This window comes from Neisseria sp. Dent CA1/247, assembly GCF_022870825.1.
Classification (GTDB): domain Bacteria; phylum Pseudomonadota; class Gammaproteobacteria; order Burkholderiales; family Neisseriaceae; genus Neisseria; species Neisseria zoodegmatis.
Genome location: NZ_CP091522.1, coordinates 2,414,745 through 2,528,538, shown reverse-complemented (window position 1 = coordinate 2,528,538; position 113,794 = coordinate 2,414,745). Strand labels below are relative to the sequence as shown.

100 protein-coding genes and 1 pseudogene (1 of these 101 running past the window's edge) are annotated in these 113,794 nt (G+C 52.3%); 52 read left to right on the top strand and 49 right to left on the bottom strand.

Annotated features, from left to right (window positions below):
* Both glnE and LVJ85_RS12340 read right to left on the bottom strand, forming a co-directional pair.
* A protein-coding gene (gene glnE / locus LVJ85_RS12345; protein WP_244740086.1) for a bifunctional [glutamate--ammonia ligase]-adenylyl-L-tyrosine phosphorylase/[glutamate--ammonia-ligase] adenylyltransferase crosses the window boundary here: on the bottom strand, nucleotides 1–2,095 show its 5' portion. Its footprint begins 602 nt before the window's first position; 2,095 of the gene's 2,697 nt are visible here — the first part of the coding sequence; the start codon lies at nucleotides 2,093–2,095; the stop codon falls past the left edge of the window.
* 190 nt (nucleotides 2,096–2,285) lie between these two features.
* Nucleotides 2,286–2,798, bottom strand: a complete 513-nt coding sequence (locus LVJ85_RS12340) for a MarR family winged helix-turn-helix transcriptional regulator (protein ID WP_085363295.1) — start codon at nucleotides 2,796–2,798, stop codon at nucleotides 2,286–2,288.
* A 100-nt stretch (nucleotides 2,799–2,898) separates the two neighbouring features.
* Here LVJ85_RS12340 and LVJ85_RS12335 point away from each other — a divergent pair, with 100 nt between their 5' ends.
* Both LVJ85_RS12335 and LVJ85_RS12330 read left to right on the top strand, forming a co-directional pair.
* A complete protein-coding gene (locus tag LVJ85_RS12335) occupies nucleotides 2,899–3,765 on the top strand; it encodes an EamA family transporter (RefSeq protein WP_244740085.1) in 867 nt (288 codons plus the stop codon).
* 15 nt (nucleotides 3,766–3,780) lie between these two features.
* Nucleotides 3,781–4,389, top strand: coding sequence for a nitroreductase family protein (locus LVJ85_RS12330; protein ID WP_244740084.1), 609 nt, complete (start codon nucleotides 3,781–3,783; stop codon nucleotides 4,387–4,389).
* Between the two features lie 89 nt (nucleotides 4,390–4,478).
* On the opposite strand, the gene LVJ85_RS12325 is transcribed toward LVJ85_RS12330, so the two are convergent.
* Nucleotides 4,479–5,021, bottom strand: a complete 543-nt coding sequence (locus LVJ85_RS12325) for an isochorismatase family protein (RefSeq protein WP_244740082.1) — start codon at nucleotides 5,019–5,021, stop codon at nucleotides 4,479–4,481.
* Between the two features lie 519 nt (nucleotides 5,022–5,540).
* Between LVJ85_RS12325 and pgaA the strand changes: the two genes are divergently transcribed.
* The 5 genes from pgaA (at nucleotide 5,541) to acnB (ending at nucleotide 14,366) form a co-directional block, all read left to right on the top strand.
* Nucleotides 5,541–7,943, top strand: coding sequence for a poly-beta-1,6 N-acetyl-D-glucosamine export porin PgaA (pgaA, locus tag LVJ85_RS12320; RefSeq protein WP_244740081.1), 2,403 nt, complete (start codon nucleotides 5,541–5,543; stop codon nucleotides 7,941–7,943).
* A gap of 90 nt (nucleotides 7,944–8,033) precedes the next feature.
* The gene (gene pgaB / locus LVJ85_RS12315) at nucleotides 8,034–9,914 is read left to right on the top strand and encodes a poly-beta-1,6-N-acetyl-D-glucosamine N-deacetylase PgaB (RefSeq protein ID WP_244740079.1); all 1,881 of its coding nucleotides are present in this window, start codon (nucleotides 8,034–8,036) and stop codon (nucleotides 9,912–9,914) included.
* Nucleotides 9,915–10,055: 141 nt separating this feature from the next.
* Nucleotides 10,056–11,282 carry a poly-beta-1,6-N-acetyl-D-glucosamine synthase gene (gene pgaC, locus LVJ85_RS12310; protein WP_244740077.1) on the top strand — a complete coding sequence of 409 codons (1,227 nt, stop codon included), beginning with the start codon at nucleotides 10,056–10,058 and terminating at the stop codon, nucleotides 11,280–11,282.
* Between the two features lie 30 nt (nucleotides 11,283–11,312).
* Nucleotides 11,313–11,600, top strand: coding sequence for a hypothetical protein (locus LVJ85_RS12305; RefSeq protein WP_244740076.1), 288 nt, complete (start codon nucleotides 11,313–11,315; stop codon nucleotides 11,598–11,600).
* Between the two features lie 180 nt (nucleotides 11,601–11,780).
* A complete protein-coding gene (gene acnB, locus LVJ85_RS12300; protein WP_244740074.1) occupies nucleotides 11,781–14,366 on the top strand; it encodes a bifunctional aconitate hydratase 2/2-methylisocitrate dehydratase in 2,586 nt (861 codons plus the stop codon).
* 456 nt (nucleotides 14,367–14,822) lie between these two features.
* Here the strand turns inward: acnB and aroB are convergent, their stop codons facing one another.
* The 7 genes from aroB to pilM all read right to left on the bottom strand — a co-directional run bounded on the left by aroB (nucleotide 14,823) and on the right by pilM (nucleotide 21,830).
* Nucleotides 14,823–15,902: a 3-dehydroquinate synthase gene (aroB, locus tag LVJ85_RS12295; protein ID WP_244740072.1), complete on the bottom strand. Its 1,080-nt coding sequence runs from the start codon at nucleotides 15,900–15,902 to the stop codon at nucleotides 14,823–14,825.
* Between the two features lie 242 nt (nucleotides 15,903–16,144).
* Nucleotides 16,145–16,690 carry a shikimate kinase gene (locus tag LVJ85_RS12290; RefSeq protein ID WP_244740071.1) on the bottom strand — a complete coding sequence of 182 codons (546 nt, stop codon included), beginning with the start codon at nucleotides 16,688–16,690 and terminating at the stop codon, nucleotides 16,145–16,147.
* Nucleotides 16,691–16,747: 57 nt separating this feature from the next.
* Nucleotides 16,748–18,904 carry a type IV pilus secretin PilQ gene (pilQ, locus tag LVJ85_RS12285; protein ID WP_244740070.1) on the bottom strand — a complete coding sequence of 719 codons (2,157 nt, stop codon included), beginning with the start codon at nucleotides 18,902–18,904 and terminating at the stop codon, nucleotides 16,748–16,750.
* A 12-nt stretch (nucleotides 18,905–18,916) separates the two neighbouring features.
* The gene (locus tag LVJ85_RS12280; RefSeq protein WP_244740069.1) at nucleotides 18,917–19,450 is read right to left on the bottom strand and encodes a pilus assembly protein PilP; all 534 of its coding nucleotides are present in this window, start codon (nucleotides 19,448–19,450) and stop codon (nucleotides 18,917–18,919) included.
* 17 nt (nucleotides 19,451–19,467) lie between these two features.
* Entirely contained in the window at nucleotides 19,468–20,112 is a 645-nt protein-coding gene (locus tag LVJ85_RS12275; protein ID WP_085363306.1) for a type 4a pilus biogenesis protein PilO, read from the bottom strand.
* A 1-nt stretch (nucleotide 20,113) separates the two neighbouring features.
* Nucleotides 20,114–20,731 carry a PilN domain-containing protein gene (locus tag LVJ85_RS12270; protein WP_085363307.1) on the bottom strand — a complete coding sequence of 206 codons (618 nt, stop codon included), beginning with the start codon at nucleotides 20,729–20,731 and terminating at the stop codon, nucleotides 20,114–20,116.
* Nucleotide 20,732: 1 nt separating this feature from the next.
* Nucleotides 20,733–21,830 (bottom strand): type IV pilus assembly protein PilM, encoded by a 1,098-nt coding sequence (gene pilM, locus LVJ85_RS12265; RefSeq protein WP_085363308.1) that lies wholly within the window; start codon nucleotides 21,828–21,830, stop codon nucleotides 20,733–20,735.
* Between the two features lie 150 nt (nucleotides 21,831–21,980).
* Here pilM and LVJ85_RS12260 point away from each other — a divergent pair, with 150 nt between their 5' ends.
* The 12 genes from LVJ85_RS12260 (at nucleotide 21,981) to LVJ85_RS12205 (ending at nucleotide 33,143) form a co-directional block, all read left to right on the top strand.
* On the top strand, nucleotides 21,981–24,449 hold the full coding sequence (locus LVJ85_RS12260; RefSeq protein WP_370686923.1) for a penicillin-binding protein 1A: 2,469 nt from the start codon (nucleotides 21,981–21,983) through the stop codon (nucleotides 24,447–24,449).
* 473 nt (nucleotides 24,450–24,922) lie between these two features.
* Nucleotides 24,923–26,335 carry a replication initiation factor domain-containing protein gene (locus LVJ85_RS12255; protein WP_370686950.1) on the top strand — a complete coding sequence of 471 codons (1,413 nt, stop codon included), beginning with the start codon at nucleotides 24,923–24,925 and terminating at the stop codon, nucleotides 26,333–26,335.
* Nucleotides 26,328–26,645 (top strand): hypothetical protein, encoded by a 318-nt coding sequence (locus LVJ85_RS12250; protein WP_244740067.1) that lies wholly within the window; start codon nucleotides 26,328–26,330, stop codon nucleotides 26,643–26,645. The genes LVJ85_RS12255 and LVJ85_RS12250 overlap by 8 nt, the downstream gene beginning before the upstream one ends.
* Nucleotides 26,646–26,648: 3 nt before the next feature.
* Nucleotides 26,649–26,855: a hypothetical protein gene (locus LVJ85_RS12245; RefSeq protein ID WP_244740065.1), complete on the top strand. Its 207-nt coding sequence runs from the start codon at nucleotides 26,649–26,651 to the stop codon at nucleotides 26,853–26,855.
* Between the two features lie 86 nt (nucleotides 26,856–26,941).
* Nucleotides 26,942–27,160: a major capsid protein gene (locus tag LVJ85_RS12240; protein WP_244740064.1), complete on the top strand. Its 219-nt coding sequence runs from the start codon at nucleotides 26,942–26,944 to the stop codon at nucleotides 27,158–27,160.
* 55 nt (nucleotides 27,161–27,215) lie between these two features.
* Entirely contained in the window at nucleotides 27,216–27,602 is a 387-nt protein-coding gene (locus LVJ85_RS12235; RefSeq protein ID WP_244740062.1) for a hypothetical protein, read from the top strand.
* Nucleotides 27,584–27,883 carry a hypothetical protein gene (locus LVJ85_RS12230; RefSeq protein ID WP_244740061.1) on the top strand — a complete coding sequence of 100 codons (300 nt, stop codon included), beginning with the start codon at nucleotides 27,584–27,586 and terminating at the stop codon, nucleotides 27,881–27,883. The genes LVJ85_RS12235 and LVJ85_RS12230 overlap by 19 nt, the downstream gene beginning before the upstream one ends.
* Before the next feature lie 129 nt (nucleotides 27,884–28,012).
* Nucleotides 28,013–28,309, top strand: coding sequence for a hypothetical protein (locus LVJ85_RS12225; protein WP_244740060.1), 297 nt, complete (start codon nucleotides 28,013–28,015; stop codon nucleotides 28,307–28,309).
* A 190-nt stretch (nucleotides 28,310–28,499) separates the two neighbouring features.
* Nucleotides 28,500–29,825 carry an IgG-binding virulence factor TspB family protein gene (locus LVJ85_RS12220; RefSeq protein WP_244740059.1) on the top strand — a complete coding sequence of 442 codons (1,326 nt, stop codon included), beginning with the start codon at nucleotides 28,500–28,502 and terminating at the stop codon, nucleotides 29,823–29,825.
* A 2-nt stretch (nucleotides 29,826–29,827) separates the two neighbouring features.
* Nucleotides 29,828–30,124 carry a DUF2523 domain-containing protein gene (locus LVJ85_RS12215; protein WP_244740057.1) on the top strand — a complete coding sequence of 99 codons (297 nt, stop codon included), beginning with the start codon at nucleotides 29,828–29,830 and terminating at the stop codon, nucleotides 30,122–30,124.
* Nucleotides 30,121–31,152: a zonular occludens toxin family protein gene (locus LVJ85_RS12210; RefSeq protein WP_244740056.1), complete on the top strand. Its 1,032-nt coding sequence runs from the start codon at nucleotides 30,121–30,123 to the stop codon at nucleotides 31,150–31,152. Before LVJ85_RS12215 ends, LVJ85_RS12210 begins: the two co-directional genes overlap by 4 nt.
* A gap of 1,040 nt (nucleotides 31,153–32,192) precedes the next feature.
* Nucleotides 32,193–33,143 carry a transposase gene (locus LVJ85_RS12205; protein ID WP_244740055.1) on the top strand — a complete coding sequence of 317 codons (951 nt, stop codon included), beginning with the start codon at nucleotides 32,193–32,195 and terminating at the stop codon, nucleotides 33,141–33,143.
* Between the two features lie 122 nt (nucleotides 33,144–33,265).
* On the opposite strand, the gene LVJ85_RS12200 is transcribed toward LVJ85_RS12205, so the two are convergent.
* The gene (locus LVJ85_RS12200; RefSeq protein ID WP_244740054.1) at nucleotides 33,266–33,913 is read right to left on the bottom strand and encodes a hypothetical protein; all 648 of its coding nucleotides are present in this window, start codon (nucleotides 33,911–33,913) and stop codon (nucleotides 33,266–33,268) included.
* Nucleotides 33,914–34,034: 121 nt separating this feature from the next.
* On the opposite strand from LVJ85_RS12200, the gene LVJ85_RS12195 reads away from it, so the two are divergent.
* Together LVJ85_RS12195 and LVJ85_RS12190 are read left to right on the top strand one after the other, a co-directional pair.
* Nucleotides 34,035–34,835 (top strand): NUDIX domain-containing protein, encoded by an 801-nt coding sequence (locus tag LVJ85_RS12195; RefSeq protein ID WP_244740053.1) that lies wholly within the window; start codon nucleotides 34,035–34,037, stop codon nucleotides 34,833–34,835.
* 12 nt (nucleotides 34,836–34,847) lie between these two features.
* Nucleotides 34,848–35,288: a hypothetical protein gene (locus LVJ85_RS12190; RefSeq protein WP_244740052.1), complete on the top strand. Its 441-nt coding sequence runs from the start codon at nucleotides 34,848–34,850 to the stop codon at nucleotides 35,286–35,288.
* 129 nt (nucleotides 35,289–35,417) lie between these two features.
* On the opposite strand, the gene aceK is transcribed toward LVJ85_RS12190, so the two are convergent.
* From aceK to LVJ85_RS12135, 11 genes are all read right to left on the bottom strand, one after another.
* Nucleotides 35,418–37,193: a bifunctional isocitrate dehydrogenase kinase/phosphatase gene (gene aceK / locus LVJ85_RS12185; protein WP_244740050.1), complete on the bottom strand. Its 1,776-nt coding sequence runs from the start codon at nucleotides 37,191–37,193 to the stop codon at nucleotides 35,418–35,420.
* A 237-nt stretch (nucleotides 37,194–37,430) separates the two neighbouring features.
* The gene (coaD, locus tag LVJ85_RS12180; protein WP_244740049.1) at nucleotides 37,431–37,943 is read right to left on the bottom strand and encodes a pantetheine-phosphate adenylyltransferase; all 513 of its coding nucleotides are present in this window, start codon (nucleotides 37,941–37,943) and stop codon (nucleotides 37,431–37,433) included.
* Between the two features lie 126 nt (nucleotides 37,944–38,069).
* On the bottom strand, nucleotides 38,070–38,759 hold the full coding sequence (locus LVJ85_RS12175; protein ID WP_244740047.1) for a Bax inhibitor-1 family protein: 690 nt from the start codon (nucleotides 38,757–38,759) through the stop codon (nucleotides 38,070–38,072).
* 120 nt (nucleotides 38,760–38,879) lie between these two features.
* Complete coding sequence (menA, locus tag LVJ85_RS12170; RefSeq protein WP_244740046.1) at nucleotides 38,880–39,785, bottom strand: 1,4-dihydroxy-2-naphthoate octaprenyltransferase; 906 nt, start codon at nucleotides 39,783–39,785, stop codon at nucleotides 38,880–38,882.
* A 403-nt stretch (nucleotides 39,786–40,188) separates the two neighbouring features.
* Nucleotides 40,189–42,120: a molecular chaperone DnaK gene (dnaK, locus tag LVJ85_RS12165; RefSeq protein ID WP_244740045.1), complete on the bottom strand. Its 1,932-nt coding sequence runs from the start codon at nucleotides 42,118–42,120 to the stop codon at nucleotides 40,189–40,191.
* 245 nt (nucleotides 42,121–42,365) lie between these two features.
* Nucleotides 42,366–42,929: a nucleotide exchange factor GrpE gene (grpE, locus tag LVJ85_RS12160; RefSeq protein ID WP_244740043.1), complete on the bottom strand. Its 564-nt coding sequence runs from the start codon at nucleotides 42,927–42,929 to the stop codon at nucleotides 42,366–42,368.
* Between the two features lie 255 nt (nucleotides 42,930–43,184).
* A complete protein-coding gene (locus tag LVJ85_RS12155; RefSeq protein ID WP_169709792.1) occupies nucleotides 43,185–43,973 on the bottom strand; it encodes a cytochrome c1 in 789 nt (262 codons plus the stop codon).
* A 14-nt stretch (nucleotides 43,974–43,987) separates the two neighbouring features.
* Nucleotides 43,988–45,337 (bottom strand): cytochrome bc complex cytochrome b subunit, encoded by a 1,350-nt coding sequence (locus LVJ85_RS12150; protein WP_244740042.1) that lies wholly within the window; start codon nucleotides 45,335–45,337, stop codon nucleotides 43,988–43,990.
* An 11-nt stretch (nucleotides 45,338–45,348) separates the two neighbouring features.
* On the bottom strand, nucleotides 45,349–45,933 hold the full coding sequence (gene petA / locus LVJ85_RS12145; RefSeq protein WP_085363319.1) for a ubiquinol-cytochrome c reductase iron-sulfur subunit: 585 nt from the start codon (nucleotides 45,931–45,933) through the stop codon (nucleotides 45,349–45,351).
* Between the two features lie 122 nt (nucleotides 45,934–46,055).
* Complete coding sequence (locus LVJ85_RS12140) at nucleotides 46,056–46,808, bottom strand: Nif3-like dinuclear metal center hexameric protein (RefSeq protein WP_244740041.1); 753 nt, start codon at nucleotides 46,806–46,808, stop codon at nucleotides 46,056–46,058.
* A gap of 109 nt (nucleotides 46,809–46,917) precedes the next feature.
* Nucleotides 46,918–47,058: a hypothetical protein gene (locus tag LVJ85_RS12135; RefSeq protein WP_244740040.1), complete on the bottom strand. Its 141-nt coding sequence runs from the start codon at nucleotides 47,056–47,058 to the stop codon at nucleotides 46,918–46,920.
* Here LVJ85_RS12135 and LVJ85_RS12130 point away from each other — a divergent pair.
* Entirely contained in the window at nucleotides 47,057–47,326 is a 270-nt protein-coding gene (locus LVJ85_RS12130; protein WP_115134277.1) for an oxidative damage protection protein, read from the top strand. The genes LVJ85_RS12135 and LVJ85_RS12130 overlap by 2 nt on opposite strands.
* A gap of 259 nt (nucleotides 47,327–47,585) precedes the next feature.
* Nucleotides 47,586–48,038, top strand: a complete 453-nt coding sequence (locus LVJ85_RS12125; protein ID WP_115134278.1) for a universal stress protein — start codon at nucleotides 47,586–47,588, stop codon at nucleotides 48,036–48,038.
* Between the two features lie 154 nt (nucleotides 48,039–48,192).
* Here the strand turns inward: LVJ85_RS12125 and ptsP are convergent, their stop codons facing one another.
* The 4 genes from ptsP to LVJ85_RS12105 all read right to left on the bottom strand — a co-directional run bounded on the left by ptsP (nucleotide 48,193) and on the right by LVJ85_RS12105 (nucleotide 51,321).
* Nucleotides 48,193–49,959: a phosphoenolpyruvate--protein phosphotransferase gene (ptsP, locus tag LVJ85_RS12120; protein ID WP_244740039.1), complete on the bottom strand. Its 1,767-nt coding sequence runs from the start codon at nucleotides 49,957–49,959 to the stop codon at nucleotides 48,193–48,195.
* A 1-nt stretch (nucleotide 49,960) separates the two neighbouring features.
* Nucleotides 49,961–50,230 (bottom strand): HPr family phosphocarrier protein, encoded by a 270-nt coding sequence (locus LVJ85_RS12115; RefSeq protein WP_085357697.1) that lies wholly within the window; start codon nucleotides 50,228–50,230, stop codon nucleotides 49,961–49,963.
* Nucleotides 50,231–50,244: 14 nt separating this feature from the next.
* Nucleotides 50,245–50,658 carry a PTS sugar transporter subunit IIA gene (locus LVJ85_RS12110; RefSeq protein ID WP_085363323.1) on the bottom strand — a complete coding sequence of 138 codons (414 nt, stop codon included), beginning with the start codon at nucleotides 50,656–50,658 and terminating at the stop codon, nucleotides 50,245–50,247.
* A gap of 99 nt (nucleotides 50,659–50,757) precedes the next feature.
* On the bottom strand, nucleotides 50,758–51,321 hold the full coding sequence (locus LVJ85_RS12105) for a hypoxanthine-guanine phosphoribosyltransferase (protein ID WP_115134282.1): 564 nt from the start codon (nucleotides 51,319–51,321) through the stop codon (nucleotides 50,758–50,760).
* Nucleotides 51,322–51,501: 180 nt separating this feature from the next.
* On the opposite strand from LVJ85_RS12105, the gene LVJ85_RS12100 reads away from it, so the two are divergent.
* The 3 genes from LVJ85_RS12100 to fabF all read left to right on the top strand — a co-directional run bounded on the left by LVJ85_RS12100 (nucleotide 51,502) and on the right by fabF (nucleotide 55,526).
* Entirely contained in the window at nucleotides 51,502–53,541 is a 2,040-nt protein-coding gene (locus tag LVJ85_RS12100; RefSeq protein WP_244740038.1) for a prolyl oligopeptidase family protein, read from the top strand.
* 302 nt (nucleotides 53,542–53,843) lie between these two features.
* The gene (gene acpP, locus LVJ85_RS12095) at nucleotides 53,844–54,080 is read left to right on the top strand and encodes an acyl carrier protein (protein ID WP_115134284.1); all 237 of its coding nucleotides are present in this window, start codon (nucleotides 53,844–53,846) and stop codon (nucleotides 54,078–54,080) included.
* 198 nt (nucleotides 54,081–54,278) lie between these two features.
* Complete coding sequence (gene fabF / locus LVJ85_RS12090) at nucleotides 54,279–55,526, top strand: beta-ketoacyl-ACP synthase II (protein WP_244740037.1); 1,248 nt, start codon at nucleotides 54,279–54,281, stop codon at nucleotides 55,524–55,526.
* 410 nt (nucleotides 55,527–55,936) lie between these two features.
* Here fabF and LVJ85_RS12085 read toward each other — a convergent pair whose 3' ends face one another.
* Nucleotides 55,937–57,715 carry an extracellular solute-binding protein gene (locus LVJ85_RS12085; protein WP_244743219.1) on the bottom strand — a complete coding sequence of 593 codons (1,779 nt, stop codon included), beginning with the start codon at nucleotides 57,713–57,715 and terminating at the stop codon, nucleotides 55,937–55,939.
* Between the two features lie 241 nt (nucleotides 57,716–57,956).
* Between LVJ85_RS12085 and LVJ85_RS12080 the strand changes: the two genes are divergently transcribed.
* Nucleotides 57,957–59,609 carry a glycosyltransferase family 39 protein gene (locus tag LVJ85_RS12080; protein WP_244740036.1) on the top strand — a complete coding sequence of 551 codons (1,653 nt, stop codon included), beginning with the start codon at nucleotides 57,957–57,959 and terminating at the stop codon, nucleotides 59,607–59,609.
* 220 nt (nucleotides 59,610–59,829) lie between these two features.
* Here the strand turns inward: LVJ85_RS12080 and glnA are convergent, their stop codons facing one another.
* Nucleotides 59,830–61,248, bottom strand: coding sequence for a type I glutamate--ammonia ligase (gene glnA / locus LVJ85_RS12075; RefSeq protein WP_244740034.1), 1,419 nt, complete (start codon nucleotides 61,246–61,248; stop codon nucleotides 59,830–59,832).
* Between the two features lie 111 nt (nucleotides 61,249–61,359).
* Complete coding sequence (locus tag LVJ85_RS12070) at nucleotides 61,360–61,941, bottom strand: GNAT family N-acetyltransferase (protein WP_244740032.1); 582 nt, start codon at nucleotides 61,939–61,941, stop codon at nucleotides 61,360–61,362.
* 194 nt (nucleotides 61,942–62,135) lie between these two features.
* Here LVJ85_RS12070 and aroE point away from each other — a divergent pair, with 194 nt between their 5' ends.
* Nucleotides 62,136–62,951, top strand: coding sequence for a shikimate dehydrogenase (aroE, locus tag LVJ85_RS12065; protein ID WP_244740031.1), 816 nt, complete (start codon nucleotides 62,136–62,138; stop codon nucleotides 62,949–62,951).
* Between the two features lies 1 nt (nucleotide 62,952).
* Nucleotides 62,953–63,639, top strand: coding sequence for a monofunctional biosynthetic peptidoglycan transglycosylase (gene mtgA / locus LVJ85_RS12060; protein WP_244740030.1), 687 nt, complete (start codon nucleotides 62,953–62,955; stop codon nucleotides 63,637–63,639).
* Between the two features lie 145 nt (nucleotides 63,640–63,784).
* On the opposite strand, the gene rfbD is transcribed toward mtgA, so the two are convergent.
* Complete coding sequence (gene rfbD, locus LVJ85_RS12055; RefSeq protein ID WP_244740028.1) at nucleotides 63,785–64,648, bottom strand: dTDP-4-dehydrorhamnose reductase; 864 nt, start codon at nucleotides 64,646–64,648, stop codon at nucleotides 63,785–63,787.
* A gap of 111 nt (nucleotides 64,649–64,759) precedes the next feature.
* Between rfbD and LVJ85_RS12050 the strand changes: the two are divergent.
* The 5 genes and pseudogenes from LVJ85_RS12050 to LVJ85_RS12030 all read left to right on the top strand — a co-directional run bounded on the left by LVJ85_RS12050 (nucleotide 64,760) and on the right by LVJ85_RS12030 (nucleotide 67,815).
* Nucleotides 64,760–64,920: pseudogene (locus LVJ85_RS12050) on the top strand (lipoprotein signal peptidase).
* A gap of 240 nt (nucleotides 64,921–65,160) precedes the next feature.
* A complete protein-coding gene (locus LVJ85_RS12045) occupies nucleotides 65,161–65,751 on the top strand; it encodes a LemA family protein (RefSeq protein ID WP_085357673.1) in 591 nt (196 codons plus the stop codon).
* 91 nt (nucleotides 65,752–65,842) lie between these two features.
* Nucleotides 65,843–66,166, top strand: coding sequence for a YnfA family protein (locus LVJ85_RS12040; protein WP_244740026.1), 324 nt, complete (start codon nucleotides 65,843–65,845; stop codon nucleotides 66,164–66,166).
* Nucleotides 66,167–66,412: 246 nt separating this feature from the next.
* Nucleotides 66,413–67,303, top strand: coding sequence for a YgcG family protein (locus tag LVJ85_RS12035; RefSeq protein ID WP_244740025.1), 891 nt, complete (start codon nucleotides 66,413–66,415; stop codon nucleotides 67,301–67,303).
* Nucleotides 67,303–67,815: a TPM domain-containing protein gene (locus LVJ85_RS12030; protein ID WP_244740023.1), complete on the top strand. Its 513-nt coding sequence runs from the start codon at nucleotides 67,303–67,305 to the stop codon at nucleotides 67,813–67,815. The genes LVJ85_RS12035 and LVJ85_RS12030 overlap by 1 nt, the downstream gene beginning before the upstream one ends.
* Before the next feature lie 121 nt (nucleotides 67,816–67,936).
* Here the strand turns inward: LVJ85_RS12030 and LVJ85_RS12025 are convergent, their stop codons facing one another.
* Nucleotides 67,937–69,277 (bottom strand): NCS2 family permease, encoded by a 1,341-nt coding sequence (locus LVJ85_RS12025; protein ID WP_244740022.1) that lies wholly within the window; start codon nucleotides 69,275–69,277, stop codon nucleotides 67,937–67,939.
* Between the two features lie 108 nt (nucleotides 69,278–69,385).
* Here LVJ85_RS12025 and LVJ85_RS12020 point away from each other — a divergent pair, with 108 nt between their 5' ends.
* Nucleotides 69,386–69,547, top strand: a complete 162-nt coding sequence (locus LVJ85_RS12020; protein WP_244743217.1) for a lipoprotein signal peptidase — start codon at nucleotides 69,386–69,388, stop codon at nucleotides 69,545–69,547.
* Nucleotides 69,548–69,612: 65 nt separating this feature from the next.
* Here the strand turns inward: LVJ85_RS12020 and LVJ85_RS12015 are convergent, their stop codons facing one another.
* On the bottom strand, nucleotides 69,613–70,833 hold the full coding sequence (locus LVJ85_RS12015; protein WP_244740020.1) for a YihY family inner membrane protein: 1,221 nt from the start codon (nucleotides 70,831–70,833) through the stop codon (nucleotides 69,613–69,615).
* A 47-nt stretch (nucleotides 70,834–70,880) separates the two neighbouring features.
* Here LVJ85_RS12015 and wrbA point away from each other — a divergent pair, with 47 nt between their 5' ends.
* On the top strand, nucleotides 70,881–71,489 hold the full coding sequence (gene wrbA / locus LVJ85_RS12010) for an NAD(P)H:quinone oxidoreductase (protein WP_244740018.1): 609 nt from the start codon (nucleotides 70,881–70,883) through the stop codon (nucleotides 71,487–71,489).
* Nucleotides 71,490–71,636: 147 nt separating this feature from the next.
* Nucleotides 71,637–72,368 (top strand): oxygen-insensitive NADPH nitroreductase, encoded by a 732-nt coding sequence (gene nfsA, locus LVJ85_RS12005; protein ID WP_244740017.1) that lies wholly within the window; start codon nucleotides 71,637–71,639, stop codon nucleotides 72,366–72,368.
* A 204-nt stretch (nucleotides 72,369–72,572) separates the two neighbouring features.
* Here nfsA and LVJ85_RS12000 read toward each other — a convergent pair whose 3' ends face one another.
* Together LVJ85_RS12000 and recC are read right to left on the bottom strand one after the other, a co-directional pair.
* Entirely contained in the window at nucleotides 72,573–73,973 is a 1,401-nt protein-coding gene (locus LVJ85_RS12000; protein ID WP_244740016.1) for a DEAD/DEAH box helicase, read from the bottom strand.
* A gap of 439 nt (nucleotides 73,974–74,412) precedes the next feature.
* The gene (gene recC, locus LVJ85_RS11995) at nucleotides 74,413–77,643 is read right to left on the bottom strand and encodes an exodeoxyribonuclease V subunit gamma (RefSeq protein ID WP_244740015.1); all 3,231 of its coding nucleotides are present in this window, start codon (nucleotides 77,641–77,643) and stop codon (nucleotides 74,413–74,415) included.
* A 67-nt stretch (nucleotides 77,644–77,710) separates the two neighbouring features.
* On the opposite strand from recC, the gene LVJ85_RS11990 reads away from it, so the two are divergent.
* On the top strand, nucleotides 77,711–77,872 hold the full coding sequence (locus LVJ85_RS11990) for a lipoprotein signal peptidase (RefSeq protein WP_244743214.1): 162 nt from the start codon (nucleotides 77,711–77,713) through the stop codon (nucleotides 77,870–77,872).
* Nucleotides 77,873–77,947: 75 nt separating this feature from the next.
* Here the strand turns inward: LVJ85_RS11990 and ppk2 are convergent, their stop codons facing one another.
* Nucleotides 77,948–78,889, bottom strand: a complete 942-nt coding sequence (gene ppk2, locus LVJ85_RS11985; protein ID WP_244740014.1) for a polyphosphate kinase 2 — start codon at nucleotides 78,887–78,889, stop codon at nucleotides 77,948–77,950.
* A gap of 212 nt (nucleotides 78,890–79,101) precedes the next feature.
* Between ppk2 and LVJ85_RS11980 the strand changes: the two genes are divergently transcribed.
* A complete protein-coding gene (locus LVJ85_RS11980) occupies nucleotides 79,102–80,904 on the top strand; it encodes a bifunctional chorismate-binding protein/class IV aminotransferase (RefSeq protein ID WP_244740013.1) in 1,803 nt (600 codons plus the stop codon).
* A 473-nt stretch (nucleotides 80,905–81,377) separates the two neighbouring features.
* Here the strand turns inward: LVJ85_RS11980 and tal are convergent, their stop codons facing one another.
* Nucleotides 81,378–82,433: a transaldolase gene (gene tal, locus LVJ85_RS11975; protein WP_244740012.1), complete on the bottom strand. Its 1,056-nt coding sequence runs from the start codon at nucleotides 82,431–82,433 to the stop codon at nucleotides 81,378–81,380.
* 83 nt (nucleotides 82,434–82,516) lie between these two features.
* Here tal and LVJ85_RS11970 point away from each other — a divergent pair, with 83 nt between their 5' ends.
* The 8 genes from LVJ85_RS11970 (at nucleotide 82,517) to hpf (ending at nucleotide 88,740) form a co-directional block, all read left to right on the top strand.
* Entirely contained in the window at nucleotides 82,517–83,491 is a 975-nt protein-coding gene (locus LVJ85_RS11970; protein ID WP_244740011.1) for a KpsF/GutQ family sugar-phosphate isomerase, read from the top strand.
* A 68-nt stretch (nucleotides 83,492–83,559) separates the two neighbouring features.
* Nucleotides 83,560–84,216: a nuclease-related domain-containing protein gene (locus LVJ85_RS11965; protein ID WP_244740010.1), complete on the top strand. Its 657-nt coding sequence runs from the start codon at nucleotides 83,560–83,562 to the stop codon at nucleotides 84,214–84,216.
* A 205-nt stretch (nucleotides 84,217–84,421) separates the two neighbouring features.
* Nucleotides 84,422–84,958, top strand: a complete 537-nt coding sequence (locus LVJ85_RS11960; RefSeq protein ID WP_244740009.1) for an HAD family hydrolase — start codon at nucleotides 84,422–84,424, stop codon at nucleotides 84,956–84,958.
* Nucleotides 84,955–85,536 (top strand): LPS export ABC transporter periplasmic protein LptC, encoded by a 582-nt coding sequence (lptC, locus tag LVJ85_RS11955; protein ID WP_244740008.1) that lies wholly within the window; start codon nucleotides 84,955–84,957, stop codon nucleotides 85,534–85,536. Before LVJ85_RS11960 ends, lptC begins: the two co-directional genes overlap by 4 nt.
* The gene (gene lptA / locus LVJ85_RS11950; protein ID WP_244740007.1) at nucleotides 85,517–86,041 is read left to right on the top strand and encodes a lipopolysaccharide transport periplasmic protein LptA; all 525 of its coding nucleotides are present in this window, start codon (nucleotides 85,517–85,519) and stop codon (nucleotides 86,039–86,041) included. Before lptC ends, lptA begins: the two co-directional genes overlap by 20 nt.
* A gap of 83 nt (nucleotides 86,042–86,124) precedes the next feature.
* Nucleotides 86,125–86,856 carry an LPS export ABC transporter ATP-binding protein gene (gene lptB / locus LVJ85_RS11945; RefSeq protein ID WP_244740006.1) on the top strand — a complete coding sequence of 244 codons (732 nt, stop codon included), beginning with the start codon at nucleotides 86,125–86,127 and terminating at the stop codon, nucleotides 86,854–86,856.
* 57 nt (nucleotides 86,857–86,913) lie between these two features.
* Nucleotides 86,914–88,266: an RNA polymerase factor sigma-54 gene (rpoN, locus tag LVJ85_RS11940; protein WP_244740005.1), complete on the top strand. Its 1,353-nt coding sequence runs from the start codon at nucleotides 86,914–86,916 to the stop codon at nucleotides 88,264–88,266.
* 153 nt (nucleotides 88,267–88,419) lie between these two features.
* Complete coding sequence (gene hpf / locus LVJ85_RS11935; protein ID WP_244740004.1) at nucleotides 88,420–88,740, top strand: ribosome hibernation-promoting factor, HPF/YfiA family; 321 nt, start codon at nucleotides 88,420–88,422, stop codon at nucleotides 88,738–88,740.
* A gap of 292 nt (nucleotides 88,741–89,032) precedes the next feature.
* Here hpf and LVJ85_RS11930 read toward each other — a convergent pair whose 3' ends face one another.
* The 6 genes from LVJ85_RS11930 to LVJ85_RS11905 all read right to left on the bottom strand — a co-directional run bounded on the left by LVJ85_RS11930 (nucleotide 89,033) and on the right by LVJ85_RS11905 (nucleotide 95,256).
* Entirely contained in the window at nucleotides 89,033–89,566 is a 534-nt protein-coding gene (locus LVJ85_RS11930; RefSeq protein WP_244740003.1) for an alpha/beta hydrolase, read from the bottom strand.
* 41 nt (nucleotides 89,567–89,607) lie between these two features.
* Nucleotides 89,608–90,093 carry a hypothetical protein gene (locus LVJ85_RS11925; protein WP_244740002.1) on the bottom strand — a complete coding sequence of 162 codons (486 nt, stop codon included), beginning with the start codon at nucleotides 90,091–90,093 and terminating at the stop codon, nucleotides 89,608–89,610.
* On the bottom strand, nucleotides 90,054–90,668 hold the full coding sequence (locus LVJ85_RS11920) for a hypothetical protein (RefSeq protein ID WP_244740000.1): 615 nt from the start codon (nucleotides 90,666–90,668) through the stop codon (nucleotides 90,054–90,056). Before LVJ85_RS11920 ends, LVJ85_RS11925 begins: the two co-directional genes overlap by 40 nt.
* A gap of 198 nt (nucleotides 90,669–90,866) precedes the next feature.
* A complete protein-coding gene (locus LVJ85_RS11915; protein WP_244739998.1) occupies nucleotides 90,867–91,781 on the bottom strand; it encodes a tetratricopeptide repeat protein in 915 nt (304 codons plus the stop codon).
* A 161-nt stretch (nucleotides 91,782–91,942) separates the two neighbouring features.
* Nucleotides 91,943–93,982, bottom strand: a complete 2,040-nt coding sequence (gene recG, locus LVJ85_RS11910) for an ATP-dependent DNA helicase RecG (RefSeq protein WP_244739997.1) — start codon at nucleotides 93,980–93,982, stop codon at nucleotides 91,943–91,945.
* A 383-nt stretch (nucleotides 93,983–94,365) separates the two neighbouring features.
* Complete coding sequence (locus LVJ85_RS11905) at nucleotides 94,366–95,256, bottom strand: DMT family transporter (protein WP_244739995.1); 891 nt, start codon at nucleotides 95,254–95,256, stop codon at nucleotides 94,366–94,368.
* A 279-nt stretch (nucleotides 95,257–95,535) separates the two neighbouring features.
* Between LVJ85_RS11905 and LVJ85_RS11900 the strand changes: the two genes are divergently transcribed.
* Nucleotides 95,536–96,198, top strand: coding sequence for a helix-turn-helix transcriptional regulator (locus LVJ85_RS11900; RefSeq protein WP_244739994.1), 663 nt, complete (start codon nucleotides 95,536–95,538; stop codon nucleotides 96,196–96,198).
* Between the two features lie 84 nt (nucleotides 96,199–96,282).
* Here the strand turns inward: LVJ85_RS11900 and LVJ85_RS11895 are convergent, their stop codons facing one another.
* The 4 genes from LVJ85_RS11895 to LVJ85_RS11880 all read right to left on the bottom strand — a co-directional run bounded on the left by LVJ85_RS11895 (nucleotide 96,283) and on the right by LVJ85_RS11880 (nucleotide 103,524).
* Nucleotides 96,283–97,524, bottom strand: coding sequence for a DUF6396 domain-containing protein (locus LVJ85_RS11895; protein WP_244739993.1), 1,242 nt, complete (start codon nucleotides 97,522–97,524; stop codon nucleotides 96,283–96,285).
* A 176-nt stretch (nucleotides 97,525–97,700) separates the two neighbouring features.
* Nucleotides 97,701–98,939, bottom strand: coding sequence for a DUF6396 domain-containing protein (locus LVJ85_RS11890; RefSeq protein WP_244739991.1), 1,239 nt, complete (start codon nucleotides 98,937–98,939; stop codon nucleotides 97,701–97,703).
* Nucleotides 98,940–98,942: 3 nt separating this feature from the next.
* The gene (locus tag LVJ85_RS11885) at nucleotides 98,943–100,886 is read right to left on the bottom strand and encodes a phosphatidylserine/phosphatidylglycerophosphate/cardiolipin synthase family protein (protein ID WP_244739990.1); all 1,944 of its coding nucleotides are present in this window, start codon (nucleotides 100,884–100,886) and stop codon (nucleotides 98,943–98,945) included.
* Nucleotides 100,879–103,524, bottom strand: coding sequence for a type VI secretion system Vgr family protein (locus tag LVJ85_RS11880; RefSeq protein ID WP_244739988.1), 2,646 nt, complete (start codon nucleotides 103,522–103,524; stop codon nucleotides 100,879–100,881). Before LVJ85_RS11880 ends, LVJ85_RS11885 begins: the two co-directional genes overlap by 8 nt.
* Before the next feature lie 215 nt (nucleotides 103,525–103,739).
* On the opposite strand from LVJ85_RS11880, the gene speA reads away from it, so the two are divergent.
* Nucleotides 103,740–105,647 (top strand): arginine decarboxylase, encoded by a 1,908-nt coding sequence (gene speA / locus LVJ85_RS11875; protein WP_244739987.1) that lies wholly within the window; start codon nucleotides 103,740–103,742, stop codon nucleotides 105,645–105,647.
* 169 nt (nucleotides 105,648–105,816) lie between these two features.
* Here the strand turns inward: speA and LVJ85_RS11870 are convergent, their stop codons facing one another.
* Complete coding sequence (locus LVJ85_RS11870) at nucleotides 105,817–107,190, bottom strand: transferrin-binding protein-like solute binding protein (RefSeq protein WP_244739985.1); 1,374 nt, start codon at nucleotides 107,188–107,190, stop codon at nucleotides 105,817–105,819.
* Nucleotides 107,191–107,647: 457 nt separating this feature from the next.
* Between LVJ85_RS11870 and rmuC the strand changes: the two genes are divergently transcribed.
* On the top strand, nucleotides 107,648–109,243 hold the full coding sequence (gene rmuC / locus LVJ85_RS11865; RefSeq protein WP_244739984.1) for a DNA recombination protein RmuC: 1,596 nt from the start codon (nucleotides 107,648–107,650) through the stop codon (nucleotides 109,241–109,243).
* 240 nt (nucleotides 109,244–109,483) lie between these two features.
* Here the strand turns inward: rmuC and LVJ85_RS11860 are convergent, their stop codons facing one another.
* A complete protein-coding gene (locus LVJ85_RS11860) occupies nucleotides 109,484–110,305 on the bottom strand; it encodes a hypothetical protein (RefSeq protein WP_244739983.1) in 822 nt (273 codons plus the stop codon).
* 82 nt (nucleotides 110,306–110,387) lie between these two features.
* Here LVJ85_RS11860 and LVJ85_RS13515 point away from each other — a divergent pair, with 82 nt between their 5' ends.
* Nucleotides 110,388–110,534: a lipoprotein signal peptidase gene (locus tag LVJ85_RS13515; RefSeq protein WP_304168104.1), complete on the top strand. Its 147-nt coding sequence runs from the start codon at nucleotides 110,388–110,390 to the stop codon at nucleotides 110,532–110,534.
* 369 nt (nucleotides 110,535–110,903) lie between these two features.
* Entirely contained in the window at nucleotides 110,904–111,992 is a 1,089-nt protein-coding gene (locus tag LVJ85_RS11855; RefSeq protein ID WP_244739981.1) for a class I SAM-dependent methyltransferase, read from the top strand.
* A gap of 151 nt (nucleotides 111,993–112,143) precedes the next feature.
* On the opposite strand, the gene gdhA is transcribed toward LVJ85_RS11855, so the two are convergent.
* The gene (gene gdhA / locus LVJ85_RS11850) at nucleotides 112,144–113,487 is read right to left on the bottom strand and encodes an NADP-specific glutamate dehydrogenase (protein ID WP_244739980.1); all 1,344 of its coding nucleotides are present in this window, start codon (nucleotides 113,485–113,487) and stop codon (nucleotides 112,144–112,146) included.
* Between the last annotated feature and the right edge of the window lie 307 nt (nucleotides 113,488–113,794).

The following is a 113,794-nucleotide window of genomic DNA, read 5'->3' as shown; positions in this document are numbered from 1 at the left end:
CTTCGTACAGTGTGCCTGCGCCGGTGGCGGCGGAAAGCCAGTTGGTGAGGCGGCGGGCGAAACGGGCGTACACGTCGGGCGCGTCGGGGTGCGGGTCGTCATACACGTACACCAAGTCCAAATCGGAGGTGTAGCCCAGCTCTTTGCCGCCGAGTTTGCCGTAGCCGATGATGCCGATTTGCGGGGTGTCGGTGTGGATTTTCGGAGTGTCGGCCCACACGGCGGGCATGGCGGCGGCAAGGATGGTGTCGGCCAGCGCGGAAAGTTGGTCGGACAAGGCTTCCACCGTCCACAAGCCGGCCAAGTCCTGCACGGCGAGGCGGAACACTTGGGCGTGCTGGAAACGGCGCAATACGTCCATTTGCGCTTCGGTGTCGCCGGCGGCATTGCGGAGGCCGTCTGAAAGCTCGGCGGCAAGTTTCGGCCAGTTACAGCCGGTGTCCATCAATTGCGCACTGAGCAATTCGTCGAGCAGAATCGGATGCTTCATCAGGTAGCCGGACACCCACGAGCTTTGCCCCATGATGTCGGCCAGCCGTTGCAGGGCTTGCGGGTGCTCGTGCAGAAAGGCGAGATACGACGAGCGGCGGCTGATGTTTTCTAGAAAATCCAGCAGCCGCAGCAGAGTAACGGTGGGGTCGGGTTGGGTGGCGGCGGCCTGTGCCAACAGCGGAATCACGGCATCGAAACGCGGTTGGGCTTGGGCGGAAAGGTGGCGGTATTTGCCGCTGTTGCGGAGCTGGTCGAGCCGCCGGCCGATTAAGACGGCATCGAAGCCGTGTTCCGCCAAACGGCCGGAGCGGGTTTCTTCGTCGGCGTTTTGCTGCCAGATACATTGCCAGCCGTTGGCCTGCGCCTGCGGCTGTTCGTCGGGTTCGGCAAGGATTTCGTTGAACACGGCGTTCACTTGGCGGCGGTATCGGTCGAGGCCGTCTGAAAACGCGGCATAGTCGGCAAAGCCCATGCTTTCGGCCAGCCGCTGTTGTTGTTCGGGATTGTCGGGCAGGGTTTGGGTTTGCTGATCGTCCCAGTATTGCAGGCGGTGTTCGACATCACGCAAGAAGCGGTAGGCTTCGAGCAGCATCTGCACGGTTTGGCGGTCGAGCATGTCCAGTTCGGCGAGCTTGAGCAGGGTTTCCTGCGTGCCTTTCAGTTGCAGCGCGCGCACTTGGCCGCCGCGGATAAGCTGGAAAATCTGGGCGATGAATTCGATTTCGCGGATGCCGCCCGCGCCGAGTTTCACATTGTCGGCCATGCCCTTGCGGTTCACTTCACTGCGGATTTGCCGGTGCAGCCCGCGCATGCCTTCGTAGGCGTTGAAATCGAGGTATTTGCGGAACACAAACGGGCGCACCAACGCACGGATGCTGTTGGCGTGCGGCGTAACCACGCGGCCTTTGCACCATGCGTAACGCTCCCACTCGCGCCCTTGCTGAATCAGGTATTGTTCCAGCGCGGTTTCGCTCAACACCAGCGCGCCGCTGTCGCCGTCCGGCCGCAAACGCATGTCGATGCGGAACACCTGCCCGTCTTCGGTGATGTCGTTCAACAGCGTAATCAGCTTTTGGCCGACTTTGGTAAAAAATTCCTGATTGCTGCGTTCGCGTTTGCCGTCGGTGTCGCCCGATTCGGGATAAATAAAAATCAGATCGAGGTCGGACGACACGTTCAATTCATAACCGCCCGCCTTGCCCATCGCCACCACGCTCAGAAACTGCGGCTCGTTGCTGTAACGGCCGATCGGCGTGCCGTACATATCCCGATAATAAGCATGGGCGAAATCCAGCGCGGTGTTGACGGCAAAATCGGCAAACAGCGTAATCGTGCGGGTAACTTCGGCCAAATCGCTGATGCGGTTGATGTCGCGCACGATAATCTGCGCCATCACATAGCGGCGCAAACGGCGCAGCTGGCGGGCGAGTTCGGCTTCGTTTTCGTCGGTTTGGATTTGCCCCCAATCGGCGAAGGCTTGGAAATCTTCGCTGCCCAATGTTTTTTCCAGCATCGGGTTGAGGATGTCGGGTTGCAGATTGCCGTTGTCGAGATGGCGCGAGAGGTATTGGGAATGGCGGCGGGCGTTTTCGATAGGGTTCATGACGGGCGCAAACAGGTTTCAGACGGCCTATCATAGCAATGTTTGAGGCCGTCTGAAAGCGTGGTAGCGGCGGGGGAAACGGCCTGATGAAAGTATATGAAGAGGCCGTCTGAAAAGTTTTTCAGACGGCCTTTGGAACTTCTTTCTCTTTTATGTATAAACGGAAAACCCGTTATCAGGCTGAATGCCGTTAGCGGTTATCCTTGCTTTCCAGCAAGTGCATGAGTTCTGCCAAATTCTGATTGAGTTGTTGCTGCGTTTCATCGGATAAACCGTCTAACAGCCTGCTTTCATTCTCAACGTGTTCGAATACTGCTTTTTCAATCAGTTGCGCCCCTTTTTCAGTTAACTGCACCAATGTACTGCGCGCGTCGTTAGGGTTGGGAACGCGCTTGATCAAACCTTGGCTTTCCAATTTTTGTAGCCTTACCGTCATCGTGCCCGATGTGACCATTAATGAGGCAAACAATTCGGTGGGCGACAAGCAATACGGGCTGCCGGAGCGGCGCAGTGTGGCCAGCACGTCAAACGAACCGCTTCCTAAACCATATTCGTTGAATACCGAATCAAGTTTAGGCTGTATGAGGGCGGCACAACGTTTCAGACGGCCTATTAAAGCCATTTTTTCTGATGCCAATTCGGGTAATTCTTTCTGCCATTGTTTGATAATGGTATCTACCGAGTCTTCTGTGTTGCGAACCATATTGCGAACCTGTTGATTATTTGGGAAAACAAAATTATTGTCTTGACTTCAAGATAAATCGCTTTCATAATTATTTTATCTTGAAGTCAAACTAAATGTAATGAACAACCGTTTTTTGTTGATATTGGTCACCTCGATAGCACCTTTGATTTGGGGTTCCACTTATTTGGTTACCACAGAATTTTTACCGCCCGACAGGCCGTTTACTGCGGCTTTGTTTCGCGTGCTGCCTGCCGGATTGCTGCTGATTTTATGGAAAAGAGAGGTTCCGAAGCTCAAAGATGGTATCAAGATTTTTCTATTGGGCATATTAAATATCGGATTTTTTCAGGCGATGCTGTTTGTGGCAGCCTACCGTTTACCCGGGGGATTGGCCGCAATTTTAGGCTCTACACAAACCCTGATGATTTTGGTTTTGGCATGGCTGATAGATAAACAGCAGCCGCCGAAAACAGCTTGGTTGGCGGCTTTGTTGGGAATAATGGGTATTGCTTTGTTGGTTTATTCGCCGGAAACAAAGTTTGACGCTGTCGGCATTATTGCAGCCTTGCTGGGCGCCGTATCGATGGCTGTCGGCATATTCTTTTCCAAACGTTGCCGTATTCATCTTTCTTTGTTGTCGTTTACCGGGTGGCAGTTGTTGTTTGGCGGTTTGATTTTGATGCCGGTTGTGTGGCTGCTCGAGCCGCTGCCGAGTTCTTTTACCCTCGCCAATATCGGCGGTTATCTCTATCTCTGCCTGTTTGGAACGGTTTTGGCCTATATATTGTTTTTCTACAGTATCAGCAAGCTGCCGCCCGCCGTCGTTTCTTCTTTGGGCTTGCTCAGCCCCGTTTCTGCTTTTGTACTGGGCTGGTTATTTCTCAATCAAGGTATGGACATGAAATCTTTGTTTGGATTTATGTTGGCTTTGCTTTCCATTTTCGGAGTGCAGCATGCGCTCCCGTCACCTAAAAAAGATACCTAAAAAGGATTCTCCCATATGACCCGACTTATCTCATTATTGCAGCAACGCGTATCGGCAAACGGTTTTTCCGAAGGGGATATCAGTGAATCGGAGTTGGCATGTTTCGTTCATGCGGCCTGCTTGTCGCCATCGGCGTATCATCTGCAAAACCGGTATTTTACCGCCGTTCAATCCAAGGAAGCCAAACACGCTTTATATCAAGCAGCGTTTTGCCAGCCGAAAATCCTACAAGCGGCTGCGGTTATCGTGATGAGCGGAGACTTGCTGGCCTACCGGCATTTGGCCGATAGATTGCAACCGTCTGTTGAGGCGGGCATTATCAGTGCGCATACCGCAGAAAGTTGGAGCAGGGCGGCTTATGGCGCATTCCATGAAAATGCTCCGGCGCAGCGCGACGAAGCGGTACGCAGTGTTTCTCTTGCCGCGATGCCGTTGATGCTGGCCGCACAGGAGCGAGGTTGGGCGACGTGTCCGATGAGCGGATTCGATCCTGACGCAGTCCGACAAGTAGCGGGTTTGGCGGAAAATTTATTGCCAGTTTTATTGGTTGCAATCGGAAAGCCCGAGTCAAATCAAAAGCAAAAAATCCGTATGCCTGTTAATCATGTGTTTACTATCATCTAATGGATCGCAACCTTGGCTGACTTTAGTGTTTAATAAAGATGCCGTCTGAAAAAGTTTTTCAGACGGCATCTTCGTTTATACGGCAAACCTTATTGAATCAGCTTGGACACGGTTTTAAACGCGGGGTGTTTGGCATCGCCCAAAAGTTGGAACAGGATACTTTCCACATTGGAAACTACCGCGCCGGCGGTTTGCATTTGTTGCAAAGCGTTTTGTTTATTGGCGGAGTCGCGCGACTCGGTGCATTCAAACGGCACATAAACGCCAAAACCTTCGTTGCGCAGGTCGAGCACGGTTTGCAGCATGCACACATGGGCTTCGGCGCCGATCAGGATCACGTTTTCGGTACGTAGGTTTTGCAGAATGTCCGCCACTTCGGGCAGTAGGGCGGAGAAGCGGGTTTTTTCAAAAATCGGCGCATCGTCGAGCAGCAGGCGGATGGCGGGTACGGTGCTGCCCAAGCCTTTAGGGTATTGCTCGGTCGCCAAGAGCGGCACGCCTATGGCCTGCAAACCTTGCAGAAGCACGCGGCTGCGTTCGGTCATGGTATCGGCGTCGGCCAAGGCGGGGTTGAGGCGTTCTTGGATATCCACCACGATGCAGACGGTGTTGTCGGTGCGAAGGGTATTCATGCGGTTCTCCTTTTGAGTGTTGGCGGTCGTTTTCAGACGGCCTATTGTGCGTTGAATAGGCGGTAACGGCAAGAGTGGGATAGATAAACCGTATGCCGAAAGGTTAAGGCGGGTAGTGAATTAAAGTAATGCGTTATAAGATAAGAAAGTTAATAATATTCATTAAAAACAGTATGTTAATTATTATTTGTACATTAAATAAGAAAATAGTGATATGCAAAATACTTTTTTTATTTATTTTTATATCGTGATAATTGTTTCAAAAAAATCGATAAACCCGTTAGACCTTTTAAATGACCGTTGGAGGGTAACTTAGGCAACCGTTATTCAAATTGATATAAGCTTTCTGTAAATATTTTAAAGCCTGATTATCCTAAATAAATAAAAATATACGGTAGTTCAGGTGTCTACATTACAAAAGAAACGTTCTGTTTTTTGTGTCTGCAAATGAGACGGCCGACAAGGCCGGATAACACTGCACGTTAGTGTGCGGAAACCTTTTCTAAAGCTTCCCTGATCATGAAACTACACAAACTGTCTTTGGGTGTGGCAGCACTGTTTGCGGCCGTACCGTTTGCTGCTTCACAAGATATCCAAGCCGAACGTGAACGCTGGGCGCTGCATGCCCGCAGCGGTAGTGCCGAGTTGGCCGAGTCGGTGACGCAGCTGCAAAAACTGTATGCGCAAAGCTCGAATGCGAAAGTGCGCGCCGATTTGATTGCTTTGCTGTTGCGCCAAGGCAAGGCGGAAGAGATTTTGGCCGTCTGCCCCGATTGCCGTATGGAAGATTATTCGGCCGACGAGCTGGAAAACATCGCCAAAGCGGCGCGTGATGCCCGCCGTTACCGTGTTTCTGCCGATTATTACCGCCAACTTCAAGAAAAAGCGCCGAACCATAAAGTCGGCTATTTAGGCAGCGTGCTGGCGTCGGTGGATGCGGGCGATTATGTGGTAGCCAAGCATTTTATCGATGTTTACCGCAAGCGTTTCGGCAACGATAAAGATATCCAAGACGCCGAATATTACCTGAAACTTCAAACCTTAACCCTTACGGAGCTGTTGAACGAGCAGCAGCGCCGTTGGGATGCCGATCCGGCCAGTCAGGATGCGGCTTTGCAGCTTTACCGTACCGCTGCCAAATTGCAGCTTTTCCCTTTGCAGGAAAACATTATGTCGCGCTTCCCGCAAGCGTTTACCGAGCAAGACCGATTGTGGTTGGAGTCTGCCAAAGCTGCCACTTTGTTGCGCACCGCCAGATTTACCTTTGATTCGGCTCAGATCCGTTCGGTGTACAAACGCCTGAGTGCGGTGGTGGACAAAGCACCTGCGGGCAGCCCGCTGCATACGCAGGCATTGCGCGACCGCATGGCTGCCGCCGTTGCCGTGGGCAATTCAAAACAGGCATTGCGCGATTACCGTGTGTTGTCGCAACAAGGCAAACAGCCTGATTACGTTCAAGAGCAATACGGACGCGCCCTGCTGATGGAAGGCAGCCCGCGCAAGGCAGGTAAGGTGTTGGAGCAAAACTGGGCCAACCAAGTTGCTAAGCAAGGCCGTCCCGATCCCGAATTGGTTGAGTTGCTGATCAGAAAAGATGCCGACCTGATGAAGTTTGATGAAGGTCAGGCCAAGCTCCAGCATTGGAACGCCAGAAAATACACGCCCGACTTTACCCATTCGGTTGAAATCAAAAACCCTTATTACGCCAACTACAACTATTGGAATGCGCGTCTGCAAGCGTGGAAAGGCGATGTCAAAGGCGCCAAAGTGATGATGCAGAGCTGGCTCAACGAGCATCCCGCCGACCCGTGGGGGCTGGTGTTGAAAGGCGAACTGCTCCAGCTTGAAGGCCATACCGATCAAGCGGTACAGCATTTTGAGCAGGCGCGGGAATATGTGTCGGAAAAAGATCAGAAATGGATCAACGCCAAGTCTGCCACCGCTTATATGGAAGCGGGCAACTGGCCGGCCGTGCGCGATTTATCGACCGGTTTGGAAAGTGACGAAGTGAACTACGGAGAATTCCTCCGCCGCCGCCAAGCCGAAACCGCCGCACAGCTGAGCGTGACCGGCACGGCGATGAAAACCACGTCTCCTGAAAACGGCACCGAATGGCGTGAAACCACCAAGCTCGAAAGCCCGCGCAGCAGCCAAGGCCATCGTGCTTATGTGGTGCAGCAGCATGCCCATGTGCCGAACCACAGCCAAGCGCTGGATGCAGGTCGTGTCGGTGTGGGCGCGGAAGTGAACCTCTATCCGGTCATCGTGAATGCCGAAGCAGGCCGCGGCACCCGTTTGAATGACAAAGCCTACGGCTCGGTCGGTGCTGATTACCGCATCAACGACCATGTGAGCGTGAATGCCAAAGCCGCCTTCAACAGCGAAAACACGCCGGTGAAAGCGTGGGAGCAGGGCGTGTATGCCGACGAATATACCGTCAACGCCCAATACAACCATTCCGGCAGAACCCATGCCGGCGTGGGTGCGGGCGTGATGAAGTTCGACGACGGCAACACCCGCCGCACCGCCACACTCTGGCTCGCCCACGACATCTATCAATACAACCGCTGGAAACTCACCGGCTCGATGCTGGCCGATTACAGCCGAAACAAAGACACGCCCGGAGCGTTTTACTACAACCCGAAAAGCAGCAAAACCGCAGGAGGCGAATTGGCGCTTTCCTACACGCTGCCGCTGGATAACGACGTGAAATGGGTGCAAACCGCCACCGGCGGTGCCGGACGCTACTGGCAGTCGGGCGCCGAAGCCAAAAACACCTGGCTGCTGAAATACGGCCACGGTTGGAGTTTCGGCCGCCGCGCCACGCTGGGATATGAATTCGGCCGCCGCCAAGCCATGTATGACGGCATTCCCGAATACGAGAATTTCGGCAACGTAAACCTCCAGCTCAAGCTCCATTAATTGGCTTGTATGTTTTCAGACGGCCTAACGGCTGATGAGGCCGTCTGAAAACCATGTTCCCAACCATCCAACCCAAGATACGCACAGACCATGAAATACAAAAGCCTGATTGCCGCCCTGTTGTTGGCCGGCGGTTTCCAAGCCGCCAATGCTTCCGATGTCCGCTACGGCGTGATGTGTTATCACGATGTGATCGACAACAACCAACCGCCGCCCGTGTTTGTGGAAGACAAGAAAGACGAAATGCAAGGCGAAATCCGCCGCAGCTATTTTCCGCAAACCATCACGGTGGAACGACTGACCGCACACTTCAACTGGTTGCGCGACAACGGCTACACGCCCGTCAGCTTCAAGCAGATTGAAGAAGCCCGCGCAGGCCGAGGCAAACTGCCGCCCAAGCCCGTGTTGCTGACCTTTGACGACGGCTATATCAGCTTCTACACCAAGATTTATCCGCTGCTGAAAGCCTTCAACTATCCGGCCGTGTATGCCTTAGTAACCGGGTGGCTGGAAGTGCCTCCGGGCGGCACCATTGCCTATGGTAAGAAAAAACTGCCGCGTTCCGCCTTCATTACTTGGGATCAAGTGCGCGAAATGCAGAAAAGCGGTTTGATCGAAATCGCGTCGCACACCCACGATTTGCATCACAGCGTGATCGGCAACCCCTACGGCTCGCAGTTTGCCGCGATGTTCCCTGCCTACCGCAACGGCCGCTATGAAACCAAAGCCGAATACGAACAACGCATCCGCAACGATTTGCAGCGTTCGGTGGATTTGATTGTCAAACATACCGGCACCCGTCCGAACGTATTGGTGTGGCCTTACGGTCAGTTTAGCCAAACCGCCCAAAAAATCGCCCACAGCGTCGGCTTGGTCAACGACTTTACCTTGTTCGATGCCAAACTGAACACTACCGAACAGCCCAGCGTAGGACGCGCCTTGATCGATACCGAATCCGGTTATCCGATGATTAAATCCTATCTGGCTGAGGAATTGTATGAAGCACCGCACCAACGCGCCGTTCACGTTGATTTGGGCGATATGTACGACACCGACCCCGCCGGCCTCGAAAAACGCTTCGACAAACTCATCGAGCGTATCTACAAACTCGGCATTACCACCGTTTATCTGCAAGCCTTTGCCGACGACAACGGCGACGGTGTGGCCGAAGCGGCGTATTTCCCCAACCGCCATCTGAAAATGAAGGCCGACTTGTTCAGCCGCGTTTCATGGCAGCTGATTACCCGTTCCAACGTTAAAGTGTACGCAAAGATGCCGCTCACCGCGTTTGATTTGGGCAAAGGCTACGACTACATCGACGCCAACCAAGCCGCCGCGCCGCATTCGCGTTCTTTAAACCTGTCGCCAAACAGCGAGAAAAACCGCCGCGCCATCACAGAAATTTATGAAGATTTGGCTTACAGCAGCCGCTTCAACGGCTTGGTGTTCCACGAAGGCTTAACCCCCGGAGCCGGAGAAGGGCAGCCCGACGGCGATTTGACCGACTTTACCGATACGCTGAAACAGGCCGTACTCAAATACAGCTACAACAGCGTGAACGAAATGCGAACCGTCCGCAGCGTGCCTGCCGACCTTACCCTCAATCCCGAAGCCCAACAGCGCTTGGCCGACACGCTCGCCCGTTATGCCCGCCATTACGACTACACCGCCGTACCCGTAGCGCCTTATACCTTAGGCGGACAAGAACCCAACCGCAAAGAAGCCGCGCGCTGGGTAACCGGTTTGGCCGGTGCGGTGAAAAGCAGCAACGTGCCTTTGGGCAAAACCATCTTTGATTTGCAGTCCGTCAACCCGCTGACCGGCCAGCCGATGGATACCAAGGAAATGACCTCATGGTTGAAACTGCTTAAAAAAGAAGGCGTAAAAAATCTGGCCTATCACCCTGACAACTTCCTCAACAACCAACCGCCCTTAAAAGCCATTAAGCCCGATTTCTCCATCCAGCATTAATGAGTGGCATTGCGTTTTCAGACGGCCTCAGTGCACCGCGCAATCCAAGAGGCCGTCTGAAAGCATAGGCCGGTATCCAGTCTTAATCATAAAGACAGATACCGGGCTGACAGGAAAACAACATGGTGAGAGTGCCGCCCTATGACATGGTATGAATATTTAGCTGTTTTCGTGATGCTCTACCCCGGCATCATGGCCGTATATTGGACGGTTTCCGGCCTCTTCTATTTCCTTTTTTGGGAAAACCGTATGAAAGAGCCGGAGTTTATGTTTCAAGAAGAAGCGCCGATGGTGAGCGTGCTGATTCCCTGCTACAACGAAGCCGACAACCTCGATGTATCGATACCGCACCTGCTCAACCTGACGTACCCCAACTACGAGCTGATTTTCATCAACGACGGCAGTACCGACGATACCTTAAGCATCATCCGCCGCTGGGCGATGCAGGCCGAAAAAATTGTCTTGGTGGATCAGCCCAACGGCGGTAAAGCATCCGCCATGAACAACGGTACCCGCCACGCCTTGGGTAAATACATCGTCGGCATCGACGGCGACGCCATTCTCGATTACAGCGCCATCGAGTACATGATTCAAAACATGGAAAACAACCCCGAGTTGGGCGCCGTAACCGGCAACCCGCGCGTGCGCAACCGCAGTACCGTGCTGGGCAAACTGCAAGTGGCCGAATTCAGCTCCATCATCGGCCTGATCAAACGCTCGCAAAGCATGATCGGCACGCTGTTTACCGTGTCCGGCGTCATCATGTGCATCCGCAAAGACGTGCTGGTCAAAATCGGTGGCTGGAGCGACAACATGATTACCGACGATATCGACATCAGCTGGAAAACCCAAATAGCGGGCTACAACATCGCCTACGAACCCCGCGCCTTATGTTGGGTGTTGATGCCCGAAACCTTGCGCGGCCTTTACCGTCAGCGCTTGCGTTGGGCGCAAGGCGGTGCCGAAGTCATCCTGAAATACTTCAAAGGCATTTGGAAGCTGCACAACGTCCGCCTGTGGCCCTTATACGCCGAATACTTCATTACCCTGTTTTGGGCGTATGCGTTGGTACTCGTTACCGTGGTAGGCATATCCGACTTGGTTTCAGGTTACATCCACGACTTTACCCTGTTTAAAGTCGCCAGCTTGGTCACCTTCATGATGTTTATCCTGCAATTTTCCGTGAGCATGTTTATCGACAGCCGCTACGAACGCAACCTCATGCGCTACTTCATGAGCTGTATTTGGTATCCCTACGCCTTTTGGCTGCTGAACAGCGTGACGCTGATTCATGGCTTCCCCAAAGCCTTGCTGCGCGACAAACAGCGCAAGGCCACATGGGTCAGCCCGGACAGGGGCGTGCAATGATTTTCCAACCCAATAGAAAAGGAGGAGCTTATGTCTGAACAAACACAAGACTTACGCGAACTGTTGGTCATCCACAAAGCGCGTAATCCCAATCCGATGATCAGTACCAAAAGCATACTGATTTTCACCGTGACTTGGGCGCTTTGGTTTCTGACGGCCTATTTGATTCTCCGCGACCACCAAACACTCATCTACCGTCCGGTTGTCGGCACATGGGCTTTGAGTGATTTGGCCAAAATAGCAGCAGTTATCGTGCTGGTGCAGCTCAACATACTGTTGGTGTGGTCGATTTTCACCGTTAGCAAACCCAAGAAATAAACCATAACAAAACCATCATCAGGCCGTCTGAAAAATTCATGTTCAGACGGCCTTTCCATATCAAAAACACATTAAAAGAAAGTTCCTATTTACACAAATTTAGTTTATGATTAACAAACTACTGCATATTACATGCGCAGTGAAATCCAGAAGAAAAAACCACTAAAAGGAACCATTGAGATGTTAGAAGCCTATCGCAAAGCCGCCGCAGAGCGCGAAGCTCTGGGCATCCCCGCCCTTCCGCTCACCGCCCAGCAAACCGCCGAATTGGTCGAATTGCTGAAAAACCCGCCCGCAGGCGAAGGTGAGTTTTTGGTAGACCTGCTCGCCAACCGCGTGCCTCCCGGTGTGGACGATGCCTCTAAAGTCAAAGCATCTTTCCTCGCAGCCGTAGCCGAAGGCAGCGCAACCAGCCCGCTGGTGTCTCCCGAATACGCAACCGAACTCTTGGGTACCATGCTCGGCGGCTACAACATCCACCCGCTGATTGAGCTTCTCGACAACGACAAACTGGCTCCCATTGCCGCCGAAGGTCTAAAACACACCCTGTTGATGTTCGACTCTTTCCACGACGTTCAAGAAAAAGCCGAAAAAGGCAATGTACACGCCAAGGCCGTATTGGAATCTTGGGCTAATGCCGAATGGTTCACTTCACGCGAAAAAGTACCTGAAAAAATTACCGTTACCGTATTCAAAGTAGACGGCGAAACCAATACCGACGACCTGTCTCCCGCTCCCGACGCATGGAGCCGCCCCGACATTCCGCTGCACGCCTTGGCGATGCTGAAAAACCCGCGTGACGGTATCAATCCCGACAAACCCGGTGAAGTCGGCCCCATCAAACTGCTGGAAGAATTGAAAGCTAAAGGCCATCCCGTTGCTTATGTCGGCGACGTAGTGGGTACCGGTTCTTCCCGTAAATCTGCCACCAACTCCGTAATCTGGCATACCGGTTTGGACATTCCTTTCGTACCGAACAAACGCTACGGCGGCGTATGCTTGGGCGGCAAAATCGCTCCGATTTTCTTCAACACTCAAGAAGACTCAGGCGCATTGCCGATTGAGGTTGACGTATCGCAACTGAAAATGGGCGATGTAGTCGATATCCTGCCTTACGAAGGCAAGATTGTGAAAAACGGCGAAACCGTTGCCGAATTCCAATTGAAATCACAAGTATTACTGGACGAAGTACAAGCCGGCGGCCGTATTAACCTGATTATCGGTCGCGGCCTGACTGCCAAAGCCCGCGAAGCTTTAGGCTTGCCCGCATCTACCGAATTCCGCTTGCCGCAAGCGCCTGCCGAAAGCAAAGCAGGTTTCACTTTAGCTCAAAAAATGGTCGGCCGTGCCTGCGGCTTGCCTGAAGGTCAAGGCGTGCGTCCCGGCACTTACTGCGAACCGCGCATGACTACCGTCGGTTCTCAAGATACCACCGGCCCGATGACCCGCGACGAGCTGAAAGATTTGGCTTGCTTGGGCTTCTCTGCCGACTTGGTGATGCAGTCTTTCTGTCATACTGCGGCTTATCCGAAACCGGTTGACGTGAAAACCCATAAAGAACTGCCTGAGTTCATTTCTACCCGCGGCGGCGTGGCTTTGCGTCCGGGCGACGGCGTGATCCACTCATGGCTGAACCGCTTATTGCTGCCCGATACGGTTGGTACCGGCGGTGACTCGCACACCCGTTTCCCATTGGGTATTTCATTCCCGGCAGGTTCGGGCTTGGTGGCGTTTGCCGCAGCAACCGGTGTAATGCCTTTGGATATGCCTGAGTCTGTATTGGTACGCTTCAGCGGCAAACTGCAACCGGGCGTAACCCTGCGCGACTTGGTAAATGCCATTCCGTTGTACGCCATTAAACAAGGTTTGCTGACCGTAGCCAAAGCCGGTAAGAAAAACATCTTCTCAGGCCGTATTTTGGAAATCGAAGGTCTGCCTGATTTGAAAGTTGAACAAGCGTTTGAATTGTCTGATGCTTCTGCCGAGCGTTCTGCTGCGGGCTGTACCGTTAAATTGAACGAAGCGCCGATCATCGAATACATGGAGTCCAACATCGTATTGATGAAGAACATGATTGCAGACGGCTATAAAGATCCGCGCACTTTAGAGCGTCGTATCAAGGCCATGGAAGCTTGGTTGGCTAATCCGCAATTGATGGAAGCCGATAAAGATGCCGAATACGCTGCCGTTATCGAAATCAATATGGACGACATCAAAGAGCCGATCATCGCCTGCCCGAACGATCCGGACGACGTATGCTTCATGTCTGAAAAATCAGGCACTGTGATCGACGAAGTGTTTATCGGTTCTTGTATGACCAACATCGGCCACTTCCGCGCAGCTTCCAAACTGTTGGAAGGCAAGAGCGATATTCCGGTACGCTTGTGGGTAGCTCCGCCGACTAAGATGGATGCTCAAGAGCTGACCAACGAAGGACACTACGGCGTATTGGGTCGTGCCGGTGCGCGCATGGAAATGCCGGGCTGCTCATTGTGTATGGGTAACCAAGCACAAGTGCGCGAAGGTGCAACCGTGATGTCAACCTCAACCCGTAACTTCCCGAACCGTTTGGGTAAAAACACCAATGTGTTCTTGGGTTCTGCGGAATTGGCAGCGATCTGCTCGAAACTGGGTAAAATCCCGACCATTGAAGAATACCAAGCCAACATCGGTATCATCAACGAACAGGGCGACCAAATCTATCGTTACATGAACTTCAATGAAATCGAAAGCTACAACGAAGTAGCCGACAAAGTAAACGTGTAACCGCTAGAATGTTGTAGTTTTTCAGACGGCCTTGAATGTTCAAGGCCGTTTTTTAATGGCATTTTGATGAGGTTTATTGAAGGACTGAAAATATAAAAATCCCCGATGCTCTTTGCCAATACGGTAACTCACATCGGGGATTTTTATGTGTTGATTTTTACGGGCTGATGCAGTGATTGAAACATCAAGCGAGGCTTTTAAAGTGTTTCAGATGAAGCCCAAAGCAAGCTTTAACAACTTGAGGCCGTCTGAAAGCGAATTTGTGAGCTTCGCTAAAACGAGCTTTGCGAGTTTCGCCAAAACGAATTTTGTGAGCTTCGCTAAAACAAGCAGAGCAAGTTTCGCAAAATATTCTTCGAATGATACTCTGCCGCTACGGTTTGGCTTAGGCGAGCATGTTTCACAGTTGTTACTGATTCTGCAAAGCTTCCCAAGCCACATCTTGAAAATGAATGTTTACAGATAAGGAGCCAGAGTTTGCCTCAAAATCTCCATATCGGTAATTTCAGTAATGTTGGCTTCGCCTAAGCGGTTGAGGCCAATAAAGCGCATGATGCCGCTGCTGACTTTTTTATCGTGCTGCATATGGCTTATCCATTTTTCAAAAGCGAATTGTGGCGGAGTAACCGGCAGATCGGCTTGCTTGATCAGCTTGACCATGCGCTCGGTGTCATGTGTTTTCAGATGGCCTAAGACTTCTGACAAACGGCAGGCCAATACCATGCCGGCGGCCACGGCTTCGCCATGCAGCCATACGCCGTAACCCATTTCGGCTTCGATGGCATGTCCGAATGTGTGGCCTAAATTCAGCCATGCGCGGATACCTTGTTCGGTTTCGTCTTTTGCCACAATCTCGGCTTTCATTTTGCAGCAGTGGTAAACGGCTTCTGCCAGTAGGGTTTTGTTTTGTTGCATTAATTCCGTTATGTTGTTTTCCAGCCACGCTAAGAAATCGCTGTCGCCGAGAGCGGCATATTTGATAACTTCGGCCATGCCGGCAGATAATTCGCGAGCGGGTAGGGTGGCGAGGGTGTTTAAATCGGCCAGTACGGCTTGCGGCTGGTAAAACGCACCAATCATGTTTTTGCCGAGCGGGTGGTTGATAGCGGTTTTGCCGCCTACCGATGAATCAACTTGGCTGAGCAGAGTGGTTGGGATTTGAATAAAAGGTGCACCCCGCTGGTAGGTTGCGGCAGCAAAGCCGACGATATCGCCGATGACGCCGCCGCCGAGTGCGATAAGTGTGGTTTTCCGTTCGGCCCGGTGTTGCATCAGGCCGTCGAAAATCAGATTGAGCGTTTGCCAGTTTTTATATTGCTCTCCGTCGGGCAATACGATATTGAAACACTCAATGCCTTCGGAAGCTAAGGCCGTCTGAAGCGTATTCAAATATAAGGGGGCAATGGTTTCATTGGTAATGATGGCAGCCTTTTTGCCGAGATAGGGCTTTAAGATGGAGCCTGCTTGAGCTAAAAGGTTTTCGCCAATGAAGATAGGATATTGATGAGATGGGGCGGCTACGGTAAGTGTACGCATAGTATGGTTTCATTCATTAATGTGGTTAAAGCCACAGGTTGATATTCCCTTAAGGTTTGAGGCCGTCTGAAAAATAGTGCAAGAGATTTTCAGACGGCCTCAGTATGCGGTGAAACTTTAATTGATACGCGGCAATGTAATCAGCTGGTGAAAACACAATCTGTGGTATGTGGACTTGATGTTTTATGCAATGATTAATCCATTGGCCTCATATCGAATTTGCTTGTTACTGAGTGTGTAAGTCAGTCATGGGCTGTTTGCCGTTCTTTCAACAGAGCCAATAAATGTTCTGCCGTTTTGTAACAATTTGGGCGGTTGGCTTCGACAATAATGTGGGCAGTCTCGCGATAAATGCCGTCACGGGTTTGATAAAGTTCTTGAAGCTTGGCCAAAGGGTTTTCAACTTGGAGCAGGGGGCGGTTATTGTCGTAGCGGGTACGCTCAAGCAATACTTCCGGGGAGGCGTGTAAATAAACGACTGTGCCGCGGGTTCGCAGATTGTGGCGGTTCTCTTCACGGACAACAGCACCGCCGCCGGTGGCCAAAACAATATTGTTCATGGCCGTTAATTCATCAATGATAGCTGCTTCTCTGTCGCGAAACCCTTGTTCTCCCTCTACTTCGAAAATAGTAGGGATAGACACACCGGTACGCCTGCAAATTTCTTGGTCGCTATCATAGAAAGAATGCTCAAGCACTTGGGCGATATGCTTGCCCAAAGTGGTTTTTCCCGCGCCCATTAGGCCGATTAAAAATAAATTGCCTGCTATGTTTTCCATAGCAGGCATTGTAAACGAAAATATACGTATTAGGTGTTTATTTCGTTTGTGTGATTTCAGACGGCCTTAGTAGCGTAAGTTGCTGCCTACATTATCCATAATGCGCGGAGTAATGAAAATCAGCAGTTCGCGACGACGTTCTTTGCGGGTGCGTGATTTGAACAGATTGCCTACCACCGGAATGTCACCCAGCAGGGGCACTTTGCTCACTGTATTGCCGTTTTCTTCTTCGTAAATACCGCCGACAATGAGTGTGCCTCCATCTTCAACCATGGCTTGGGTTTGAAGTTGTTTGGTGGTAATACATTTAGTTGTCACGCCGCCGGATATACAGTCGGTTGGGCTGTCTTTGTTGATTTTCACCGTCATAATGACTTGCCCGTCTGGCGTGATATTAGGCGTAACAGTTAAACCCAACACAGCCTTTTTGAAAGTAATAGAAGTGGCGCCACTTGATGTAGCCTCTTCGTAAGGAATTTCAGAGCCTGATTCAATCATGGCTTCTTTGCGGTCTTGGGTTAACACGCGCGGGTTGGATATGATTTTACCTCTGCTTTGCTCTTGCATCGCTGTCAATTCTAAGCCCAAAGCACCTGATGAAATCGCACGGACCAATGCAATGCTGGTTGTCGCAGAAGCAATCGGCAAACTGATATTCGGGTTCATTTGAAGCGGGGTTTTGGCGGGGATGCTGTTAGAGCCGCTTAAGATAGCATTGGTAATAGTACGGCGGTTGTTCACTTCTGTGCCGTAGTTGTTTACCGCATTTGTCCAATCAGAGCCCCAGCTGCTCGCTCCTTTCACACCGGTAGCACCAAACTTCACGCCGATATCGCGAGAGAAATCATCGTTGGCTTCTACAATACGGGCTTCCACCATCACTTGGCGGGTTGGCACATCCAATTCGTCAATCAATTTTTGGAATTTTTGAATGACGTGGCGGTTGTCCGTAATAATCAGTGTGTTGGTAGCAGGATCAATCAGCGCACTGCCTCTTCCGCTCAACATGCTGTTGCGGTCGTTGTTGCTACCACTCTCATCAAGGCGCAAGATTTTGCGGAATTCTTCCACATTTTTATATTTGAGCTGGAAAGTTTGAGACAGCAAGGGACCCAAGTCATCAATTTCTTTCTGAGCTTGCAGGGTAGCTTTGTCTTTGGCCAATAACTCTTCACGTGGAGCAACGTTGATGATATTGCCTTGGCGGCGCATATCAAGGTTGCGGGCTTGCATGACCAAGTCGAGTGCTTGATCCCAAGGAACGTCTTTGAGCGACAGGGTCATTTTGCCGTTTACCGTGTCGCTGGCAACGATGTTCATGCCGGACTCTTTTGCCAGGATTTGCAGAATGGTTCGTACTTCCACATCTTGGAAATCCAAAGAAATTTTGCGTCCGTTAAATGATTTTTGCGGTGTGTTTGCCAGGCCTTGAGCGGAAATATTGGCTTTTCTAACCACTTCAAAGCTATAGCGTCCGTGAGCACCTTGCGTTTGTACATCCCAGCTGCCTTGGTTACGGATAATGAGCTGGGTGTTGTTGCCAATGCGCTTGATGGTTACGTTGCGAACAGGCGTATTGAAATCAGCCACATCTAAACTACGTTGCGCTTGGGTAGGAAGCGGGTAGTTTTTCAGAGTAATGGTGATTCTATCGCTTTGTTTTTTGATTTCAGGTTCACCGGTAAAGGAAGGGGCGTTCAATTCCACAATGCCTGAATTTCGAGAGCCTTTGCGGAAATCAATATTGGCAGAAACGGCAACTTGCTCACTTTTTGCCGGTGCTGATTTGATGGCGGCAGGAGTGGACACGCTTTGTTGCGGCACGTTGCTCGTTTTATTAGTGGCTTCACTGATATACACCCAAACCTCATCACCTTTGATTTCGGTGTTGTATTGGCTGGCTTTATTCAAACCCAATAAAATGCGTGCACGATTATCGTTTTGCGCCGCAGTAATTTGATTCAATAAAGGATCTGCATATTCCAAAACCGGTTGCGGCAGTTGGATGGAGGTGCCGGCGAAGTCCAGTGCAATACGCGCAGGAGTGCTGGTTACAAAGCCGCGAGGAGCGGTAACGTCTTTATCGAATTTGATTTTGATAATTTTTTGATTGTCAGGCAGAGAGGATACGTTGATATCAGTAATATTGCCTGCACAGGCCGTCTGAACGGCAAAGCCGATGGTGATGGCTGAAAAAATCTTTGTAATGTTGCGTGAGTTCATAACTAATGCCCCTTAATTGTTGTTTTGAGCGGCGTCACGGTTATTGTCTGAGCTGCTCAATAATAGTTCTGCTTTACGGTATGTCCAATTTCCATTGCTGTCTTCGACTAATTCGGTAATTAAAATCTTATCCGCAATGATGGATTGGATGCGTCCGTGGTTTTGGCCGATATAGTTGCCGGGGAGTACGGTATAAACATGTCCATTGGCTTCGATATAGCCCGAAGTTTGTTTGCCTTTAGTCAGGCTGCCAACATATTTGAGATTCTCTAAACTGAAGCTTTCGAGAATTTCTTTAGGTCTGTTGTTATTAGGTGCATTTGCTCCCTGCTGCATGGCAATCAGTCGTTTGCTGTCAAAAGCGTTAAGCCCGCTAAAATTGGGTGCTGTATAAGTCTTTGCCTGAATGGCAGCAGGTGCTTCAAAAGGAATAATTTTTGATTTGGCCTGTTGCCGTGTTTCTTTCATCCATTGGCTTAAGTCATCATGAGACGATGTGCAGGCGGAAGCAGCCAATATGCCTGCGAGTAGTAGTGTTTTTTTCATAATGTTGCTCTCAGGGGTTATTGGGAAGCCTGTGCTTCGCTTGCAGCTTTGGCGGCTTCTAATTCTGCGGCCACTTCTTCAGCCGGACGGGCTTTGTAAGTGTTGGCGGTAGCGCTAAGTGTCAGTAAATTGCTTTTATCGTCTTTGGCGCTGCTTATTTTCAAGGATTCCAAAGTAATGATGCGCGAAAGTTTGCCGACATCACGGGCAAATTGACTGATTTGGTTGTATTTGCCTGTAATTGCAATCTCATAAGGTAGCGCTTGAATGGGGCCGTCGTTTACAGGCGCTTGCGGAACAACGCTGTCCATGCGCAAACCATTGGTTGCACCGGCTTGATGCAGTTCTTGAACCAGATTAGGGATTTCTGCATCGGTAGGAAGCTGTTTAAGCAATACATTGAATGAAGAGCGGATGGCCGCTAATTCCTCTTTCAAGTTATCGAGGTTGGCAGCTTCAATGCTTTTTTGAGTATAGGTTTGTTTTAACTCGGCTTCTTTTGCAACGGCATTATCTAATGTTTCCAACTGATTGCTGAAAAGAGCCAAATAGCTGATGACTAAAACACCTATTACTACCAAACATGCCAATACCAGTTTGGCCGGCATACTTAATAAATGCAGGGTTTTGGTATCAATATTTTTAAGTGTTTTTGCTGCCATGTTATTTCCCTTCTGCGCCGGATTCTGTGCTGTTATTGCTTTGAACGGCAGGAGCAGAAGCATCCGGTAATGTGTAATAAGACTGATTCAAGAGCACTTTTAGGGTGAATTCTTGTGCATTATCCACTTTTTTAATATTGACCAATTCCGGCTGCATAAAGATGCCTGTGCTGGGTATGGATCGCATAAACATAGCAATCTTGTTGTCGCTGGTTGCTTTGCCGCTGATGTTGTATGTAGTTGCATTCTCAGCGGTAATGGCGGTCAGGTAAGTACCTTCCGGAATCAACACGTTTAAAGTATCGATAATTTGCGCAGCTTGGAATCGTTTCTCTTGGAGCTCTTCAACTTTTTGTTTTCTAGCCAAGAATTCTTCTTTTTCTTTCTTCAGCTTATTGATCTCAAGCAGATTTTGATCAAGCTTGGTAATTTCTTCGGAAAGATAGCTGTTTCTTTCTTCTTGGCTGCTGATGGCGCGGTTAATGCCGAAATAAGCCAATGCCGAAAGGCCGATACCGGTCAGTAATGCGAGCAACATCAGAGATTTGAAGTTTTGCTTTTGTTTTTGCTGAATCTCTTCACGATAGGGAAGGAGATTGATTTTGGTTAGTTCAATCATATTAAAGCCCCCTTAATGCCAAACCGAAGGCAAGAGTTAATGTTGATGCGTCTATTTGTAGTTGTGATATGTCGACTTTACTGCTGTTGCTTGCATATAAAATCGGATGAATGCACTCGGTGGCCGTATTGGTATGTGAAAAAATAGTTTCAGCCAATCCGGGTTGTTGCGCCGCAGTGCCAGTCAATAAAATGTGTTTGACGTTGGAATATTGGTCGCTGGGCTGGGTGGTGTAGTAAAATTGCAATACACGCTGAATTTCTTGGGCAACCTGAATGTTGAAACGGTCTGCTACTGCCGATTGGTAATCGGAAGGTTTGGTGGTTGCATTCATCATTTGCGCAGCTTTTTCTTCGGTAACCTGATAGGTACGTTGAATGAGCTGGTTGAGCTGTTCGGTGCTAACAGCAGTTTCCTGTTTGTAGAGAATCTGGCCGTTTTGCGTAATCACAGCATACATTTGAGTAGCATGAATGCCGAAAATGGCAATTTTTTCATGCTCTAATTCCGGTGCATGTTGATTGATCCAAAAAGAGAAGGCGTTGTTTTGTGCAAACAAATCAATGTCTAGTGCCGATAAGGGCATGTCTGCATTGTTGAAGGCTTCGATGCGCGGTTCAACATCGTCTTTTTTGGCTGCGGTAAGGAGTACCTTGGTGCCGGCCGGGACGACTGAAGTGCCGATCGGATGGTAATCAAAATTCATCTCTTCAATCGGTGCGATTTGTGAAACTTCAAACTCGGCAAAGCCGTCCAAGTCTAGATCCGAATCTTTTTCGTTATAGACAACTGTTTCGATGGTTACCAAGCTTTGCGGCAGAGCTGCGACGAAATTCTTTGACGAGCTGTTGAGCTGTGTATAAGAATGTTGCAGATATGTAACAAGTTGATCGTAATCTTGAATTTTGTTGCCTTTAACAATATTTTTAGGCAGTTTGGTAATAACGTATTTTTCCAATTGAATTTGGTTTAAACTACGGCCTGACAGTTGTACCATCTTAATGGCATGTTGCCCGATATCGATGCCGACAGCGGAACGGTGGGTAAGATTGGATGACGTTTTACTATTTGTATTGTTTTGCTTTTTTGTTAATCGCATAATGTAACGCCTTGTGCTTTTGAGAAGAGTAACAGTTTTTATCCGTAACGGATTTCTTCATGGTTGACACAAAAAATAACTGTGTGTTGATGAAATCTTTAGCTATTTTACTTTATTTAATGCTTTTAATGGCAACTTTATTAATTAGTCATGATTAAAAAAATTATAACGACCTGTATTGGTTTGGTTTTAGGTTTATTACTCTTTGTGGTAGGTTTGGTTGCAATCGCTATTCTGATTACATATCCGAAGCTGCCTTCTTTGGAAGCTGTGCAGCATTACCAGCCGAAAATGCCGCTGACGGTTTATTCGTCCGATGGTGAGGTTATCGGTGTGTATGGAGAGGAACGGCGCTCGTTTACCAAAATCGGTGATTTCCCCAAAGTATTAAAAGATGCTGTGCTGGCTGCTGAGGATAAGCGGTTTTATGACCATTGGGGTGTGGACGTAATCGGCGTGATGCGCGCTGCTGTCGGTAACCTTACCAGCGGTGTGCAATCCGGTGCGAGTACGATTACGCAGCAGGTTGCGCGTAATTTTTATTTGAGCAACGAACGTACGTTTACCCGTAAATTCAATGAAGCGTTATTGGCTTATAAAATTGAGAAGTCGTTGACCAAAGATCAGATTTTGGAGCTGTATTTCAATCAGATTTATCTTGGTCAGCGGGCTTACGGTTTTGCCGCTGCTTCTAAGATCTATTTCAATAAAGATGTGAAAGATCTGACGCTTGCGGAGGCAACGATTTTGGCCGGCTTGCCGAAAGCACCTTCGACTTTTAATCCGATTGTAAATCCCGAGCGTGCCAAATTGCGTCAGCAATATATTCTGAACAATATGGTCGACCAAAAGATGATTACGCCTCAAGAGCGTGAAAACGCTTTGGCTGAAAATCTGCACTTTGAGCGCCATGTTCAAAAAATTGATCAGAGTGCTTTATATGTTGCCGAGATGGTGCGTCAGGAGCTGTATGAAAAGTACGGTGAAGAAGCCTATACGCAAGGCTTCAAAGTTTACACTACAGTAAGTACGGCGCATCAGCGTGTGGCTACGGAAGCGTTGCGTAAAGCTTTGCGTAATTTTGACCAAAGCAGCAGTTACCGGGGTGCGGAGCATTATCTTGATTTGGGTCAAACCGATAATGTGGATGAAACGGTAGGCCAATATCTTTCAACGCTTTATACGGTTGACGGTATGATTCCGGCCGTTGTGTTGAATACTTCCAAAAAAGGCGTTGAGATTCAGTTTGCCAGCGGTAACCGTACAACTTTGAGTACTGCCGAACTTGGCTTTGCCGCAAGAGCAGTAAATAACAAAAAAATGGAAGGTGCGCAGATCCGCCGTGGTGCCGTGATTCGCGTGAAGAAAAACGGCAAGCGTTGGTCGGTTGCCCAGCAGCCTTTGCTGCAAGGTGCTTTAGTGGCATTAGATGCGAAAACCGGTGCGGTTCGTGCGTTGGTGGGCGGTTATGATTTCCACAGCAAAACCTTTAATCGTGCGACGCAGGCGTTGCGCCAGCCCGGTTCGTCGTTCAAACCGTTTGTGTATTCGGCCGGTTTGTCTAAAGGTATGACGATGACCACGCAGCTGAATGATGCGCCTATTTCTCTGCCGGGGCAAGGGCGTAACGGTGCTGCTTGGAACCCTAAAAATTCAGACGGCCGCTATGCAGGTTTTATCACGATGCGTCAGGCGTTGACGGCTTCGAAGAATATGGTATCCATCCGTATTTTGATGGCGATTAAAGTCGATTATGCACAGGAATATATTCAGCGTTTCGGTTTTAGGCCGTCTGAAATTCCTGCCGGGCTTTCCATGGCCTTGGGTACGGGTGAAACTACGCCGATGAAAATGGCGGAAGGTTATACCGTATTTGCCAACGGCGGCTACAAAGTGTCTTCTTATGTGATTGACCGTATTTATGACGGACAAGGCCGCTTGCGCGCGCAAATGCAGCCTTTGGTGGCGGGTGAGAACGCGCCTCAAGCGATTGATCCGCGTAACGCTTTCATTATGTATAAGATGATGCAAGACGTGGTGCGTGCGGGTACAGCTACCCGTGCGAGAGCCTTGGGCCGTTCGGACATTGCCGGTAAAACCGGTACGACTAACGACAATAAAGACGCATGGTTCGTAGGCTTTAACCCTGATATTGTTACCGCGGTATATATCGGTTACGACAAACCGCGCAGCATGGGTCGAGCCGGCTACGGTGGTACGATTGCCTTGCCGGTATGGGTAGAATACATGCGTTTCGCGCTGAAAGGCGTGCCGGTAAAAGGGATGAAAGCGCCTGAAGGCTTGGTGACCAAAGGCAACGATTACTTCCTGAAAGAGCAGCAAACCACCAATGCCGATCTGCCGCTGGACAACCGTTCAAGCCGTCCGGTGCGTAATGAGGAACGCGATCCCGAAGTAGGGCAAGCCGCCAGACCTGCGGCACAGAAAGCCGATCCTTCCGAGTATGCGCCGATTGAGCAGCCGGTTGAGCCGCTCAACGGACGCAGCGACAGAGGCGGCAGCGGTAATGCGGCGGGAAGCGGCAACAGCGGTAATAACGCCCGTCCCGAACCGCTGGCTCCGGCAGGTTCGCCTTCACAGCTGGATTCGTTGTTCTGATTTGCTTGATGTATGAATGAAAGGCCGTCTGAAAACATTTTCAGACGGCCTTATATATTGCGCCCCATATCAGGGGCATATTTTACAAACGTTAAGCCCCTTTAACTCCAGCCAAGTGAAAGGGGCTTAATCGTGTGTATTGCTTACTACTCTGTAGATTTAGACAGGTTCTTTAACAGCAAATCCTATCTGCTGCGTATCTACAAAAACGACAATCTAGTAAGAACCGTCAACTTTCCCATTTCAAACCCGCATTTCCCGCAAAGAACCTACCGCATGGCCGATAAATGCGGGCGGGCGGAAGTATCCAAAATCATTGATGCGGAAATGTTGAGATGACGGTTGGGCAAAACAAAAAGGCCGTGGCGGTGGCCGCTGCGGCAGCGGGCGGCTTTGACGCACGCGGCGCGGCGGAACCCGCCGAAGGCTGCCCCCCTAGACTAACAGGGGGGGAGCAACCAAAACCCGATTCCATGAGTGGGGAGCAAAGCCCAAACCCGATTGAATACTTTTCCCACTTCTTAACAGATGGTAAGGGGCGTTTAATCGAAGTTCCCCAAAGGCGCGGTGCGGTAAACGGCGTTTTCTGTGATTGGTTAACCTTTACTTTCCACCAAGACACGCTAATCAGATGTGCAGGCCACCCGCTCGTGAGCGACAAAGAATTTATGTGGGTGTTGAGTGAAAAGCTGGAAGAAATTTTAGGCTTCGGCATTACCCGCAAAGCCAAGTCCAAAGGCAATAAGTTTTACGAAAGTATGTATCTGCTCGGTTCTGAAGATGCCGAATACGGCGCGGTGCATTTCGGCGGCCAAAGGGATACGGTGTTGGTGGAACTGAAAGGATTGGGTTGCAACTTGGCTTCGGCGGGCTGGGAAACGCGCCTTTACCGCTTTATGAAAACCGCCATACGCTGCCGCATTACCCGCTGTGATTTGGCTTTGGATTTTTTCAACGGGGAATACACGCCCGAACAAGCCTTGCTGGACCATGATAACGGCTTTTTCAACAACCACAATATGCAGCCCAAACGTGAGTGTCGCGGTACTGCGTGGCAGAAAGAAGACCAAACGGGCAAAACCCTGTACATCGGCAGAGTCAAAAACGCCCGTTATGTGCGGATATACGAGAAAGGCCGTCAGCTCGGCGATAAAAGCAGCCCGTGGGTGCGCTTTGAGATTCAGTTCAATCACGGCGATATAGAGATACCGTTTGAAATATTGCAGGACTCCGGGGCGTATTTTTCAGGGGCGTTCCCCATCTGCCAAACCTTTAAAAATATGCCTGAAGCCAAACGGATTGCCGTTCGGGAAAAAACCTTAAACATGACGTTTGAGCATAAGGTCAAACACGGTAAAAACGCCGTAGGCGCGTTAGTCCGCTTTATGCGTGATGTCGGCATGGAAGACGGCCAAATCGTGGAAATGCTGATAGCGGAAGACGGCAGATACCCGAAAGGCTTGGAACCTGCCCGCTATGACGTTAACGAACTGTTGGAAGCGCAAAAGTGGGGATTTATCCATAACTCGCCCGAAGCCGAATTGTCGCGGGAAACCGATGAATTTCTCCAATGGAAAGTATCGGGAGGGTACGACCCTTATGAATCACTGTTCGGCTTGGCCGGATATAGGGGAGAAGCCCAGCGCCGAAAAGAAGACGAAGAGTATGAGAAATGGCTTTCCAAACAGCTTTATAACGGTTTGTCAGAATCCAAAAAACTGGAGATAGCCGAAAAAGAAGGCAAAGCCCTAAGCCGCCGCATACAGATAGCAAACTCGCCCTATAAGTTTTCATTGGCCTATTTCATCAACCATCGGCCAAAAGCCGTAAATACCATCAAATCTTTTAACTGTGAAACCCTACCCGAAAGGAAAAACCATGTTTGAGCAAAGCCAAATCACCCAAATCCAAGCCACATTGCTGGGCGCAAAAAAATTCAAAGGCGAAATAGACGGCAATAAGTTGGATACCTGTACCGTTTTAGTCGCCACGCCTATGCCGAGTCAATCAGGCAATGCCGTAGGCTTTACCGCCGCAAATATGAAATTCGGCGAATCACACAATTTCAAACGGCTGGAAAACCTGAAATTCCCGATTGCCGTGATTGCAACCATCGAAATGACATCAACCGGCAAAGGCATGGTGGCCGTTCTGCGTGATTTCCAAGTGCAGCCGCAAAACCCGCCGAAAGGCTAAACCATGACAAAAAAATATGAACAGCGTTTTATTGTTCAGGATTTGGAAAATCACGAGTTTCTTTATCCCGACCCGTTCGGCGATATTGGTTTTACACCAAACCTGAAAGCCGCGGGGCAGTACGAACACTACGAAGACGCATTACAGGCAGGAATGGACGAAATAGGCGGCGATTTCCAAATATTCGCCTTTTACCAAAAAACCGAATAAGCAAAATTCAGGCTCGGCGGGCGGTCTGAAAAACCTTTCACACAGCCCGCATCTATTCCATTAACTCACTTAAAAAAGGAAACATCATGAAAGCAATGAATATTGCTAAAAAATACGGCGCAAAAGCCGCCATTGTCGTATCTGCCCCGCTGGCTCTGGCCACTCAGGCATGGGCTGCCGTACCTGAAGCAGTAACGACCGAACTGGCAACGGCCAAAACCGATGCCATTTCTGTCGGCGGTGTCGTACTGGGTATCATCGTGGCCATCTTCGGTCTAATGATTATCCGCAAAGTATTGCGCTAAGCGGTAAAGAAAGCGGGGCAACCCGCTTTTTAACAACCATAACGGAATAAAAACCATGTCGGCAGTAGAGCTTATTACATCGCAATTGGGCGTAAACATGGCGGATATTAAAGAAATAGGCTATTTGGTTGTTGCCGCCTATGTATCCCTGTTTGCCATTGCCATTATCAAAAGCATTTTTGATTTAAAGAAAAAACGCGAATCGCAGGAAGCCAAAGAGCGTAAAGAAGAAATAAATCTCAAACTGGCCGAAATACGCTTAAGACTGGCTGAAATCAAATTGGCCAAAGAAGAAGCCATATGGGCGGCCGCACAAAAAGAAGAAGAACCCGAATCAGACGAAGAAGTACAACAGCTTGCTGCTGAAGAGTTCGACTTGGAAGAAGAAATTAACGCCATCTTGGCTGAAATGGATGCCCAAGAATGCGGCATGGGGTTTTAAGCATGGGTTATCAAGTCGGAAATACTTGTTACGCAACTAAGGCCGAAGCCGAAAACGCCTATTTCAGCCTTGTTCCCCCTAGCGTTCAGACGGGCGAATTTCACCAACTCCAATGGACGCCCTTAGGCTGGCAGTTCAAAGGCCAAACCGTACAAGCGTATTTGCCCGAATGCAACGTCATAGACAGCTTCAAAGACGGCCAATTAATCGGCTGGTCGGTGTTTTCCATATTGGCGGCGGTGTGGGCGGTTAAATTGATGAAGGACAGGCTGCGCTTATGATGGATTTTTACTTTTACTTGGGTGCGGCGATCCCGTTGATGGTGGCGTGGCTGCTGTTCAAGTAATGCAAAGGTATGTTAAATTTCTGCTTTCTTAAAACTGTAACTATGGTTAGAGAGTGGGGTTTAAATGTTTATTGAACCTAAAGAATCTGATTTCTTTTTAATAACTGAAAAAGAATTAATAGAATTTTCTGCAAAATTTCCTAATAAACCGTTAGCTTTTTCTTTTTATTATTATGTATTTAAAGAAAAATCTATTACTTTTGATATTAGGAAAATTCAAAATTTCTGGAATAAATGTGATTTTGAAACTGGTGCATTGGAAATTAGATTTTCAGATGGTTCTATTTTTTTATCGATAAATGGAACTTTTTATATTTCTCATGAGAAATCTAATTATTTTGCTACTTTTAATAATTCCTAATTTTTCGTTTTCAGCGGTTGAAGAAATTATTGTTCAGGAGCCAGGGGGCAGATTAAGAGTTCCTGTAAGTGATTACAACGCTAATGGTATTAAAACTTGGGGATACCTTGATAATAAAGGCGATAAATTTTTTCAAGAATATTCAGCCGCGCATGATAAATCTTTAAGAGTTCGCCATGCTTCTTCGGGCATGGTTTCTTCTAAAACCGTTCCTGCTCGTTTTGTCGCCAGCGTCCCCCGCCAAACCGTCCTAAAAAACCTTCTGACCAAAGCCGTCGCCGGTGGCCGCGTTGTCGCCGGCGTTGGCAGTGGTCCCGTCGGCTGGGCATTGACTGCGGTGGCCACTTATGAACTTGTTGCCCCCCTTTTAAAAGGTCATGACTACGTTTGGGATAACGAAGTCGGCAATTTCGTAATCACGGCAGACTACATTATCGAAGTTAAGTCTAATGTTAACGGCGAAAACGGGAAACCCGTAGCCGTTTACCGTATCGGCCTTTCGCGCCGCTCTTTTGAATACGGCTATCAAAGTTATAAATCTACATTGGATGCCTTATGCGCCAAAGTTGCCAAAGCCGGTGATGATTATTTGATAAAAAAAGGTCATGAATCGCATAAAACATTAAAAGACTTGGGTTCTGACCAAAACGGCGGCTGCAATGCGATAACACATTGGGGGGAAAGCTCAAGAGGCGGTTGGCAGGTTATTCCCAACAAAAAACAGCCCATTACCCAATCAGAATTTGATGATATTGTCGGCCCTTCTGCCGATAAAAATCCTACCCTTTACGTCAACGCAACCGCCAAAGACGACAGCACCGTACCCGGTGTAACCGTCAGCCCGAACGTAACCGTACCTGATGGCACCGTAGTAACCATAGGTCCGTACACCGATTCAGACGGTCAACCAAAGCAAGTAACAGTAACATTTACTACAAAAAACGGAGAAACAACCGTAAGCGTCAATACAACGCCCCGTCCCGATTTAAGCCCGAACAGCCCGTCCGCCCCGTCGGCGTCGCCGAACACGGGCGGTCAATCCAGCCCGTCAGGCTCGCCCGATTCCAGCGGCCAAACCGCCCCGCAAACCAGCGGCCAAACAGGCAGTCAGACAGGAAGCCAAACGGGCGCGCAAACAGACGGCCAAACGAACAGCCAGAGCAACCCAAAAACAGATGCCGAACCCGATAAAAAGGAAGAAGAAAAGCCGAAAGACGGCGGTTTGCTGTGCAACATTTTCCCTAACATTCTCGCCTGTGCCGAAATGGGGGAAGTGAAAGAAGATGACCCCTTTCAGATTCCGCATATAACAGACGAAACCGCATTTAAGCCCGATTTCTTCCTGCCCGATAACGGCCAATGCCCCGCGCCCCAATCGGTGTCCGTAATGGGCAGGCAATACAGTTTTTCCTACGATTGGCTGTGCCGCTTTGCCGAAATGATAAGGTTTCTAATCATCGGCATAGCGGGCGTATCCGCCGCGTATATCATGTTTTCAGGTCTTAAAAAGGATTAAAAATGGCTGCCGGTTTCCTGATTCCCGCTCTGCAAAAACTGCTGACTTTTTTAGCGGCAAAATTGATTATCGCTTTAGGGCTTACCTTCGTAACCTTCGGCGGCTATATGGTCGGCCTGAATTGGCTGAAAGAGTACATAGTTAATAATTTCAACAATATGCCGTCTGCCGTATTCCAGCTTATCATGCTCGCAGGCTTCGGCTATGCGCTCGGCATCATCTTCGGCGCATATGTATTCAATATCACAATGGCCAGCATTACCAAACTTTCATTTATGCCGAATGGGGGTGGTAAATGATTATTCTGCAAACAGGCGTTCCCGGTTCGGGCAAAACGGCATCAGTCGTCAATATGCTGATGTCCGATGAATCCTATACCCACTTTACCGATAAAGACGGCCAAAAGAAAAAACGCCCGCTGTTTGTTAACGGCATTCCCGAATTGCAAATAGAACATGAAGAACTTTCAGACCAGCAAATCAAAGAACAGGGATTGCAAGACTTCCTGCCCTATGGTTCGCTCGTCATCATAGACGAAGCACAAAGATTAATGGGTATGCGTTCCGCCGCCGTCAAAGTACCGGAACATATAGAAAAACTCGCCCTGCACCGCCATCACGGCTTGGATATTGTGCTGATTACCCAGCACCCCAGCTTTCTTGATTCTTTCGTCCGCAGACTCGTCCAGCGTCATATGCACATCAGCATCAAGCCCGTTGGCAGAAAACTGTATGAATGGAATGAATGCATCGACCAGCCGGATAACGCGTCCAATATCGCCAAAGCGATTGAAAGAAGCTTTGTACTGCCCAAAAAAGCCTTCGGTCAATACAAATCGGCTGAAGTACATACCAAGCCCAAGCGGCGCATACCCAAAAGCCTGATATTCATGATTATCTTTCTGCCGCTGTTAATCGCCTTTACCGCCTATACCTTTTTGAATATGAAAAAACGCTACTCAAGCGAAGAAACGGCATCGGCCGTTTCAGACGGCCATGCGGGCGGCTATGCAGCCCCGCCTTCTGCCGTGCAGGGCAAAAGCCTGACACCCGATTTATATGTACCCGTGCTGGCAGAAAAGCCTGAATCCAAACCCCTGTACGACAATGTCCGTCAAGTAAAAACCTTTGAGCGCATCGCCGCCTGTATTTCAGGGGGGAATAGCGGCTGTACCTGCTATTCAGACCAAGCAACGCCGCTGAAAGAAATAACCGCCGCAATGTGCAGAGACTACGTCAAAAACGGCCTGCCGTTTAACCCCTACAAAGAACCCGAAAACGCCCAAAACAACGCCTATGAGCCTACACCAAGCCCCCCCCCGCCGTAGGCGGCCAAACGCTCGTTATGGGCGGCAAATCCCCGCCCAATCTCATGTATGACGGCTATGTCGAAGCAGGGGAACAGTTCCGCCCCTAAAACGGATAAAGGCCGTCTGAAACGGTTTCAGACGGCCTATGTGGCGGGTTATTGACTAAACAGCATGATTAACGCTAATATTATTCTCACGTCAATCTTGACTGTTAAAAGCAGCTTCCCGAATCGCAAGGTTATCTGCATTTTAAATCTCCTGTAAGTTTAAAACTCGGCAGGAATGCAAAATCCCCTAGTTCGCGCTTGGGGATTTTTGCTATCCCCGCCTGCTTTGGTTTAAATTGTCAATTGTTCAAAACTAAATCATATCGTTTCCTTTCTGTTTCAGTTATTTAAGTTGTTTGGCCGCTGGCTCGACCATAAAAATCATTAACATTTTCCCGTCTGCACTCTGCCCGCATCGGGATTGTTGAGCTTGAGGGAAGGGGGTTGGTCTAGTGAAGCTGTTTTTTTTATCGGTCTTGCGTCGCTGTCGGTCGGGGGTTGCGATTGTCCAAAAACTGCCCTGTAAATCCTGCAAGGGGGAAGGTTTGTAAAGACGAAGTCTTTATGAATACCCCCTTGCAGGATTTACAGGGTAGTTTTTAAATCGCATAAAACCCCGTCCGATTGCGATGCAAGATGTCAAAAATGCAGCGGAACGGTTTTACACCAGTAACGCTTGCCATCTCCGGTTTCCAAATGGCAAAGGCCGCCTGAAAACACACATTTCAGACGGCCTTTAGCATATTATTTCTTCCCGGGAAGATGGCCAAAGCCCAAAAACGGCAAAACAAATTAAACCGGAAAGCATAAAATGCCAAGTTTCAATTAATCCCAAATATCCGCTAAAATCCCGCTGCAGCGCGGATTAGCTAACCGCGCCGCAAAGCCCTCGACTTCGCAAGTACGGCCAAAGCAAAACAGCTTGTCACAAAGATTGAAGCGGGGGTTTTTCCAATCCTTAAGTTTGAACACTATCTAAGGCGCAAAGCCTGCATTAATAAGGTAAAACCCATGTACTTAGGAATAGACGTAAGTAAAGAAAAGCTGGATTGCTGTCTGATTTCAGACGGCATTTTTTATGAGCGGGAATTTGCAAACACCCCAATCGGCTATGGAGAATTAAAAAAATGGCTCGATAGCAATAAAGCAGACAAAACCCTGCATTGCTGTTGCGAAGCCACAGGCATTTACTATGAAGACGTGGCCGAATACCTAAGCGGCCATTACAAAATAAGCGTTGAAAACCCGCGCAAAATAAAAGGCTTCGGCATAGCCGTATTGCAACGCTCCAAAACCGACAAACAAGATGCCAAACTGATAGCGCAATATTGCAAAGTACTAACGCCTGAACCGTGGCAGAAACCGTCTCCAGAGCACAAGCAGCTTCAAGAAATAACCCGCTATATTGCCCGCATCAAAAAACAAAGGGCAGCCGAATTAACCAAACAGCAAACCGCCCCTGACTACATCAAACCGCACATAGCAGACACCATAGCCCACTTCAACCAACTGCTTAACCGCCTGAAACAAGACTTACAGGCCTTTTACAAACAAAACCCGTCCTACAACCAAAACAAAAAACGCCTGAAAACCATATCAGGCATAGGAGAGACATCGGCATCAATACTGCTTGCCGCCCTGACAAACCGTTTCGACAACCCCGCCCAATTTACCGCCTATCTAGGCTTAGACCCTCGTATGTACCAATCCGGCACAAGCGTAAAAGGCAGACAGCACATCTCAAAAGTCGGCAAATCAGACCTAAGGGCAGCCCTGTATATGCCCGCTCTCGTTGCTTACCGCATGAATGCCTTTCCCGACTTTATAGGCCGTCTGAAACAGAAAAAGAAGCCGTTTAAAGTCATCATTGTTGCAATAATGCGAAAACTGGCCGTGATTGCTTTCCACATACTGAAGAACCAAACGGAATACGATAAAAGTCGATATAAAACAGCGGGATAAAATATCAACACTTCAATTAAAAACCCCATAACAATACGGGGTTTGGGGTAGCTGTTGCCTTTTATTTAATATAATGACATTGACAGTTCAATACACTATCTTTGTGTTGATAGCTCGGAAACTCAGAGCTTTTTAAATTCCCAGACGGTGCCGTTGAGATGGAAGCTCAGATAATACTGCTTGCCCACGGCCTCAAGCGTGGCGGTGTGCCAGAAGCGTTTTTGTTGTTTCTCCAGCAAGACGAACGAAACGTAATAAGGTTCGGTAATTACCGCATTGACCGAGCGCGCTTTTTCAGCCCATTTGGCGGCAATGTCCGCTGCATCTGCAAACCGCACCATAGCAAGCGGGCTTAGATTGGCGGGAACGTTGACTTCGGGCGTGATGCGCATGGTGTCTGTGTAGCGCCATTTTCCGTGTTCGTAGAGATAATGGTCGATTTTTCCGGGGCGGTTGGGGTCTTGTATGTCTAACTCAATGCGCGGGCGGACTCCGCTGAAAAAATCGATGTTTTCAAAAAACATCAGGTCTTTGCCGCGAAATTGAGGCAGGTTTTTCAACGCGGTTTCAGCAGCCTGCAATGCTTCGGCGTTCTCCAAAAAATTACCTTGAACGATCTCGGCTTCCGCTTGAGCGGATTGGACGGGAATGGGTGTATGAGCGTCGCTTTGATTGCAGCCGTTTAAGGTAAAAGCACTCAAACACGCACATAGAATCAGCAATTTAGACGGAAAACGCATGGCGGTAATACTCGAAAAAAGGTAGCCCAAAATAACATTGCAGATAGGAAAATACAAGCCGCAGGCCGGTCGCCCTTGCGTGGCAACGGATGACGGCGGGCGGAGGTTTCGGTATATTGCGCCTTACGTTTCATTTTGTGGTGTACGACGTATGGACTCATCCCGACCTTTGGTCAAAGTAGTAGCCGGTGTGGTGCTTGACCGGCAAGGACGTTATTTGTTGAGTTCCCGCCCCGAAGGCAAGCCCTATGCGGGTTATTGGGAGTTTGCCGGAGGCAAGCTGGAGGCGGGCGAAACCGAATTCCATGCCTTGCAGCGCGAGCTGGAGGAAGAATTGGGTATCCGTGTTCATCGTGCGCGTCCGTGGCTGACCAAGATTCACGATTACGAACACGCGCGGGTGCATTTACGTTTTTTTCGCGTAGAGGCAGACGAATGGTCGGGCGAACCCGAATCGCGCGAAGGGCAGGCGTGGTCGTGGCAGCGTGCGGGAGATTTCGACGTATCGCCCATGCTGCCCGCCAACGGCCCTTTACTCGCCGCATTGGCCGTACCTACTGAGTTAAGAGGCCGTCTGAAAACAGGTTTTTACGGCGAAAACAGCATGGGCGAATACCGCGTTGTGCCGTTTGAATTGGCCGAACCGCAGCACAAACATGTGCTGATTGATGAAGAAGCCTTACGTCGCCGAGGCAAAATGCCGCAGGCCGACAGCGTTTGGGTGGTGATTTCGCAGCCGCAGCAATGGCCGCTGGTTCAGGATGCCGATGTGGTGGTGTGGCGCGTGCAAAACGATGATTCTGCTGCCGCATTGTCGGCGGTGCTGGCCGACGGAGTGGGCATGCCGCTGGTGGTGCTGGCGGATGAAGAGCGTGTGAAGCAATGCGGCCGACAATGGCTGGCAAGTGGCGCACATGCCGTATTGATTGATGAAGAAACCGAATGTGCTTGAGGCCGTCTGAAAATGTCTAGTTTAACCCGTCGTCAAAAAATAACCATTGCCGTTTTGCTGCTCGGATTTGCAGCAGTGAAAGTGGCGGCTTTGCTGTGGTGGCAGAGCAAACAGCCGGATATTACGGCCATCCCGCAAGCCGCTTGTAATGTGCATGCAGGCTGTACGCTGCCGAACGGCGCTGTTGTCAAATTCAGCGACCGTGTACATGCCAAGCAGCCGTTCGATATCCGCGTGAACAACGTGCCGCCGCAGGTTCAGGAAGTATTTGTGAGCTTTTCCATGAGCGGCATGGACATGGGGTTTAACCGCTATAAACTGGTTCGCCAAGCCGACGGCGCATGGGCTGCCGACCAAATCCGCCTGCCCGTGTGCGTGCAAAACCGCCATGATTATTTGGCGGATATCCACATCAACGGCGATGTTTTTCAGACGGCCTTTACGGCGGAGTGAGGGTTGTTAGAATTGAATGATTTCAACGGCTTATTGGGCATGTTGAGATAATACGGCTAATCATATAGTGAGGCCGTCTGAAAACAAATACATTTGTTTTCAGACGGCCTTTTTCTATTTTAGAAGTGCTTAGGCATCGGCATCGTCAACCATTCCCGTAGCGGTTTTCTCAGGCGAGAACCGCACCGATTGGGGGTAGGGGAAGAAGTCGTCGTAAAGCCCCTCTTGCAGTCTTTCTTTCTTTTCCTGCCAGAATTCGGCAGTGAGCAAATCTTTGTGGTGCTGCAAAAACACCTGCCGCACATCGGGTTCGCCGAGCAGGAACGGGCCGAATTCTTCGGGGAACACGTCGCCTTTGTTTACCGGATACCACACTTCACCCGACATTTCGTATTCGGGGTTGGGTGCGGGTGGGATTTTACGGAAATTGCAGTCGGTCATGTACTCGATTTCGTCGTAGTCGTAAAAAATCACGCGGCCGAAACGGGTCATGCCGAAGTTTTTATACAGCATGTCGCCGGGGAAGATGTTGGCGGAGGCCAGCTCTTTGAGCGCGTAGCCGTAGTCGATCACGGCGGCAGCTTTGTCGGCGGGCTTGGCTTTCTGCATAAACAGGTTGAGCGGTTTTAAGCGGTATTCCACATAAACGTGCTTGATGATCACCCAATCGTCGTTTTCTTCAAACTGGCTCGGTGCGAGTGTGCGCATTTCTTCCAAAAATTCTTCGTCGCAGCGCGATTTGGGCAGGGCGACGTTGGCGAATTCGAGCGTATCCGCCATGCGGCCGACGCGGTCGTGTTTTTTCACGAGCAGGTATTTTTGGCGTACGTATTCTTGGTCGAAATCTTTGTTCGGGCCGAAGGTGTCTTTAATCACTTTAAACACATAGGGAAACGAGGGCAGGGTAAACACGCTCATCACCAGCCCTTTGATGCCGGGCGCGAGAATGAATTTGTCGTGCGAGTATTCGAGGTGTTGGGCAAACTCGCGCCACCAGATGTTTTTGCCCTGTTTGTGCAGGCCGACCATGGTGTAAAGGTCGCCTTGAGAGCGCATCGGCAGTATGTCGCGCAAGAAGTGGATGTAGCCGCTGGGCACGGGCATGTCCACCAAGAAATAGGCGCGGGCAAATGAAAACAGCACGGCAATCTGTTGGGCTTCAAACAAGGCGGCATCTACTTTCAGACGGCCTGATTCGTCGTGCAGTACGGCTAAGGCAAAGGGATGGCGCACGCCGCCGTTGATAATCTGGCCGAAAATATAGGCGGCTTTGTTGCGGTAAAACGGCGAATGCAGCACGCGCACATGCAGGTTCATTTCTTGCGGCGGCCATTCGGCTTGGAAGTGTTTGCGCGCCGCCCGCAGAATGTTGCTGATGTCTTTGCCGAGATGGGCAAACGGTACGTTCCAGCCGAAGTGGCGGAGGATATCGCGCATGCAGCCGCGCAGCCCTTCTTTGCTGGGATAAAACGAGCAGAAAGTGGGCGGGTCGGAGTCGATGTATTCGGTGCTGGTGGATGGTTTGACGAAGATAAACTGGTTGTTGTAATACTCTTTGTCAAGCAGTTTGGTGGATACGGAATTGAAAAAGGTTTCGGCCAGCTCGGGCTGCTTGTGGTTGACCAAAAGCGCGATGTATTCGGTTTTTGCTGCCGCCCACACTTCGTCGTTCAAAGCCGTGGCGGCATGTTCGCGGTGGAGTGAATCGACGGCTTCGCGCACGCGTTGGTCGTACATTTGGATACGTTCGGCCACCAAATCCTGAATGCCGCGCCAGTTGCGCTGTTCAAACAATTCTTTGGCGCGGGCGGTAACTTCGCGGTAGAGGCGGTAGTGTTTGTTGAAGCCGGCCAGCATGGTTTCGGCTACCGCGCGCCCAAGTTGTTGGGTAAGTTGTCGGGACATTATTTTTCCTTTGCGTTGGCGGCCGGCGTTGTTTCAGACGGCCTTTTTTGTTTATATGTTATCCGATGTAACCTTAGGGGGTTTTGTGCGGTTTGGCAAGTGAGGGATTGTGAAAAGCGGTGGGCTTAAAGAGGTTTCGCAGAGTATGCCGGGAAGTAGGGTTTCAAAATAGTCGAGGCCGTCTGAAAATCATTCAGACGGCCTTCAATGTTTCGGTTTGAATGGAAAACAAGTGCATCAATCTCCGTTTTCGTGGTCTTTCAAAATCTTGCGGTACACAGGTTCGGGCAGATAGCGGCGAACCATGTCGCGCCAGCCTTCGGGGCCGACCAAGCCTTTGACCATGGTGGACGACACTTCGGCAAATTCGCGCGGCGGCATCAGAATCACGGTGGTGATGTCGGGTTGCAGGTCGCTGTTGATGTAGCGCATCGAGCGTTCGTATTCGTAATCGGATGCGGTGCGGATGCCGCGGATCACAAAGCGTGCGCCGATGCTGTCGGCGTAATCGACTAAAAAGCGGTTGCCGAACACGGTTACCTTCACATTCGGAAATTCGCTTGTGATCGCTTCCAACATTTCGCGCCGTTCTTCAACGGTGTAGGTGCTGCGTTTTTCGGGGTTGACGCCGATGGCGATCACCAGCTCGTCAAACATGGCCTGCGCGCGGCTGATCATCCATAAATGGCCGTTGGTGGGCGGGTCGAAACTGCCGGCATACACCGCGCGGCGGATTGGGCGTGTAGTCATTTTGGAGAAGTATGCAAAGGGTTGGAACGTTTACGGCTGGCAGGATAAAGCCTGATACCGTGAATGTCAAAGCCAAAGGCCGTCTGAAAAGTTTTCAGACGGCCTTTGGTTTTGAATCGGCTCCGATTAATCTTCGCCACCTAAAGACAGCAGAATGTTGAGCAGGCTGCTGAAAATGTTGTAGATGGAAATGAAGATGGTTAATGCCGCGCTGATGTGGCTGGTTTCGCCGCCGTCAATCACGGTACGAACCTGCCACATAATCATCAGCGAGCTGAAAATCACAAAGCCGGCGGAAATGGTTAAACCCAGCGCAGGAATTTGCAGGAACATATTGGCAACAACCGCTACCATCAATACCACGGCGCCCACTATCAAGAAGCGGCCGAGTGAATTCATATCGGCTTTGGTGCGGCGCGCCATGGCAGCCATGGTAAAGAATACGGCAGCAGTCATCGCGGCGGCGAGGCCGACGATTTTTGCGCCGTTGCTGAAGCTGAGGCTGTATTGCAAGAGCGGGCTGATCAGTACGCCCATGCCGAAAGTAAACACCATCAGCAGGGTTACGCCCACATTGCTGTAACGGTTTTTCTCAATTAGGAAGCACATGCCGTAGAAAAAGGCCAACATCACGCCGAAAGCAATCCAGCGGTTGCCGAACATGGTGTATAGGTTGAAACCGATTTGGCTGCTCAAAAATGCGCCCGCAGCACAGGGAATGAAAGAAAGACCGAGCAGGCCGTAGGTTTTGCGCAGCACGGTATTTTTTTGTACCGCGCCGGCGGTTTGGGTGTAATCGTAAACGTCGTTTTGCATGGCGTTTGCTCCCTAATTGGTGAAATGGGTGTAAAAAATGAATGAAAAAGGATTTTAGCAGCAAATCAAAGATTTTGGCGCAAAATTATTGCCATCGGTTTGAAATGCCGCTGATCGGCCTTATACATGCAGCCACAACAGCAGCACCCACAGCAAAACCGTGATGCTCCATTGCGGCAGCAGTTTGTCGAGCTGCGCGCAAGATTGGGCTTTTTTTAGAAAATACAAGTGGATGAGTGATGCCGCCAGCAGAAAAGCATTCAGACGGCCTGCCAACGCCGCGTTGAAATAGTGCGGCAGCCAATACCACCACATCAACCCTGCCGCAGCCAGCAAAGCAGTATGATACAGCTTGGCGCGGTGCAGCCCCAAGCGCACGGCGACGGTGGTTTTGCCTGCGGCCGCATCGCTGTCGATGTCGCGCATATTGTTGATGTTCAACACCATGCTGCACCACAATCCGAGCGCGGTGGCGGGCAGCCACGACCATGCGTTCAGACGGCCTGTTTGCAGATATTCGCAACCGAGCACGCCGAGCCAGCCGAAGAAAACCAGCACGGCCAAATCGCCCAAACCGACATAGCCGTAAGGTTTTTTACCGGCGGTATAAGCGAATGCCGCCGCCACCGCCGCTGCACCGAGCAGCAGCCACAACAGCCAGTTGTGCAGTCCGCTCATGCCGATGGAGGGCAGGGCGGCTGCTAAAAGGGCGATGCCGAGCGCACAGCAGATAACGGCGGCGGCAAACAGCCCGCGTTTCATGACGGTGCGGCTGATGTGCCCGGCACTGACCGTGCGCTCCGGCCCGCAGCGGGCGGCGGAATCGGCACCGTTGCAGGCATCGCCGTAATCGTTGGCCAAATTGCTGAATATTTGCAGGGAGACGGCGGTCATGACGCACAATACCAAAACCGGCGGATTGCTTTGCTGATTTAGGGCTGCCGACACGCCGCCGCATAATGCAGACGCAGCGGCCAGCGGCAAAGTGCGCGGGCGGGCGGCGGCGAGCCAGTGTTTGAAAGCCATGTGATGGTAGTAATGTGCTTGGGAATGTTAAAGGTAGGTATTATATGACGAGGCCGTCTGAATGATAACCGGATAGGGATGCGGCTCGGCGAAATGAGGCGTTGTGGCAGATGGTTGTGAAGATTAATTTTCAGACGGCCTTGATTTGATTCACCTAAAGAATATGGTGCAAGCGATTAAAGAGGCTGGCGGGAACGATTCTGCAAAATCGATTTCGTGTGTTGTCTGTATGGTTTGGGGGCTTGCGGCTAATCTGGCAAATTGATTTTTTTAGGTCGTTTTGGAGCTATGATTGAGCAGTATTGGTTTGTTTTTTTAGTTTAAACAGGCAACAAAAAAGGACGCTGAAACAGCGTCCTTTTTGCTTCCGATCAGGCCGTCTGAAAACGGCTCGTGAGCAGATTTAGTCTTTTTTGTCTTTTACTTCTTCAAACTCGGCATCCACTACATCGTCGTTGCCTTTGGCACCGCTGTCGGCTTGTTGGCCGGCTGCCGCACCGTTGGCTTCGGCTTGTGCTTGGGCATAAACCATTTCGCCCAGTTTTTGGCTGGCTGCACCCAAGGCTTCGGCTTTAGCGTCGATGTCGGCTTTGTCGTCGCCTTTAACAGCTTCTTCGGCGGCTTTCAAAGCATCTTCGATTTTCGCTTTTTCGTCTGCATCCAGTTTGTCGCCGTATTCGCCCAATGATTTTTTCACTGAGTGAATCAGAGCTTCGGCTTGGTTGCGTGAAGCCACGAGTTCGGTCAGTTTTTTGTCCTCTTCGGCATTGGCTTCTGCGTCTTTTACCATGCGCTCGATTTCTTCCTCGCTCAAACCAGAAGAGCCTTGGATGGTAATTTTCGCTTCTTTGCCGGTGCCTTTGTCTTTGGCAGACACATGCAGGATACCGTTGGCGTCGATATCGAAGGTTACTTCGATTTGCGGCATACCGCGCGGTGCGGGTGCGATGTCGCCCAAGTTGAAGTTCCCCAGCGATTTGTTGGCAGAAGCGCGTTCGCGTTCGCCTTGCAGCACGTGGATGGTTACTGCGCTTTGGTTGTCTTCGGCAGTCGAGAACACTTGCGACGCTTTGGTCGGGATGGTGGTGTTTTTGTTGATGAGTTTGGTCATCACACCGCCCATGGTTTCGATACCAAGCGACAATGGGGTTACGTCGAGCAGCAATACGTCGCTGCGACCGCCGCCCAATACTTCGCCTTGGATCGCTGCGCCCAAAGCCACGGCTTCGTCGGGGTTTACGTCTTTACGCGGCTCTTTTCCGAAGAAAGCTTTAACGGCTTCTTGTACTTTCGGCATACGGCTTTGGCCGCCCACCAAGATCACGTCGTCGATGTCGCCCACGCTCAAGCCGGCATCTTTTACGGCTACGCGGCAAGGCTCGATAGAGCGTTCGATCAGGTCCTCAACCAAGCTCTCGAATTTGGCACGGGTAATTTTCATTGCCAAGTGTTTAGGGCCGGTGGCATCCATAGTGATGTACGGAAGGTTAACTTCGGTTTGTTGGCCGCTGGACAATTCGATTTTGGCTTTTTCGGCGGCTTCTTTCAGGCGTTGCAGCGCCATTACGTCTTGTTTCAGATCAATGCCTTGTTCTTTTTTGAACTCGGCGATGATGTGGTCGATCAGGCGTTGGTCGAAGTCTTCGCCGCCCAAGAAGGTGTCGCCGTTGGTAGCCAACACCTCGAATTGTTTTTCACCGTCCACATCGGCGATTTCGATGATGGAAATATCGAATGTACCGCCGCCCAAGTCGTAAACGGCAATTTTGCGGTCGCCGGTGGTGTTTTTATCCATACCGAAGGCCAAGGCTGCGGCAGTCGGTTCGTTGATGATGCGTTTAACGTCCAAACCTGCGATACGGCCTGCATCTTTGGTGGCTTGGCGTTGGCTGTCGTTAAAGTAGGCCGGTACGGTAATCACGGCTTCGGTTACCGGCTCGCCCAAGTAGGCTTCGGCAGCTTGTTTCATTTTGCGCAATACTTCGGCGGAAACTTGGGGCGGAGACAATTCTTTGCCTTGTGCTTTTACCCATGCGTCGCCGTTGGCGGCTTTGACGATTTCGAAAGGCATCAGGTCAATGTCTTTTTGTACTTCTTTGTCTTCGAATTTATGGCCGATTAAGCGTTTGGCGGCATAAATGGTGTTTTTCGGGTTGGTAACGGCTTGGCGTTTGGCCGGTGCGCCGACGAGGATTTCGCCGCCGTCGAGGTAAGCGATGATAGACGGGGTAGTGCGTGCGCCTTCGGCGTTTTCGATCACTTTGGTTTGGCCGTTTTCAGAAATAGCCAAACATGAGTTGGTTGTACCTAAGTCGATACCGATTACTTTTGCCATATGTTTTGCTCCTTACGAGATAATTTTTAAATATGAAATTTGATGATGCTTAAAACTGTAAATGGGGAATTATTCCCGCTGTCGGATTCGTAAATAAGGCGGTTTTTTTGCTTTTCAAGTCTTGCGGTTTAATTTTTTCAGATAAATATTTATTTTTTAATTCAAGTGCTTGATTTACTTATCCACAAGGATGTTTCAGACGGCCTGTGATGGAAGAGGCCGTCTGAAAAGAGTATTGCGCGATATCAGCTTTCGCTGTCTTTGCTTTTGGCCACGGTAACCATAGCGGGGCGCAATACGCGGTCGGCAAGTTGGTAGCCTTTTTTCATCACGCTTACGATGGTGTTCGGCTCTTGCTCGCTCTCCACCAATTGCATGGCTTGGTGATGGTGCGGGTCGAGTTTGTCGCCGGGTTGCGGGTTGATTTCTGTGATTTGGGTGTGCTCAAAGGCTTTGTTCAGCTCGTTTAAAGTCATTTGAACGCCCATTTTGAGTGCTTCAAAGTTGCCGCTTTGATCCAGCAATGCCATTTCCAAGTAATCTTTAACCGGCAGCATTTCAGAGGCAAATTTCTGGCCTGCAAATTTATGCGTGGCTTGAATTTCTTCCTGATGGCGGCGGCGCAGGTTTTGCTCATTAGCCAGGCCGCGCAGTTGTTCGTCTTTGAGTGTGTTTTCAAGTTCGGCAATTTTGGCTTCCAAGTCTTCATAAGAAGGCTTTTCCTGAACTTCTTCTGTTTGCTCGGTTTCAATAGTTTCAACCGATTCTACTGCTTCTTCTGTTTCTGCAACGGGGTTGTGTTCGCTCATGTCGATTATCCTGTATAGATAAGATGTGAATGATGCTTTATATAAGGCCGTCTGAAAGCTTATTCAAGCCGTGAGAAGCAAAACGGTTGGAAAAATTTTTTGTGAAGAAACTGCTGTTGATAAACCGGGATTTTTCTGTTTTTTGAGATGTCGGGTTGTGATTTGAATAGTTTATGTTGTGAATCTTGATTGCAGGGGAGGAAACAAAAAAAGGCAAAACCAACAGGTTTTGCCTTTTCATTTTCAGGAAAGAGATTAATGAACGTCTTTCCAGTATTCTTTTTTGAGGAAGTAAGCCAACGGCAACATCACAGCCAGCAAGAAAATCATCACGATGTAGCCGGTACGTTTACGTTGCAACTGGGCAGGTTCTCCCATGTAAACCAAGTAGTTTACCAAGTCGCGGGCATATTCATCGTATTCTTTGGTGATGACTTTGCCGTTAGCCAAGCGGCGGGTTTGCAGGCCGGTAGATTCCCAATACAGTTTAGGTACCATGTTGCCATGTTCGTCTTTAACCATAACGGGTTGGCCTTTTGCATCCAGCTCAACGGCTTGAACGCCCTGATGTTGCCACAGAGGATGCGGCATACCTACTTTATCAAACACAGTGTTGTTCCAACCGGTTGGGCGGGTAGGGTCTTTATAGAAGCCGCGCATGTAGGCATACAGGTAATCGGCACCACGTGAACGGGCAATCAGGGTCAAATCGGGCGGTTCAGCGCCAAACCATTTTGCGCCGTCTTTAGGATTCATGGCCGACTGCATCACGTCGCCGACTTTGTCGGTAGTGAACATCAAGTTTTTCTTGATTTCTTCTTCGCTCAAGCCGATATCTTGCAAACGGTTGAAGCGCATGCCGGTAGCAGAGTGGCACGATAAGCAGTAGTTGGTAAAGATTTGGGCACCGCGTTGCAGGCTGACTTGGTCGCGCAAATCAATATCTACTTTTTCATAGTGGCCGCCACCGCCTGCTGCTGCGGCCATACTGATCGGTGCTGCCAGCAATAAGGCAGCGAACCAGTTTTTCAGTGTTTTGTTCATTTTCACTGCCCTCATTAAATGTTGGTTGCAAACAAGTATGCACCTACCACGGTAATCGCCACGTAAACAAAGAACATCAGTTTTTGTTTGCCGGTACCCATGGTGACACGCTCCGGAACAGGGCGGTCTTTGTCCATTTTGGTGTAGAACGGCATACCCAAGAAGAATGCAAAGTAAATGAAAGACAGAATACGAGCCACGATGGTGCGGGTGTCGGTGGCTACCAACGCACCCAAAATACCCAAGCCGATGAAGGAAATGATGAACAATACCAACATGGTTTTGAAAATCGGGCCGCGGTAGCGGATGGATTTCACCGGAGAGCGGTCAAGCCACGGCAGCAGGGCAATCAATACAACTGCCGCGCCCATGCCGAGTACGCCCCAAACCTGAGTGCCGAAGAACGAAGGAATCGCGCGCAAAATAGCGTAGAACGGTGTGAAATACCATACCGGCGCAATGTGTGCAGGCGTTTTCAGCGGGTTGGCCGGGTCGAAGTTCGGTGCTTCCAAGAAGTAGCCGCCACCTTCGGGTGCGAAGAACATGATGGCAGAGAATACGATCAGGAATACCACTACGCCCAAGATGTCTTTAACGGTATAGTAGGGGTGGAACGGAATACCGTCTAGAGGAATGCCGTTTTCGTCTTTCAGTTTCTTGATTTCTACGCCGTCGGGGTTGTTGGAGCCTACTTCATGCAAAGCAATCAGGTGGGCAACAACCAAGCCTACCAATACCAGAGGTACGGCGATAACGTGCAGAGCGAAGAAACGGTTCAAGGTAACGTCGGATACGTTGAAGTCGCCTCGAATCCAAGTGGATAAATCGGGGCCGATTACGGGAATGGCGGCAAACAGGTTAATAATTACCTGTGCGCCCCAAAACGACATTTGACCCCACGGCAACAGGTAGCCCATGAATGCTTCGGCCATCAAAGCCAAGAAAATCAATGAGCCGAATACCCATACCAATTCGCGCGGTTTCTTGAAAGAACCGTAAATCAGGCCGCGGAACATGTGCAGATAGACCACCACGAAGAACATAGATGCACCGGTAGAGTGCATGTAGCGGATGATCCAGCCGCCCGATACGTCGCGCATGATGTATTCCACGGCAGTAAAGGCTGCGGGAAGGTGGTATGAATTCAGGTTGCCGTCGGGCTTGTAGTTCATGGTCAGGAAGATACCGCTGACGATTTGAATGACCAGCACGAGCATGGCCAGCGAACCGAAGAAATACCAGAAGTTGAAGTTTTTGGGCGCGTAATACTCGGTTACGTGCTCTTTCATCATTTTAGACAAAGGGAAACGTGCGTCTACCCAGCCTAACAATGATTTATTGTCATTATTGGTTTGGTTTGCCATGATAAGTCCCTTTATTTGTCGTCGCCTACCAGAATGGTGGTGTCGCTCAGGTATTTGTAGGGCGGAATAATCAGGTTGGTCGGGGCGGGAACGCCTTTAAACACACGGCCTGCCAAGTCGAATTTGGAACCGTGGCACGGGCAGAAGAAGCCGCCTTTCCAGTCTGAACCCAAGTCGGCAGGTGCCACGTCGGGACGGAAGGTTGGCGAGCAGCCCAAGTGTGTACAGATACCGATGGCTACAAAAATATTGGGCTTGATGGAGCGCATTTCGTTTTTGCAGTATTCGGGCTGCTGTTCTACTTCGGATTTGGGGTCGGCCACCGCGTTGTTGAGTGATGCGAGGTCTTTTTGCTGCTGCTCCGTGCGGTTCAGCACCCAAATGGGTTTGCCTTGCCATTCGGCGGTAACCAGCTGACCGGCCTCGATTTTGCTGACGTCCACTTCAACGGGCGCACCGGCTGCCTTGGCTTTTTCGGAAGGGAAAAAGCTGGCAAGAAACGGGGTGGCAACGCCTAAAGCGGCCACTCCGCCTGCACCGGCGGTCGCCAGCGTCAGAAAGCGGCGGCGGCTTTGATTGATTTCTTGATTTTCCATTATTCAGTCATCCTAATTAAGGGGAATACCGAGCCATTAAACTCTTTAATTCTACCTGATTTTATAGGGATACTTAAAGCGTTATTTAAAATAAGGTAAAAATTTTGGAGTGTTTTTTGATTTTATGCGGGGTTTTGTTCGTCAAAAAATACGGTTTCGATACCGAATTGCGCTTGTATGGCTTCGCCGAGGGCTTGGATGCCGTAACGCTCGGTGGCGTGGTGTCCGGCGCTGATGAAGGCGGTGCCGGTTTCGTTGGCGAGATGGAACTGTGCTTCTGAAATTTCGCCGGTGATGTAAACGTCGGCGCCTTCGTCTATGGCCGTCTGAAAAAATCCTTGTGCGCCGCCTGTGCACCAGACGATGTTTTCTATCACGCGGGTTTCTTCGCCGACGGCAACGGGCACCCGGCCGAGCTTTTGATGGAGTTCGGCATTGAGTTCGCCGAGTGTTTTGGGTGTTTTCAGACGGCCTGCGTTGAGCAGGTTTTGTTCGCCGAATTGTTTGTCGAGCGTCCAGCCCATGCGGGAGGCGAGTTGGGCGTTGTTGCCGAGTACGGGGTGGGCGTCGAGCGGCAGATGGTAGCCTGCCATGTTGATTTCGTGTTTGAGCAGGGTGGCGATGCGGTCTTTTTTCCAGCCGGTAATGGTGAGGGGTTCGCTTTTCCAAAACATGCCGTGATGTACCAGCAGCATGTCTGCTTGCCGGCTGACGGCGTAGTCGCAGGCGGCGCGGCTGGCGGTAACGGCGGTGATGATTTTGCGGATGTCGCTGCGTCCTTCTACTTGCAGGCCGTTGGGGGCGTAGTCTTTGAAGAGGGCGGTTTGCAGGGTTTCATCGCACCAGTTTAGGATGGCGCGGCGGGTGTTTGCCATGGCGGTGTTCCTTATATGTATTGATATGTATTGCGTCGGTATTTGAAGCGGTGTTGTTTGTTGATGGGTATTCGATAGGTTTTAACGGAAAAGGGCTGCGTTGGTTTGGTCAGGTTTTAGGTGTGTATTTTACCGTAATTTGGGTGGATGTCGTTTTGGGTGCTGCGGCGCGGATGCAATATACAAACTTATCTTGCTCGGCTACAATCGAGGCCGTCTGAAACATTATTTTAATAAAGGAAGCCGACATGACCCGTATGGTTCACTGCATCAAGTTGGGCAAGGAAGCCCCCGGTATGAAATTTGCTCCGCTGCCCAATGCGTTGGGTAAGCGTATTTTTGAAAATGTGTCGCAAGAGGCGTGGGACGCGTGGACGCGCCATCAAACGATGTTGATTAATGAAAACCGCCTGAGCTTGGCCGATCCGCGTGCGCGTGAGTATTTGGCGCAGCAGATGGAAAATTACTTTTTCGGCGACGGTGCCGACCAAGTGCAAGGTTATGTGCCGCAAGAATAATAGGGTGGGCACAAATGTATGAGGCCGTCTGAAACCTTATCCGGTTCGGACGGCTTTTGTTTTGCTTTTTCAGACGGCCTCAATTGCTGTTGGCGGTTATAGATTTGATACAAAACAATAAACGGGTTGAAAACAGCGCAACTTAAGCCGCTTTGGCCGGTCTGTATGGTATAAAAGAATCCGGTTATATCTTGATAAAGATAAAGCGGACGCGCACTGCCAAAACCGATTATTTCCACAATTCTTGAGGAGGTCAGCGATGTATCAACGTATTATGGTTCCGGTAGATGACAGTACGGCTTCTCTGCACGCCTTGAAAGAGGCCGGCAAGTTGGCGAAGCAGCTCGGTGCGGCGGTATTGGCCGTGCATGTGGTGGATTTGTCTCAGTTTAACTGGGGCGCGCCGGGATATGCCGATGCGGCTGCGGTGCGTAAAGCGGTGGAAGATGCGGGTGTGAAAGTGCTCGAACGCGCCAAGCAGGAGTTGGACAACTTGGGCGTGGAGCACGAAGCTCTGATTATGGAAAACGCGGGTGACAAGATTCCCGATCTTTTGGTGGAGCAGGCTGCGGTTGAGCGTTGCGATTTGATTGCGATGGGTACGCACGGTTTTTCAGGTTTGATGCACTTGCTGATGGGGTCGGTTGCCGAAGGTGTGGTGCGTAAATCGGATATTCCGGTGCTGCTGGTGCGTCATAAAGACGAAGACTGATTGGTCAGCGGATACGGGTTTTAAACGACCTTTATCCGCAATTGAAAAATGAAAACGGGCGGATGATTGATCCGCCCGTTGTTTTTGTATGCCAGCTTGTGGTTTAGCCTTTTTTCAGACGGCCTCAAAACGGCTGTACGGTTATTGGCTGCTGTTATTTGGCAGGGCTTTCCGCCTCTTCTTCTTTGTTCATATTTTTCAAAAGCTTTTCCACTTTTTCAGGGTCTTCGTTGCGCATCAGGCGGGCGGTTTCGTTTTCCAGATCCATTGTATTGCTGTGCAGTACGATGTCTTTTACCGACAGCAAGTTGTTGGTGTTCATGGAAAAACGGCGCAAGCCCATGCCGAGCAGCAGGCGGGTAAAGGTGGTGTCGCCGGCCATTTCGCCGCACACCGACACGGTTTTGCCCATGCGGTTGGCGGTGCGGATAACGTGCTGGATGAGTTTGAGCACGGCGGGGTGGCCGGGTTGGTAGAGATAGCTGACGGCATCGTCGCCGCGGTCAACCGATAAAGTGTATTGGATCAGGTCGTTGGTGCCGATGGAGATGAAATCGACGTGTTTGAGCAGGCTGCTTACGGTGAGCGCGGCGGAGGGGATTTCTATCATGCAGCCGACGGATACTTCGCCGAAGGGTTCGTCGCGTTCGTTCAGTTGTTTTTGCGCGGTTTCGAGGTGGATCAGGCACTGTTTCAGTTCGGAAACCGATGCAATCATCGGCCACATCATTTTCACGGGGCCGTGTACGGCGGCGCGGAGGATGGCCCGCATTTGGGTGCGGAACATCACGGGTTCGGCCAGACAGAGGCGGATGCCGGTGAGGCCGAGTGCGGGATTGGTGCTGCCGTTGGGCGTGCTGTTTTGCCCGAACCAGCGCGGGTTTTTGTCGACGCCTAGGTCAACGGTGCGTATGGTTAGGCTTTTGCCTTTGAGTTTTTTTACGAAATGGCTGTACACCTCGTATTGCTCTTTTTCAGACGGCATGGTGTCGCGGTTGAGGTAGAGAAATTCGCTACGGAACAGGCCGACGCCGTCTGCGCCCATATTGTGTACGGATTTGATGTCGTCGGCCGATTCGATATTGGCGAGCAGTTCGATGTTGATACCGTCTTCGGTGGTGGCGGCGGTTTTTTTGATTTTGTTGAGTTCGCGGGTGCGTGCGCGGTATTCGCGTGCGCGTGCGCGGTATTCGGCCAATACGGTTTCATCGGGGTTGATGATGAGTACGCCGTTGATGCCGTCCACCACCACCCATTCGTTTTCGCTGATAAGTTTGCGGGCGTTGTGCAGGCCGATAACGGAAGGGATGTTGAGGCTGCGGCCGAGGATGGCGGTATGGCTGGTGGAGCCGCCGGCATCGGTAACGAAGGCGGTAACGCGCTGTTCTTTGAAGAAGACGGTGTCGGCGGGGGAAATGTCGTGCGCCACCAATACGGTGTCTTCCAAAAGGTCGGTGGTGTCGAGCGTTAATTCGTTGCCTTGTCCGGCCAGATTGTTGTGCAGGCGCTCCACCACTTGCAGCATGTCTTGCTTGCGGGCGCGCAGGTAGGCGTCGTCGATTTCGTCGAACTGGGCGGCCAGTTTGTCGGTTTGCAGTTTCAATGCCCATTCGGCGTTGATGTGCTGCTCTTCGATAATATCTACCGGTTCGCGCGAAAGGGTAACGTCGGTGAGCAGCATCAGGTGCAGCGAGATGAATGCGCCCAATTCGGTGGGGGCGTTTTCGGGAATGGCGCTGCGCAGCTGCTCAAGCTCTTTGCGGGTGGCTTTAACGGCGGCATCGAAGCGGGCGGTTTCCGCTGCAACTTCCGTTTCATCCAAGTCATACTGCGGCACTTCGTCCATGCCGCGGGTAATCAGGTGGGCGCGGCCGATGGCAATGCCTTTGCCTGCGCTGACGCCGTGCAATACGATGGACATATTATTCGCCTTCGCCGAAATAATCGTTGATCAAACCGACCAATGCCTGCATGGCCGCTGCTTCGTCGGGGCCGTCGGTTTCCAGTTCGATCACTGTGCCTTTGGCGGCGGCCAGCATCATCAGGCCCATAATGCTTTTGCCGTTGACGCGGCGGTCGTTGCGGCTGACCCACACTTCGCTTTGAAACTGCCCGGCGGTTTGGGTGAACTTGCTGGAAGCGCGGGCGTGCAGGCCGAGTTTGTTGATGATTTCAATCGATTGTTTCAGCATCGGAACCGTCCTTGTTATACGGGGTGGTTGTCGGTGGTGGTAATGTCGAGAATGCCGTTGATGGCGGCTTCTTTAACGCATTGGGTGAAAGCGGCCAAGTCGGTGGCTGTCGGCGAATAGTTGGCGGCTTTGATCATCATGGGGGCGTTTAGGCCGGTGAGCATGGCGGTTTGCCCGCTTCTGACCAGTTTGCGTGCGGCGTTGCAGGGGGTGGCGCCGAAAATATCGGTCATGATCAGCACGCCGTCGGCACAGTGCAAATCTTCAACCATGCGGTTGGCGCGGTTGATGATGCTTTCGTGGTCTTCATCGGTGTGTACGCCGAGAATGCGGATGTTTTCGGGCGTTTGGTCGAAAAAGAAATGGCGGGCAAGGCTTTGGTAGGCTTCACCTATGGCTTCGTGGGTAATGATCAGCAAACCTATCATGGTGTGTCCTGTGTTTTGTGTTCGGGCTGCGGCGGCCGGTGTTTTTCAGACGGCCTCTGTCGGGTTGTTTTAATGGCCGCAGCGTGATTCGCGCAAGGGTTATTCTTGATTGTCGCGCAGGGCGTAAACCGCGCCGAGATTGCGCCACGCGCCCGCTGCGTCCATGCCGTAGCCGAAAACGTAGCGGTCGGGTACGTTGATGCCGATGTAGTCGGCGGCGATCGGTTTTTCTTTGGCGATCAGTTTGTTGGCGAAAACGGCGGTGGAGCAGGAAGCAGCGCCCAATTCCAACACTTGTTGTTTGATGGCGGCCATGGTGTGGCCCTCATCGAGAATGTCGTCGAGAATCAGCACATGGCGGCCGGCCACGCTTTCTTGCGGTGCGCGCAACCAGTTGAAATTGCCGCCTTTGAGCTTGTCGCCATAGCGGGAAACGTGCACATAGTCGAAATCCAGCGGAAAGTGCAGCAGCGGCAGCAGCTGGCCGGTAAAGACCACGGCGCCGCCCATCACGGGCAGAATCAGCGGGTATTTGTCGCCCAAATCTTCGGTGATTTCTCCGGCCAGGCGCAAGAGTTCGCGGCGGCAGGCGTCTTCGCCGAACAGGATTTCGGCATTGTCGAGCATGGATTGTGTGTGCAGGCGTTTGGTTTCGATGTCCATAAAATCAGTCTGATGGGTAAGTCATAAAAACCGTATTATATAGTAAGCCTTGAAAAAGCTCCCGAAATTACTGAAAGCTATCGTGCGTGCGGCAAGGGTGTTCCGGCATAGTGAAGGGCGGAATATTTGACTATAATGCGATGCTTCTTTTCAGATTTTTTCAGACGGCCTCTCACATTCATGCAAGACCCCTACCTCCATTTAGAAGACCTCGATAATGAGGCCACGCAGCAATTCGCTGCCGAAGCCCACGCACAAACCCAAGCCGAGTTTGCCGGCGGCGAAGCCTTTTCGCACACCGTTGCCGAGATTGTTAAGCAGCTGCAAGACCCGCGCCAGATTGCGTTTTGCCAAGAACACCGCGCCCGCATGTATCACTTCCACCAAGACGACGAATACCCCAAGGGCGTTTATCAGGTGTGTACGGCGGCGTCTTACCGCTCCGGCTATCCCGATTGGCACAACCTCTTTTCCGTGGCCGATTTCGACGATATTCTCAGCGACGACGTATATCTCGGCGGCGTGTCGCATTATGTCGAAAAGCCCAATATGGTGTTGCTGAACTTGAGCAGGGCAGGCGGCGATGCAGCTTACACGCTCGAATTTGATTTGGACACCGGCAAAATCGTCGAAGGCGGTTTCCACTTTCCTGCCGGCAAAAACCACATCTCGTGGCGCGATGAAAACAGCGTATGGGTTTGCCCCGCGTGGGACGAACGCCAAACCACTCAAGCGGGTTATCCGCGCGAAGTATGGTTGGTAGAACGCGGCCAAAGCTTTGAGGAAAGCACACCCGTTTACCGCATGGATTCAGACGGCATGATGGTCAGCGCATGGCGTTACCTCGATGCCCAAGGCACGCCGATCGACTTAATCGAATCTTCAGACGGCTTCTATACCAAAACCTATCTGCAAGTTACCACCGACGGCGAAACCCTGCCGCTGAACCTGCCAGCCGACTGCGAACTTTCCGGCTATCTCGCCGGACAGCTCTTGCTGCACTTGCGCAGCGAGTGGAAGCGCGCCAACCAAAGCTATCCCGCCGGCAGCTTGGTGGCGGTGAAACTCAACAAAGGCACGCTCGGCGCGGCGCAACTGCTGTTCGCGCCAAACGAAACACAAGCGCTGGAAAGTGTTGAAACCACCAAACGTTTCGTTGTCGCCAGCCTGCTCGACAACGTATCAGGCCGTCTGAAAGCATGGCGTTTTTCAGACGGCCTCTGGCACGAAGTCACCCTGCCCAATCTGCCGCAAGGCGCGTTGGAATTGTCCGACCAGCCGTGGGGCGGCGACGTTATCTATATAGCGACCAGCGATTTCACCACCCCGCTGACCCTGTTTGCACTCGACCTCAACGTGATGGAACTCGTCGTCGTGCGCCGTCAGCCCGTGCAGTTTAAGGCCGACGGCATCCAAGTGCGCCAATTCCACGCCCAATCCGCCGACGGCACCCGCATACCTTATTACCATGTCGGCAAAAACAGCACGCCGGATACGCCCACCATCGTTTATGTGTACGGCGGCTTTGCCGTGCCCGAACTGCCGCACTACATGGGCACCATCGGCAAATACTGGCTCGAGCGCGGCAACGCATTCGTGCTGGCCAACGTGCGCGGCGGCGGCGAGTTCGGCCCAAGCTGGCATCAGGCCGCGCAAGGCACAAACAAACACAAAAGCGTGGACGACCTGATCGCCGTGGTTCGCGACTTGAGCGCCCGTTCACTCAGCTCGCCGCCGCACATCGGCTTGCAGGGCGGTAGCAACGGCGGCCTGATTGTCGCCTCCGCCTTCGTGCGCGAACCGAGCCTGTTTGGCGCCATGGTGTGCGAAATGCCGCTGACCGACATGCTGCGCTATCCCTATTTGTCTGCCGGTTCAAGCTGGGTTGATGAATACGGCCACCCCGAAGACCCGGCTTTTCAGACGGCCTTATCGCAGTTGTCGCCCTATCACAACCTTTCAGACGGCCCCACTTACCCGCCCGCACTGATTACCACCAGCCTCAGCGACGACCGCGTCCATCCCGCCCATGCCCTCAAGTTTTACGCCAAACTCAAACAAAACGGCGCATCCGCATGGCTGTATGCAGGCGGTTCCGGCGGGCATACCGGCAATACCACGCAAGAAGAATCCGTTACCGAATTTGCCGGCATCCTCGCCTTCCTAAACCGCCACATCGGCACAGAACAAAAGGCAGAGAAAAAGCAAGAGGCCGTCTGAAAACAACGGTTTCGCAACAAACGTCCCATGCAGGCGGCACAACGCAAACAGCGCCCGAAATAACAGCGCATCATAGCGCCGTTTTCCCGCTTGCTTAGGCTAAATGAATGATATTAAAAGGAAACCAAAAGGCTCTTGTGATTCAAAATAAGCCTATGCTAATATGCCGCCTAACACTATGCAGTTGAAACCACCTTTCAAAGCCTGCATTTTTCGATAGAAAACTCTAAAAGTATTCGGTACAATCCGACCGAGTGTAATTTTTTTCAAAACCGCCGTAAGGCATATAAGGACCGACCGACATGTCAAACATTGAACAACAAGTTAAGAAAATTGTTGCCGAACAACTGGGCGTTAACGAAGCCGAAGTAAAAAACGAATCTTCTTTCCAAGACGATCTGGGTGCAGACTCTCTGGACACCGTTGAGCTGGTAATGGCTTTGGAAGAAGCTTTCGGCTGCGAAATCCCCGACGAAGAAGCCGAAAAAATCACTACCGTGCAATTGGCTATCGACTACATCCAATCACACAACGCCTAATCCTGATTGCGCTGTGTACACAACGAATCAGCCTCTGCTGCGGCTTTGCCTGCCAACAGAGGCTTTTTGCCTTATCAGACTTTTATAACCTTTATAAACACGGTTTCAGACGGCCTGCCGCCATTCGCCATATCGTGCATTGAGTATGGCTTCAACATGAGCGCGGAAGGTGTCTAACCCCATAATAGCGAGAACATTATGAGTCAGCGAAGAGTCGTCATCACAGGTTTGGGGCAGGTATCGCCCGTGGGCAACGACATTGCCACAGCCTGGAGCAACCTCTTGGCCGGGAAAAGCGGTATCGGCACCATTACCCGTTTCGACGCATCCGATATCAGCTGCCAAATTGCAGGCGAAGTAAAAGGCTTCGACATCGGCGAAATCATCAGCCCCAAAGAAGCCCGCCGCATGGACGTATTTATTCACTACGGCATCGCCGCCGCCTTGCAGGCCATTGCCGATTCGGGTTTGGACGATGTTGAAAACCTCGATAAAGACCGCATCGGCGTGAACATCGGTTCGGGCATCGGCGGCCTGCCCAGCATCGAAGCCACCGGTAAAAGCGTCATGGAAACCGGCGCGCGCAAAATCAACCCCTTCTTTATCCCCGGTTCGCTGATCAACCTGATTGCCGGACACGTTACCATTCTCAAAGGCTACCGCGGCCCGAGCTACGGCATGGTTTCCGCCTGTACCACCGGTGCGCACTCCATCGGCGATTCAGCCCGCATGATTAAATACGGCGATGCAGACGTGATGATTGCCGGCGGTGCCGAAGGCGCGGTTTGTACGCTCGGTATGGGCGGTTTCGCAGCCATGAAAGCACTCTCCACCCGCAACGACGATCCCGCCACCGCTTCACGCCCGTGGGATAAAGGCCGCGACGGTTTCGTGATGGGCGAAGGTGCAGGTATTTTGGTGTTGGAAGAATTGGAGCACGCTAAAAAACGCGGTGCCAAAATCTATGCCGAGCTGGTCGGTTTCGGTATGAGTTCCGACGCTTACCACATTACCGCTCCCAATGTCGAAGGCCCCGCGCTGGCCGTAACCCGTGCGTTGAAAGATTCCGGTTTGAACCCAACCGACGTTGATTATGTGAACGCCCACGGCACTTCTACTCCGTTGGGCGATGCCAATGAAACCAATGCTTTGAAACTGGCTTTGGGCGATCATGCCTACAAAGTGGTGGTAAACTCCACCAAGTCGATGACCGGCCATTTGCTGGGCGCGGCAGGCGGTGTGGAAGCGGTGTACAGCGTATTGGCCGTACACAACCAAAAATCTCCGCCGACCATCAATATTTTCGAGCAAGATGTTGAATCAGGCTGTGATTTGGATTACTGCGCCAACGAAGCCCGCGATCTGAAAATCGACGTGGCGATTTCCAACTCGTTCGGTTTCGGGGGAACCAACGGTACTTTGGTCTTCAAGAAATTCACAGGCTAAAAACTGTTACCACGCACTCAGGCCGTCTGGAAATCATTTCAGACGGCCTGAGTGCTTGATAAAGCTGGCCGCAATGCTGAAATTTTCTTACTCAAAGCCAAACCGTAGGGGCGGATTGTATATCCGCCTTATGCTTGGAAACGCGAAAATGTTATTTTGATCACATCCAAATTTACGCATCCCAATAAAACAAGCCGTCAAAATCCCAAAAAACATGACTGAACCCCAGCTGCGGGCGGATATATAATCCGCCCGCAGCTACAAAATCTGCCGGACGTAAAGTGTTGTTACAAAACCCACGAAATTCGCTTTCGGACGGCTTCAAACTTATTCGGGCTTTTACCTGAATGGTGCAAGAATTTCAGGCCGTCTGAAAACTGTTCTGGCTTTTCAGACGGCCTGCTTTCGTGTCAACGCTCTATCCAACCGGCAGCCAATGCCCATTCGGTGGCTTGATAGTATTTGGGATGCCGTTCGGGAACTTTGAAACGGCTGCGGTAAACCACGCGGTGGCGGTCGGTGTACCAATTGGGCACGATGATGTATTGGTGGCGCATCACGCGGTCGAGTGCGCGGGAGGCGGCCACGAGTTCGGCGCGGCTTTCGAAGTGTTCGAAATGTTTTAATAAGGCCTCTACGGCGGGATGGCAGACGCCTGCCCAGTTGTGGCTGCCTTTGGTTTGGGCGGCGGCGCAGCTGAAATAGTTGGCTTGTTCGTTGCCGGGGCTTTCGCTGTTGGCGTAAACCACGATGGTCATGTCGAAATCAAAATCGTTCACGCGCTTTTGAAATACAGACGGGTCGGCCAAGCGCACGTTCATGCGGATGCCGATTTTGGCCAAGTAGCGCTGCCATTTGGCGGTAATGCGTTCGTAGGTTTTGCCGGGGGAGAGAAATTCGATTACCAGCGGCTTGCCTTGAGCGTCTTTCAATACGCCTTGATGGTAGCGGTAGCCTGCTTTTTCCAACAGTGCGCGGGCTTTGAGCAGGTTGGGGCGCACGCCTAATACGGGGTCGGTAACCGGAGGTTGGGGCACGTTTTGGTCGAATACTGCGGCGGGCAGGTGCGGGCGCACTTTTTCCAGCAGGGCGAGTTCTGTGCCTTCGGGTTTGCCGCGGGCGGCGGTTTCGCCGTTGGTAAAGAAGCTGTTGCTGCGGCGGTATGCGCCGTAAAACATGCGTGCGTTAACGCTTTCAAAGTCGAAACTTTCTATCAGCGCGCGCCGCACGAGGATGTTGTCGAAAGGTTTGCGGCGCTGATTCATCACGAAACCCTGCATGCCGGCGGTGTTGTTCTGCTTCCACTCGTGCTTGTTCAGGTTGCGTTTGTTTAAGACGGCATCGGAATAGCCGCGTGCCCAGTTGCGGGCGATGTTTTCCTGCATGAAGTCGTATTGGCCGCCTTTGATGCCTTCGAGCCGCACGCTTTCGTCTTTGTAGTATTTGAAGCGCACGGTATCGAAGTTGTACATGCCTTTGCGCGTGGGCAGGTTTTGCGCCCAGTAGTTTTTGTCGCGCACAAATTCGCTTAAGCGGCCGTTTTCGGTTTTGCCGATGCGGTAGGGGCCGGAGCCGATGGGCGGGGTGTTGGGGGCGGCGGCCAATCCTTTGGGATAGCTTTTGTGCGAAAACACGGGCAGCTGGCCTAAAATCAGATGCAGTTCGGCGTTGCGCTTTTTGAAGCGGAACACTGCGGTGCGGGCTTCAGGCGTTTCTACGCGCGCGACATCTGCCCAGTAGAATTTATACAGCGGTGCGGCGGCGGGGTCTTTGACCAATGTGTGAAACGACGCGGCCACATCTTTGGCCAGTACGGGGTCGCCGTTGTGGAAGCGGGCTTTGGGGTGGAGTTTGAAGGTAACGGAGAGGCCGTCTGAAGCGAGCGATACGTCTTCCGCCAGCAGTCCGTACATGGCGAAGGGTTCGTCCATGCCTTTTTCCAGCAGGGTGTCGAGCGTGAGCGTGGCGATGCCGGATTCGTGGTCGCCTTTGAGCGTAAACGGGTTGAGCGTGTCGAAGCCGCCCGGCAGAGGCAGCGTGAGCGTGCCGCCTTTGGGTGCGTTGGGGTTGACGTAGTGAAACGATTGGAAACCGGCGGGGTGCAGCACGGGTTGCCCCAAAGCCAAACCGTGTGCGGCGGAAACGTAGGCGGCGGGCAACAGCAGCAGGAGGGCGGAGAGGGTTTTCATGGTCGGATAGGTGTGGGATTGGGTGGGCGTTATTGTATAGGAAATAATGGGGTTGAGGCCGTCTGAAAAACCGAGCAGGGTATTTTCAGACGGCCTCAACCTTTGATTCGTATGACGGAACGGGGAAGCGGCAGGGCGGGCGTTTGTATGATTCGGCGGATAGGTGCGGCCTGCATTCGTTTTACAAGCGCGGGCTGTAATTTGTTACACTTAGTGCAATTTGTTTTCCGGCCGTTTCTCCATGCTGACTTATACTCCGCCCGAATCCCGCCCGTCTGCGGCTTCCCGTGAAAAACCGTGGCTGTTGCTGCTGTTGGCTTTTGCGTGGCTGTGGCCGGGCATTTTTTCGCGTGATTTGTGGAACCCTGCCGAGCCGGCGGTGTTTACTGCTGTCGAAGCGTTTGCCGACGGCGGCAAAACTTGGCTGCCCGAGGTGCTGGGCAAACCTTATTTCGAGATTTCGCCCGTGTATATTTGGGTGTCGGCATGGTTTCAAAAACTGCTCTCGCCGCATGTGGCCGATGCTTATTCCGCTTCGCGCTTCGCCAGCGTGCTGTTTACCGTAGTCGGGCTGGTGTGCTGCGGCAAGGCGGGGTTCCGCTTTTTAGGCCGCCATCAGGGGCGCAGCGTGGCGTTGATTTTGATCGGCTGCGCCGGTTTGGTAACGATGGCGCATTTTCTCGGCGGCTATTCGGTGGTGTTTGCCGCGCTCAGTATGTGTTTGTACGGCTTTGCGTTGGTGCAGACGCGCGTGATTATGGCGTCGCTGCTGCTCGGCGGCGGTTGGGCGTTGCTGTTTACTTCGGCCGGTTTGCTGCTGCCTGCGTCCTTGATGCTGTTGGCACTGGCTCTGCCGGTTAGCCCGTTGTGGCGGTTTAAGCGTTATTACCTCACGCTGGTCGGTGCGTTTTGTTTCGGTTTACCGCTGATGCTGGTGTATCCGTTTGCCTTGTTGAAAACCGAGGCCGCTGTGTTTCAGTTGTGGACAAGCCAATATCTGTTTGGGGCGTTTGGCGGAATCGGGCATTTTCAGACGGCCTTTTCGTTGCCGTATTTTCTGAAGAACCTGCTGTGGTTTGCCTTTCCGGCGTGGCCTTTGGCGGTGTGGACGGCAACGCGCACCAAGCTGGCTTCGGAAAAGTGGGGCGTGCTTGCTTCGGCGTGGCTGGCGGTGATGCTGGTGCTGCTGACCCTCAATCCGCACCGCAATGCCAACCATCTGATTTGGCTGTTGCCGCCGCTGGCTCTGCTCGGCGCGGCGCGGTTGGACAGTTTGCGGCGCGGCGCGGTGGCGTTTATCAACTGGTTCGGCATCATGGCGTTCGGCCTGTTTGCCGTGTTTTTGTGGATAGGCTTTTTTGCCATGAACTACGGCTGGCCGGCAAAACTGGCCGAGCGTTCGCAATATTTCAGCCCGTATTACACGCCGGATATCGACATCATGCCGATGGTGGTGGCTATTTTGTTTACGCCCGTGTGGCTGTGGGCGATTACCCGCCGCCATATCCGCGGCCGCCAAGCCGTAACCAACTGGGCGGCGGGAGTAACGCTGGTGTGGGCGCTGATGATGACGCTGTTTCTGCCGTGGTTTGACGCCGCCAAAAGCCATGCGCCGGTGGTACGCCAGATGGAAGCCGTGCTGCCTGCGGGTTTGGCGCAGTCGGTGGCCGACGGCAGCCAATGTATCGGCGTGGACGGTAGCGCCGAAACTGCCCGTATCGTGTGGCGCCAATACGGCAAGCTGCCGCTGCAAACCGATAATTCAAACTGCCGCTTCCGCTTGGTACAGCAGCCCAAAGGCAGCGCCGCACCTGCCGGTTGGAGCTTAATTTGGGAAGGTGCGCGACCGCGTAATAAGCACGAAGGTTTTGCGTTGCTCCAAAAAGCAGAATAGCAATTAAGGCGGAGTTGTTGAACGTTGAGGCCGTCTGAAAAACACTTAAATCAGTTTTTCAGACGGCCTCAATTGTTTTTCATGCCCGTAGATTCGGTTTCAGACGGCCTCAAGTGAAATTGCCTGTGCATAAAGCATGGTTTATCCGCTTGTTGCTCCAACAAAAAACACCCCGAACCATTGAGGCTCAGGGTGTTTTGAATCGCCATGCAGCAGGGCATTACAGCGAATAATACATTTCAAATTCCAGCGGATGCGGCGCCATGCGGATGCGTTTGACGTCTTCCGATTTGAACGCGATGTAGCTGTCGATCCAGTCTTTGCTGAATACGCCGCCGCGCAACAGGAATTCGTGGTCGGCTTTCAGCGCGTCCAAAGCCTCTTCGAGCGAAGCGCAGACGGTCGGCACCAATGCGTCTTCTTCGGGCGGCAGGTCGTAGAGGTTTTTATCGGCAGGGTCGCCCGGATGAATTTTGTTTTGAATACCGTCCAAACCTGCCATCAGCAAGGCGGCGAAGCACAAGTAGGGATTGGCGGTCGGGTCGGGGAAGCGGGCTTCGATGCGGCGGGCTTTGCTGCTGTTTACCGACGGAATGCGGATGGAGGCCGAACGGTTTTTGGCCGAGTAAGCCAGCTTGGTCGGCGCTTCGAAGTGCGGCACCAAACGCTTGTACGAGTTGGTGGAAGGGTTGGTAATCGCATTCAGGGCTTTGGCGTGTTTGATGATGCCGCCGATGTAATACAGGGCGGTGTCGGACAAGCCGGCATAGCCGTCGCCCGCAAACAGGTTTTGGCCGTCTTTCCAAATCGATTGGTGGACGTGCATGCCGCTGCCGTTGTCGCCCATCAGGGGTTTGGGCATAAACGTGGCGGTTTTGCCGAAATTGTGGGCAACGTTGAGAATCACGTATTTCATGTCTTGCGTCCAGTCGGCGCGTTTCAGCAGGGTGTTGAATTTGGTGCCGATTTCCATTTGCGTGCCGGTGCCGACTTCGCTGTGATGCACTTCAACGGGAATGCCGATTTCTTCGAGTACGTTTACCATGGCGGAACGAAGGTCTTGGCCGGCATCCACAGGTGCTAAGGGTGCATAGCCGCCTTTGACAAACGGGCGGTGGCCGGTGTTTTGGCCGTCGAGATGCTTGCCGCTGCTCCACGCGCCGCTTTCGGAGGTGATTTCAAAACGTGCTTTGTGCATGTGGGTTTCGAATGCAATGCCGTCGAACACGAAAAATTCAGGCTCGGGGCCGAAAAACGCGGTGTCGCCGATGCCGGAAGATTTCAGGTAGGCTTCGGCGCGGCGGGCGATGGAGCGCGGGTCGCGGTCGTAGCCTTGGCCGTTGGCGGGGTCGATAACGTCGCAGGTCAGAACGAGGGTGGCGTCGTCGTAGAAGGGGTCGATGTAGGCGGTGGAAGCGTCGGGGCGCAGCTGCATGTCGGAAGCCTGAATGCCTTTCCAGCCGCCGATAGACGATCCGTCGAAGGCTTGGCCGTTTTCAAACCATTCTTCGGGGTCGTCCAAAACGACATGCGAGGGAATGGTGGAGTGGTGTTGTTTGCCTTTGGTATCGGTAAAGCGCAAATCAACGAAACGTATTTCGTTTTCTTCAATCAGTTTGACAACATCTTTGACAGACATAAAAAGCTCCTGCTGGGAAATGGGGAAGATGAACAGATGGAAATTCGGGTCTATTGTGCCATAAGCGGCCTGAAAAAGGCGGCGGGCGGCTAAAATAAATTACAGCGGTTTTCAGACGGCCTGATTGGTGTTTGCGGCGGCGGTGTGATGCGGTGGCCGGCCAAGGGTTTTGTGGTAAATGTTTTGGTCGTACCGCATGTTTCCTATCAGTTCGGCCTCGGTATCGCGCCGCAGCCATATAAAGCCCAAGCGTTCGGCCAAGGCGGTGCTGGCTTTGTTGTGTGAGGCGATTTTTAAAACGAAGGTATCAAGCAAATGGGAAAAAGCATCCATCAAGGCCGCCACGCTTCGGCAGGCAATCCCTCGGCCTTGATGCGCGGGACTGAGCCAGTAACCCAATACGGCGGTTTTATTATGCCAATCAATATCGGGATGGAAGCCGACTGTGCCTGCCGCCGCCCCATCGACCTCAATTACCCATACTGCCGCGCGTTTCTGCCGGCGGTGGTTTTCACATTCCAATGCAAACTGTTGTGCATCTTCGGGTGTCCGGTTAAAACGCACCCAGTGCAGAAAGGGCGATAAATCGTTGCGGTATCGGTCTATAACCTTAAACAAATCTTCGGCATAAGCTGTTTGATGCGGTTTTAAAACAATATCGTTTGATACTTGAATCTCTTGGCTAAGCGGCATTTTATTTTCCCGTGCTACGGTTTCAAGCGGTTCCGGTTAGGCAGGTATTTTAAGGCAAATTGTTAACAATCTTCAACAGTCATGTAGATTTGCGTTGCGGATGTGGTTAACCGGAGCTGATGCAGTAACCACTATTTTTTAAGCTATAATAGCCACCATTTCAGATTTCAAAACAGCGTTCTATAAATATAAAGATGATGACCAAGCCCCGTTATGCCGTGTTCGGCAACCCGATTGCACACAGCAAATCACCGCAAATCCACCGGCAGTTTGCCGCGCAGGAAGGCGTGCAGATTGAATACGAACGCATTTTGGCCGAGCCGGGCGCGTTTGCCGAGGCGGCGGCGCGTTTTTTTGCCGAAGGCGGGCAGGGCGCGAATGTGACCGTGCCGTTCAAAACCGATGCCTATGATTGGGTGGACGAGCATTCCGAGCGGGCGCAGGCGGCGGGGGCGGTGAATACGATTATTCCGCTGGGCGGCGGGCGTTTCCGCGGCGACAATACCGACGGCGCAGGCTTGGTGAACGATATTCTTCAGGCGCAGGGCGTGGAGATTGCGGGCAAACGGATTCTGATTTTGGGCGCAGGCGGTGCCGTGCGCGGCGTGATTCCCGTGTTGCTGGCACAACAGCCCGCCGCCGTTACCGTTGCCAACCGCACACCGGCCAAAGCGGAAGAGTTGGCGGCGCGTTTCGGTATTCAGACGGCCTCGTTGGATGCTTTGCCGCATCATCACTTCGATATCGTTATCAACGGTACGTCGGGCGGTTTGAGCGGCAGCATTCCCGATGTAGAAGCGGGCGTGTTTGGCGCGTGCGGGCTGGCTTACGATATGGTGTACGGCGAAGGTGCGCAGGCTTTTCTGGATTTCGCCCGCCGTTCGGGTGCAAAGAAAACGGCAGACGGCTTGGGCATGTTGGTGGGGCAGGCCGCGTGTGCTTATGCTTTGTGGCGCGGTTTCGAGCCGGACATCAAACCCGTTATCCGATATATGAAAGAGGCCGTCTGAAATGATTAAATGGCTGATTGCGCTGCCTTTTGCCGCGTTTATTCTGTTTAACGCCTATGTGTACGGCAACATCATTACCTACCGTGCCGTGGCGCCGCACAAAACCGCGTTTATGAGCATGCGCATGAGCGATTTTCGTGATGCGGGAAAAGACGTAACGCTCGATTACCGCTGGGTGCCTTACGATAAAATTTCCATCAACCTCAAAAAAGCGCTGATTGCCTCGGAAGACGCCAAGTTTGCCGCCCACGGCGGTTTCGACTGGAGCGGCATCCGCAACGCCATCAAACGCAACCAGCGCAGCGGCCGAATCCGCGGCGGCGGTTCGACCATCAGTCAGCAATTAGCTAAGAACCTGTTTTTAAACGAGAGCCGCAGCTATTGGCGCAAGGCGGAAGAGGCGGCGATTACGGCGATGATGGAAGCCACCACCGACAAAGACCGTATTTTCGAGCTGTATTTGAACTCCATCGAATGGGGCTACGGCATTTTCGGGGCGGAAGCCGCGTCGCAGCATTTTTATAAGAAACCGGCAGCCAAACTAACCAAGCAGCAGGCCGCGCAACTGGCCGCCCGCGTGCCGCGCCCGCTGTATTACGCCGAAAACCCGCGCGACAGAGCCTTGCGTGCGAAGACGAATATCATTTTACGGCGCATGGGTTCGGCGGAATTGCCGGACACGGAGTGAGGGCGGATTAGCTTGCTCTTATAACCAATCAACTTCAGAAAAAGTACACGCGTCATACTCGGGTTAAGCTCGAAAAAAATGAGTCAGGCCGTCTGAAATATTTTTCAGACGGCCTGATGTGTTATGGCGGCTGCGGCTGCTTGGCTTAATGATTGAGCTTGGCAATCACGCCGGCCAGCGATTTTTGCCAATCCGGTGCGTTGATGTTGAGTTCGTGGCGGATTTTGTTGCAGTCGAGCACGCTGTATTCGGGGCGGAACGGCGGCTCGGAGCTATCGACCGTGTTGCCTTTCAATGCGGGGGCGGTAAAGCCGGGGCGGACGGCTGAGGCCGTCTGAAGAATCTGTTCGGCAAATTCCAAACGGTTGACGGGGCTGCTGCCGCAGTAGTGGTACACGCCGCGGGGGAAGACGGGTTTGTCGAGCAGGGTAATCATGGCTTGCGCCAAATCGCCTGCGTAGGTGGGGCAGCCGGTTTGGTCGTTGACGACGGTGATTTCGTTGTGCGAGGCGGCAAGGTTGAGGATGGTTTTCACGAAATTGCTGCCGTATTCGCTGAACACCCATGCGGTGCGGATGATCAGGCTGTCGGGGTTGGCGGCCAGCGCCAAGCATTCGCCGGAGAGCTTGGATTTGCCGTATGTGCCGGTGGGGTCGGGCGGGGCGGTTTCGGTGTAGGGGGTTTTGCTTTTGCCGTCGAAAACGTAATCGGTGGAAATGTGGAGGAAGCGCGCTTTAACGGCGCGGGCGGCAGCGGCAAGGTTGTGGACGGCGCTGCCGTTGACGGCGAAAGCTTTGGCACGTTCGTTTTCGGCTTTTTCAACGGCGGTGTAGGCGGCGGCGTTGACCACGGCGTCGGGTTGGAAGCTCTTTACCATGTTCATCACGGCTTGGGCGTCGGTAATGTCGAGCGTGGCGGAGTCGGCGGCAATCAGCTCCCAGTTTTCGGGGAGGCGGTCTTTGAAGCAGCGGCCGAGTTGGCCTTTGGAGCCGGTAAGCAGAATTCTCATGTAAACAGTTCCTTTGAAGTTTTTCTTTGTTATGGCCGAAGGCTGTGCCGGTGCGGTGCGCCGGCAGTAGCGGTAGGATAAGGCTGGATTATTATAAACAACTGGAGACCTTTGCAAAACCCTCATCTGCGGCGCATTTCTGCGTTGTGCGCTGCCCGCTCGTTTGCCTATCGTGTGATATGTCTGCACTCACTGCGCTGCTACGCCTTGAACTGCATCCACATTTGGAGGTTTTGCAAAGGTCTCAACTGTTGTGCCGTCTGAAAGGGTGAAAAGCGGCGGGGCGGGCTTGCGGCGGTGTTTCGGTGCGGAACGGGCTGAATGTAATGAATTGTAATTTTACGGTAAGCGCGGGGAAATAATGCTGATGCCGTTTGTCTTAAGTTTACGTTTGGCAGAAAGGGTTTTGGTTATACTGTCGGGCGAGTTTCAGACGGCATGTTATTTTGCCTTTTCTTTTGGGGTTGAGGCCGTCTGAAAGCGATGTTGACGATTAATCACGGAGTAATCTTATGTTGAAAAAATGGCTGGCCGTTTTGGCTGTATTCACTTCCCTGTTTTCCCTGAGCGGCTGCGGCTACAACACGATGCAGACGCAAGACGAGGCGGCCAATGCGGCTTGGTCTGAGGTGCTCAACCAATATCAGCGCCGCGCCGATTTGATTCCGAATCTGGTCAATACGGTGAAAGGCTACGCCAAGCACGAGGAAAAAGTGCTGACCGAAGTGACCGAGGCGCGCAGCAAAGTCGGCAGCATCCAAATGACGGCGGAAGATGCCACCAATGAGGAAAAGATGAAGCAATACGCCCAAGCGCAAGGCGAGTTGAGCAGCGCGTTGTCGCGTTTGCTGGTGGTGTCTGAAAATTATCCGCAGCTGAAAGCCGACCAAAACTTCCGCGATTTGCAGGCGCAGCTGGAAGGCACTGAAAACCGCGTCACTTTGGCGCGCAACAACTACATCAAATCGGTGCAAACCTACAATACGACTTTGCGCCAGTTCCCTCAAAACATCACGGCGATGATTTTCGGTATGAAAGCGCGTCCGCAATTTACGGTTGAAAACGAAAAAGCGGTTTCTACTTCGCCGAAAGTTGAGTTTTAAGCGCTTGGGTAATGATTCAGACGGCCTCTGTTGGAGTGTGGGGCCGTCTGAAATGTCATTGCCGCCTGTGTTTTGATGTTGGCGGAAAACGATGCTGAAAACCCTGTTGCTGTTTGTGGCTACGGCTTTGACGGAAATTGTCGGCTGCTACCTGCCTTATGTGTGGCTGCGGCAAAACGGTTCGCCGTGGCTTTTGCTGCCCGCCGCGATGAGTTTGGCGGTGTTTGCTTGGCTGCTGACGCTGCACCCGACCGCCAGCGGCAGGGTGTATGCGGCTTACGGCGGCGTGTATATCAGCATGGCGCTGCTGTGGCTGTGGGCGGTGGACGGCGTGAAACCGCACATCACCGACTGGATCGGCGTGGCTTTGTGCCTGTGCGGTATGGCGGTAATTATGGCGGGCGCGCGGCAGTAGCTTGGTTTGCGTCTGCCGTGTTTTCAGACGGCCTATAGCAAATAAACTTTATTTCTGCTACGGCGTTGCTGCGCCTTAGCTCAAAGAGAACGATTTTGTAAGCCGCTGCAGCGGCAACAGAATCGGTTCCGTACTTCTTGTACTGTCCGCGGCTTGCTGCCTTGTATCAAAAATAAGTTTATTTGCTATACAGCATAAGATGAGGCCGTCTGAAAATCTGAAATCTGTTTCGTAAAGAGGAATTCCATGCAATCTGCACTACAACGCTTGGGCGTGTTTTTGGCGATGATGCTGGCGAGCGTGTGGCTGTTTGCCGCCGAGCTGGCGCCCGTGCCTGCGCTCATCGCGCCGGTTACCGATACGGCGGGCATGATGAAGCCGGAAGCGCGGGAGCAGCTTAATCAGCATCTGCTGCAATACAGCCGCGAAAAAGGCAGCCAGATTATGGTGCTGACCGTGCCGACGATCGAACCGGAAACGCCGTTTGACTACGCCGCCCGCGTGATGGAAGCGTGGCAGCCCGGCCGTAAAGACGTGAGCGACGGCGTGCTGCTGCTGCTCGTGCGCGACGAACGCAAAACCCATCTTGCCGTGGGGCGCGGTTTGGAAGGCGCAATCCCCGATGTGTACGCCAAGCGTATTTTGGAAGACGTATTGCGCCCGTATTTACGCACGGGGCAAACCGATGAAGGTATCGTGGCGGCGGTGGTGCAGGTGGAAAAACTGATTGCGGGCGAAGGTTTGCCCGCAGTCGAGCCGACTTCTTCTTATGATGAGGAAGGCGACGGCGGCTGGATGTTGCCATTCATTTTCCCGGTTTTTGTTTTGGCCGGAGTGTTGTGTAATGTGCTGCTGGGCAGGGCTTTAGGCAGCTTGGCGATAGGCGGGCTGGTATTTGTGGCCGGTTTGATATTGGGCTGGGGATTGGTAGTCAGTATTTTGGCGGGGCTGTTCGGCGTGTTGATAGCTTTTGTACGGGGCAGTAACGCATTTATTTCCGGTGGCGGAGGCCGGGGCGGAGGCGGTTTCGGTGGAGGCGGTTTCGGCGGCGGCTCGGGCGGTTGGAGCAGCGGCGGAGGCGGATTCAGCGGTGGCGGCGGCAGCTTCGGCGGCGGCGGTGCGTCGGGAGGATGGTAATGGAACAAAATAAATTCAAACGCTTATGGCAGCATTGGTTGCACCCGCGCTTCCGAGTGGAGCAGCATTTGCCTACCGTCGATTTGCAGCGTATCAGCCGCGACATCGGCGTGTCGGAGCAAAACCACTGCGGGCAGATACGTTTTGTGGTGGAGTCCCGTTATCCGAGCGCGGCGGTATTGCGCGGCTTGGATACCCGCACCCGCGCATGGCAGTGGTTCGGCGAATTGGGCGTGTGGAATACGGAAATGAACAGCGGCGTGCTGGTGTATATCTCGTTTGCCGACCACGCCGTCGAGATTGTTGCCGACCGCGGCATTGCGGCCAAAGTGAGCGAACAAGACTGGCAGCACGTTTGCCAAACCATGCGCGAAGCGTTTCGTGAGGGCGCGTTTGTGGCGGGCTTGGAAAGCGGTTTGCGCGAAGTGAACGCGATTTTGACCGAACACCTGCCGCGTACCGATAAGTGCGACGGCGACAACGAATTGCCGGACGATGTGGTGTTGAGATAACAGCATTGAATATATGGCGTACCTTGAAGTGTGAGGCCGTCTGAAAAATAAAAAGGGCAGAATAATCTGCCCTTTTTATTTGGATGCTGACAAGCATCATTCGTAAGTGTTAAGCGGAATATTATGCGCCCAAGAACCAGAATTTGGCTGCCCAAGCCACGGCAACAATCCATACCATCGGCGGCACTTCTTTGGTACGGTTACACAGCAGTTTGATCACCGCATAGCTGATAAAGCCCATGGCGATACCGTCGGCAATCGAGTAAGTGAAGGGCATGAAGGCGATGGTGATGAACGCGGGAGCCGATTCGGTGATGTCGTGCCACTCGATTTCAATCACGCTGCGCATCATCTGTACGCCGATGTAGAGCAGGGCGGGGGCGGTGGCGAAAGCAGGCACGGTTTTGGCCAGCGGCGAGAACCACAAGCAGGCCAGCATCAATACGCCTACGGTAATGGCGGTCAAACCGGTGCGGCCGCCCGCCGATACGCCCGACGCGCTTTCGATATAAGGCGTGGTGGAAGAAGTGCCCAACGCCGCGCCCGCTACGATGGCGGTGGAGTCGGCAAACAGGGCTTTTTTCAGGCGCGGCAGTTTGCCGTCCACCAGCAGGCCGGCGCGGTGTGAAACGCCTACCAGCGTGCCGGTACTGTCGAACAGGTCCACCAAGAAAAAGACGAAAATCACCGCAATCAGGCTGCCGTTAAACAGACCGTTGAAATCCATCTGCATGAAAGTCGGGGCGATGCTGGGAATCGGATCGACAATGCCTTGAAACTCGGTCAGCCCCAGCATGATGGAAATCACGGTAACGGAGAAGATACTGATGATGATGGCACCGCGCACGCGGAAGTAATCCAGCACGATAATCAGGAAAAAGCCCAGCAAGGCCAGCAATACCGGCCAGTTGGGCAGTTTGACGCCGTTATCCATCACATACAGTTCGCCCATTTTCACCAAAGTGGCTTCGCTGGCCACGATAATGCCCGAGCCTTTGAGGGCAATCAGCGCCAAAAACATGCCGATACCCGCCGCAATCGCCATTTTCAGGCTCATCGGCAAGGCGTTTACCAGCATTTCACGCAGTTTCAGAAAGCTGAACAAAATGAAGATGATGCCCGATACAAACACGGCGGCCAGCGCAACCTGCCACGGCACGCCCATACCTTTGACTACCGAAAAGGTGAAATAGGCGTTCAAGCCCATGCCCGGCGCCAGTGCAATCGGGTAGTTTGCCAACGCGCCCATAATGAAGCAGCCGATGGCGGCGGAAATACAGGTAGCCACAAACACCGCGCCGAAATCCATGCCCGTAATCGAGAGGATGCTCGGGTTGACGATGACGATGTAGCACATGGTTAGGAAGGTGGTAAAACCGGCGATGATCTCGGTGCGTACATTGGTACCGTGTTCGCTTAATTTAAACACGCGCTCCAAGAAGCTGACTTGAGAGGTATTCATAATGTATTTTTGAGTTAAAGAAAGTAAAATGAGCGCACATTATAGCCGATTCGCCGAGGGCTTGAACAAACTTTGCGTGCAAATTGTTGACGATAGTGCCTCAAAAACATCAGGCCGAGACCTTTGCAAAACTCCCATCTGCGGCGCATTTCTGCGTTGTGCGCTGCCCGCTCGTTTGCCTATCTGTGTGATATGTCTGCACCCGCTGCGCTGCTACGCCTTGAACTGCATCCACATCTGAGGGTTTTGCAAAGGTTTCAGGCCGTCTGAAAATTTTCAGACGGCCTGATGTTAGGGAAAAGCCCATATCATATATGTAGATACACAGCTTGCAGTTAGGCTTCGCTGTGTGCCGTGGCATCAAACTCGGCCAGCGTAATATCCAGCGTTTCCAAGCAGGGTTCCATCAAGTCGGCCACTGCCACGTTAACATGGTCTTTGTTGAGCGCAGTGGGGCGGTACACAAACAGCTTGAACAAATCTTTCAATTCGATGGCTTCGGCTTTGGTTTTCAGCACCCATCCCTGCTTGCCTTGATAAACATAGCCGTGGCGCGCCAGCTTTTCGAGCAGCTCGCCCAATTCGTCGTAACCCATATTGATAGACGGGCGGATATCCTGCACCTTCAAAGCACCGCCTTCTTTTTGAGCCTCGTTGAGCAGCAGCAGGATTTTCAGCACGTCGTCGAAACGGCCGCGCGCATCCACGCCGCGGCGGAACGCCTCGCCGTGCCAGTAGGATAAAGATGCCGTCAGCACCGCGCCGGACAACACCAGCATCCACAAAAGATTCAGCCACAGCAGGAAGAAAGGAATCGCGGCAAATGCGCCGTAAATCAAGGTATAGCCGTTAAACGTGCTGATGTACCACGCAAAGCCGTAGCGGGCGGCTTCGAGCAGCACCGCCGTGATGGCCGCGCCGATTAAGGCATGGCGGGCGGGTACGAAGCGGTTGGGCACGAGGCGGTAAAGCAGCCACAGCAAAAACATGCTGAACAGCACCGAAGCCGTAACGCGCACCACGCCGGAAAGGAAAGAAAAATCCGATTTAAACAGATTGTATTGCAGCATCGCCGACCACAACGAACCGCCGATACCCAAAGCCAAAGGCCCCAGCGTCAGCAAAGCCCAATACACCAAAAACTGCATCACCAGCGGCCTTTGCGTGTTTACGCGCCAGATGCGGTTGAAGGTTTGGTCGATGGTTTGAATCAGCATCAGCGACGTTACGCCCAGCATAATCACACCGATCACCGTGAGCTGGCTCGCCTTTTGCTTAAATTCGTTCATGTACTCAAACACCGTGTCCACACCTTGCGGCACCACGGTTTGATTGACGAAGTTCACAAAAGAAGCCGAAAGGCTGTCGAACATCGGAAAGGCCGAAACCACGGCCAAAGTAACGGTCAGCACCGGCACCAGCGCCAGCAGCGTCGTAAACGTGAGGCTTGCAGACACCTGCGGCACGCGTATTTCGTTGAAGCGTTTCAGCACAAACAGGGCAAAACCGCCCAAACGCGATTCACGCACGGCTTGCAACCACGGCAAATTAAGCATACTCTTCTCTCATTTTTGATGAAACCGCATTGTAACGGAAAGCATCTATGAACCCAAATCCCTTAAAAATACTGGTTTTGTATTATTCGCAGCACGGCGGCACCCAAAACCTCGCCCGCCAAATCGTGCGCGGCGTCGAGAGCGTGCCCGGTTGCGAAGCCGTATTGCGCACCGTGCCTAAAGTTTCCACCGTGTGCGAAGCGGTGGAAAAAGACGTGCCCGACAGCGGCGCGCCGTATGTGAGCGCCGAAGATTTGAAAAACTGCGCCGGCTTGGCCTTGGGCAGCCCCACCCGTTTCGGCAATATGGCCGCCGCCGTGAAATATTTTCTCGACGGCACCGTTCCGCAATGGCTGGGCGGCGAATTGATCGGCAAACCCGCCACCGTGTTCACCAGCACCTCAAGCATGCACGGCGGGCAAGAATCGACCCTGCTCACCATGATGCTGCCGCTTCTGCATCACGGCATGGTTATCAGCGGCGTGCCGTACAGCGAAACCGCACTCGGCAGCACCCAAACCGGCGGCACGCCCTACGGCGCATCGCATGTGGCCGGACAAGACGGCAAACCCGCCTTGAGCCGCGACGAGCAGCAGATTGCTTTCACACAAGGCAAACGGTTGGCCGAATTGGCGGTTAAACTGGCGCAAGCGTAAATCGAGGCCGTCTGAACATTGAGGCCGTCTGAACATTGAGGCCGTCTGAAACGAGCTTGTGAGCTTCGCTAAAACCCGCTTCACGGGTTCCGCCAAAGCCATCGGCGCGACCCGCATCCCTATTTTGAGAAACAACAGGAGAAAAACATGTCTGTTTTACCGAGCAAACCCGCGTTGGAAACCGCATTGAGCCACCGTTCCATCCGTAAATTCACCGGCGAACCCATCGCCCCCGAAATGCTGGAGGCCGTGCTCAAAGCGGGTCAGGCCGCTTCCACTTCGAGCTTTATGCAGCCCGTACACATCGTGCGCGTTACCGACCCCGAGTTGCGCAAACAGCTGCGTGCGGTCGGTGCCAACCAGCACTATATTGAAACCTGCGCCGAGTTTTTGGTGTTCTGCATCGACTTTGCCAAACACAAAAAAATCGCCGGCGACGCGCAAACCGATTGGACGGAAATGACGCTGATGGGCGCGATTGATGCGGGCATTATGGCGCAAAACGTGCTGTTAACCGCCGAATCGCTGGGCTTGGGCGGCGTATATATCGGCTGCCTGCGCGACGACATCAACGCCACCGACCGCATTTTGAACCTGCCCGATAATGTTGTGCCGCTCTTCGGCATGTGCTTGGGCCATCCAGCACAAGACCCGATTATGCGCCCGCGTATGCCGCTGCCCTGTGTGGTATCGGAAAACGGCTACACGCCGCTGGACGGCGACACTTACGCCGAATACGACAAAGTGGTGGGCGATTACTACCAACGCCGCAGCAATCTGGATTTGGACTTCACCAAACAAGTCCGCGCTACTTTGTGCAAAGAAGTGCGCCCCGACATTTTGCCGTTCCTGCAACGCAAAGGCTTGGCGAAGCGTTAAGGTTTGAGGCCGTCTGAAAGCGAATTTATGAGCTTCGCCAAAGCGAGCTTGTGAGCTTCGCTAAAACCCGGTGGGGCGTATCCCGCCGGTTTTTTTATCAGTAAGCTGCGCGAATCTTGATATCAATCTTGAAACGCAATCAGCAATAAACCAAGAGGCCGTCTGAAAAAAGTTTCAGACGGCCTCTTGGTTTAGTGCTTTGAATCAGGCACCGTAGTTCGGCTGCAACAACGCACATTGCGGGCGTTCGCGGCGGCTGCGGCGGTTGCGCCCGGCGATTTTGCCGCAGGCGGCGCCGGGGTCGTTGTGGCGGTCGGACTGGCGTTCGCTGCGGCCTTCGCGCTGGCGGGATTCGCGCGGGGCGCGTTCGCCGCGTTCGCTGCGCTCGGCACGTTCGCGCGGCGGGCGGCCTGAAGCGGCGGGCTGTGCGGCGGCTTGGGCGTCGTTGCCCCACCAGCTTGGCTCGAAGCCTTCGATGCGTTCGATTTCGATGTTGTTGCCGGTCAGCTCTTTAATGGCTTCAAACATTTTCTGTTCTTGCTCATCCATCAGCGAGATGGCGACGCCGTCGGCGCCGGCACGTCCGGTACGGCCGATGCGGTGGACGTAGTCTTCGGGCTGGGTCGGCAGTTCGTAGTTGATCACGAACGGCAACTCGGCAATGTCGAGGCCGCGGGCGGCTACGTCGGTGGCGACGAGTACGCGCAACGAGCCTTCTTTAAAGGCGTTGAGGGTTTCGAGGCGGGTTTGCTGCGATTTGTCGCCGTGGATGGCTTGGGCGGCAATGTTGCGGCGTTGCAGGTCGCGGGTTACTTGATCGACGCTTTGTTTGGTTTTGCAGAACACGATGACTTGGTTCATGCTCAGGTCGACAATCAGGCGCTCGAGCAGGTTGCGTTTGTGCATGGTGTCGACGGCGATAACGTGCTGCTCGACGTTGGCGTTGGTGGCGTTTTGGGCGGCCACTTCCACCTGCTCGGGGCTGTTCATGAAGTCTTGCGCCAGCTTGCGGATGGGCGGGGAGAAGGTGGCGGAAAACAGCAGGGTTTGGCGCTGCTTGGGCAGCATCTGCATGATTTTGCGGATGTCGTCGATAAAGCCCATGTCGAGCATACGGTCGGCTTCGTCGAGCACGACGATTTCGACTTTGCTGAAGTTGATATTTTTCTGTTTCACATGGTCGAGCAGGCGGCCTACGGTGGCGACGACGATTTCGCAGCCGGCACGCAGGTCGTTGGTTTGCGCGTCCATGTTCACACCGCCGAAGAGTACGGTGTGGCGCAGCGGCAGGTTTTTGATATAGCCGCGCACGTTTTGGTCGATTTGGTCGGCCAATTCACGGGTGGGGGTCAGCACCAGCATGCGCACGGGGTGCATGGCGGGGGAAGTGCTGGGGGTGGCGTAGCGTTTCAGCCGCTCGAGGCTGGGCAGCATGAAGGCGGCGGTTTTGCCTGTGCCGGTTTGGGCGGCGGCAAGAAGGTCGTGGCCGGCCAAGGCTTTGGGAATGGCGGCGGCTTGGATGGGGGTGGGCGTTTCGTAGCCCTGTTCGGTCAGGGCGGAAACGATTTCGCTGCCTAAGCCGAGTGATGAGAAAGTCGGGTTCATGGTTTTGTACTTTTGCTTTCGTTTCAGACGGCCTGTTTTGTTAAAAGACTGTGTTGGGGCCGTCTGAAAATAGGGTTAATACGCTTGGGGTAGCGGTATGTTTTGATTAAGACTGGTGGAAACCGGCGCCAAATCAGCGTGATGGGTTTGCGGCGTTTGGTTTCACTATGGGCAGGCGGTTTGCGCTTGCCTGCCGAGGGAAAAACGGGTGCTTATTATGCCATAAATTGCCGGGGCTTTCAGACGGCCTCTATGTGGTTTGGGGGCTTTTTTTGTCAGCGCTGTCTGTGGTGTGCGGGCTGTGTTTTTGGGTTTGGGGTTAAGGTATGAGGCCGTCTGAAAGGTTTGGTTCCCGCTGCGGTGGGGCGGCGGGAATGTTTTAGCGAAACCCGCAAGTTCGCTTTCATTTCAGACGGCATTATTTTTCAGACGGCCTGCTTCAATCGTTGTCTGCCGGCGGTGTGGTGAGTCGGATAAGCGGGGCGAGCAGGTCTGCGGTGATGTTCCAAAAGAGGGTGGAGGCGGTGGGGTCTTCTTCGTTGCCGCCGAACACCAGTGCAACTTCGGGATAGCTTTTTTGGCCGGCAGCGTGCGTGCCGCCGTGGTAAGTGTTGCGCGCTTTGGCCAGAGCTTTGTCTTGGTCGGCCGATTTGAGCCATTCTTCGGCGGCGTCTAAATTCACGCGCGGGAAGAACGGCAGCGGGCGGGTTTGGCCGATTTGGTAATACTCCAGCCAGTTTTGCAGGGCTTCGACGGCTTCTGGTTGCGGAATCTCGGCGAGGGTTTGCGGCTGTTCGGGCAGCAGGATATGGGTTTGGTATTGCCCGGTTTCAGACGGCCTCACGGCGCAGAAAATCAGATGTTCGAGTAAAACGGCGAGCTGTTCGGGTGCTTTGAATGCTTGACCGGGGAAGTAAATCTGCCCGTGGCGGTAGAGGTGGTTGAGGCTGCCTTCGAGGGTGTACGCGCCGACGGTGAGGGTGTAGGGTGCGGGCGGCAGTTTGGGGCTGGTGACTAAGGTGTGGTCGAGCGATTTGGCGGCGGTTTGGAAACGGTTTTGCCACAGTGCGCCCAATTCGCCCGCGGGCAGCAGGCTTTCGGCTTGCAGTCGGCTTTCGAGGCGGCCGAAGTCTTCGTTGTGGCGGCGGGCGGCGGTGTATTCGGCGGTGATGCGCGCGCTTTGTTGCGGCTCGAAGGGTTCGGCGGCTTCCCATGCGGCGTCGCGGTAGGGCTTTTGCCAGTGGAGGGTGTGTTGCAGCCAAGTGCGTACGGGGTTTTTCCAGAAGCGGATAAAGCTGTGGTGGGCAACGGTGTCGTCGTCTGCGGCGGCATCGTCGAGCGGTTCGGTGAAGAACGGAGCTTCGGGTTCGGGCGGGCGGTTGAGGGCTTCGGCGTAGTCGCGGCGGGTGCTGGTGAGGCCGTCTGAACCTGCGCTTTCGGGGGTGAAATAGCGGTGTGAAAAGGGTTGCAGCGGGTGTTGTTTCACCCAATGGGTGTGCAGCTCTTGCGCGGAACGGCCGGTCATGGCGGCGAGGGTGTCGATGAGTTCGCCGAGCAGGGCGGAGGGGGCGAGGGGCTGGTCGTTGCGGATGTCGCGGCCGATGTAGGAAAGGTAAAGGATGTCGCGCGCGCTCATCACGGCTTCGAGAAACAGGTAGCGGTCGTCGTCGCGGCGGGCGCGGTCGCCTTTTTGCGGGTGGCGGGCGATGAGGTCGAAGGCGGCGGCTTTAGTGTTGCGGGGGAAATCGCCGTCGTTGAGGCCGAGCAGGCAGATCATTTTGAAGGGCAGGCTGCGCATCGGCACCATGCTGCAAAAGGTGATGCCGCCGCGCAGGAAGCCGGCTTGGCTTTCGCTGTCGAGGAAGCGGCCGATGTGGCGGATAACGGTTTGTCGGGGCAGGTCGCCGCCGAAGTCGGCCAGTTCGGCTTCTTCCTGCCAGCGGGCGAGGGCTTGGCTGAGTTGTTGCCAAGCGTATTGGCCGTCGGCGTCGGTGGCGGCGAGGGCGGAAGTGAGGCGGCGGATGCGTTCCGTCCATTCGGCTACGGGTGCGGGTTTGGCCCACAGGCGGGCGGTGTCGGTGAGGGTGCGGACGAGGGCGCTGAAGCGGCTGAGTACGGCGGTGTGGTTGGGGTTGCCGTGCCATGCGCTGATGCGCTTCCATAAGGGATGGCGGCTTTCGGGCAGCATCCAGCCGAGGGCGAGCCGCTCCAGCCCTTGCTGCCAAGTGAAGAGGTTGTTGCGGCCGCCGCGCATGTGTTCGTCGGTGCCCCAGTGTACGTTGAGGGCGGCGATGGTGTCGTGCAGCAGCGGCAGGTCGTCGCGGGTCAGCTCGAAGCGTTGCAGCACGAGGTCGTTTTCGAGCAGGGGCAGCAAAAGGTTGACTTCAAAACGGCTTTCGAGCAGCGTGAGGGCTTGGGCGAGGGCTTGAAACAGGGGCTGGCGGCGGCTGATTTTGACGTCCGACACGGAATAGGGCAGCGCGTGGCTGCCGGTTTGCTCTTGCCCGAACACGGCTTCGATAAAGGGGCTGTACGGCTCGATATGGGGGGTGAGCACGGCGATGTCGTGCGGCTGCCAGTCGGGATGTTCGGCCAGCACTTCGAGCAGGCGGTCTTTGAGGATTTGCAGTTCGCGCAGGGGGCTGTGTGCGGATACGGCCTGTATCGAGCCGTCGTTTAAATCAGGTTGGGGCAGGCCGTGCGGGTTTTCAGACGGCATCGACAGGGTTTGGATGTCGTATTGCAAACGCCGCAGCAGCGTGGGTGAGGCCGTCTGAAAAGGTTCTTCGTCGAATACGGAAATTTCGTGTTTGGGTACGTCGGTGAGCGCGTCGAAAAAGTCGCGCCCCTGTTTGCCCAGCGAGGCGAGCAGGGGATGGCCGGACAGGCTTAAATCGGTGTCGTCTTCCTGCCGGAGGATTTGCGCCGCTTCAATCACGTTGCCCCAATAGCCGCTGCTGGGGTTGAGCGCGAAAATGTGCACGTCGCAATGCTCGGCCAGCGCCTGCAAGAGTTGCAGATACATCGGCGCCATGGTGGCGATGCCGAAAACGCAGTAGCGGCGGGGCAGGTGCTGCGGGTCAAGCGAGTCGAGCAGCTGCCGCCACAAGCCGACGCGGTGGGGCGTGTGTTGCGAGCCGTCGTTGAGAAAACGCCACAAAACGGCCTGCCAGTTTTCGTCGCTGCCCAAGCCCATGCTTTTGCCTTGCTGCCAAGCGTCTATCCATTGCGGGCGGTACACGAGGTATTGGTCGAAAATGTCGGCGAGTTGTCCGGCCAGCTGGTAGGCGGCGGTGCTGCCGCTGTCGAGATAGCTTTGCAGGGCTTCGCGTGCGGGCAGGTATTCGGAGGCCGTCTGAAAATCCCGGCTTTGAAACAGGCCGAGCAGCCGCCAGCGCATCACTTCGGGGGCAAACGGGCTGAGCGCGGGAATGCCGGGGATAAACCGCCGCATCAGCTGCCATGCCAAGCCGGCGGGCAGGCTGAAATTGAGGTTGGCTGCAATGCCGGTTTCACGCGCCAGATAGGTGTTGAGATAACGCCGCATCCCTTGGCTCTGCACCACGATTTCCTCCGCCTCGAAAGGGTTTTCGGGCGGTTGCAGGCTGTGTACGCGGGTGAAGAGGGCGGCTAAGTCTTCGAGGCGGTTGGACTGGTAAAGATAAAGCATGGTGCGTTGGGCGGCCGGAATCGATAGTCAATGGTGGGATTATAAACAAATAATCAGCCGGAGACCTTTGCAAAACCCTCATCTGCGGCGCATTTCTGCGTTGTGCGCTGCCCGCTCGTTTGCCTATCTGTATGATATGTCTGCGCCCGCTGTGCTGCTACGCCTTGAACTGCATCCACATCTGAGGGTTTTGCAAAGGTCTCAGCCAAGTAATCGGCGGCAAAAGTAATGAGGCCGTCTGAAAAACGTTTTTACGCGTTTTCAGACGGCCTCTATGTTTTTGCCCGTTAAGGCTCAACCATAATTAATCGGCAATGATGTCGAAATTATTGTCGGTAAATTTGGTATCGGGTACTTTCACAATCAGCGGGTCAACTTCGCCGATGGCTTTTACGTCTTTGCCCGGGTAGTCGAGTGTGTGCAGGAAGTAGCGGATGCAGTTCAAACGTGCACGTTTTTTATCGTCGGATTTGATGATGGTCCACGGCGCATCGCCGGTGTGGGTGTGGAAAAACATCGCGTTTTTCGCATCGGTGTAGTCGTCCCAACGGTCGAGCGACTGAATATCCACGGGCGAAAGTTTCCAATGCTTCAGCGGGTCGTCCCTGCGGGAAATAAAGCGGCGCAACTGCTCTTCGCGGCTTACCGAAAACCAGAATTTGAACAAATGGATACCGCTGGCCACCAGCATGCGCTCAAACTCAGGCGTCTGGCGCATAAACAGCAGGTATTCGTGCGGCTGGCAGAAGCCCATTACGCGCTCAACGCCCGCGCGGTTGTACCACGAACGGTCGAAAAACACGATTTCGCCGGCAGTGGGCAGGTTTTGGATATAGCGTTGGAAATACCATTGGCCGCGCTCGGTTTCGGTCGGCTTTTCCAAAGCCACCACGCGCGCGCCGCGCGGGTTCAAATGCTCCATATAACGCTTAATCGTACCGCCTTTGCCTGCCGCATCGCGCCCTTCAAACAAGCCGACGATGCGCTGGCCGGTTTCTTTCACCCAGCTTTGGACTTTCAACAACTCGATTTGCAGCTTTTTCTTTTCTTTTTCATAAACGCTGCGGCTCATGCGCGTACGGTAGGGATAGTTTTCAGGCAGAGGGGCAGAACCCGAATCCTCGGCGGTAATACGTCCTTTGTGTTCCAAAACCGCCTTTTCAAATACTTTCAATTCTGCTTTTTTATCGCCTAGTGCAACAGGCTCGAAGGGCTTCAACTGCTGTTCTGCGGGTTGGTCGGTCATACACTGCTCCTTTTGTTAAGTAGGTTATTAATATCTATAGCTATTCTGACAATGATTCTACTCCTTTTTACATAAACAAACAAAAAAACCAATGGAAAGAACGGCATTTTTGCCTTGCCGCGACAGCAGGCCGGCGTATGGACGGCTAGGAAAAAAACGTCGGCGCACGCCGGTTGCCGCTATAATAACGCCTTTTATCCCACCCTTCCGCCATGCCTTATTTCGCGCTCCTAGACGACGCAGCCGCCAACCGCGCCAAACTTTACCAAACCCACACCGGCAGCCGTTTTTTCACCGCCGCCGATCTCGACGGGCTGGATGCCGCCCTGCGCGAAGGCTGGCAGCAAGGTTGGCACGCCGTTTTGTTTGCCGACTACGAATTCGGCTTGCCGCTGCTCGATCTGCCCGCCCAACCGCCTGCCCATCTTGCCCTGCATTGGTTTGAACGCTGCACCGAAACCGACCCCGAAACATGGCTCGCCCAATCCTGCACCGACGAATCCCCCGCCGGCATCAGCACCCCCGCAAACGACACCGCCGAAACCGACTACCTGCAAGCCGTGCGCGACATTCAGGCGGCCATCGCACGCGGCGACACCTACCAAATCAACTACACCACCCGCCTGCACCTTACCGCCTACGGCGACCCCATAAAACTCTACCGCCGCCTGCGCCAGCCCGTGCCCTATGCCGCCCTGAGCCGCCTGCCCGACCACCGCGGCGAAACCCGCTGGACTTTATGCTTTTCGCCCGAACTCTTCCTCAAAATCGGTTCAGACGGCCTCATCACCACCGAACCCATGAAAGGCACCGCCCCCATCCTCAACGACGGGCAAGACGAACAACGCGCGCGCGATTTGCAGGCCGACCCCAAAAACCGCGCCGAAAACATCATGATTGTCGATTTACTGCGCAACGACCTCGGCAAAATCGCCCAAACCGGCCGAGTGCGCGTGCCCGAACCCTTTAAAGTCTCCCGTTTCGGCAGCGTGTGGCAGATGACCACCGCCATCGAAGCAAAGGCCAAGCCGCACATCGGCGCAGCCGACATTTTCCGCGCCGCTTTCCCCTGCGGCTCGATTACCGGCGCGCCCAAACGCATGAGCATGCAGATTATCCGCGACATCGAAACCGCCCCGCGCAGCCTCTACACCGGCAGCATCGGCTTTCTCAACCCCTGCGACAGCGGTTTGGGATTCAGCGGCACCCTCAACGTCGTGATACGCACCTTGCAGCTTACTCCGCTTTCAGACGGCCTCTACCACGGCGTGTACGGCGTAGGCTCCGGCATCGTTGCCGACAGCGTGCCCGCCGACGAATACACAGAATGCCGCTGGAAAGCCCGTTTCCTCACCGACCTCGCACCCGAGTTCGGCATCTTCGAAACCATGCGCGTGCATCAAAAACAATGCCCGCTGCTGCCCCTGCATTTAGGCCGTCTGAAACAGTCCGCCGCCGCCCTGAACCTGCCGTTCGCCGACCATATCGAACAGCAGATACACGGCTATCTCGCCCAACTGCCCGACCACGGCCTCTACCGCATCAAGGCCGTCTTAAACCCTTCAGACGGCCTCAGCCTCGGCCTCAGTCATGCACCGCTGAAAGAACTACCGCCCGAGCAAACAGTATGCCTGTCCGCAACCCCTTTGCCGCCGCAAGACTACCTGCGCCGCTTCAAAACCACCTGCCGCAGCATCTACGACCACGGCTGGCAGCAAGCCGAGCGACAAGGCGCGTTTGACAGCCTGTTTTTCAATTCAGACGGCCTCCTGCTCGAAGGCGGCCGCAGCAACGTTTTCATCCGCCTCGGCAGCGAATGGCACACCCCCGCATTGGATTTAGACATCCTCAACGGCGTGATGCGCCAAGCCGTACTTGCCGACCCGCAAACCCATCTCGGCACCGACACCGTGCACCAAAGCCGCATCACCCGCGAAATGCTCGCCCAAGCCGACGAAATCCGCTTGAGCAACGCTTTGCGCGGAGTGTTTCCGGTGAAGGTTAGAAGCACATAACCGTAGGGCGGGCATCCCTGCCCGCCGTGTATGGTCAAACATGCCACAAATATTGAGATAAAAAGCAGCGGCGCTTATCGTGGTTTTTCAAATACTGCATAAAGAGCAAACCAAGCTGTTCCCGTCGCGGCGGGCAAGGATGCCCGCCCTACATCTAAAAGGCCGTCTGAAAAGTTGGTCTTAGTTCCAACCTACGTTGCTGGGTAACGTCTTGCGCGGTGTATTTCCAATGAGGGTTGAGAAAGCATAACCCGTAGGGCGGGCATCCCTGCCCGCCGTGTATGGTTAAACATTACACCAAGATCAAGGTGGAAAAGTTGTCTTTGTCGTGGTTTTTCAAACACAGCATAAAGAGCAAATAAAGCTGTTCCCTTCGCGGCGGGCAGGGATGTCCGCCCTACATAATAAAAGGCCGTCTGAAAATTTCTTCAGACGGCCTCGTTCCAACCCAATCTACATACTTTCAGACGGCCTTACTCCAACGGCTCCAGCAGTTTTTCAAATGCCTCTTCAAACTGTTTCAAGCCGTCTTCCTGCAAACGGGTGGCGAGGGCTTCTACGTCGATGCCCAGTTTTTCCACTTCGGCCAGTTGCGCCGCCGCTTCCGCCGTGCCTTCGGTGAGGGTCAGTTTGGCCGTGCCGTGGTTGATAAAGGCTTTTAAGGTGGCATCGGGCACGGTGTTGACGGTATTCGGGCCGATTAAGCTGTCCACATACAAGGTGTCGGGGTAAGCGGGGTTTTTCACGCCGGTGGAAGCCCACAAAAGCTGCACGGGGTTGGCGCCTTGTGCTTTCAATGCGGAAAATTGTTCGCCGCCGAAGAAATCCTGCCAATCCTGATAAGCGGCTTTGGCCAGCGCGATGGCGGTTTTGCCTTGCAGATGTTCCGGCAGCGTGGCGTCCAGCGCGTTGTCGATACGGGAAATAAAGAAGCTGGCCACGACCTGAATGCGGTCGACCGGCTTGCCTGCTTTCAGACGGCCTTCAATGCCTTTTACATAGGCTTCATAGGCTTTCAGGGTTTGTTTGCGTGAGAACAGCAGGGTCAGGTTGATGCTGATGCCGTCTGAAACCAATTGCTCCAACGCGGCTACGCCCGCATCGGTGGTGGGTACTTTAATCATCACGTTGGGGCGGTTGATGGCGGCATGCAGGCGTTTGGCTTCGGCTACCGTGCCGGCGGCATCGTGCGATAAGTCGGGGGCGACTTCGAGGCTGACAAAACCGGTTTTGCCGCCGCTTTTTTCAAACTCGGGCAGGCACACGTCGCAAGCGGCCTGTACGTCGGCAATGGCGAGGGTTTCGTAGCGTTGTTTCGGGGTGAGGTTTTGCTGTTTCAGCGCGGCGACTTCATCGGTGTAAAGCGCGTCGCCCGCAAAAGCCTTTTGGAAAATGGCGGGGTTGGAAGTGACGCCGCACACGCCTTGCTGCAACATTTCCGCCAATTCGCCGCTTTGCACCAGCGAGCGGGAAAGGTTGTCGAGCCAGATTTGTTGGCCTAATGCTTTAACGTCCGATAAAATAGTCATCTCTGAAATCCTTGTTATTTATACTAAAGTACAAATCCTAACCCGAATCTTAGGGTTTGGATAGCCCCACGGGAAAACAAACCATGTCAAACCAAACGCAATATCTGGCTTGGGCGCGCGACGTATTGCGCATCGAAGCCGAAAGTCTGCACGAAATCTCTTCCGAACTGGATCATCATTTTGTTCAAGCCGCCGAAGCTATTTTGCAGTGCGAAGGCCGCGTCGTGATTATGGGCATGGGCAAATCGGGGCATATCGGGCGCAAAATGGCCGCCACGATGGCTTCCACCGGCACGCCGGCTTTTTTTGTCCACCCCGCCGAAGCTGCGCACGGCGATTTGGGCATGATTGTCGACGGCGATGTGGTGCTGGCGATTTCCAATTCGGGCGAGAGCGACGAAATCACCGCCATCATTCCCGTGTTGAAACGCAAAAACATCACGCTCATCTGCATCACCGCCAAACCGCGTTCCACGATGGCGCGCCATGCCGACATCCACATCACCGCCTCCGTATCGCACGAAGCCTGCCCGCTCGGTTTGGCACCCACTTCCAGTACCACCGCGGTCATGGCTTTGGGCGACGCATTGGCCGTGGTGCTGCTTAAAGCGCGCGAGTTCACGCCCGACGACTTCGCCCTCAGCCACCCCGCCGGCAGCCTCGGCAAACGTCTGTTGCTGCGCGTATCCGACATCATGCACAGCGGCGAGTCGCTGCCTGCCGTTACCAGCCGTACTTTGCTGAAAGATGCCATCGTGCGTATGAGCGAAAAAGGCTTGGGCATGCTGGCCGTTACCGATGAAGAAGGCCGTCTGAAAGGCGTGTTTACCGACGGCGACCTGCGCCGCCTGTTCCAACAGCGCGACAACTTCGCCGGTCTGACGGTAAACGAAATCATGCATGAAAACCCCAAAACCATTACCGCCGACAAACTCGCCACCGAAGCCTTGAAACACATGCAGCAAAACCACATCAACGGCCTTTTGGTGGTGAAGGAAGACGATGTGTTGGTTGGTGCGCTGAATATGCACGATCTGCTCAAAGCGCGGATTGTATAGTTACATGATTAATTTAAATAACTTGTATCATAAATTTAAATATTTAAAGTTTTAAGGGGACTTACTTTATGGAAAATATGATTATTAACGCCTTTTTTGGCGGATTGGGGAGCGCAATTCAGGCTGTTTGGTGGATTATTCCGTTTTTATTGTTATTGGCTTTTTTAAAAAGCCCATTATTTAAAGGTTGGTTTGGCGAAAAAATTGTCCAAAGCCGATTGGATAATCATCTCGATGAAAGCCTTTACCGTCCTTATCATGACCTGATCATTCCTTTTAAAGGAACAAGCACGCAAATTGACCATGTTTACGTTTCACCTTATGGCATTTTTGTAGTGGAAACAAAAAATTATTCAGGCTGGATTTTTGGCAGTGCGCGCCAAGCAAAATGGACCCAAGTTGTTTATAAAAAGAAAAGCTCGTTTCAAAACCCTTTGCGTCAGAATTATGCGCATATTAAGGCTTTGTCGGAGCTACTGGATTTACCTGAACAGAAATTTCATTCGGTTATCGTATTTTTAGGTGGGTGTGAATTTAAAACCGATATGCCGCCTAATGTGTGCTATCCCGGTCAGGCTCAAATGTATATAGAAGGTTTTCAGACGGCCATATTAAGTCAACAAGAGTTAGATAGGGCTTGTGGGATTTTAGAAAATCAAAAATATTCGGCGACATATGAAAGCCGTAAAGCACATGTGCGCGATATTAAAAGAAAATACGGTTGAAGCTCTTTGAAATATTTGTTTAGCCTGTTACTGAATTTGGCATCTTTAAAAGTGTGCTGAAAAATAAAGCAAACAACAGCGTCGTTTCATTAAGATGCATAGCATAGTTTGTACTGTTTACATTTTCAGACGGCCTTTAAAGCTGATAGTGCTACAATAAGCCGTGCAGGCCGTCTGAAATTTATTTAAAGCAAGCCAATCGAATATGCAAAACCTCACTCCCGAAATCCAAGCCCGCGCCGCCCGAATCAAATTGCTGATTATGGATGTGGACGGCGTACTCACCGACGGGCGCATTTTTATCCGCGATAACGGCGAAGAAATCAAATCCTTCCACACGCTCGACGGCCACGGTTTGAAAATGCTTCAGGCCGGCGGCGTTCAGACGGCCATTATTACCGGCCGCGACGCGCCTTCCGTCGGCATCCGCGTCAAGCAGCTCGGCATCAACCACTACTATAAAGGCATTCACGACAAACGCGCCGCCTACGCCGATTTGCGTGAGAAAGCCGGCGTAGAAGAACACGAATGCGCTTTTATCGGCGACGACGTGGTCGATCTGCCCGTGATGGTGCGCTGCGGCCTGCCCGTGGCCGTGCCCGAATCGCATTGGTTTACTTTGAAGCACGCCGCTTACGTTACCCGAAACAGCGCAGGCAAAGGCGCGGTGCGCGAATTGTGCGACCTGATTATGCAGGCTCAAGGCAAGCTGGAAGCGGCTTTGCAGGAGTATGTGAAATGAGCGGAAGATGGCGTTACGGCTGGCTGTTTCCGCTGGTGTTGGCCATCGGTTTGGGCGGGCTTTCCGCTTGGTTGGGGCGTATCAGCCAAGTCGATATCGAAGAGGCCGCGTTAAACCCCAATGAACCGCAATACTCGATGGAAGGTATAGACGGCAAGCGTTTCGACCTTCAAGGCCGTCTGAAAGAAAACCTCAGCGCAGAGCGTGCATGGCAGCTGCCCAAGAGCGACGACGTAGTGTTTGAACAGCCCCGGCTTGCCCTGTATGACGGCGGACAATTGATTTACAAAGTCGAAAGCAAAGACGCCCGCTATAACACCGATACCCGCATTGTTCAGTTCGAGCACAACGTCGTGCTGACCAAAGCCGCCGATGCCCGCCGCCCCGCCGGTGTCTTGAAAACCGGCAGCTTAACCATAAATACGCAAACAGAAACCGCCGAGACCAAAGCCCCCGTCGAATACCGCTACGGCGAATCGCACGGCACGGCCAACGGCTTGGTTTATGACCACAAAAAAGGGTTGTTGAACCTGCCCTCACGCGTGAAAGCCATCATCTATGACCCGAAAAATCTTTAACGCCGCCTTTCTTGCCGCTTTGGCCGCCGCTGCGCCCGCTTACGCCCTCGAAAGCGACAGCAGGCAGCCGATTCAGATCGAAGCCGACCAAGGCTCGCTCGATCAGGCCAACCAAGTTACCACCTTCAGCGGCAACGTGATCATCAAACAAGGCTCGCTCAATATCCGCGCCGGCAGCGTGAAAGTATCGCGTAACGACAAAGGCGAACAGTTTATGTCGGCCAGCGGCAGCCCCGTGCGCTTCGGCCAAACGCTCGACGGCGGCAAAGGCACGGTCAACGGGCAGGCCGACAACGTCGAATATTCATCGGCCACCGGCGTAGTGAAGCTCAACGGCAACGCCAAAGTGCAGCGCGGCGGCGATGTGGCTTCCGGCGCCAGCATCACCTACAACACCCGCACCGAAGTCTATACCGTGCTGGGCAGCAAGGCAGCGGGCGGTAAAGGCGGCAAGCGCGTCAGTATCATCATCCAACCTTCCTCCGCACAATCCGGAAAAAAATAGCACCGCTTAAGGCCGTCTGAAAAACCGGTTTCAGACGGCCTTAAAACAGATTACAATAGTGACCATAACCCAAGAGCAAGACCATGACCGAGCACAGCCGCTTAAACGTACAAAACCTGCAAAAAAGTTTCAAAAAACGCCAAGTCGTTAAAAACTTTTCGCTCGACATCGAAAGCGGCGAAGTCGTCGGCCTGCTCGGGCCCAACGGCGCCGGCAAAACCACCAGCTTCTACATGATTGTCGGGCTGATTGCCGCCGATGCCGGCAGCGTTACCCTCGACGGGCGCGAAATCCGCCACCTGCCGATACACGAACGCGCCCGCCTAGGCTTAGGCTACCTGCCGCAGGAAGCCTCGATTTTCCGCAAGATGACGGTAGAACAAAACATCCGCGCCATCTTGGAAATCAGCCTGAAAGACAAAAACAAAATCGACAGCGAGTTGGGAAAACTGCTGGCCGACCTGAACATCGAACGCCTGCGCAACAACCCCGCGCCGTCGCTTTCGGGAGGCGAACGCCGCCGCGTAGAAATCGCCCGCGTACTCGCCATGCAGCCGCGCTTTATCCTGCTCGACGAACCCTTTGCCGGCGTTGACCCGATTGCCGTTATCGACATTCAAAAAATCATCGAATTTTTGAAAACACGCGGCATCGGCGTATTGATTACCGACCACAACGTGCGCGAAACACTGCGCATTTGCGACCGCGCCTACATCATCAGCGAAGGAACCGTGCTGGCTTCCGGCCACCCCGAAGAGTTGGTGAACAACGAGCAGGTCAGAGCCGTATATTTGGGCGAAAACTTCCATTACTAATGCCGCTTTACCGGCACCGCCCGCACACGACGCTTTACTCACGCGAACCTTAACCCTATGAGCCAACATCTCGGACTAAAACTCAAACAAACCCAGCAGCTCAACCAGAGTCTGCAACAATCGCTGCGCATACTGCAAATGTCGGGTTTGGAGCTTGAGCGGGAAGTGGACGACTGGCTTCAAGACAACCCGCTGTTGGAGCGGGCAGAAACCGCAGAAGACGAAAGCGATGCCGAGTTCGCCCGCGTTTCCGCCGCCTTGCCCAAAGGCAAACAAGTGGGCGGCGACGATGCGGAAGACGTGTGGGCGACCATTGCCGAAGAAGAAGATTTCAACGCCTTTTTGCATAAACAAGTGTGCGAGCACCCCATGAGCGAGCAAGAAGCCGCGTGCGTGCACATTCTGATAGATTTTCTCGACGAACAAGGTTATCTCACCGACAGCCTGAGCGACATCCTCGATCATACCCCGCTCGAATGGATGCTCAACGAAAACGACCTTCAAGAAGCCCTCGATTTACTGCAAACCTTCGACCCTGCAGGCGTCGGTGCCGCCAACCTTACTGAATCGCTGATGCTCCAGCTCATGCGCCTGCCCGCATCACCCGCCCGCCTGCTCGCCGCCAAAATCATCCATTTAGGCTTGGACGACTTAGGCCGCAGCCGCCAGCAGAATATCGCCCGCTTCCGCAAACAGTTTCCCGAATACGATACCGATACTTTTCAGACGGCCTTAGACCTGATAGCCAAACTCAATCCCTATCCCGCCTACGGTTTCGCCTCCGCCGAACCGACTGCCTATGTGCAGCCCGACGTGTGGGTACAAGAAACCAAAAGCGGCTGGAAAGTCGCCGGCAACGAGCAGGCATGGCCGAAAGTCAAACTCAACAGCGAATATTGCGAACTGCTCAAAGAAGCGGGTGATGTCAGCCCCGAATGGAAAGAAAAACTCAGCGAAGCCCGCCAAAAAATCGATAGCCTCGAATTGCGTAAAAACACCGTCTTGCGCTTGGCCGAATACATCGTCGAAAAACAGGAAGACTTTTTCGTATTCGGCGAAATCGGCCTGACACCCATGCTGATTAAAGATGCCGCCGCCGAATTGGGCGTGGCCGAAAGCACCGTTTCCCGTGCCGTCAACCACAAATATTTGTCTTGCCCGCGTGGGGTGTTTGCGTTACGCTACTTCTTCACGCAAGCCGTTTCCGCCGAAGACGGAGAGGGCGTAAGCCAAAGTGCCGTCAAGGCCGTGATTGCCCAGCTCATCGAAGGAGAAGACAAGCTCAAACCCTATTCCGACGAAGCTTTGAGCAGCCTGCTCAAGCAGCAGGGCATAGACATTGCGCGACGCACCGTAGCCAAATACCGCGAGTCCTTGAATATTCCGAGCGCGCACCAACGTAAACTTTAAATCCGATTCACAGGCCGTCTGAAAACGAGCTTGCGAGTTCCGCGAAAAGCCCCCGCATTTTCAGACGGCCTCAGCCACAGAAGCAGAAACCTACCCCTTTCCGCCCGATGCCCGCAACGGCAGACGGCACCAACCCAACGAAGGAGTAAAGCCATGAATCTGAAAATTACCGGCCTGAATTTCGACGTAACCGAAGCCATCAAAAACCACGTTACCTCCAAGCTCGAGCGCATCAACCGCCACGCAGGCAACGTGATTTCGGTTGCCATTACCCTTTCGGTAGAGAAATTGAACAACAAAGCCGAAGCAGATGTACACCTGGCCGGAAAAGATTTACATGTCGAAACCGTAGAATCCGATATGTATGCCGCCATAGATGTACTGATGGACAAACTCGACCGCGCCATCCTCAAACACAAAGAAAAAAGCAACGACGTGCGCGCCACCGCCAAACCGGCGGCACCCGAAGAATAAACCGCCGTTTGATGTATTGATTGCATAAACTTAAGGCCGTCTGAAAAACCATTTTCAGACGGCCTTTAAACATCAGCACACCCGTCATACTCGGGCTTGCCTTGAGTATCTCGAGTTCAGGTAACTTCAGGAGATGCTCGGGTCAAGCCCGAGCATGACGAAGCCGTGAAGAAAATAAAGTGGATTTGCACCCTATCCGCCCGCAGGCAGTGTTCAGTCATCTATATCTAATAGGCGAGGCTTGGCTTTGCGCTTCAATCACTGCTTCAAGCCCAAGCAAGCAACCCCGAAACTACCGCAACAACATTTCCTGCAACAGCTTCATTCCCCACTGCCAACCGTGCAAATGCCCGTTCAGACGGCCTTCATGCGGCGACACCAGCAGCCGCGCGCCCAAACACGCCGCCTGCTGTTGCGCCCATTCCGGCGGACAGGCCGCATCGTTTTTACCGATGACCAACGCCGTCGGGCAATGGCAGCGCACCCGTTGCAGCGTGTGGCAATCATCATCGGGAAACGCCTCTTGCAGCGGCGACACCAGCATCATATTGCGTATCCGCTTTTGCGTGTTCACATCCGCCAGATACAGCCACGCCAGCCAGCCCGACACGCCCGCTCCGTGAGCGACGACAGCGATATTTTTACTGTGAATACTGCCAAAGGCCGTCTGAACCGCGTGCTGCCACCCGGCAATCGACTGCCCGTGCGACACAGCGGTCATACGCACGGTAGGGTAGCTGACCGCCCAGCGGTCTATCCACATTTCCGCCTCATCCGCATCGCGTATCAGCAGCAGGGTTAAATCTTCAAGGTCGTGGCTGTGCATGGTAGGGTTTTGTAGTTGGTTTGGTTTAAGCGTTTATTCTTTTATGGCTTGCGTGCAGGCAAGGCGGCATTAATCGGCAAAGAAGAATGCGACACTTTAATGCGTGGTAGCTTCTGCTTCAACAGATAGCGGAATGCTTCCACTTTTTGCTCTCCTCCTGCCCGCTCGTAATTGGTGCCTAGAATGACTTCGTCTAATTTGTCGCAAATATCAGCGTATTCTACATAAGCCGAATTGGTTTCGTGGCAGTATTGTACTTTCTCCGAGCCCAATTCTTCGATTTGCAATAGGCGGAACTCTTCTTCATCGCGAAAAGCATAGTCTTTAAACAGGTAACGGATGTATTCCAAAGCGTATTGATCGGCTTGTTTTTGCTCTTCGGTTTTTTCATATGCAGAAACTATTTGCTGCTCTTCTTTTTCATCATTTGTTTGTTTTTCATCATTTGCTTGAATAGTATTAGGATTGAAATAATCGAATAAAGAGCTCAAAGCTTTCTCAAACTGTTTTTTCTTTCGTTGTGCCATTCTTTATCATTGCTAATGGGCTTTAAACGGATGCCAAAGCTTGGTTTTTTTTCCTCAGGAATATCACCAAAAACATCATATTCATCTTGTTTGGTATATTCATCGCGATAAAAGATATAGGCCACTTGGTAGAGAGGTAAATCTTCAGACGGCCTCTGTGTCGTTGTTGTGTCTTTTATTGTTTCTTGGTTATCAAAGCTATTCTTATCGTTTAAACGCTGGTAAGAAGCAGAAATATCAGGTTCTTTTACCCAATTCCCGCGTTTATTGAATACCAAACAGCAGCCGGATGCTTCAATATCGTTCACTTTCCCATATAAACGGAATTGGTTCAAATCATTTACCCGTGCAGAAAAACAGGTAAAGAAAGCATTGTGTGGACTGAATTCGGTTTTATTTTCCAGTGAAATGTCCTGAATACCGCAAAAATCTAATAAGCTTTTACCTTCATATGGGTCGTTCATATAGGTAGAACTGTTCATTCGCATTTTGTCAGCAATTTTGGGTTGATCTTTTTCTTTTTGTTTGATTCCCAGCAGTTTTTCACACACAAACGGTTTGGTGTAATGTGCCAACGGCTTGTTAAATTCAACCGGAGCAATGCTTAGAACGGCTAAAATCGAAGAAACTGGTTCTTTAAGGTCTGAATTTAATTTTAAGTGTTTTTGTATATCTTCTTTTTTCGCATCAAAGTAGGCGTTGTAATCTCCAGCAAGAAAATCAAGCTCTTTTTCGTATCGCCTTATAGAAGTAATCTGCTCTTCTTTTGAAGTTTAATCTAGTAATTTTTCACACAGAATTTTTGCTTGTTCAAAATAATTTTTGATAGTGTTTTTATTTTCCCTAACTGTTTTTGATTTCTTGTTCTTTTCTAACAAAAAATACCCTAGCGACTTCTGAGCATAAACTTGCTGCTGAATACCGTTTTGTCCATCAAGTTGTTCTGCTAAATGCAATCGTTCCTGAAAATGTTTGATGGCTTGGTCAAACCTTTGGTCAGCCTGCCGAGCATCCGAGATTTTACTGGCTTGTTCGAAATAGCACCCACCTAACCAAGATTGGGCATAACCTTGCTCCTGAATACCGTTTTGTCCATCAAGTTGTTCTGCTAAATGCAATCGTTCCTGAAAATGTTTGATGGCTTGGTCAAACCTTTCGTCAGTCTGCCGGGCATCGGAGGTTTTGATGGCTTGCTGCATATAACACTGCCCCAGCCAAGACTGAGCATACACTTGCTCCTGAATACCGTTTTGTCCATCCAGTTTCCCGGCCAAATCTAACGCTTCTTGAAAATGTTCAATGGCCTTATCAAACCTTTGGTCAGCCTGCTTGGCATCGGAGGTTTTGATGGCTTGCTGCATATAACAGTATCCGAGCCAATACCGGGCATTTACTTGCTCCTGAATACCGTTTTGTCCATCCAGTTTTCCGGCCAAATCTAACTGTTCTTTAAAATGTTCAATGGCTTGGGCAAACCTTTGGTCAGCCTGCTCAGCATTCAAGGCTTTGATGGCTTGCTCCATATAACACCGTCCCAGCCCAAACAGAGCATTCACTTGGTTTTGAATATCTTTCGTTTTATCCGGAATGCTTGCTAATGCCTCATTCAGCTTTTGAATAGCTTCATCATATTTCTGAGCGTTGAATAATTGAATTCCTTCACCTATCAATTTAGTAACATCCATCATTCATCCCTTGATTAAATTTATCAGTAACCATTGCGTATTTTAATAAATTTTGAAGTGAAATTGTTTCCAAATCCTTCTCTCTCCATTTCATACCAACCGCTTGCAGTTGAGGCCGTCTGAAAATCTTGTTTCAGACGGCCTCTCATGTTTCCCAGCAACCTTCAAACTCCCAAATAACTTTCCCTGCTCGCCAGCCAGCGGTTGAGGTGGGCTTCGACGATGTCGGGGTTCTCTTCAATCAGTTGGGGGGCGATTTCGCGGGCTTTTTCTAAAAGGTGCAGATCTTCTTCGAGGTTGGCGAAGCGGAGCATGGGTACGCCGCTTTGGCGTGCACCGAGAAATTCGCCGGGGCCGCGGATGTTGAGGTCTTGGCGGGCGATTTCGAAGCCGTCGGTGTGTTCGTAGATGACTTTGAGGCGGGCTTTGGCCAGCTCGCTCAGAGGTTCGGCGAAGAGTAAGACGCAGGTGCTGGCGGCGGCGCCGCGGCCTACGCGCCCGCGCAGTTGGTGCAGTTGTGCCAAGCCCATGCGTTCGGCGTGTTCGATAACCATGAGGCTGGCGTTGGGTACGTCTACGCCGACTTCGATAACGGTGGTGGCGACGAGTACGTTCAGACGGCCTGCGGCAAATTCGGCCATCACTTGGGCTTTTTCGGCGGCTTTCATGCGGCCGTGGACGAGGCCGATGGTGAGTTCGGGTAGGGCCGCTTGAAGGGCGGCTTGGGTTTCGGTGGCGGTTTGCAGTTGGAGGGTTTCGCTTTCTTCGATGAGGGGGCAGACCCAGTAAACTTGCCGTCCTTTGCGGCAGGTGTTGAGTACGAAGCCTTCGACTTCGGGGCGGCGCAGGCTGTTGACGAGGCGGGTTTTGATGGGGGTGCGGCCGGGGGGCAGTTCGTCGATGACGGAAACGTCGAGGTCGGCGAAAAAGCTCATGGCGAGGGTGCGGGGGATGGGGGTGGCGGACATCATGAGCTGGTGTACGTCTTGGCCTTTGTTTTTGAGGGCGAGGCGTTGGGCGACGCCGAAGCGGTGCTGTTCGTCGACGATGACGAGGCCGAGGTTGTGGAACTGTACGTCTTCTTGAAAGAGGGCGTGGGTGCCGACGGCGATGGGGGTGAGGCCGTCTGAAAGGGCGGCTTTGGCGGCATCTTTGGCTTTTTTGCGCTGGCTGCCGGAAAGCCATGCGACTTCGAGGCCGAGCGGTTCGAGCCATTGTTTGAATTTGAGGTAGTGCTGTTCGGCGAGGATTTCGGTGGGTGCCATGACGGCGACTTGGCTGCCGGCTTCGACTGCGGTGAGGGCGGCAAGGGCGGCGACGATGGTTTTGCCGCTGCCTACGTCGCCTTGCAGCAGGCGGTGCATGGGGTGGGTTTGGCGCATGTCGGCGCGGATTTCGCTTAAGGTGCGCTGTTGGGCGGCGGTGAGGGCGAAGGGCAGGGCGTTGAGCAGGGGTTGGGTGAGCGAGCCGTTGCCGTGCAGGGGGGCGGCCTGTCCGCTGATGCGTTTTTGCCGTGCGAGCCGCATGGAGAGCTGTTGGGCGAGCAGTTCGTCGAATTTGAGCCGCTGCCATGCGGGGAGGGTGCCGTCTGAAAGTTGGCGGATGTTGTAATCGGGCGGCGGGGCGTGCAGGAGGCGCAGGCTTTCGGCCAGGTGGGGCAGTTTCAGACGGCCTAGGAGTTCGTCGGGCAGGGTGTCGTGCAGGGGCAGGGCTTCTAAGGCCGTCTGAACGATGCGGCGCAAGGTGGGTTGGTTGAGGCCGTTTACGGTGGGGTAAACGGGGGTGAGGCTTTCGGCGAGGCTGCTGTTGTCGGCATCGCGGATTTTGGGGTGGATCATTTCGTCGCCGTGAAAACCGTGTTTGATTTCGCCCACGGCGCGGATGCGTTTGCCTTGCGCCATTTGTTTTTGATGGCTGGGGTAGAAGTGGATGAAGCGCAGAAACAGTACACTGCCGGAGTCGTCTTGAATCTGCACGATGAGCTGTTTGCGGGGTTTGAACTGTACTTCTTGCAGGGTTACTACGCCTTCGACTTGGCACGGCACGCCGATAGGTGCGTCTTTAATCGGCATGATGTGGGTTTCGTCTTCGTAGCGCAGCGGCAGGTGCAGGGCAACGTCCCACGGGGTGTGCAGGTTGAGCTTTTCGAGCTTTTTGGCGGCGGTGTCGGTGATTTTGAGCAGCTTTTGGTGTTCTGGTGTCATGGCGGCCGGAAGAAAACGGTTTCAGACGGCTATTTTAAATGATTTTGGGGCGGGGGTAGGATGGGGAATAGGGGAGGCCGTCTGAAAGCGGGCTGGCGGGTATTAGTGTCGGATTCGAGAATCCGACCTACAACGTCGATGTCCGGCCACCAGCGGCGGGCAGGGATGCCCGAGCTACGTTGAAAATAAAACTGAGGCCGTCTGAAACATTTTCAGTAGGTCGGATACTTGTATCCGACACGCAGCCCGAGACCTTTGCAAAACCCCCATCTGCGGCGCATTTCTGCTACGCCTTGAACTGCATCCACATTAGGCGGTTTTGCAAAGGTCTCAGCCCTTACCAAGCCCGTTTTCAGACGGCCTTGACTGCGCTTGCTTGGGTTTTAGGGATGTTTGGCTGCTTCGACTTGTTTGATGTTCTGCCGGTTTAACATGCCTAGTGCGATCACCACCAGCAAAGTGCCGGCGATGTCCGTCCAGCCTAGCGGAATGTGGAAAAACAGCCGGGCAAGCAGAGTGGCGAAAATCGGGTTGAGCAGATGGAAAGCCGCTGCGTGAGCCGGGCCGAGCCAACGCACCAGTTGAAACCACATCAGCATCGCCACCACCGACACCACAATTACCTGATACCACAGCGACCACGTAAACACGCTGTTGTGCATCGCCGCCGCCCAGCCTGAAGGCGTGGCGAAGGGCAGCAGAAGCAGGCCGCCGAATAAGTTTTGCACGCCCGTTAAAGCGAGCAGATGATGTTTGCCGGCTACTGCGCGGTAAATCAGCGTGCCGGCTGCCAAGGCCAACATGCCCATCAGCGTCCACACGATGCCGATATCCCAGCTCGCTTGCGGCATTCTGGCCGACAAAACCGCATACACGCCCGCAAAACCCAGCAAAATCGCCGCCCATTGCAGCCACGACCATTGCCGCGTGAGCAGGGAAGACACAAACGCGGTAACAAAAGGCATGGTCGAAACCAGCAACACCACCAGTTCGGGCGAAACCGTTTTCAAGCCCGTGTAAGACCAGCCCAAATAGAGCGCATAATTCGTTAAACCCAGCAAAAATCCGTGCAGCCACAACGATTTGCCGCGCCAGCCTAAATCCGCGCCTTTGTGCGCCAGCCACACACACAAGGCAAATACCAACGCCGCCGCCAGCAAGAAACGCACACTCAACATGTCTAAAGGCTCGAGCGTTTGCAGCGTGAATTTGCCCGCGATAAAGGCCGAAGCCCACAAGAGGCTGAACAGCATACCGAAAATCAGATACATCATGCCCTCTCTTTCAAGACGTTGTCGTATCATTACCTTAGCAGCGGAAACGGCTACTATATTTCGCCCGCAGACGAAATGAAAGGTATGCTGTGAAAGGCATAATGTATATAGTTAATCCGCTTAATGTTGAGTAACAAAACCGTCATACTCGGGCTTGACCCGAGTATCTTGAGTTTCAACAAATTTAGACGAGACTCGGGTCAAGCCCGAGTGTGAAGAGTGTACTGTTTTTAAGTTGATTGACTGTATTGTTGCACCGCTATTGTGAGGAACCGCATCATGTCGTTAGCCCACCATTTCGCCCACACCGCCCATCTGATCGGCCACCCCAGCCGCGCGCTGATGCTGGATGCCCTGTTGGGACGCGACCGCCTGAACGTAACCGAATTGGCGGAAATCGCCGGTATTACCGTTCAGACGGCCAGCGTACATTTAGACAAACTCCGTCGCGGCGGCTTGGTGGAAATGGAAGTTCACGGCAAAAACCGCCTCTACCGCATCGGCAGCCCGAAAGTGATGGACATCCTGCAAAAACTCGCCTTGCTCGCCGACAAAGGCAAAAGCCGCGTCGAGCAGCCGCACCAAAAACTGCGCATCTGCTACGGGCATATGGCGGGTGAAATGGCAGTCAGCATCAGCCAAAGCCTGTGCGAAGCAGGTTTAGTGATATTGGACGGTGCCAACGAACATTACGAAGTAACGCCCGCCGGCATTGCATGGCTGGACACGCTCGATATCAACGCCGCCAACCACCCGCCACACACCAACGCCTGTTTGGATTGGACGGAGAAAACCTACCACATCGCAGGCTGGCTGGGGCATGAAATGATGGCCGCGTTTGCCGTGCGCGGCTATATCGAACAACCCGCCCACGAAGTCCGCGCCTTAAGGCTGACGGAAAGCGGCAAGTTGTATTTGGCGAAACTGCGGGAGTGGGGTTGATGGGGAAATAGCAGGTGGGTAAAGCAGTTGTTTTATATATCAAGAGGCCGTCTGAAAATGTTTTCAGACGGCCTCAAGTATGTTTCAAGACAATGGGTTTTTAAACTTTTGCCGCCAAGACAGGAGTTGCGGTTTCTGCGGCGGGCTCGAGGAAACAGGGTTGGCAGAATATGCCTTGGCTGCTTCCGGTTGGGTTGGTGTGGCAATAGGAAGACCTGTTTTCACATCCAGCTTGGCTTGATCGGCCAGTTTTTGCATCAATTCGTCGGAGGGTTTGGGCGGTTCTTTTCCCTCTACCCAGCGTTGGAAAGCAATCTTGCCGTCCCATTCCGGCAATGGTGCTGGAGGTAATGGCACTATTTCATCCAAATCAGGGACTTTGGGAGACATAAAGTCGTAATTGGAAAGATAATCACTGATGATGTTGTAGCGGCGTGCTCGTTCGGCATCCGGAGGCATATTTAAATATTCTTTATATTCAAAGCCTTTGGCAAGGCTGAAAGCAGACTGGCTATTACCGTTTTTTACACCTTGGTAAAAGGCCGCTACCGCTTCTTGGTGTCGTCCAAGCCCTGATAAGTTGATCCCTAACCATTCTGATGCATCTCCCTGACCTTGTTCGGAAGCACAGCGGTAGAGCTTACGCATCAATTCCAACCGGAATTCACGTGTTTCTTCATGGTCAATCCAAGCCACCTTTTCAGCCAATACGAATTGTGCGTCTCTACTGCCCATATCGGCAGCTTTGCGTAAAAAGGCCAATTCGCTGTCTGGCGGGGCGGAAACGCCGTAGCCGTCTTCGATATAGCCTTTGAGCAGGTAATAGGCGGTGGCGGGGAGTTGTTTTTGCAGCAGTTTATTGAGCTGATGCACTTCTATTTCCGCTTCTATCTCAGGCACTTGTGTCCAGCCGTCGCTGAGAATGAATTGCAGGCGCACATTGGCTTTATAGTCGCCGTTGGCGGCGGCGATGCGGTAATAGGGCAGCAGTTTGTCCCAAAAACCGTCGCCGCGTTCGCCCGGCCACATATGGTTTAAATCGCGGTGCAGCGCGTAATGATAGAGCTGCTGTGTTTCTTCCGATAAAGGCGGCCGCTGTTCGCGTACGCAGGTGAATTCGAGGTTTTGTTTGATTTCTTCGATGTTTTTCATGGTTTCCCTTTTTGCTTGCTGCCGCTCAAACCAATTGGGTTTGTTGTAGCAGAAATCCGGTTTGCCTTGTCCGGTGCCGCCCATATCGATACAGGCAATCCATCGGTAGGCCATATAGAGTGCCAAGCCGATAAGGGCGATCACGGACAATGTGATTTTTGTGGAACGTTTCATGTATTAATCCAAAGTGGTGATTTTGGGATCCAGCCGTAGAAATTCGCACAAGGGGTGCAAGGGGGGCATGCCGTTTTCTATTTATGCATGTCGTTGACCAGTCTGCCGACGTTGATGGCAAGCAGTAAGGATTCATCTAGGCCGTCTGAAAGATTTCAGACGGCCTCAAGCATATTTCAAGACAACAGGTTTTTAAACTTTTGCCGCCAAGACAGGGTTTGCGGTTTCTGCGGCGGGTGCGGGGGAGCAGGGTCGGCAGGATATGCTTTGGCTGCTTCCGGTTGGGTTGGTGCGGCAATAGGAAGGCCTGTTTTCACATCCAGCTTGGCTTGATCGGCCAGTTTTTGCATCAATTCGTCGGAGGGTTTGGGCGGTTCTTTCCCCTCTACCCAGCGTTGGAAGGCGATTTTGCCGTCCCATTCCGGCAATGGTGCTGGAGGTAATGGCACTATTTCATCCAAATCAGGGACTTTGGGAGACATGAAGTCGTAAGTAGAAAGATAGTCTCTGATGGCTTCGTAGCGGCGTGCTCGTTCGGCATCCGGAGTAAGGTTTAACTCCAGGCCTTGAAAGCCGTCTACAAGCCATAAGGCTGATTGGCTGTTGCCGTTCTTTACGCCTTGGTAAAAAGCCGCTACCGCTTCCGGATATTGTTTGATATTTTGTAAATCAATCCCCAGCCATTCTGATGCATCTCCCTGGCCTTGTTCGGAAGCGCAGCGGTAGAGTTTGCGTTTCAGTTCCAAACGAAATTGAAGTGTTTCTTTATCATCGATTCCCATAAGTGTTTTACCCAAAACGAATTGGGCATCCCTACTGCCCATATCGGCGGCTTTACGCAGAAAGGCCAGTTCGCTGTCTGGCGGGGCGGAAACGCCGTAGCCGTCTTCGATATAGCCTTTGAGCAGGTAATAGGCGGTGGCGGGGAGTTGTTTTTGCAGCAGTTTATTGAGCTGATGCACTTCTATTTCCGCTTCTATCTCAGGCACTTGTGTCCAGCCGTCGCTGAGAATGAATTGCAGGCGCACATTGGCTTTATAGTCGCCGTTGGCGGCGGCGATGCGGTAATAGGGCAGCAGTTTGTCCCAAAAACCGTCGCCGCGTTCGCCCGGCCACATATGGTTTAAATCGCGGTGCAGCGCGTAATGATAGAGCTGCTGTGTTTCTTCCGATAAAGGCGGGCGCTGTTCGTGTACGCAGGTGAATTCGAGGTTTCGTTTGATTTCTTCGATGTTTTTCATGGTTTCCCTTTTTGCTTGCTGCCGTTCAAACCAGTTGGGTTTGTTGTAGCAGAAATCCGGTTTGCCTTGTCCGGTGCCGCCCATATCGATGCAGGCAATCCATCGGTAGGCCATATAGAGTGCCAAGCCGATAAGGGCGAGCACGGACAAAGTGATTTTTGTGGAACGTTTCATGTGTTAATCCAAAGTGGTGATTTTGGGATCCAGCCGTAGAAATTCGCACAAGGGGTACAAGGGGGGCATGCCGTTTTCTATTTGCTCTTTGTTTTTTTTCATTAATTTACCCCATCTTTCAAAAGCAATTTTTGCATTTGCTGGATCATGCATACCGTTGGGGTTGGCTTTTGCGCTGTATTTTAACGGATCGCTATCAGCACGGTGTAAATCTCGGGTATGCAGTTTCCACAAATCTTTGCGCAACTTTTGGGCAACCGCTTTACTTTCGGTAAAAATACCCAACTCGGTGTCTACCTGCATGCTGCGGGTGTTTAGATTGGCTGAGCTGATTACGGTAAATACGTCGTCAATAACGGTTACTTTGGAATGGATATAAACCTCTTTCCAAGCATTGGATGCGGTTAAGGTGCAAACATGTACTTTTACTCCAAGTTCTTTTTTCAGCTGTTTTAACACATCGGATTCACGAATTTTTTCGGCTTCTTTGGTGTAAGGCTGATATTTTTCTCCGGTCTGCTGTTTATATCGTGCTTCCAATTCTGCCAATTCTTTTTTCCATTTTTCAACCATCGAACCGGGTGTGCCGGGCGGAATATGGGCCAGTGTGGTTTTCAATGTATTAATTCGATCTGCATGGTTTAGGGCAACATTCGGCATCACATCCTGCCGTCCTAATTTTTCCAACATCTTGTTGGTAGTAAACGTACCTTTACCCAATCCGTCGTCTGAACTGTTGGTTATGGCAAACCAATGAATAGGCATGCTGGCAGGCCTCCCCTGTTTGCGCAGATTCTGCCAGTGTTGGATAAATGCTTCTGCCAGTACTGGCCATCTGAAATACTGGTTTTCGGTATAGATATAGCTGGAGATTTTTTTAATATTTTGTAAGTAAATATTTTTTATGTCTTCAATGTCGGGCTTGTCGTATGTGCGCAGAATTTGAGCCATAAGCGGTGTACCTAACGATTTATTTAACGGGTATTGGTCAAGAGTCAGCTTTTTTCTTTTTTCTTCCAGTTTTTCATTGCTGACGCGATCCCATGATTGACAGAAGTTGCGGTTGATAAACCACAAAACTTCACCGCTGACAATGCTGGATACGTCTTGTAAAGGTACTTCTACATTTTTACCTTTGTCGGGAGGTGATATTTTTCCGTAAAAATGACTGTTATCATCCCAGTAATTGTCAACCATATTATGCTCAAGAACAAAACCTATCGCTTGAGAAGGTTTGTCGATATCAATAGAAACGGTTTTTTGATGATGAGAAGGAAATTTATTCAATATAAATTTGGCATTTTCCGGTATTTCTTTATCTAAATAGTTATTTTTTTGATCCGCAACACTACGAGTGCGAAATTGCAGGTTTTTTCTTGCTTGTGATTTGGAAAATTCCATTAGTAAAGGATATTTATGCTGCAAGTTGTATTGTTTTTGCATGTTGATTTTGACTGTATCATTGTCTGCCCCTTTAGGGCTTTGATACATTGTATGCAGCTTTCCTTCAATTGCTAGATACCATTTTGCATCATAATCCCGTTGCTTTTGTGTGACACCTGGTACACCACTTTTATAGGCACTTGGTGCATTTCCCATATTGGCCTCTTGAAAAGTTTGCAGCTTGAAAGGCATGCTCCAAACCAGCACGCGAACCTCTACCCCAGCGTTTGCTTTTTCAATCAGTAAATCGCCAATGCATTTGCTTTTACCGTCTCTCTTGAAATGCATGGAGGGTTGAAACCCCCATATGGCAATATCAATCGATGAGCTGGCTTTTTCAATTTTTTCGTGAAGTGTTGTAAATGCTTCTTTTCCATTAATCAACGGTTTGAACGTTGCCGCTACAGGAGGAGAACAGTCTCCTGTTTTGTCTAAAAACCAGTTCATGGACACATTGGTGCCCAATTTTGTTTTTGTGGCTGTTGCTGTCGTGCATTTACTCATTTTCAGACTCCTCGGAATCTTGTTTGCCATTAATAATTTCAAAGTATTTTTTTGCCTGTTGTAACGGAGAAAGTTTTAAACCGTTGTATTTTAAAGCATGAAAACCCTGATTGGTTATCTCGTCCCTTGAGGTATTTTCTTTAAATTCGTCTGCAATCGGTACTACGAATTCTGCTCCGTTCGCAAAAATAATTTTGTACCTGCTTGTCGGTATTTCATGTTCGATATTGATATAACCTGTCCTGTCTGTTACGCCTTTTTGGATTTCTGCTCCGTCAGCGTAAAGCGTATATGGCATACCTATATAGAAATTATCCGAATGTGGTGACTGTCGTAAACTAATACGCATCGGACGCTTAGGTAAGGTTTTAGGCCATTCCGGGTGAGTGATACTTATACTGCTCGGCCCCATCACCTGAAACCCCGCACACTTCACCCACACCATCTTCGGACAGCCCAACTCGATATTGCCGTCTTTAATCTTGATGTACGCCCCGCCGCTGGTGAGCAGGATTTCGTCTTTTGCCGCCACGGTCACTTTGCCCGCGCTGCTGGTGATGGTGGCGTCTTTGAGGGCATTAATCTGCATCTCGTCGTTCTGCGCCTGTATCTCCACCTTGCCCTGATTGGCCTGTAACTTCGCCCCTTTGCTCTGGGCGAACAGGTTGACGCTTTCTACCGCATGGGCGGTGAAGTTGCTGCCGGCGCTGATGTCGGTGTCGCCGCCGCTGATGTGATGGATGTGTTGGCCGGCAGTGTGCAGTTGGCTTTGCGGGGTGGCGGTGGCGATGCCGTCGGGGGCGGATTGGATGATGCCCGCGTGTTGCAGCTGTTTGAGGCTGTCTTTCAGACGGCCTGCCTGCTCTTCGGCCTCGGTGGCTTCGTTTTTGGCAGTATGGGCGGCTTTGTTAAGGCTTTTGGCTAAGGAAATTGCCTGCTCGAGTTGGGCGATGGCGGCATCCATATCCAACACCTGACCCGCAGCCTGATTTTGGGCATCGGCACTGATAAACAAACCTTTGCCCGCCCGCAATGCACCCCAACTGTCGGTACGCAGCTCGAATCCTTCGCCGTTGTCACCGCGTTTTTGTCTTTGGCTGTCGACGATATGACCGAGGTTGAGTTGGCTCTTGCCGTATTCGGTCGCCAGTTTGATGTGTTCCTGACCCTGTTTGTCTTCCATCCGCAGCTTATTATTCGCCCAAGTGCGGATGACGTTACGGGTGTTCCAGTCGGCAGGCACGTGGTCGGGGTGGGAGCTGTCGTGCATTACCCCGCTGATGTAGGGTCTGTCGGGATTACCCTGCACGAACGACAGCATCACTTCGGTGCCTTCGTGCAGCGGGAAGTGTTGGCCGTAGTCGGGGCCGGCATAGGGTTTGGCCAGACGGATGGGACGGCTTTCTCCGCCCGGGCTCCATTCGTCGAGGTCAAACGGCAGTTTGACGCGGTAACGGCCCATATTGTCGATATAGGCATAGGTGTAGTTGCCGGGGCTGGTGATTCTGGCGGGAAGGCTGCCCTGAATCTTGGGCAACGGGGTGATGCGTTCGGGGCGGAAGATGCTGTCGGCGGGAATGGCGGTAAAAGTATGGCTGTACGCTTGGTCGCGGCTGCCGCTGTGGGTAAGCGACACTACCAACCAGCCGTTGGGTGCTTCGCTGAAGCTTGGGGCCGTCTGAAACACTTGGCCGGGGCTAAGCGCGGTGATGTTGCCGCTGCCGGAAGCAACAATACGGCGGCTGTGGTCGAGCTGTTGCAGTAAGGCCGTCTGAAGTTGGGCTTCTTCGGGTGTCTTGTGATGCAAACCCCAATGGCTGTCACTGCCGAGTAAGACGCTGCCGTCGGTCTCCGTACCCTTGGCCGTTACTGTGGACGATAAGTCGGTATCGGCATCGCGGTAGTTGTAGTCGCCGACGCGGATGGATTCGAGAATGGGATTGTGTTTTACCTGTAAGGCGAACACCGCTTCGGCACCGACACTCTCCAATCCGCCGTGGGGGCGGTAGGGATAGGGGGAGGTATTACCGCGAAAATAATGGGCGGCATCGTCACCGAATACCGCCACCTCGCCATATTGGGCATTCTGCTCGAAGGCGTACCAGATGCCTTCTTCTTCGCACAACCGGTTGAGAAAGGCGAAGTCGGATTCCTGATACTGGGTCACATACTCGCGCACACCGTATTCGCGTGAGGTATTGAAACGGAAATCGACGCCGGAGAAGCCGTGGTGTTTCAGCAGTGCGGCAATAATGTCGGGAACGTTTTGGTTTTGAAACAGCCGCGAAGTACGGTGGTGCTTCAATGCGGCAATGCGCGGTTCCAATACCATGCGGTAACGGGTTTCGTCGGCCGATACCGACAGCTTCTCGCAGGAAGTGATGATGCCGCTCCATTCCTTCAACGCTTGGGGGGCGATCATACCTTCGATCAATCCCAACGCATCAGAGCTTACCGGCGTTACCGTAAACTTGGCCGCTTGGTTGATGTACGACGACAGCGGCAAATCGGCATCGGCGCAGGTCAGTTCGATGTCGAGACGGTAGGCTGTATTCAATGCTTCGGTGGCGGTGAAGGAGACGACGGAGAGGGACGGGCTGAAGCGGGAGAAGGTGAGGTGGTAGGATTGGGTTTGCATGAAAATCCTTTCTTAATATTTTCATGCATATTAATTATTGCTATGTAAAATGTATAGCCTTTCAAATGAAAGGCCGTCTGAAAAGCTGAGTGGCTTTTCAGACGGCCTGATTTTTCCCGCCGAGAATAGTGTCTGTGCTATGATGCCTACCCTTTGCAGCTATGAAACTTCATGCCCGCAGCTTTATATCAACCCTTGTATTGAAGGACGAAAATATGTCTTGGTCGGCAGCAGACAGCGCGTCGCTTTACGGTATCCGCCATTGGGGCGACGGTTATTTCTCGGTGGGAGAAAACGGCCATGTGATGGTGAAACCCAACAACAACAGCGACACCGAGGTCGATTTATACGGCTTGGTGGCGCAGCTCAACGAGCGCGGGCAGGACTTGCCGATGCTGTTTCGCTTTCCCGATATTCTGCAAGACCGTGTGGCGCGGCTGTGTGCGGCGTTTAACCGCTCCATCCGCAAAAACGAATATCAGGGCAAATATACGGCGATTTATCCGATTAAAGTGAACCAGCAGGAATCGGTGGTGAAAAACATCATCGTGCCGAAAAACGATCAGGTGTCGATCGGTTTGGAGGCCGGTTCCAAGCCGGAATTGATGATTGTGCTGGCGTTTGCCCCCAAAGGCGGCACGATTGTGTGCAACGGTTATAAAGACCGCGATTTCATCCGACTTGCGCTCATCGGCCAGCGGCTCGGTCATGAAGTGTTTATCGTGATTGAAAAAGAGTCGGAAGTGGATTTGGTGATTCAGGAATCGAGAAATCTGGGCATCAAAGCCAATATCGGCCTGCGCGTGCGGTTGTCGTCGCTGTCGTCGAGCAAGTGGGCCGACACGGGCGGTGAAAAAGGCAAGTTCGGTCTTTCTGCCGCGCAACTGATTTCGGCGGTGGAAAAGCTCACGGCGGCGGGTTTGGCCGACAATGTGAAGCTGATGCACTTCCATATGGGTTCTCAAATTTCCAATATCGCCGATTACCGCATGGGCTTTAAAGAGGCGGTGCGTTATTTTGCCGAACTGCGCGGGCTGGGGCTGCCGATTGAGTATGTGGACGTGGGGGGCGGCTTGGGTGTGGACTACGACGGTACGCACTCGCGCAATGCCAGCTCCATCAACTACGATATGGGCGAATATTCACATGTGATTGTGTCGATGCTGGCCGAGTATTGCAACGAACACAATATGCCGCATCCGCACATTTTTTCCGAATCCGGCCGCGCAATGACGGCGCATCATGCGGTGCTGGTGATGAATGTAACCGATGTGGAACGGCTGCCCGAGCAAGTGCCGGAAATTGCCGATGCCGAAAATCTGTCGTTTGCCACCAAAAAGCTGATTACGCTGCTCGATACCAACGACAGCGAAATGGTAACCGAAACCTATTACCGCGTCGGCCATTATCTGACCGAAGTGACCGAGCAATATCTCGAAGGCAAAGTACCGTTGAAAGAAAAAGCATTGGCCGAGCAGCTTCATGCCGTGTTGTGCCGCCGCTTGAAAAACCAGCTTCAGGCGGGCAGACGTTCGCAGCGGCAGGTGTACGACGACCTTACCGACAAGCTGGCCGACAAATATTTCTGCAATTTCAGCGTGTTCCAAAGCCTGCCCGACACATGGGCCATCGGCCAAGTGCTGCCGATTATGCCGCTGCACCGCTTGAACGAACGCCCCGTGCGCCGCGCCGTGCTGCAAGACTTAACCTGCGATTCAGACGGCAAAATCAGCCAATATGTCGACCAGCAAAGTATCGAATCCAGCATGAGCGTGCATGATTTGAAACAGGGCGAGCCGTATGTGCTGGGCGTGTTTATGGTGGGCGCGTATCAGGAAATCCTCGGCGACATGCACAACCTTTTCGGCGACACCGATTCGGTAAACGTGTATGTGCGCGATAACGGCAGCATCGAGTTCGGCGGTATGGAAGAACACGATACCATTGAAGACATGCTCCATTATGTGCATCTTTCCACCGGCGAAGTGATTAACCGTTTTGAAGAAAAAACCCGCTGGGCGCAGCTCAAATCCACCGAGCGCAAACTGTTTACCGCAGAATTTTTGCACGCGCTCAAGCAAAGCAGCTATCTGAGTACCGAGCCGGAAGACGCAGAAGACTGATAGGCGGTATCGGCAAGGTTTCTCTTTTTCCGGCGGATACGGGAAGTATGGTTATTTCCGTTCGGGAGAAAATCTATAACCGGCAGCTTACATATTCCTGTACACAATATTTTTATATAGAAAAACCGAAACCTCTGATTTGAGGTTTCGGTTTTGTTTTTAATATCAATTATTTGGTGCGAACGCGCTCTGATGCACCGTAGGCGCCGTTGTAGCCGGCATGCTCGCCGCCGGTGGCATGGAAAATACCGCCCAAATCGGTTCCGCCGGGGCCGAAGAAGCCGCCTTTGGTTTCGATATTGTTTTTCACACCGCTGAAGGTATTGCCCGTGATGGTGCCGCCGAATTGTAACGGAGTGGGGGCGATTCTTCCTGCGGCTCTTGGCGGGGTGATGGTTACATCAATCGTTTTCTTGCCGAAGTCTACGATAGCATTGGTTGTTGCTCTTTGGTATTTGCCGTCTTTGCCGTAAACTGCACGGCCACCATAAGAGTATGTCCCTGAAGAGAGATGCATCGACAAGGTCGGATTGCCCTGTACAAACAAATGCGATTGACCATCAACGGTATAAACCCCGTAACGGACGTTTTTGAAGTGGTCTTGGCGCGGTTCAAGACCGGTACTGCCAACCAAACCTTCGCCTTTAAATTTACCCGGCTCGAAATCACTCTGATTCAAGGCGCGGATGCGGATGCCATTTAATTTATCTTTGGACTGTGCCAGTAAAAGAATTTTGGTTCCGTTAACCATCAGATTATCAAACGCTTCGGTTTTAGGAGACTGGCCTGTTGCTGTACCCCGGGTATTGTCGAGGCTCAACACGATGCCGCCAACTTTTTTGGGATCCATATAATCCGCTTTATCTTTACGAGTGTCATTGGCGATAAAACCCTTAGCCAAGGCTTCCGTAAATGTAGAACCTGTTTCAGGTTGCTTAGGCACTTCAGGTTGCTTAGGCACTTCAGGTTGCTTAGGCACTTCAGGTTGCTTAGGCACTTCAGGTTGCTTAGGCACTTCAGGTTGCTTAGGCACTTCAGGTTGCTTAGGCACTTCAGGTTGCTTAGGCGTTTCGGGTTGCTTAGGCGTTTCGGGTTGCTTAGGCGTTTCGGGTTGCTTAGGCGTTTCGGGTTGCTTAGGCGTTTCGGGTTGCTTAGGCGCTTCGGGTTGCTTAGGCGCTTCGGGTTGCTTAGGCGCTTCGGGTTGCTTAGGCGCTTCGGGTTGCTTAGGCGCTTCGGGTTGCTTAGGCGCTTCGGGTTGCTTAGGCGCTTCAGGTTGCTTAGGCGCTTCAGGTTGCTTAGGCGCTTCGGGTTGCTTAGGCGCTTCGGGTTGCTTAGGCGCTTCGGGTTGCTTAGGCGCTTCGGGCTGATTAGGCGTTTCGGGCTGATTAGGCGTTTCGGGCTGATTAGCCGCTTCAGCCGAGTTTGGATTTTGAGGGGTAGGCGTAGATGATGCGGACGGTGTCGAACCGCCTCCTGAGGAACAGGCATTTAAAGCAAGGGCGCAGGCAATTGCCGCAACCATTTGTAAAGATAATTTTTTCATCGAGTTACTTTCTCTATCAAATTATGTCAACGTTAAAGATAAAACCAACCGGAAACACGCAGTTGAAGTAACGGCTTTGTGTATCTCGAAATACAATAATTTAAAATATTGTTATGGTTTTTTAAATTCTAGAAAAATAAAAACGATTATCAATAGTTGATACTTGCTATTTGAATATTGTTAACAATAATTTAAATTTCTTAGTAATCGTTTTCAGTAATGATGGATGATTAAGAAGCCGGGTTCGGATTGGCTCTGAATATCAGACAAAATATGCGTTAATCTGCCCAAACGGTTTGGCTTGGGGAAGGGGATGTTTGGGCATGGCTGCTGATTGTTCGAATGGTTTCAAGTCGTGTACAGCACCATCAAAGCTGTTGTTTTTATCTGCTCGCTGGCCGTCTGAAACATGATATAGTTCACGCGCTTTATCATTTTCAGACGGCCTGTTTACATTATGGAAACTTCTGCGCTTTACCTCATCCTCACCGCCCTTGCCGCCGCCTTTTTCGGCATCCTCATCACTTGGCTGATTCTGCGCAACAAACATCAGGCCGAGCAAAACCGTTTGAACAGCCAGCTTGCCGAACGCACGCAGCAATATCAGTTCGCCGCCCAAGAGCAGGCAGAGGCCGAAAATGCGCTTGATGCCCTGCAACAGCAGTTTCAGACGGCCCAAACCGCCCTTGCCACCGCCGAAACCCGCAGCAGCCAAATCGAGCCGCTGCAAAACGAGCTGGCGCAAAGCCGCCGCCATGCGCAGGATTTGCAGGCCGAAATGCGGGAAATCCACAGCCGCTTTGCCGCCGCCAAACAGCACATCGAAGGCTTGCAGGCGCGTGAAAGCGAATTAGGCCGTCTGAAAGAAGATTATGCCCAGTTGCAGCAAACCGTGGCCGATTTGAAAGTGCACAACGAAAGGCTGCACACCCAAATCGAGCAGGAACGCCTCGCCTCGGAAGGAAAACTCGCCCTGTTGGGCGAAGCGCGCCAAAGCCTTGCCGACCAGTTCCAAAATCTCGCCAACAACATTCTCGAAGAAAAAACCAAACGCTTCACCGAACACAACACCGAAAGCATCAACCGCCTGCTTATCCCGCTCAACGAACGCATGGGGCAGTTCAGCCAACTGGTGCAGACTACTTACGAAAAAGAAGCCAAAGAGCGGCTTACCCTCGAAAACGAACTCAAACGCCTGCAAACCCTCAATACCCAGCTTCACACCGATGCCAAAGCCCTTACCGACGCGCTCACCGGCGTGCAAAACAAAACGCAGGGCAACTGGGGCGAGATGATTCTGGAAACCGTACTCGAAAATTCAGGCTTGGTGAAAGGGCGCGAATATTTTGTCCAGACGGCCTCCGTGCGCCACGAAGAAGACGGCAGCACCCGCCGCCTGCAACCCGACGTGCTGGTCAACCTGCCCGACAACAAACAAATCATCATCGACAGCAAAGTATCGCTCACCGCCTATGTGCGCTACACGCAGGCGCAAACGCCCGAAGAGGCCGAACGCGCACTCGCCGCCCACGCCGCCAGCGTACGCGCCCACATCAAGAGCCTGTCGCTCAAGCAATACAGCGATATCGAAGGCGTGAACACGCTCGATTTCGTGTTTATGTTTATCCCCGTCGAACCCGCCTACCTGTTGGCCTTGCAACACGACGACAACCTGTTTCAAGAGTGCTTCGACAAACGCATCATGCCCGTCGGCCCCAGCACCCTGCTGGCGACGCTGCGCACGGTGGCGAACATTTGGCGCAACGAGCAACAAAACCAAAACGCCATCGCCATCGCCGAAGAAGGCGGCAAGCTGTACGACAAATTCGTTAACTTCGTTACCACGCTGGAAAGCGTCGGCAAAAACATCGAGCAGGCGCAAAGCCAGTATCAAGCCGCGTTCAAACAGCTTTCCGAAGGCCGCGGCAATCTGGTGAACCGCGCCGAAAAACTGCGTAAACTGGGCGTGAAAGCCTCGAAGCAGCTTGAAAAAAATCTGGCGGAAACAGCCGACAGCGGAGCGTTGGAACTGCCTGAGGGCAACGGGGAATAAAGGTTAAGAAGATACTTTGGCGAAATTCAGATAACAGCTTGAGGCCGTCTGAAAGCGAGCTTGCGAGCTTCGTTAAAACTCGCTAGCGGGTTTCGCCAAAACGGGCTTTGTAGGTTTTGCAAAGGTTTCAGATTGTCTATCCCGCCCGCAGATGGTTTTTGAATCAGCATGAAACAGAAACAGCCGCCTGTGCGAATACAGGCGGCTGTTGTGTTATCGGTTTGGCTGGCGGGCAGCGTTTCAGTTGGCAGTTTCGGAGTTTTCGTCGGTGGTTTCCATCGGCTGGCGGTCGTAGGCTTGGCGCTCGATATCGACAATAGTATTTTCCAATGAACGGAATGCTTCGCTGTCGGGCTTTTTATCGCCTGTCGAAGTGCCGTCTTCCAGCCAGTATTCCTCTTTGCTGTCTTGGCCTTCTTCATAGTCCACCGTAGTGAGGCCGTAATAAGCCTGTTTGCCGTTGGGGTACCATAATTTTCTGCTGGATTCGGTGCCGGTGCTTTTTCTGGTTACCAGCCATTCGTCTATCTTTTTGCCGTTGAGGTACAGCGCTTCTTTTTCGGTGTTTTCGGTGAAATGCTGCTCGGCGCACAGTTCGCCGTTTTTGCAAAAATCGATGCGGCTGTAACGGCTGTCGGAGATCACATATTGAACGCTGGAGAGCTTGCCTTGATCGTTATAGATAGACAAATGACCGCGCGCGTGTGCGGAATCCGGATAGTTGGCATTGGTTACATAAAATAAATCGGTTTGCTTGCGGCCGTCGGCAAAAAAGTCTTGCGCCAAATAAAGGCCGTTGTTTTGCAGGCCGTAAGATTTGCGGAAATAGCCTTTATCTACCGGGGTTTCGCTGAGGTCGAAATTTTCATCAAAATAAATGATTTCTTTCACGCTTTGGTCTTTTGCCGCCTGTTGCAGGTGGGCGGTGCGTTTCAGGAACTCGGCTTCCGTCCGCGGCAGGGAAACGGTGTGGTTTGTCGCAAATACGTCATTATTGGCCGGAATGGTTTGGCAGGCGCCGAGTGCTAGGGCAGCCAAAACCGGCAGCAGAATTTTTTTCATATCAGTATTCCTTTGTTCAGCGGGTTTGTTGGTGATAAACAGGGCAACCTTATCTTGAGCCGTGGCAGGCAGGCCGAGACCTTTGCAAAACCCCCATCTGCGGCGCATTTCTGCGTTGTGCGCTGCTCACTCGTTTGCCTATCTATATGATATGTCTGCACTCGCTGCGCTGCTACGCCTTGAACTGCATCCACATCTGAGGGTTTTGCAAAGGTCTCAGGCCGTCTGAATGGTGCGGCAGGATAAGGTTTTGGCCGGTTTGATTATTGCGGTGGAATATTATCGGTCTTTGCAAAGCGGTGCTGGCGGAATGATTTATGCGGATGAAAATCGGGAAGAGCGTATATAAATCATGCTGTGAACCGCGGCTTTTCCGTTGGCTTCGGTCGTGCGCAAAATGCGGCAGCGGGCAGAGAAGTAACCGTTTTCCAAGCTGTTTTTCACGATAAGAATGTTATAATCACCGCGCTAAACCTGTTTATAAGGTTTGAGGCCGTCTGAAATGTTCAGCGAAACCCGCAAGCTCGTTTTCAGACGGCCTCAATGCGGCAATTCCTTGCCATTGATACCACTTTATATTTATCTTATCTGACACATTATGAAATTATTTCCTGCTTTAGAAAAACGATATTCCACCGAGCAGCTTTCCGCCGGTGATGCACAGCGTTTGGCACAAGAAATTGCCTTTGCTCCGGTGGTGTTCCAAGTGTCGCGCCTGATGGTGAAGTTCGGCATTTTAGACCGCCTCAACAACAAGCAGGAAGGCATGACGCTCGACGAAATTGCCGAAAGTGCCGGTTTGAGCCGTTATGCCGCGCAGGTGTTGCTGGAGTCTTCGCTGACCATCGGCACGGTGCTGACCCAAGACGGCCGTTATCTTATTTCCAAAGCGGGCTGGTTTTTAATCAAAGACCCGATGGCGCGCGTAAACATGGATTTTGTGCACGAGGTTTGCTATCAAGGTTTGTTTGATCTGGAAGCCACTTTGCTCAACGGCAAGCCCGAAGGTTTGAAAGTGTTCGGCAGCTGGCCGACGATTTACGAAGGTTTGTCGCAACTGCCTGCCGTTACGCAGGAAAAATGGTTTGCGTTTGACCATTATTATTCGGACAATTCGTTTGCCGAAGCACTGGAGATTGTGTTTGCCCGCCCGGTGAAAAAACTGCTGGATGTCGGCGGTAATACCGGCCGTTGGGCGGTGCAGTGCGTGGGCTACGATCAAGACGTTGAAGTAACGATTATGGACTTGCCCCAGCAAATCGGCTTGATGCGCAAAGCGGTGGCCGGCAAGCCGGGCGAAGAGCGTATTCACGGCCATCCTGCCAATCTGTTGGATCCCGAAGTGCCGTTCCCCACAGGTTTTGATGCCATTTGGATGAGCCAGTTTCTCGATTGTTTCTCCGAAGAGGAAGTTACCGGCATCTTGAGCCGCGCCGCGCGTTCTATGGGTGAACATACCGACCTCTATATCATGGAGCCGTTTTGGGACAGGCAGAAATATGAAACCGCGGCCTACTGCTTAACGCAAACCAGCATTTACTTCACCGCCATGGCCAACGGCAACAGCAAAATCTACCATTCCGAAGACATGATACGCTGCGTGGAAAACGCCGGCTTGCAGGTGGTGGAAATACACGACAAATTGGGCCGCGGGCACAGCATCTTGCGTTGCCGCAAAAAAGCATAAGGCTTAATACACAGTTAGTGCCGTTTGATCATCCGCATAGACAATATATAGCAGGTTTATGCGGATAAAATTTATCCATACAATACGAAAGGCCGTCTGAAAAATTTTTCAGACGGCCTTTTGGCGTTTGTAACGCTAAATAATCATACGCTTACACCACGCCTTGAGCCAACATGGCTTCGGCCACTTTCTTGAAGCCGGCAATGTTCGCGCCGTTAACGTAGTTGACGTAGCCGCCTTCTTCAGTGCCGTTGGCCACACAGTTTTCATGGATGTTTTCCATGATGCCGAACAGGCGTCGGTCGACTTCTTCACGTTCCCAAGACAGGCGGATGTGGTTTTGGCTCATCTCCAAACCGGAAGTGGCTACGCCGCCGGCGTTGGACGCTTTGCCCGGAGCATACAGAATCTTGGCGTGAACAAAAGCTTCAACCGCGCCCAAAGTAGAAGGCATGTTGGCACCTTCGGCCACGCAGAAGCAGCCGTTGGACAACAGGGTTTTCGCATCGCTTTCGTCCAGCTCGTTTTGAGTGGCGCAAGGCAGAGCCACATCGCAAGGTACGCCCCACGGTTTTTTGCCTTCAAAGTATTCCAAACCTTGCTCTTTGGCATAAACCGACAAACGTTCGCGGCGCACTTCTTTCAACTCGATCAAGGCGGCCAATTGAGCTTCGGTCATGCCGCTGTCGGGGAAGAGTACGAAACCGTTGGAGTCGGAAACGGTCAATACCTTCGCACCCAGTTGGATACATTTTTCGGCGGCGTATTGCGCTACGTTACCCGAACCGGAAACCAATACTTTTTTCGCCGCCATGCTGTTGCCTTTGGTTTTCAGCATGCTGTCGGCAAAATAAACGGTACCGTAGCCGGTGGCTTCGGGACGGATCAGGCTGCCGCCGTATTGCAGGCCTTTGCCGGTAAGTACGGAAGTAAACTCATTGCTCAAGCGTTTGTATTGGCCGAACAGGAAGCCGATTTCACGACCGCCCACGCCGATGTCGCCCGCAGGTACGTCGGTATCGGCGCCGATGTGGCGGTAAAGCTCGGTCATGAATGCTTGGCAGAAGCGCATCACTTCGCCGTCGCTCTTGCCTTTGGGGTCGAAGTCGGAGCCGCCTTTGCCGCCGCCCATGGGCAGGGTGGTCAGGGCGTTTTTGAATACTTGTTCAAACGCCAAGAATTTCAGCACGCCCAAGTCCACGGTGGGGTGGAAGCGCAGGCCGCCTTTGTAGGGGCCGATGGCGGAGTTCATTTGTACGCGATAGCCGCGGTTGACTTGAACTTGTCCTTTGTCGTCCACCCAAGACACGCGGAACATAATCACGCGCTCAGGCTCAACGATGCGCTCCAGCAGGCCGTGCTCGGTGTATTTGGGGTTTTTGGCAAGGAAGGGGGCAAGGCTGCCGAACACTTCTTCGACAGCTTGGTGAAACACGGGCTGGTTGGGGTCGCGCTGTTTGATTTTTTCAAACAGATTGTTCAGATTGACTGACATGAAAGTTCTCCGAAAGTAGTGGTTTAAAATAGATACAGTTAAGAAAATTTATTTGTTGCTAATATAAACTTCTTCAGTGTATTTGCCAAGAAAAAATTTGTAAAATTGTTGACATTATTTTTTTTATATTTTTTGTTTTTAAACGTTTTGTTTAAAAAAAAGATGTTTTTAAGAATATAGTTTTAGATTTTATTTTTATTTTGGCTTTATCTGCCAATTAAAATAAACGCGATTATTGAAATCCGCTATTTTGTGCGGCGGGCGGTGCTGCCGCTTAAGGCCGTCTGAAAACCTTAGCATCGGCATC

What these genes read in the sequence shown, in the direction of transcription:
- LVJ85_RS12140 (WP_244740041.1), bottom strand. Translation starts at nt 46,808, where the DNA reads ATGGCAAACACCCGCCGCGCCATCCTAAACTGGTGCGATGAAACCCTG.
- mtgA (WP_244740030.1), top strand. Translation starts at nt 62,953, where the DNA reads ATGATTAAATGGCTGATTGCGCTGCCTTTTGCCGCGTTTATTCTGTTT.
- LVJ85_RS12255 (WP_370686950.1), top strand. Translation starts at nt 24,923, where the DNA reads ATGAGTGGGGAGCAAAGCCCAAACCCGATTGAATACTTTTCCCACTTC.
- LVJ85_RS12110 (WP_085363323.1), bottom strand. Translation starts at nt 50,658, where the DNA reads ATGATAGGTTTGCTGATCATTACCCACGAAGCCATAGGTGAAGCCTAC.
- LVJ85_RS12115 (WP_085357697.1), bottom strand. Translation starts at nt 50,230, where the DNA reads ATGCTGAAACAATCGATTGAAATCATCAACAAACTCGGCCTGCACGCC.
- hpf (WP_244740004.1), top strand. Translation starts at nt 88,420, where the DNA reads ATGAATCTGAAAATTACCGGCCTGAATTTCGACGTAACCGAAGCCATC.
- LVJ85_RS12045 (WP_085357673.1), top strand. Translation starts at nt 65,161, where the DNA reads ATGTTGAAAAAATGGCTGGCCGTTTTGGCTGTATTCACTTCCCTGTTT.
- lptC (WP_244740008.1), top strand. Translation starts at nt 84,955, where the DNA reads ATGAGCGGAAGATGGCGTTACGGCTGGCTGTTTCCGCTGGTGTTGGCC.
- LVJ85_RS12195 (WP_244740053.1), top strand. Translation starts at nt 34,035, where the DNA reads ATGGACTCATCCCGACCTTTGGTCAAAGTAGTAGCCGGTGTGGTGCTT.
- LVJ85_RS11915 (WP_244739998.1), bottom strand. Translation starts at nt 91,781, where the DNA reads ATGATGGATGTTACTAAATTGATAGGTGAAGGAATTCAATTATTCAAC.
- dnaK (WP_244740045.1), bottom strand. Translation starts at nt 42,120, where the DNA reads ATGGCAAAAGTAATCGGTATCGACTTAGGTACAACCAACTCATGTTTG.
- gdhA (WP_244739980.1), bottom strand. Translation starts at nt 113,487, where the DNA reads ATGTCAGTCAATCTGAACAATCTGTTTGAAAAAATCAAACAGCGCGAC.
- rmuC (WP_244739984.1), top strand. Translation starts at nt 107,648, where the DNA reads ATGGAAACTTCTGCGCTTTACCTCATCCTCACCGCCCTTGCCGCCGCC.
- LVJ85_RS12105 (WP_115134282.1), bottom strand. Translation starts at nt 51,321, where the DNA reads ATGGACATCGAAACCAAACGCCTGCACACACAATCCATGCTCGACAAT.
- LVJ85_RS12100 (WP_244740038.1), top strand. Translation starts at nt 51,502, where the DNA reads ATGCAAGACCCCTACCTCCATTTAGAAGACCTCGATAATGAGGCCACG.
- nfsA (WP_244740017.1), top strand. Translation starts at nt 71,637, where the DNA reads ATGTCTGTTTTACCGAGCAAACCCGCGTTGGAAACCGCATTGAGCCAC.
- LVJ85_RS11980 (WP_244740013.1), top strand. Translation starts at nt 79,102, where the DNA reads ATGCCTTATTTCGCGCTCCTAGACGACGCAGCCGCCAACCGCGCCAAA.
- coaD (WP_244740049.1), bottom strand. Translation starts at nt 37,943, where the DNA reads ATGACTACACGCCCAATCCGCCGCGCGGTGTATGCCGGCAGTTTCGAC.
- LVJ85_RS12085 (WP_244743219.1), bottom strand. Translation starts at nt 57,715, where the DNA reads ATGAAAACCCTCTCCGCCCTCCTGCTGCTGTTGCCCGCCGCCTACGTT.
- acpP (WP_115134284.1), top strand. Translation starts at nt 53,844, where the DNA reads ATGTCAAACATTGAACAACAAGTTAAGAAAATTGTTGCCGAACAACTG.
- grpE (WP_244740043.1), bottom strand. Translation starts at nt 42,929, where the DNA reads ATGAGCGAACACAACCCCGTTGCAGAAACAGAAGAAGCAGTAGAATCG.
- wrbA (WP_244740018.1), top strand. Translation starts at nt 70,881, where the DNA reads ATGAACCCAAATCCCTTAAAAATACTGGTTTTGTATTATTCGCAGCAC.
- LVJ85_RS12250 (WP_244740067.1), top strand. Translation starts at nt 26,328, where the DNA reads ATGTTTGAGCAAAGCCAAATCACCCAAATCCAAGCCACATTGCTGGGC.
- LVJ85_RS12080 (WP_244740036.1), top strand. Translation starts at nt 57,957, where the DNA reads ATGCTGACTTATACTCCGCCCGAATCCCGCCCGTCTGCGGCTTCCCGT.
- LVJ85_RS11860 (WP_244739983.1), bottom strand. Translation starts at nt 110,305, where the DNA reads ATGAAAAAAATTCTGCTGCCGGTTTTGGCTGCCCTAGCACTCGGCGCC.
- recC (WP_244740015.1), bottom strand. Translation starts at nt 77,643, where the DNA reads ATGCTTTATCTTTACCAGTCCAACCGCCTCGAAGACTTAGCCGCCCTC.
- LVJ85_RS11890 (WP_244739991.1), bottom strand. Translation starts at nt 98,939, where the DNA reads ATGAAACGTTCCACAAAAATCACTTTGTCCGTGCTCGCCCTTATCGGC.
- LVJ85_RS11900 (WP_244739994.1), top strand. Translation starts at nt 95,536, where the DNA reads ATGTCGTTAGCCCACCATTTCGCCCACACCGCCCATCTGATCGGCCAC.
- aceK (WP_244740050.1), bottom strand. Translation starts at nt 37,193, where the DNA reads ATGTCCCGACAACTTACCCAACAACTTGGGCGCGCGGTAGCCGAAACC.
- acnB (WP_244740074.1), top strand. Translation starts at nt 11,781, where the DNA reads ATGTTAGAAGCCTATCGCAAAGCCGCCGCAGAGCGCGAAGCTCTGGGC.
- LVJ85_RS12205 (WP_244740055.1), top strand. Translation starts at nt 32,193, where the DNA reads ATGTACTTAGGAATAGACGTAAGTAAAGAAAAGCTGGATTGCTGTCTG.
- speA (WP_244739987.1), top strand. Translation starts at nt 103,740, where the DNA reads ATGTCTTGGTCGGCAGCAGACAGCGCGTCGCTTTACGGTATCCGCCAT.
- glnA (WP_244740034.1), bottom strand. Translation starts at nt 61,248, where the DNA reads ATGTCTGTCAAAGATGTTGTCAAACTGATTGAAGAAAACGAAATACGT.
- LVJ85_RS12175 (WP_244740047.1), bottom strand. Translation starts at nt 38,759, where the DNA reads ATGCAAAACGACGTTTACGATTACACCCAAACCGCCGGCGCGGTACAA.
- pgaB (WP_244740079.1), top strand. Translation starts at nt 8,034, where the DNA reads ATGAAATACAAAAGCCTGATTGCCGCCCTGTTGTTGGCCGGCGGTTTC.
- LVJ85_RS12025 (WP_244740022.1), bottom strand. Translation starts at nt 69,277, where the DNA reads ATGAATACCTCTCAAGTCAGCTTCTTGGAGCGCGTGTTTAAATTAAGC.
- LVJ85_RS12305 (WP_244740076.1), top strand. Translation starts at nt 11,313, where the DNA reads ATGTCTGAACAAACACAAGACTTACGCGAACTGTTGGTCATCCACAAA.
- LVJ85_RS12215 (WP_244740057.1), top strand. Translation starts at nt 29,828, where the DNA reads ATGGCTGCCGGTTTCCTGATTCCCGCTCTGCAAAAACTGCTGACTTTT.
- LVJ85_RS12155 (WP_169709792.1), bottom strand. Translation starts at nt 43,973, where the DNA reads ATGAACAAAACACTGAAAAACTGGTTCGCTGCCTTATTGCTGGCAGCA.
- LVJ85_RS12230 (WP_244740061.1), top strand. Translation starts at nt 27,584, where the DNA reads ATGCGGCATGGGGTTTTAAGCATGGGTTATCAAGTCGGAAATACTTGT.
- LVJ85_RS12290 (WP_244740071.1), bottom strand. Translation starts at nt 16,690, where the DNA reads ATGCCTGCTATGGAAAACATAGCAGGCAATTTATTTTTAATCGGCCTA.
- recG (WP_244739997.1), bottom strand. Translation starts at nt 93,982, where the DNA reads ATGACACCAGAACACCAAAAGCTGCTCAAAATCACCGACACCGCCGCC.
- LVJ85_RS12235 (WP_244740062.1), top strand. Translation starts at nt 27,216, where the DNA reads ATGTCGGCAGTAGAGCTTATTACATCGCAATTGGGCGTAAACATGGCG.
- LVJ85_RS12275 (WP_085363306.1), bottom strand. Translation starts at nt 20,112, where the DNA reads ATGGCAGCAAAAACACTTAAAAATATTGATACCAAAACCCTGCATTTA.
- tal (WP_244740012.1), bottom strand. Translation starts at nt 82,433, where the DNA reads ATGACTATTTTATCGGACGTTAAAGCATTAGGCCAACAAATCTGGCTC.
- LVJ85_RS11925 (WP_244740002.1), bottom strand. Translation starts at nt 90,093, where the DNA reads ATGGCACAACGAAAGAAAAAACAGTTTGAGAAAGCTTTGAGCTCTTTA.
- petA (WP_085363319.1), bottom strand. Translation starts at nt 45,933, where the DNA reads ATGGAAAATCAAGAAATCAATCAAAGCCGCCGCCGCTTTCTGACGCTG.
- LVJ85_RS12030 (WP_244740023.1), top strand. Translation starts at nt 67,303, where the DNA reads ATGGAACAAAATAAATTCAAACGCTTATGGCAGCATTGGTTGCACCCG.
- LVJ85_RS11965 (WP_244740010.1), top strand. Translation starts at nt 83,560, where the DNA reads ATGGAAAATATGATTATTAACGCCTTTTTTGGCGGATTGGGGAGCGCA.
- rfbD (WP_244740028.1), bottom strand. Translation starts at nt 64,648, where the DNA reads ATGAGAATTCTGCTTACCGGCTCCAAAGGCCAACTCGGCCGCTGCTTC.
- LVJ85_RS11970 (WP_244740011.1), top strand. Translation starts at nt 82,517, where the DNA reads ATGTCAAACCAAACGCAATATCTGGCTTGGGCGCGCGACGTATTGCGC.
- LVJ85_RS12225 (WP_244740060.1), top strand. Translation starts at nt 28,013, where the DNA reads ATGTTTATTGAACCTAAAGAATCTGATTTCTTTTTAATAACTGAAAAA.
- LVJ85_RS11880 (WP_244739988.1), bottom strand. Translation starts at nt 103,524, where the DNA reads ATGCAAACCCAATCCTACCACCTCACCTTCTCCCGCTTCAGCCCGTCC.
- LVJ85_RS11960 (WP_244740009.1), top strand. Translation starts at nt 84,422, where the DNA reads ATGCAAAACCTCACTCCCGAAATCCAAGCCCGCGCCGCCCGAATCAAA.
- LVJ85_RS12240 (WP_244740064.1), top strand. Translation starts at nt 26,942, where the DNA reads ATGAAAGCAATGAATATTGCTAAAAAATACGGCGCAAAAGCCGCCATT.
- LVJ85_RS11905 (WP_244739995.1), bottom strand. Translation starts at nt 95,256, where the DNA reads ATGATGTATCTGATTTTCGGTATGCTGTTCAGCCTCTTGTGGGCTTCG.
- LVJ85_RS12015 (WP_244740020.1), bottom strand. Translation starts at nt 70,833, where the DNA reads ATGCTTAATTTGCCGTGGTTGCAAGCCGTGCGTGAATCGCGTTTGGGC.
- rpoN (WP_244740005.1), top strand. Translation starts at nt 86,914, where the DNA reads ATGAGCCAACATCTCGGACTAAAACTCAAACAAACCCAGCAGCTCAAC.
- LVJ85_RS12335 (WP_244740085.1), top strand. Translation starts at nt 2,899, where the DNA reads ATGAACAACCGTTTTTTGTTGATATTGGTCACCTCGATAGCACCTTTG.
- fabF (WP_244740037.1), top strand. Translation starts at nt 54,279, where the DNA reads ATGAGTCAGCGAAGAGTCGTCATCACAGGTTTGGGGCAGGTATCGCCC.
- LVJ85_RS12135 (WP_244740040.1), bottom strand. Translation starts at nt 47,058, where the DNA reads ATGTCGGCTTCCTTTATTAAAATAATGTTTCAGACGGCCTCGATTGTA.
- LVJ85_RS12330 (WP_244740084.1), top strand. Translation starts at nt 3,781, where the DNA reads ATGACCCGACTTATCTCATTATTGCAGCAACGCGTATCGGCAAACGGT.
- LVJ85_RS12150 (WP_244740042.1), bottom strand. Translation starts at nt 45,337, where the DNA reads ATGGCAAACCAAACCAATAATGACAATAAATCATTGTTAGGCTGGGTA.
- aroB (WP_244740072.1), bottom strand. Translation starts at nt 15,902, where the DNA reads ATGCGTACACTTACCGTAGCCGCCCCATCTCATCAATATCCTATCTTC.
- LVJ85_RS12340 (WP_085363295.1), bottom strand. Translation starts at nt 2,798, where the DNA reads ATGGTTCGCAACACAGAAGACTCGGTAGATACCATTATCAAACAATGG.
- LVJ85_RS11930 (WP_244740003.1), bottom strand. Translation starts at nt 89,566, where the DNA reads ATGCACAGCCACGACCTTGAAGATTTAACCCTGCTGCTGATACGCGAT.
- ptsP (WP_244740039.1), bottom strand. Translation starts at nt 49,959, where the DNA reads ATGTCCATCGTATTGCACGGCGTCAGCGCAGGCAAAGGCATTGCCATC.
- LVJ85_RS11895 (WP_244739993.1), bottom strand. Translation starts at nt 97,524, where the DNA reads ATGAAACGTTCCACAAAAATCACATTGTCCGTGATCGCCCTTATCGGC.
- aroE (WP_244740031.1), top strand. Translation starts at nt 62,136, where the DNA reads ATGATGACCAAGCCCCGTTATGCCGTGTTCGGCAACCCGATTGCACAC.
- LVJ85_RS12210 (WP_244740056.1), top strand. Translation starts at nt 30,121, where the DNA reads ATGATTATTCTGCAAACAGGCGTTCCCGGTTCGGGCAAAACGGCATCA.
- LVJ85_RS12325 (WP_244740082.1), bottom strand. Translation starts at nt 5,021, where the DNA reads ATGAATACCCTTCGCACCGACAACACCGTCTGCATCGTGGTGGATATC.
- LVJ85_RS12035 (WP_244740025.1), top strand. Translation starts at nt 66,413, where the DNA reads ATGCAATCTGCACTACAACGCTTGGGCGTGTTTTTGGCGATGATGCTG.
- menA (WP_244740046.1), bottom strand. Translation starts at nt 39,785, where the DNA reads ATGGCTTTCAAACACTGGCTCGCCGCCGCCCGCCCGCGCACTTTGCCG.
- LVJ85_RS12245 (WP_244740065.1), top strand. Translation starts at nt 26,649, where the DNA reads ATGACAAAAAAATATGAACAGCGTTTTATTGTTCAGGATTTGGAAAAT.
- lptB (WP_244740006.1), top strand. Translation starts at nt 86,125, where the DNA reads ATGACCGAGCACAGCCGCTTAAACGTACAAAACCTGCAAAAAAGTTTC.
- ppk2 (WP_244740014.1), bottom strand. Translation starts at nt 78,889, where the DNA reads ATGACCGACCAACCCGCAGAACAGCAGTTGAAGCCCTTCGAGCCTGTT.
- LVJ85_RS12000 (WP_244740016.1), bottom strand. Translation starts at nt 73,973, where the DNA reads ATGAACCCGACTTTCTCATCACTCGGCTTAGGCAGCGAAATCGTTTCC.
- LVJ85_RS12190 (WP_244740052.1), top strand. Translation starts at nt 34,848, where the DNA reads ATGTCTAGTTTAACCCGTCGTCAAAAAATAACCATTGCCGTTTTGCTG.
- pilQ (WP_244740070.1), bottom strand. Translation starts at nt 18,904, where the DNA reads ATGAACTCACGCAACATTACAAAGATTTTTTCAGCCATCACCATCGGC.
- LVJ85_RS12270 (WP_085363307.1), bottom strand. Translation starts at nt 20,731, where the DNA reads ATGATTGAACTAACCAAAATCAATCTCCTTCCCTATCGTGAAGAGATT.
- LVJ85_RS12040 (WP_244740026.1), top strand. Translation starts at nt 65,843, where the DNA reads ATGCTGAAAACCCTGTTGCTGTTTGTGGCTACGGCTTTGACGGAAATT.
- pgaC (WP_244740077.1), top strand. Translation starts at nt 10,056, where the DNA reads ATGACATGGTATGAATATTTAGCTGTTTTCGTGATGCTCTACCCCGGC.
- LVJ85_RS12280 (WP_244740069.1), bottom strand. Translation starts at nt 19,450, where the DNA reads ATGAAAAAAACACTACTACTCGCAGGCATATTGGCTGCTTCCGCCTGC.
- LVJ85_RS12125 (WP_115134278.1), top strand. Translation starts at nt 47,586, where the DNA reads ATGTATCAACGTATTATGGTTCCGGTAGATGACAGTACGGCTTCTCTG.
- pgaA (WP_244740081.1), top strand. Translation starts at nt 5,541, where the DNA reads ATGAAACTACACAAACTGTCTTTGGGTGTGGCAGCACTGTTTGCGGCC.
- LVJ85_RS12130 (WP_115134277.1), top strand. Translation starts at nt 47,057, where the DNA reads ATGACCCGTATGGTTCACTGCATCAAGTTGGGCAAGGAAGCCCCCGGT.
- LVJ85_RS12220 (WP_244740059.1), top strand. Translation starts at nt 28,500, where the DNA reads ATGGTTTCTTCTAAAACCGTTCCTGCTCGTTTTGTCGCCAGCGTCCCC.
- LVJ85_RS12070 (WP_244740032.1), bottom strand. Translation starts at nt 61,941, where the DNA reads ATGCCGCTTAGCCAAGAGATTCAAGTATCAAACGATATTGTTTTAAAA.
- lptA (WP_244740007.1), top strand. Translation starts at nt 85,517, where the DNA reads ATGACCCGAAAAATCTTTAACGCCGCCTTTCTTGCCGCTTTGGCCGCC.
- LVJ85_RS11855 (WP_244739981.1), top strand. Translation starts at nt 110,904, where the DNA reads ATGAAATTATTTCCTGCTTTAGAAAAACGATATTCCACCGAGCAGCTT.
- pilM (WP_085363308.1), bottom strand. Translation starts at nt 21,830, where the DNA reads ATGCGATTAACAAAAAAGCAAAACAATACAAATAGTAAAACGTCATCC.
- LVJ85_RS12260 (WP_370686923.1), top strand. Translation starts at nt 21,981, where the DNA reads ATGATTAAAAAAATTATAACGACCTGTATTGGTTTGGTTTTAGGTTTA.
- LVJ85_RS11870 (WP_244739985.1), bottom strand. Translation starts at nt 107,190, where the DNA reads ATGAAAAAATTATCTTTACAAATGGTTGCGGCAATTGCCTGCGCCCTT.
- LVJ85_RS11885 (WP_244739990.1), bottom strand. Translation starts at nt 100,886, where the DNA reads ATGAGTAAATGCACGACAGCAACAGCCACAAAAACAAAATTGGGCACC.